Here is a 115,343-nt window from a genome sequence, read left to right on the forward strand (position 1 = left end):
CCAGTCGGCGAGTTTTCTTTACAAAAGGAAGGTGCGAGATGAGTGAGATTAAACAACAGCTTCGGAAGCAAATAAGGGAGCGCATCATGTGTATGTCAGAGGAAGAGAGAGAGAGATGGTCTGGGCAAATTGCCGGTCGTTTATATGAGCTGAATGAGTGGCAGTATGCACACACTATTGGGATTACAATTTCTGTGGATGAAGAGGTTTCGACATATGAGATGATTGAACGTGCTTGGCAGGAAGGAAAAAGAGTTGCTGCACCAAAATGTGATCGGCTTTCTAGAACAATGACGTTTCGTGAAATACGAAGCTGGGATGATTTGGAGAAAGTCTATATGAACCTAAGAGAGCCGATTCCAGCTCGTACGAAAGAAATCTCTGCTGATGAGATTGAACTGCTCATTATGCCAGGCATCGCATTCACGGAAAAAGGAGATCGTTTAGGATACGGTGGAGGCTATTATGACCGATTTTTACCTCATTACAGCGGTCATACGATCGCACTTGCCTATTCTGCACAGCTTGTTCCTTCTATACCAATGGATGAGCATGATAAACACGTACAGAAAATTGTAACAGAGTCGCAAGTATACAGCAGCTTATAATGTATGACTCCCTTCTAATTCACTTATAATATCATATGAAATAGCTATATCTTACTTTACTTAGAACGAAGCAGGATTTCTGCTGAAAAAGTACCCCTACTTCCATTTCATGAAGCGTAGGTGATAGTGGTTCAAAGATGTTTTAGAAAAAGGGATGCTCATGGACTAGACAATGGTGCCTGTTTTACAACAGAATATTTCAAAAAGACAAATCACCTGGGAGATTTGTCTTTTTTTGTCACATGCGCCTGATTCAGAGACATCTTGCATACGTTTTATAATACACTAAAGAAAACTCGCCGATTGGCAAGCCGTTAGGCGAAGACAGAGGCGTAGTTGCCCTTATACTGTATTCTTAAAATTTCCGACTACGTCGAATTTACTTCTAGCTGGAAATTTATCTTTCCTACAGTGAAAAGAAAACTCGCCGATTGGCAAGCCGTTAGGCGAAGACAGAGGCGTAGTTGCTCTTATACTGTATTCTTAAAATTTCCGACTACGTTGAATTTACTTCTAGCTGGAAATTTCTACTTTCCTATAGTGGGACAAAAAGAGGAATTGGAGGGGGTTTCTTGCATCAACAACAGGATTCCTTATATTGGGCGCTTCTGTATAGTCTTGTATGTTTACATAAGTATGAAATCCTGCATAACTCTGAGGAACAAGGGGAAGCATGGCTGCAATCTCCAGCGCTTAAAAGCAATGTGATTGTCCGTTTGAAGCGCCATGATGTGGATTGGAGCAGCTGGGTGAGAGAGGATTTGAAACATCTGGAGCGGATGAGGGCTCAACGATTCCGAGGAAAGAAAAAGGTATATAACATTTATGTTTCACGATTTGAGCCATTGGATGATTGGCAGGCTGCAATTGCGGATGAAAACAGCCGCGTGTTTATTAGAACTGTATTCTTTACCGAATATAATGAAAAGCGCCAGGCTGATTTTATGCAGATGTCACTGAAAATGAGCGATGAAGAGGCTGCCATTATATATTCCTTGAAGGAGAAGCCGGCGGAGGCATTACGGTCTCAGCTAGACGGCTTTTTGAAATTGAAGAACAAGCAGCAGCATATTTTAAATTATGCTCGTCCCTTCATTACCAAGCTATTTGTAGCGATTCAAATTGTTTTATTTGGAGTATTGGAATATGCTGGCGGCAGTACAAATATAGCAACGCTCATTGCGTTTGGCGCCAAATATAATCCCCTTATTTTACAAGGAGAATGGTGGCGATTCTTTACGCCGATGTTTTTGCATATTGGTCTCTTGCATCTTTTGATGAATACAGTGGCACTTTATTATGTGGGGAGTCAGGTTGAGCGGATTTTAGGAAATATAAGATTTTTATTTGTGTATTTATTTGCAGGCTTTTGTGGCAGTCTTTTGAGCTTTGTATCTTCAAACGCTGTAGCTGCCGGAGCATCTGGAGCCATTTTTGGATGTTTTGGGGCACTCTTATATATTGCTGCATCGTATGCTAAGGTATTTTCTAGAACAATGATGCAAAGTGTTCTAACTCTCATTGGAATCAATCTGTTATTTGGATTTGCTGTTCCCGGCATTGATAATGCAGGGCATATCGGCGGTTTAATCGGGGGATTTTTGGCAACCGTTATGGTACATGTTCCAGGGAAAAAGGGATCGCTCCTTCACAAAGCAGCCGCGATGCTCATTGCGCTTCTGTTTGTCAGCATTCTGCTGTTTTATGGTCTGCACCTGAAAGGGAATGGTGTGCTGTAAAGGAAGCAGGAAAGCAGAGAGAAAATGTCGAATTTTAAATAAATGTGCGTAATGGACATAGAGGAAATTGACGCTTCCCGCTGTTCTTTTTATAATGGGTATGGGAACGTTTTCTTATAATAGGATGCACGAAGGAAGGTGAAGCGTTGACATCCATTTACGACATTCAACAATTATTGAAGAAATTCGGGACCATCATTTATACCGGAGACCGTGTTGCCGATTTAGAATTGATGGCGGACGAATTACATGAACTGCATGAGGCGAAGCTTATTGAAGCAACAATCTATGAAGCGGCTTCATTTGTTCTCAGACAGGAAATGCAAAAACAAAAAGACAAATTACATTAAGGGGTGCGTTATGCAGGAGAAATGGTTAGTAGGTGTCGACCTTGGGGGCACAACAATTAAGTTAGCATTTATTAGCGTCTATGGCGAGATTCTACATAAATGGGAAATCCCGACGAATATTAGCGAGAAGGGGAAGTATATCACTGTTGATATCGCAAAGGCGATTGATGAAAAGCTGCAAGAACTGGGAGAGCAAAAGAGTAAACTTGCAGGTCTCGGTATGGGAGCGCCAGGACCAGTACATATGGCAACAGGCTTGATTTACGAGGCAATCAATTTAGGGTGGAAGGATTATCCGCTCAAAGATTTGCTTGAAGTAGAAACAGGACTTCCTGTTGTTGTGGATAATGATGCAAATATTGCGGCTATCGGTGAAATGTGGAAAGGTGCCGGAGAAGGTGCGAAGGATATCGTATGTGTGACGCTTGGTACGGGAGTCGGCGGCGGTGTAATCGCTAATGGAGAGGTTGTCCATGGTGTAAGCGGAGCAGGCGGTGAGATTGGACATATTACTGTTGTTCCTGAAGGCGGGGCTCCATGTAATTGTGGAAAAACTGGCTGTTTAGAAACAGTCGCATCTGCAACAGGTATTGTACGTTTAGCGAAGGAAGCGCTTCAAAACAGCAAAGAAGAGGGTGAGCTTCGCAACAGATGGAATGAGGCGGGCACAGTCACTGCAAAGGATGTATTTGATGCTGCGCGGAACGGAGATGCATTTGCGCAAAGCATCCTTGACCGCGTAGCCTTCTACTTAGGACTGGCTATTGCAAACTTCTCCAATGCTTTAAATCCAGAAAAGGTTGTAATCGGCGGCGGCGTATCAAAAGCTGGAGATGTATTGCTGCAGCCGGTACAGAAATACTTTGAAAAGTACGCATTTCCTCGCGTTGCAAAAAGTACAAAGTTAGCGATTGCTACGCTTGGCAATGATGCGGGTGTGATTGGCGGCGCTTGGTTAGTAAAAACAAAAATAGCAAAATTGTAACGAACGCTCGCCGATTGGCGAAGACGGATGTGTAGTTACACTTACATCATGTATAGAGACATAACAAACATGCAGTCGTAAAACATTATACGAAAAGGGCTCTGATTCAATCAGAGCCCTTTTCGTATAGCTGAAGAAATGTGCAGCTCCTAAGCAGGGTTTTCATAGGCAGCTTCAGGGAGCCTTTCTCATTAATGTGCCGGCGGGTAACCGTTATTGAGTATAGTCATGATAGTAAACCAGCCGAAAACAAGAAGAGTTGCCGCAGAGAATGCTATCCCCAGCATATTCTTGTTTTTCAAGGTTTTGAGCGTCGAGAACACGCTCAGTAATGTTACTAGCGCGAAAATCACTACGAGACCCATATATATCCCCCTCTGCTCTTCCGCTTCTTTGCATATGAAAACTGTAAAAATCTTCCCTTTCTTTTCATTGTACATGGTTTCCAAAAAAATGTCGAGGTGAAACCGTTAACAATGATGTAGCTCTTACACACAGGGCACTTTTGACCTTGAGGTAATTGGTAATTGCCACTGGCGGGCCCTGCCTTTGGGCGAAGACAGAGGCGTAGCCCTACTTATACTGTATTCCTAAAATTTTGCGCTACGTCGAATTGGCTTTCAGCTAGAAATTTATCCTCTCTCATAAAGTGATATAAAAACAGCCTTCTGGAATAATCTGTCCGAACTGCACTATTGTTACTACATGAGCGAACAGGATTAATTCCGTTTTTCTCTGTCGTTCCATGTAAAGAAAAAATGGTGTATCATGAGAGTAAAAGATAGATTTGGAGGAAATATACATGAAATTAAAATGGAGACAGCTTCCCTTAGGACCGCTGCAAACAAATGCATATGTGCTGCGTAATGATAAAAAGGAGTGCGTTATCTTTGATCCAGGGCATGAAGGAGAAAAACTTATTAGCTACTTACAGCAGGAGGGGTTAACACCGCTTGCTGTTTTATTAACACATGCCCATTTTGATCATATCGGCGCAGTGGATGATGTGCGTGACGCCTATAAGATTCCTGTTTATTTACATAAAGAAGAGCAATATTGGCTGTCTGATCCCGAATTAAATGGCTCGTACCTATTTATGACGAACCGCGAGATTACAGCAAAGCCCGCAGATCGTCTGATTGAAAGGGAGGGAGAGCTCACAATTGGCTCATTTACGTTTACGATTCTAGAGACACCTGGACACTCTCCAGGAAGCGTTTCGTATTACTGTAAAGAAGCCGGTGCGGTGTTTTCCGGAGATGCTTTATTTCAAATGAGTATTGGACGAACGGATTTACCGGGAGGCAGCTTTAATGAACTGATGATGAGTATTGAAAATAAACTTTTCTCATTACCAGATGATACAGCAGTGCTGAGCGGCCATGGTCCTAAGACGAGCATTGGCTTTGAAAAAGCGAATAATCCGTTTTTGAAATAAGGAGAGACATGATGCAGGAGATTTTGAAGGAAGCGATGCGAGAGCAGGAAGGAAATAGGATTCCCTATAGTACGTTTATCGAACTTGCCCTTTATCATCCCGAATACGGGTACTATATGAAAGAGAAGGAAAAGATAGGGAGAGCAGGAGACTTTTTCACAAGCAGTAATGTATCTTCTTTATTTGCTAAGCAGTTTTCTCGGTTTTTCATGCGTCTTGTATCAGATAGGGTTGTACCGCCAATCATTTGCGAGATTGGAGCGGGCACAGGCAGGTTTGCCCGCGATGTATTGACCGAGTGGAGGACAAGTGATCCTCAATCCTTTTCAAAGCTGCGCTATCTTATCATTGAAGCAAGTCCTTATCATCGCAAGGTACAGCTAGAGATGCTGTCACAGTTTGCGAATGTAACGCAGTATGCTTCTTTTGTCGATATACCTAAGGAATTTGAAGGAGTTGTATTTGCCAACGAGCTATATGATGCGTTTCCTGTAGATGTGGTAGAGCAGCAGAATGATATGCTGTACGAAGTATCTGTAAGCCTTAAGGACCGACACTTGAAGGAGGTCATCCATCCGTTGCAGAAGAAAGAAATTCTTCAGTATTTGGAGAGGCATCGTTTGCATTTGAAAAACGGGCAGCGTTTTGAAATTCCACTTGCGATGGGGCGATTTGTACAGGAGCTCAGCGGACGCGTAAAACGGGCTGTGTTCGTGACTGTTGATTATGGTTACACAAATGACGAATGGATGCATCCTAGCCGCAGAGAAGGCAGCTTACGCGGATATTATGAACACCAGCTCGTTCGCAATCCGCTTGAGTGTCCTGGAGAGATGGATTTGACAGCTCATATTCACTGGGACGAGTTGCAGCTTGCAGGGGAGGCAGCGGGATTGCATACAATGCTTCGAATGAAACAGCGTTCCTTTCTCCTTAGCACGGGGATTTTACAGCATCTTGTGAATCATCAGGACAGAAATCCCTTTTCAGAAGCAAGCAAGCAAAATCGCGCCATTCGTTCTTTAATTTTGAGCGGCGGAATGAGCGATGCCTTCGATGTGATGATTCAGCAAAAGGGGATTCCGCAGTTGGAGCTAGAGCGTTATATGGACTTTACTGTTTGCTCCGCATCGTTGTAGCTAAAGTACAAGAATCTCCTCTCTCTGATCGTGTAACCAGCGAAAGAAGAGGCATAGTTGCCCTTATACTGTATTCCTAAAATTCTTCACTACGTCGAATGAACTTCCAGTTGGGAATTTATACTTTTTTACAGCGTAATAAAAGCGCAGAGACGAGCTCTGCGCTTTTATACTATAATCATCTGTACATTAAGATAAAAAAATAAGACTAGACAACACTAGATGGTCTTTTTGTTTTTTCTTAGTGGAACATTACTTGAATGAGCTGAAGTATTTTTTCATTTTGTACATCATAGTAAATTTCCAACCCTTTTCGTTCACTTGTCACGATTTTAGCACTTTTTAGCTTAGCTAAATGCTGTGAAATTGTAGACTGCGGCATATTTAAACAAGTATACATGGTAGATACATTGCTAGGACCTCTCTCAATCAATCCCTTCACGATGCACAGACGTACAGGATGTGCAAGAACCTTTAATAACTCGGCATTATTTTCATAAACTTCTAATTCTTCCTGAAACATTTCTAACATTTCGTCCACCTCCGGATATACTGCAAGTACAGCATAGAATATACATAACAAAATTTTACGATAAAAAAAATAGTTTTTGCAAAAAAAAAATTTAAAAATAAAGAAAAAGTAAAAAAAGAGAAAGAATTGTAAAGAGAGTTTATATAAACTAGGAAAATAGGAATATAAAAACAATTTAAATAAATCTAACCAAATCTACTCATTCTAACCTTTCCGCTGTGAATATCGGGAAAGAGGTTGGGTATTCTCTGCCTGTTACTCTATTCCTAAAGCAGGATAATATAAAGAAAACTCGCCGATTGGCGAGCCGTTAGGCGAAGACAGAGGCGTAGTTGCACTTATTTCTTACTACGTCGAATTGTCTTCCAGCTAGAAATTTATACTTTCTTAAAGTGCGTAAAAAAACCCGGGTTTCCCCGGGTTTTTGATTAAAGCGATACAGCTGAAGTTTCAACTGCCACAAGGGCTTGATCGATGTCGCGAATAAGATCATTTGGATTTTCAAGTCCTGCAGACAAGCGAAGAAGAGAAGCAGAGATACCGCGTTTTTCTCGTTCCTCTTGTCCCATCGCAGCGTGCGACATTTTAGCAGGATATGAAAGAATTGATTCTACAGCGCCAAGGCTGACTGCGAACACAGGAAGCTTAACGTGTGCCAGGAATTGACGAAGCGCTTCTTCGTTTTCAAGCTCAAACGATAAAACAGCACCGCCATCCGTTGCTTGCGCAAACTGGATATCACGTCCTGGATGATCAGCAAGACCTGGATAGTAGACACGCTTCACTTTTGGATGAGTTTGTAAATACTCGGCAATTTTCTCAGCTGCTGCAACAGAGTGCTGCAGACGCACATGAAGTGTTTTAAGGCCGCGCAGCACAAGCCAGGAATCATGTGGACTAAGAATTGCGCCAAACGCATTTTGTAAAAAGTAGAAGCGCTTTGCCAATTCTTCATCCTTTACAACTGCAAGTCCTGCCATTACGTCACTATGTCCGGCAAGAAACTTTGTTGCGCTGTGAAGTACAATATCGGCTCCTAGCTCAAGCGGCTTCTGCGAAAGTGGCGTTAAGAAGGTATTATCTACAAATGTTAACGCGCCGGCTTTTTTCGCAAGTTCACATATTGCGCGAATATCGGTAATTTTCAAAAGCGGATTAGAAGGCGTCTCCATATAGATGACCTTTGTATTCGGCTGGATTGCTGCCTCTACCTGCGCTATATCAGTCATATCAACAAATGTATGGCTGATGCCATAGCGTGTTAACACCTCTGTTACAACACGGAATGTTCCGCCGTATACATCCTCAGTAATCACAACATGGTCTCCTTGTGATAAGAGAAGAAAAGCAGTCGAAATTGCCGCCATGCCGGATGCAAATGCAAAGCCTCTTACGCCGCCTTCCAAAAGCGCGATTGTTTCTTCCAGCACCTCGCGCGTCGGATTGCCGGAGCGGCTGTAGTCGTATTTTCCAAAGGAGTCTACATCCACCTGATGGAATGTAGAGGAATTGTAGATCGGGACGCTGACCGCCCCTGTTCCTGCATCATATTTAAAGCCATTGTGAATTAACAGTGTATCTTGCTCGTACTTTGTCATGCTTTCACCCCTTCGCGCACTGCGACAAGAGCTTGCGTTAAATCTTGAATGAGGTCCTCTGCGCTTTCAATTCCGACAGAGAAGCGAAGCAGGCGGTTACAAACACCGCGAGCAGAGCGAATTTCTTCTGGAATCTCCGCATGTGTTTGTGTAGCTGGATAGGTCATCAAGCTTTCTACACCACCTAAGCTTTCAGCAAAGGAAATAAGCTGTAAGGACTGTAAGAGTGGATTCACCCAGCTTTCATCGGCTACACGGAAGGAAAGCATACCGCCCTGTCCTGGATATAAGACATCTGTAATGCCTTCAGCATCTTCTAAAAATGCCGCAATCGCTTTTGCGTTTGCTTCGTGCTGCTTCATACGAAGAGCCAATGTTTTCATTCCGCGAATCACAAGCCAAGCATCAAACGGGCTTAATACAGCACCGGATGCGTTATGGTAATAACCAATTTGCTGACATAGCTCCTCGCCTTTTGCTACAACCAAACCGCTTAATACATCGTTATGTCCAGCGAGATACTTTGTGCCGCTGTGAATTACAATATCTGCGCCAAGTAAAAGTGGCTGTTGCAGCACTGGCGTATAGAATGTGTTATCTACAATTAAAAGAAGATCATGTTTTTTCGTGATTTCCGCGACAGCCGCGATATCAGTTACTTCCATTAAAGGATTGGTAGGAGTTTCCACAAATACAGCCTTTGTGTTCTCGGAAATTGCTGCTTCTACTTCCGCTAGGTTATGCGTATCAACATACTTAAAGCGAACACCCCATTTGTTTTCATGCTCTGTAAATAAACGGTACGTTCCGCCGTATAAATCCTTAGATACAATCATTTCATCTCCTGTTTTAAACAGAGAGAGAACAACAAGAATCGCAGCCATGCCAGAGCTGCATGCAAAGCCTTGATCGCCGCCTTCTAGATCAGCGATGGCGCGCTCCAAAATTTTTCTTGTTGGATTTCCTGTGCGAATATAATCGAAGCCAGTAGATTGTCCAATTCCTTCATGACGATAAGCAGTAGAAAAATAAACAGGCGGATTAACCGCTCCTGTAGCTGTTTCGCTGCGGTTTCCAATTTGAGCTAGTTTCGTTTCTTGTGAATACATAGTGCAGTTCCTCCTTTAATAAACAATAAAAGCCTTCTTTGTTGTGAAAGAAGGCTTTGTGCTCGGTGAGAATACCTTCTTATCTCTCAAATTCTGTTAGAATTTGTTGGAGTTAGCACCTTTTTAACTGCATGTTAATGGTTGCTGAGGCGTCGTCAGGCCAGTTCCCTCGACCTCTCTTGATAAGAGAAAAAATTATAAAATTGTAAGTCCCTTATATAATTTATACTAAATACAGTATAAAAATCAATTCCCTTTTTATAATCTTCCGTAAATTCTTTGATTTCAAAAAATGCCATTGACTTCACTCCAGTACACATGCTAAATTAAGTGAAAATTGGGATTTGCTATATGAAGACGATAATGCCGTTTCTATGTTATCATAACCTTAGATGAAAATATAATGCTCTTATCGAGAGAGGCAGAGGGAAAGGCCCGATGAAGCCCGGCAACCTTCAAGCTTGTATGCTTGAAACGGTGCTAACACCTGCAGAACGAATCTGTTCTGGATGATAAGAGGGACATCAAACCCCCTCTTTCTGTCTGAAGAGGGGGTTTCTTACTGAAATCCGAGAGTATATGTTTCGAGTATTGTCAAGCTATTGCGGTCTGCTTCTTTTTGCAAAATAATCCTTCTACTAGTAAGAACAAAAGCACTGGTAGCAGAGAAGAGCTTAAGGAGTATTTCCGTCAGTTAACTCCAGCCGAACCGCTTGGGTTGTTTTGCTACAGGAGCAGGGATGGACCACGTCTGCTTTTCTTATAGTATTTTCCTTCCGGGAACGGAGCTACACATACATTGATTAGAGAAAGAAGGGGAAGAGAATGAGGTTGTTAGAGAGATTAAAGGGAGGCGTCGTACTTGGTGACGGTGCGATGGGAACACTTTTATATTCGCGTGGCCTGCAAAGCTGCTTTGAGGAGCTGAATGTAACAGATCCAGAGCGTATTATCGATATTCATCGGCAATATGTAGAAGCGGGTGCGGACGTAATTCAAACGAATACGTATGGAGCGAACGAAGGCAAGCTTCGTATGCATGGTCTGGGAGATCAAGTATCCCGCATCAACCGTGCAGCTGTACAAAATGCGAAACGGGCAGCGAATGCAGAGACGTTGATAATTGGAACAATCGGCGGTATGAAGCATATCGGCGGCGTTACGCTTAACGACGTAGAGCGTGAATTTATGCTTGTGGAGCAGGCGAATGCCTTGCTTGGAGAAGGTATAGACGGCCTCCTGCTTGAAACATTTTACGATGAAACAGAGCTGCTGCACGCACTTCGTATTTTACGAAAAGAAACGAATGTACCGATTATCGCGCAGCTTGCTTTACATGAAGTGGGACTTACACAAAGCGGAACATATGCGGAAATAATTCTAGCTGAGCTCCTTGAGCAAGGAGCGGATGTGGTAGGTCTTAACTGCCGCCTTGGCCCGCTTCATATGATTGAATCACTCCAATTGATGTCTATTCCAGAAAAAGGCTATTTATCTGCATATCCAAATGCAGGCTTGCCGAAATATGCAGATGGTCGTTACACTTACGAGGGAACTGTAAAATATTTTGAGGATACAGCCGAGCAGTTTGTGAAGCAGGGAGTGCGCCTTTTAGGAGGCTGCTGCGGTACAACGCCTGAGCATATAAGAGCGATGAAGCAAGTGCTTGCAAATGCGGCACCTGTTCTTGAGAAAGAGCGTCATGCTCGTCCGGCTCCTGTTGTTGTGAAAGAGGCGCCTTCAATCCAGAAGGCTACCCTAGCGGAAAAAGCTAAAAAGGATACGACGATTATCGTTGAGCTGGATCCGCCGAAAACGCTGAATACGCAGCTCTTTTTTGAAGGAGCAAAGGCACTAAAACGTGCAGGAGCGGATGCGGTCACGCTTGCTGATAATTCACTAGCTAGTCCGCGTGTTTCCAATATGGCGATGGGCGCGCTTTTGGCTCGTAACGATATCCCGGTACTGACGCATTTAACATGCCGTGATCATAATTTAATCGGATTGCAATCCCATTTGCTTGGATTATCAGCTTTAGGCCTTAATGAAGTGCTTGCGCTCACAGGTGACCCTGCGAGAGTCGGGGATTTCCCTGGAGCAACATCTGTATATGATGTTTCTTCCTTTGAGCTGATTCGCATGATTAAGGAAATGAACGAGGGACGTTCTCCGTTAGGAAAAACGATTGGACAAGCGACAACCTTCTCAGTAGCAGCTGCCTTTAACCCAAATGTACGTCATGTGGATGCAGCTGTACGAAGAATGGAGAAGAAGATCGAAGCGGGTGCGGATTATTTCTTAACGCAGCCAGTTTATGATCTGGATGTGCTTCATCGAACATATGAAGCGACAAAACATCTCGAGCAGCCTATATATATTGGAATTATGCCGCTTGTAAGCAAGAAAAATGCAGATTTTCTCCATTATGAAGTACCAGGTATTACATTACCTGAGGAAGTGCGACAACGCATGGATGGTCATGTGACGCCGCAGGAGGCTGCTAAGGAAGGCATCCGTCTTTCAGAGGAGCTGGTAGAGGAAGCAATGAAGCTGTTTAAAGGCATTTATTTAATTACGCCTTTCTTACGATATGAAATGACGGAAACGCTCGTCCGCTATGTGAGACAAAAACAAGAGCAAAGAGAGGAATTGAACGCATGAAACCAATCGAACAAGCGCTTGAAGAACGCATTTTACTATTAGACGGTGCGATGGGGACAATGATTCAAGACGCAGACTTGAACGCGGATGATTTCGGCGGTGAGGAATATGAAGGATGTAACGAATATTTGGTAATGACGCGCCCTGATGTGATTGTCAATATTCATAAGGCATATATAGAAGCTGGCACTGACATCATTGAAACAAACACATTTGGTGCGACAAATATCGTACTCAGCGACTATAATCTGCAGCACCTAGATGAAGAGCTGAACGTGATTGCAGCAAAGCTCGCAAAGCAAGCTGTAGAAGAGTGCGGCAAGGAAGCATACGTGGCCGGTGCAATGGGCCCAACAACAAAGGCGATCAGCGTAACGGGTGGTGTTACATTTGATGAGCTAATCGAGGCCTATCATCGACAAGCACGCGGCTTATTGCGCGGCGGGGTAGATCTGCTTTTAGTTGAAACATGTCAGGACATGCGTAACGTAAAGGCTGCCTGCATCGGTATTGAAAAAGCATTTGAGGAGCTTGATGTGAAAGTTCCGCTTATGATTTCTGGAACGATTGAGCCAATGGGAACGACGCTTGCGGGTCAAACGATTGAGGCGTTTTATCTCTCCATTGAACATTTAAAGCCGCTGTCTGTTGGATTGAACTGTGCAACGGGACCAGAATTCATGCGCGATCATATCCGTTCCTTAGATACGCTTTCCGAGTGCTATATTTCTTGTTATCCAAACGCCGGTTTGCCGGATGAGGACGGACATTACCATGAGTCGCCGCAATCACTCGCTCATAAAGTAAAAGCATTTGCGGACGAAGGCTGGGTAAATATTGTTGGCGGCTGCTGCGGTACAACGCCGGACCATATTCGTGCGATGAAGGAAGCGCTGGAGCAGTCTGCGCCGCGCAAGAAAACTACTCGCCCCGGACATGCTGTCAGTGGCTTAGAGTCATTGCAATACGATGATTCTATGCGTCCTTTATTTGTTGGAGAACGGACAAACGTTATCGGATCTAGAGCATTTAAACGTATGATTGCGGAAGGAAAGTTTGAGGAGGCAGCTGAAATTGCCCGCGCCCAAGTGAAACGAAATGCTCACGTAATCGATGTTTGTATGGCGGACCCGGACCGTGACGAAATGCAGGATATAGAGACGTTTTTGCAATATGTCACAAAAATGATCAAAGCCCCGCTTATGATCGATTCTACTGACGAAGCGGTTATTGAACGCGCCTTAACGTATTCACAAGGAAAAGCGATTATCAACTCTATTAACCTAGAAAATGGGGAAGAACGCTTTGAAAAGGTTGTGCCGCTTGCGAAACGATACGGTGCTGCTCTTGTTGTCGGTACGATTGATGAGCAGGGGATGGCAGTTAGCGCAGAGCGGAAGCTTGAAATTGCAAAGCGCAGCTACGATTTATTAACGACTAAATACGGCATCCGTCCGTCTGATATTATTTTTGACCCGCTTGTGTTCCCAGTTGGAACAGGGGATGAGGAATATATTGGTTCAGCAAATGCGACAGTAGAAGGTGTTCGCATCATTAAGGAAGCTTTGCCAGAATGTTTAACGATTCTCGGTGTAAGTAATATCTCCTTCGGTCTTCCTCCTGCTGGGCGTGAAGTACTAAACTCTGTGTTCTTGCATCATTGTACGAAGGCTGGACTTGACTACGCGATTGTTAACACCGAAAAGCTAGAGCGTTTCGCTTCTATCCCAGATGAAGAAAAGGTGCTAAGCGATCGTCTTCTATTTGAAACAAGCACGCCAACGCTAGAAGAGTTTACGGCATTCTACCGTGTGGCTAAGAAAAAGGAAGAGGTTTCTCGTGAAAGCTTAACGCTTGATGAGCGTCTGTCAGGCTACATTGTGGAAGGAACGAAGCAAGGCCTATATGATGATTTACAAATCGCTCTTGATGAAGGCCGTAAGCCGCTTGATATTGTAAACGGACCGCTCATGACAGGTATGGACGAGGTTGGCCGCTTATTCAATAACAACGAGCTAATTGTTGCTGAGGTATTGCAAAGTGCGGAAAGCATGAAGGCAGCTGTTTCCTACTTAGAGCCGCATATGGAAACTTCAGAGGTTTCGAAAAAAGGTAAGGTCATGCTTGCAACAGTTAAGGGAGACGTTCATGATATCGGTAAAAACCTTGTTGAAATTATTTTAGCTAACAATGGTTTTGAAATTGTGAATCTTGGCATTAACGTCCGCTCTGATCAGCTTGTGCAGCAGGCGAAGGAGCATAAGCCTGATATTATCGGCTTGTCTGGGCTTCTCGTAAAATCCGCACAACAGATGGTATTAACAGCTGAGGACTTAAAGGCTGCTGATATTCATATCCCAATCTTAGTAGGCGGTGCGGCGCTTACACGTAAATTTACGGAAACGCGTATTTCTCCGTCCTATGAAGGTCTTGTATTATACGCAAGCGATGCGATGAACGGTTTGGATCTTGCGAATCGCCTGCAGCATGAGGAAGAGCGGGAGAAGATGGCGCAGCAAAAGCAGGAAAAGCTGCAGACGATTGTTGTGAAGGAAGAAAAGGTTGTAGAAATTCCAAAGGAAATCGAGAAGCTTCCGCCAGCACCAGTGATGGTCCCGAATTCTACAAGACGCGTTGTACTTCGTGATATTCCAGCATCTCATGTGGGACCGTTTGTAAACCGTCAAATGCTGCTTGGTCACCATCTTGGTGTGAAAGGGCAAGTGAAAAAGCTGCTAAAAGAGGGCGACAAGCGGACGCATGAGTTGAACGATTTAATTGATGAATTGCTGCAGCAAGGCGAATCTTGGCTTCGTCCGCAAGCTGTGTATCAATTCTTCCCAGCACAAAGCAACGGCCAGGAGATTCTTATTTATGACCCAGAGGATACGTCTCGCGTGCTTGAAACATTCACGTTCCCAAGACAAATGAAGGCACCGTACCGTACGCTTGGCGATTATTTACGCCCGGTTGGAGACGAAATGGACTATGTGGCATTTTTCTCTGTAACTGTTGGAGCAGGAGTAAGAGAAGTGGCAGACAAATGGAAGGAAAAAGGCGATTATTTACGCAGCCATGCAATTCAATCATTGGCGCTTGAGCTAGCGGAAGGACTGGCAGAACGGACGCACATGCTTATTCGCGACCGTTGGGGCTTCCCAGACCCGGCAAGCATGACAATGGATGAGCGCTTCCGTGCGAAATATCAAGGTATTCGTGTATCATTCGGCTATCCGGCTTGTCCAGAATTGTCCGATCAAGAAAAGCTATTCCGCTTAATTCGACCAGAGGAAATCGGAATTCAATTAACGGAAGGACATATGATGGAGCCAGAAGCATCTGTTACAGCGATGGTATTTGCGCATCCGAAGGCTAGCTATTTCAGCGTAATCTAAACGGAATACAATTTATAACATAGATAAAACAAAAAGGCTTCCCCTGCGAAGCCTTTTTGTTTTATCGTACATTTATTAAGAAAAGCGGACAAGGACCGCCTTTTATGGCAGCGTAGGGGGGGTGGGCCGGAGTAAAAGGCGCTTTTTGCCTTTTGCAGAGGTTCAGCCCGAGGTCTGCCATTTTGGGTCTTGGGAGCTAGACATCTCCCCGAAAAGCTATACTTTCTTATCTTATTAAAGAAAACTCGCCGATTGGCGGGCCTTACTTATACTGTATTCCTAGGATTTCCGACTACGTCGAGTTTACTTCTAGCTGGAAAGTTATCCTTTCCTACAGTGCAAAAAATAGGCAGAAGCGCTCCTGTCTTCGCTTCAAGGAAGTCCTTTGAAGGAATAAAAGCTTTGCAAGTTGACGCCATATAGTATAATGGAGAAGGAAATCTGTTCATAAAGGAGCTGCCAACGTGAAAAAAATCGTGTTTACAGGCGGAGGGTCTGCCGGGCATGTAACGCCAAATTTAGCGCTCATTCCGAAGTTACAGCAACGTAGCTGGGACGTTCATTATATCGGCTCAAAAGATGGCATTGAAAAAGGAATTGTAGAAGGAGCGAGCATCCCGTATACAGGGATTTCAAGCGGAAAGCTGCGCAGATATTTTGATCTCAAGAACTTTAAGGATCCATTTAAAGTAATGATGGGTGTTATGGAATCATATGCCCTCATCCGAAAACATAAGCCGGATGTTGTGTTTTCGAAAGGCGGGTTTGTATCCGTTCCGGTCGTAATTGGTGCATGGCTTAACAAGGTGCCGGTATTTTTGCATGAATCGGATATTACACCAGGGTTAGCTAATAAAATTGCCCTTCGATTTGCGACGAAAATTTTCGTGACTTTTGAGGAGGCGAAGGCGCATCTTCCAAAGGAAAAGGTAATTTACACTGGCTCACCTATTCGGGAGGATTTGTTGAAAGGCCATCGTGAAACAGGCTTGGAGCTGCTTGGCTTTACCATGCGTAAGCCTATTATCATTGTGATGGGCGGAAGCCTAGGTGCAAAACGAATCAATGAAGCAGTTAGAGCGGCTTTGCCTGATTTATTACAACACTATCAGGTTGTTCATTTATGCGGCAAAGGGAATAAGGATGAAAGTTTAGAGGGAACTGAGGGCTATCGGCAGTTTGAGTACATAAGCAGCGAACTCCCTGACGTATTGGCTGCAGCTGATCTCGTGATTTCACGCGCCGGCTCTAACTCCATCTTTGAATTTCTCACATTGAAGAAACCGATGATCCTTATTCCTCTTTCAAAAGCGGCCAGCCGAGGAGATCAAATTTTAAATGCGCAGGCATTTGAGAAAATGGGATATTGCCACGTGCTGTATGAGGAGAATCTGGAAAAGGATACGCTACTGGAAGCGGTGCAGCATGTTCAGAAAAACCGACTTCGTTATAAAGAGAATATGCTCCGCTATTCTGCAGAAAACTGTCTAGAGGAGATTATGGGCTATCTGGAGAAAGCACGAAAAAAATGACCTTTTAAAAGGTCATTTTTTTCGTGCCTTGATAGGATATAAAACTCCAGATGAAAGTGAGTTCGACATATATGGGAGTTTTAGGAATATATTATAAGTACAACTACACCTCTGTCTTCGCCGAAGAGCAGGGCTCGCCAATTGGCGAGTTTTCGCTGTTTTTAGCTCTTTTATTTCACATTTCATAAGCCGTTCCAATTCATATCATCTGCACAGGGAAGGGTCGTAAAAAGGAAAAAATAGTCGAACCGTGCAAGGATGTATGCTACAATAAAGATATTTAATGGGGAATTCCGATTCATTTCACCATGATATCATGCAGAGACAAGGGGCGATGAACAGTCGATTGTACTATACATGAATAAATAAAGTATGGAATCGACACCTTTTGTCTGTTCAATGTTTTCTGGCCTAGGTGAGTGTAGAGGAGTGTAAGATATGGGAATTTATCTCTTTGAAAATATTATTGTTGTTTTATGCATTTTAACTTATATTGGAAGTTTTTTATTTTGTACAATCAGCCCTTTTTTACATGAAAGAAAGCTAAAGAGATTAGAGCTTGCAGCAGAGTTATCTATTTTATCAGAAAAGCTGTATGGAAAGCAAAGTCTAGGAGAACATCGTTTATAATAGTTTGCTTTTCCCTGCTTTAATCAGTGCTTGTGGAATTCCTCCTCATTCAACGATATGCCGCAATATGCTGCATATCGTTCCTTTCAGATGGTATTCTTCGCTTCTACTATTTTCTGACGGAAAATGCAGTTAGTAGTTTGTTTTTTCCATATTCTGTTACATATATGAAATATTAAGCTCGTATTCTGTTACCCGCTTTTATGTTATGCTAATAATAGTTTTAAAGAATAAAAAAAGGGGTATTGAACATGATTCCGAGACGAAGCAGAACGAGGAAGAGGAGAAAGAAAAAGAAGATAAGGCTGTTACTTTCTATTTTTTTAACTTCTATAGCTGTTGCCGCAGGAGGAATTTCGTGGTGGTATAGTGCAGGCGGAAAGAAACTGGCTGGTGTTGAGCGTACAACAGCTGTGGTAAATGAAGTAAAAACAGAAGCACCAGTACCTAAGCCCCCCGTTGTGCAAGAGGAGCCCGAAATTAAACTCGTCTTTTCAGGGGATACGATGTTTGATTGGGCACTGCGTTCTGTTGTAGCGCAAAAGGGAGCAGATTTTCCTTTTCAATATGTCAAGCCGCAAATTGAAAGTGCTGATTATGCTTTTGTGAACTTGGAAACGTCATTTACTACGCGCAATCAAAGAGTACCAGGTCAAAAGTTTTGGATTAAAAGTGATCCAGCAACCATTACTGCCATTAAAAATACAGGTTATGACATTGTATCCTTAGGGAATAACCATTCATTAGACTACGGCAGAGAAGGATTACTTGACTCTATTGCAAATGTTGAAGGAGCTGGTCTGCAGTATGTCGGAGTAGGGCGGAATGCTGCGGAGGCCTATACGGCGAAGGAAGTTACCATTAAGGGGAAGAAAATTAAGTTTCTTTCGTTTGTCCGCTTTATGCCGTTCGCAAACTGGACAGCAACGGACACAACTCCTGGCGTGGCTGGCGGCTACGATTTAAATGTCGTAACAAACACAATTAAAGAACAAAAAGGCGATGCGGATTATCTGATTGTATATATGCACTGGGGAGTAGAGCGGACAAGTACACCAGCTGCTTATCAAAAGGAATATGTCGCAAAGATGACAGAAGCAGGGGCAAATGCAATTGTGGGAAGCCATTCGCACTGGCTGCAGGGCTTTGAATACTACAATGGGGTTCCAGTCGCGTATTCGCTTGGAAACTTCTTGTTTCCAGATTATGTAAAGGAACATTCTGCTGAAACAGGTGTGTTAACACTTACCTTTAAGGGGAAGGATATTAAAATGTCGTTCTCGCCGTACGTCATTCGCGGCAACCAGATTCAGCCAATTGATGGACAAGAAAAGGCTGCGATGTATCAATATTTACAGTCTATTTCCTATGATGTTGAGATTACGGGTGATGGAAACATCGTAAATAAACGAACTATTGCAAAATAAAACAAATAGGGCTGTCTCAAAAGATATAGTATTCTTCTTTTGAGACAGCCCTATTCAAATATAAACACAGTCTGTACTCGGAGGTGCATTTTTTATACTGTATTCCTAAAGCTCCCTACTCCGTCGAATTCACTTCTTGCTGGGAATTTATACTTTCTTAAAGTGAAAGATAGATTTCCAACTGGAATCCAATTGGAGATTGTAAGGATATACACGTACAGAGAAATCTTTTAGAGAGTAAAAAATTATTAACATAATTATCTTGAAATTGATTTCAAAATCAACTACAATATTTTTGTAATCGCTTTCAATAGGAGCGATTATAAAAAGCACCTTATTGAAATCGATCTCAAAAATAATTTCAATTAGAAGATGCGAGAAGAAGGGAGGGGAACAACTTGGCTACAATTGAAGATGTTGCTCGATTGACCGGTCTCTCAAGATCAACTGTATCCAGAGTGATAAATCACTATCCTCATGTATCAGACGATAAGAAGAAACGTGTACATGAAGCTATGAAGCTGCTTAATTATTATCCTAACTCTGCAGCACAACGGTTACGCAGTCAAAAAACAAACATGATTGCCGTACTTATCCCGGTATTAACAAACCCATTTTTCGCACATCTTCTAGAAAGAATTGATACAGCGGCAACTGAACATAATATGCAGCTTCTTGTTTGCCAAACAAGGAACGATAAGAAAAAGGAACTCCAATTTCTTGATTTATTAAAGACCAAGCAAGTGGATGGCGTTATTTTAACCGCGATAGAAAATGATTGGGAGGATATTAAAGCCTATACATCGTTTGGTCCTATTTTATTATGCAATGAGTACGTCAAAACGGCATCGGTTCCAAAAGTATATGGCGATCAAATTGCCGGCAGTTACGCGGGAACACGCCATCTCATCGAGCAGGGTTATAAAAGGATCGCATACTGCTCAGGCGGAGGCGCCAGCGAGTTAACCAGTGATAGGGAAATCGGGTATCGAAGGGCTATGAAGGAATTTGGATTGCCTGTATATGAAGAGTGGGTATTTCAAAATATTTTCGATATTGCGGATGGCAGGCAGGTAGTCAAACGAATAGTGTCTATGGAAAATCGGCCGGATGCGGTCTTTGCCGGAAGTGATCAGGTTGGGGCCGGCATTATTTTAGAAGCGAGGATACAAGGTTTACATATTCCAAAGGACCTTGCAGTAATAGGTTTTGATGACCAAGAAATTGCTGAAGTAGTTGACCTTACCACCATTAGGCAGCCTATCAATGAAATTGGAAAATATACTATGGAGGAGATGCTCCGTTGCCTTGCTCATAAAGAGGAATCCACACCACATGAAATCCAGTTCCCCTTGGAATTAGTTATCCGAAAATCAACAAGATTAACTAAAGATCTCAGTGTTGATTCATAAAGTGATAGGGGGGATGGCTTCGTGAGTAGCCAAAATAAGTTTGATGGTGTAAAACCAATGGAGGCGAAAAGCTCGGAACTACGTAATACCGCAAGTACGCAGAGAAAAATCAGACGTGCAGGATTGTTTGCCTTATTTGTTGGGCCAGCCTTTTTAGCTTTTGCTCTCATCGTATTAATTCCATTTTTCACAGGTATGTATTACGCCTTTACCGATTGGAATGGCCATCTTCTTATACCACGGCTTTATGAAAGGAATTCCTGTTGAGCTAGAAGAGGCGGCGATTATTGACGGTTGTTCACCGTTTAGCGTCTTTTGGAGAATTGTCTTTCCGTTATTAAAACCGATTACCGTTACAATCATCATTTTGAACAGCTTATGGATTTGGAATGACTTTTTACTGCCAATGCTTGTCCTGCAAGACCCAGCATTACGAACAATACCGTTAGCGACGTTCTTCTTCTTCGGCCAATATACAAAGCAATGGGATTTGGCGCTAGCGGCACTTGTCATTAGCATTATTCCATTACTGATTTTCTTCTTCTCCATGCAGAAGCACATTATCAAAGGCATCACAAGTGGCTCTATTAAATAATGACAAACACATTCCATTGGTTGATACCCTGGCCTATCTAGGTATAGGGTGGAGATAAATTAGAGAGATATTTAAATAGGGGGAGAATGATTATGAAAAAGTTTCCATTCGCAGCAGGTGTATTATCATTATCTTTGGTTGTAGCAGCAGGTTGTTCTAACGGTAAGACAACAAATGGGAAAGCAGATACAGCAGGCAGTAAAGGTGATAAAGTAGTCATTGACCTGTTTCAGGGGAAGGTTGAAATTGCCGATCAATTGAAAGCGTTAACAGAGAAGTATACAAAAGAGCATCCAAATGTAACGTTCAATCTGCAAACAGTGGGCGGCGGCGCAGATGCGGCAGCGGCATTAAAAGCAAAATTTGCCTCCGGAAACGCACCGGATATTTTTACGAACGAAGGGTATCAACAAGCGCAAACATGGAAGGACAAATTAGAGGACCTCTCCGATCAACCGTGGGTAAAGGATGCGTATGAAAGCGCATTGCAGCCCATGACAATGGACGGCAAAATTTATGGACAGCCTGCGAGCCTAGAAGGCTATGGCTTTATTTACAATAAAGAATTATTCAAAAAGGCCGGTATTACAGAATTACCTAAAACATATTCTCAGCTAGAGGCTGCGGCGAAGAAGCTGAAGGCTGCGGGGATTACTCCATTCGCTGTAGGATATGCAGAGTGGTGGGTGTTAGGGAACCACGGTATGAATATTCCATTTGCAACACAACAAGATCCTGATGCCTTCATTAAGGGATTAAACGAAGGTACAGCTAAGATTGCCGGAAACGAACAGTTCTTAAAATTTATGGATTTACTAGACCTAACAGTGAAATATGGAAACGTAAATCCATTAACAACAGACTATAACACAGAAGTTACATCATTTGCGAGCGGCGAAACTGCGATGATTCAACAAGGAAACTGGATTCAGCCAATGCTTGATAAGCTAAATCCAAATATGGATGTAGGGATTCTTCCAATGCCTCTTAGTGATGACGCAGCAGTTTCTGATAAATTGGCTGTTGATGTTCCAAACAGTTGGGTAATTTACAAAGGCGCACCTGATGCAGATAAAAAAGCAGCCAAGGAATTTTTAAATTGGTTAGTATCATCTGAAGCAGGAAAGAAAGCAATGGTGGAGGATTTTAAATATATCCCAGCATTTAAAACAATTGAAGCAAAAGCATCTGATATCGGACCATTAGGTGCGGAGCTTGTGAAATACTCTAAGGAAGGAAAAACATTCTCTTGGCAGTTTGCAAAATTCCCAGAGGGTGCAAACCATGACTTTGCTGCAAGCATGCAGACATATATTGCTGGAAAAGCATCTAAGGAAGATACTTTGAAAGCGTTTGACGCTACTTGGGCTAAGTTGAAGAAGTAATCTGTTCTAAGGCCCTTTAAGCCGGCCTCATAAAAAATGGACCACCGTAGAGAACGCGACAAACATGAAGCGTTTCTATGATGGTCCATTTTCATATTTCATCCAGTTAGAAACAAATTGTGAATAAAAGCTTGCCAATCAGCAAGCTTTCTTTATTCTTTCTAGTGGTATCTGTTACTTGGACTCAAACAGAAGTGAGCGATAGTCGTTTGGAGTAATCCCCTCAACCTTTTTAAACACTTTACGGAAATACTTATCGTCTTGATATCCAACCATATGGGCGATTTCATAAATTTTAAAGTCCTTGTTCTTTAACAAGGCTTTTGCTCGATTCATTCGAATTTTTACAATATAGTCCGAAATATTTTCCTTGAATTCTTGCTTGAATTTCCTCGAGATATACTCCCGGCTTAAGTAAAAGCGTTCAGCTATCTCCTGAAGCTTCACATCTCGATCAAAGTTAGCCTGAAGGTATTTTTCAATGTCGTAAATAATGTTGATGTTTTTTGGGATTGACCGTCGTTTTACTCTAGTTAAAAAGAGAGCAACCTCCCGCGTCTTCCTTGCAATATACTTCTCTAATTGAAAGGTACCGTTTTGGTCGAAAAATACATCAATGTATTCGGCAACATCATCTGTTGCAGGGGAGGGAAGTCCATATTTTTTAGTCCACGTATTACTGATAATTTGATATTCTTTTTCAAAATGGATAAGCTGTTTGAATGATAAAAAACCATCTTGCGTAAAATCTTTTGTAATGCGCTCAATGACTTCCTGAAATGCACTTATTTCGCCAGCTTGGACCGCCAATTCAATATCAGAAGAATACGCCATTAAACTTTTTACATCAGCATCAACTGGAAGCTTGTGTATATAGATTTTTTCTTCATTTGTACTCAAGATATTACTGTTTAATAAAAGCTGTTTGGCATGATGATAAGAATCAATCAATTTGGAGCTTTGATCTACTTGGTTTCCTAGAGCAATCGGACAAGACACAGAAAGTACGGTCTTTAAGGTCTGATAGATATGTACGAGCAATTCGTCTATTTGCGCAAATTTATCCCAAAATATAATAACCGCTTCACCTTTATTGGATAAGTAACGAAAACCAATGCCGCATTCATATTTTGTTACGATTTCATTAATGACATTCAAGATCGTAAAGTAGGTTAAATCGCGATCTCCTTGAAAGTTCGCGATGCTTTTGCCGCTGACTCTAACAAGAGCTGCCGTATAGTCCTGAGATAAATGAAATCCGAACTCTTCATACAGGTTGTCCTTAATTGTATCGTTGTTTATAAACTTAGTAAGCATTCGATCCCGATATATTGGCTTCATTTCATTGATCAATTGATGACTGCTTTGATGCTTCTTTCGCTCCGCCTCTTCCTTTTTCCATTCGATTACTGCATGTTCTAGCGTTTGATTTAAAATTTCTGGGTCAATGGGCTTCAAAATATAATCAAAGCTTCCAAAGTGAATGGCTTTTCTCATATAGTGATAGTCATCATATCCAGTTACAAAAATAGTCTTGCATGTTGGGTGCTGTTTCTTGATTCTCTCTAGCAGCTCAATGCCATCCATCTTTGGCATCTTCATATCTGAAAAAATGATATCCGGTTTATATGTTTGAATGAGAGAGAGTGCCTCTTCACCATTTGCAGCTTCGTAAATTTCATCAATGCCATACCGCTCCCAATCTCCTAGCAACCGTATCCCTTCTCGCACATGTTGTTCATCATCTACAACTAATACCTTCATGAGGAGTGCACCTCCTTGTTTAAGAGTTTTGGTAACTCAATTGTAACCGTAAATCCATTTGTTTCGTCGCTCGTAATCCTCATTTTTGCTTCGTGGCTATAGTAAATCTGTAATCGGTCATAGATATTTTTTAAACCAATAGACTCACCTTGCTTTGCGTCAGCAGGAAGCTGTTCAAGCAATTCTCGCTCTAGCCTTGTGACCTGCTCGTTATTCATTCCTTTTCCATTATCCGTTATATTGATATGAACGATTTCGTGCTCCTGTAATTGAGCTTCCAGACGAATAAAGGCTGTTTCTAGTTGCTGATCAAACCCGTGCTTGAAGCAATTTTCTACAATTGGCTGCAATATCATTTTCGGCACAAAAACATCTTCTAATTCTGGCTGTATATGCAGTTCATATAGAAGCTGCTCACCAAATCGCTGCTTTTGCAGAGCCAAGTAATCCTTCACATGCTGCACTTCTTGTTTGAGCGGCACAATATCGTCTTTCATGTTCAAGCTATATCTCATAATCTTCGCTAAAGAAGTTAACAAGGCGTATACTTGAACTGCTTTATGCTTTAAAGCTAACGTACCGATAGACTGAAGGGCATTATACAAAAAATGCGGATTAATTTGTGAATGCAATACCCGTAATTGTGAGCGTTTATTTTCAAGCTCCAATTTATACTCACGTTGAATCAAGTCATTAATCGTCGCAATCATTAATTTGAAATGCCTGCCTAGCATCCCAAATTCATCGTTTCCTAAGGAATCAAAATCAGCTTGAAATTCACCCTTTTCCACCTTTTTCATATTTGCGATCAATACTTTAATCGGTGAAGTGAACTTGAAGGAAATGAACATTGTAGCCAACACAACGATAACCAATGTAACAAGACCAATCAAAATATTAATAAAGGCTGTTTCTCTAGCGCTTTGATATAGGAGATTATAAGGGATTCTTTTTACAATGTACCATTCTTGAAATGGTGCGGAAAACCTCTCATACACAATCACACCAGAAAACTGCTTATCTTTCCATTCCAAGCTATGACTTGACAAAGGTGCCTTTTTCACATGCTGAAACCATGTTTGAGTATTTTCTGTTCCGATTAGCTTTTCCTCAGAGGAGTACATGATAACTCCATTTTCATTCATAATATAGAAATCTTCTGCTTCTTTTGTATATAAACGATCAGCAATCGCACTGAGCTGCGAAAGATTAATATCAATAGACAAAAAACCTAAGAAATCTTCAGCTGGAACGTTTTTAATTATATTATGAAAACTTATAACTTTTTTCTTTTCTGACTGTGGAATAGAAGATAAGTTATTATAGCTATAAATATCATGCGGCGGCTCAATGGCCGTATAATTCCGGTCTGTAATTAACTGGAAATAGTACGGATTCGAGAAGATATCCTCATTTCTCCCACGGCCGCTTACATGCCAATGGTAGTTGGTATACGAGTCCTTTCCTTCGTGGATATACAAATATAATTGTTCAATTTCTGGACGCGCACCATACAAGTATAAGAGTATCCTTTTTACCTCCTGCTCGTTTTTTTCTAAATCACTTGACACTCCGTCCTTTAAGGCATTCATAAGCGGACTATACGTATACATTGCTGATGTGATTCGTGAGATATCCGTCAGATAAGTTGTAATATCTTGTTTTCCACTTTCAATCACATCATGATTGGTTGAAACAAAGCGATCTTTAAGGGATTCCTTTGTATGATAGTACGTGATTGCAATAGCTGATCCAAAAGGAAGGACCGTTACAATCATTAGAAAAATAATAAGCTTTTTACGAATACTCCATCCCATACTACTGTAGTTAGTTTACGTTGTATAACACATGATACGAAACTAACCACTCCCCCTTCCTTAGTAAGTTTTTTAAACAATCTCCAGAATACATATGTTGTTTCATTGTAGCATAAACTGGAATGATATTTTTCATTAACAATAAACAGTTTGGTCATATTACACCTAACAAGAGAACAATTTTGTAGTGTGTTCAATATTTTACACCCTATCGGTCAATGTAAGCCGTTTCATTATTTTTGTGATCCTTTAAAATAAAGATATCGGAGGTGCAGTTTATGAATAATCAAAGTAAATTGGAAAACGTAAATGTGACAACCTTGAAGAACGAGAAGCATACTAAGGCTTCTGAGGCAGCTACCTTACACAAGCAAAGGAAGCTGAAAAAAGCAGGATTGTTCGCCTTATTTGTTGGACCAGCCTTTTTAGCTTTTGCCCTCATCGTATTGATTCCATTTTTTACAGGTATGTATTACGCCTTTACCGATTGGAATGGTGTAACAGGTAACATCAAGTGGGTCGGACTCGATAATTTTACGTATTTGTTTACAGAAGACAAGCAGTTCCAATCATCCTTTTGGCTCACGCTTCGCTATACAGTAGTAGCTATTATCTTAACGAATGGCGTTGGCTTTGGGCTTGCTTTGCTTGTGACAAGAATGCTAAAAACAAGAAACATACTGCGAACTGTCTTTTTCTTGCCGAACCTTATTGGCGGCTTGTTACTTGGATTCATTTGGCAGTTTATTTTTATCAAAGGCTTCGCATCCATTGGACAATTAACAGGTCTTTCTTTCTTCAAACTTTCATGGCTTGGAGATGAGAAAACAGCATTCTGGGGCATTGTTATTGTAAGTGTATGGCAAGGTGCGGGGTATATTATGTTAATCTACACAGCGGCTCTGCAAAACGTACCGCAGGAATTGCTTGAAGCAGCAAAAATCGATGGAGCAAACAAATGGCAGACATTGCGCCATATCACATTGCCAATGGTAGCTCCAGCTGTGACAGTATGTCTATTCTTAACGATTTCATCATCATTTAAAATCTTTGATGTGAACCTATCGTTGACAAACGGCGGGCCATTTAAATCAACAGAAATGTTAGCGCTTAATATTTATACAGAAGCATTTGTGAACAACCGCTATGGTCTTGGGGAAGCAAAGGCATTAGTGTTCTTCATCGTAGTAGCATTAATTACAATCATTCAGGTTACGTATACAAAACGGAAGGAGATTGAATCATAATGGAAAATAAGTATACTGGAAAATTATTCATTCTCGAAATCGCTGCCATTTTGATCGGTCTTGTGTTTCTTGTTCCGTTCTATTATGTGGTATCAAACTCTTTAAAATCATTCTCTGAGATTTTGATGAATACATCCGCTTTGCCATCCGTCTTGCAGTTTAAAAACTATATAAATGCGTTTCAGCAGATGGATTATCTAAAAGTGTTTATGAATTCACTGATGATTACAGTGGCAAGCAACATCCTGATTGTCGTGTTTTGTTCAATGGCAGCTTATATGCTTGTGAGAACAAAAAAGAAAATCAGCAATATCATCTTCATGACGTTTGTAGCGGCGATGGTAATTCCATTTCAATCGATTATGATTCCATTAGTCAAGGTGGCAGGGAATTTTGGCTTACTTAACAGCCTTTGGGGATTAATCTTTATGTATCTAGGATTCGGTTCCGGGATGGCAATCTTCTTATACCACGGCTTTATGAAAGGAATTCCTGTCGAGCTGGAAGAAGCGGCGATTATTGACGGCTGTTCACCGTTTGGCGTCTTTTGGAGAATTGTGTTCCCGCTGCTAAAACCGATTACCGTTACGATTGTGATCTTGAACAGCTTATGGATTTGGAATGACTTCTTACTGCCAATGCTTGTATTACAAGATCCAGAATTACGAACAATACCATTAGCGACGTTCTTCTTCTTCGGTCAATATACGAAGCAATGGGATTTAGCATTAGCGGCACTCGTGATTAGCATCATTCCGTTACTTATTTTCTTCTTCTCCATGCAGAAGCACATTATCAAAGGTATTACAAGTGGATCTATCAAATGATTCTAATATTAAACTAATTAATACCGTATGTTTCTTTATGCGAGAAAGAACAGCTGGTAGAGATAAATTAGCAAGATATCTAACAGGGGGTAAATAAACATGAAAAAGTTTCCATTGGCAGCAGGTGTATTATCATTATCTTTGCTTGTAGCAGCAGGTTGTTCTAACGATAAGACAACAGGGAAAAAAGCAGATACGGCTGGCAATAAAGACGGTAAGGTCGTTGTAGATATCTTCCAAGGAAAAGTTGAAATTGCGGACCAATTGAAAGCATTAACAGACAAATATACAAAAGAGCATCCAAATGTAACTTTTAATCTGCAAACAGTCGGCGGCGGTGCAGATGGTGCAGCGGCATTAAAGGCGAAGTTTGCTTCTGGAAGCGCACCAGATATTTTTACAATTGAAGGCTATCAATCCACGGTAACATGGAAGGACAAGCTAGAGGATTTATCAGATCAGCCGTGGGTGAAGGATGCGTATGAGAGCGCATTAAAGCCAACAACACTTGATGGGAAAATTTACGGACAGCCTGCTAACCTTGAAGGCTATGGCTTTGCTTATAATAAGGAATTGTTCAAAAAGGCCGGTATTACAGAATTACCAAAAACAATGACACAGTTAGAGGAAGCAGCGAAAAAGCTTAAAGCTGCCGGAATCACTCCATTCTCAGTAGGCTACGCGGAATGGTGGGTGCTAGGAAACCACGGCTTGAACATTGCTTTCGCAGCACAACCAGACCCGGATGCATTCGTGCAAGGATTAAATGCAGGAACATCCAAAATTGCTGGAAATGAGCAATTCCAAAAATACCTAGATCTATTAGACTTAACGGTGAAGTACGGCAATGCAAATCCGCTAACAACAGATTACAACACACAAGTAACACTCTTTGCGGGCGGCGAGGCTGCAATGATTCAACAAGGAAACTGGATTCAGCCAATGCTTGATAAGCTAAATCCAAATATGGAGGTAGGCTTTATTCCAATGCCTCTTAGCGATGATCCTGCAACTGCGGATAAATTAGCAGTTGATGTACCGAATAGCTGGGTTGTCTACAATGGAGCACCTGACGCAGATAAAAAAGCAGCAAAGGATTTCTTAAATTGGTTGGTATCATCTGACGAAGGAAAGAAAGCAATGGTTGAAGACTTCAAATACATCCCAGCCTTCAAAACAATTGAGGCAAAAGAATCTGATATTGGACCATTGGGTGCAGAGCTTGTGAAGTACTCTAAAGAAGGAAAAACGTTCTCTTGGCAGTTCGCGAAATATCCAGACGGTGCAGGTCAGCAATTCGGGGCAACTTTGCAAACATATGTTGGCAAAAAAGCATCTAAAGAAGATACTCTAAAAGCTCTTGACGCTACTTGGGCGAAATTAAAAAAATAATAATGAAGTGATGAAAGGACTGATCCAAAGGCATATTATATACGCCTTTGGATCAGTCCTTGTTTTGCGCTGTAAGAAAGCATAAATTTCCAGCTAGGAGCAAACTCGACGTAGTGGGAAATTTTAAGACTAAAGTGTAAGGGCAACTACGCCTCTGTCTTCGCCCAAAAACGGGGCTCGGCAATCGGCGAGTTTTCTTTATACTGTAGGAATGCATAAATTTCCAACTGGAAGTCCATTCGACGTAGCCGAAAATTTTAGGAATACAGTATAAGTGCAACTACACCTCTGTCTTCGCCCAAGGTCGGGGCTCGCCAATCGGTGAGTTTTCTTTATAATTAAGGAAAAATGGTTTACACTATACACGAAGAATGTACATAAGGGAGACAAGTCAATGAACATACAAGATCAGTGGGATGTAAAGTTTTTGGATGTTGTCCGTCAAAGTGAGCTAAAGCGTGGGGCGACGCAAGAGCAGCTGTTGTTTCCGGATAGTGAGGAAGTAGAGGAGCTCATGGATGACTATGGCTACGAGGCTGTTTTAGAGCGGGAACATGATGACGAGCTAGAGGATATATTAGGAGAGGAGCTGATGGAGCTCATGGAGCGCTCTGTTTTTTCAGCTGAACATCCAAGGCAGCAGCTCATTTCATTTATCAATGGTTTAGGCTTTCATCTTCTTGACTGGATTGTACTGCTGGAAACAGAATTTGGTGTAAGCAGCACAAAGTTCACAGGAGAGGCCACGAAGAAAATGGAAAAGCGGTTGTCTCACTTTCCATACATCGATAGAGAAACAAGCATTTTTGATGTTACGTTTGGGGAAGCAATAGAGCTGTTAGAGCGGGTAACGGACGGAGCAGTGAGGATTCGATAATGTTATACCGTAAGAGAGTATAAAGTTCCAGCTAGAAGTTGATTTGATGCAATGGGAATTTTGAAGAAGAAACTGGTGCAACTACGCTTCTATTTTCGCCAATCAGCAAGTGTTCTATATTTAGAAACAAAAAAACTCGTTATAGATGCATAACGAGTTTTTTTGTTTCTATTTGTAGCTGCTTGCTGAGAATCTGGTTAAGTCTTTCCACAAGTAATGTACACATCTCCAATCGCCTTGCTACCTCTTTCAATTCCACAACATTAGAGGTTTCAATCGGATGCATGCAGACATTGAATTTTTTAAAAGCTTTGCTGTATACAATCGTCACATAGTTATTCATAATGTCTGAGTTATTATGGAAGGTGAATTGTTTTGTTTTTTTGCAATACTCAACATCCTCAAAGCCGAAAGATTTCAACGCCTGTACAATTTGCATAATCGTCAGGTTTTTCATAATAATCCCTCTTTTTGAAGTTTTTTCTAGAACCTTGGTTCTTTCTTTATTGTAAGGTCCCTTGCGATAATACTCAAGGAATTGTGCCTGGTTTTTAGGTCCTTTTTATTAGATTGAAATATCGTAAAGGTATTGTAATAAATTTTAAGATTGTGCAACGAAGGAAAGGGACTATTTTTCAAACTTCATCATATACATACAGAAATGGAACAAGAAAAAGAGGTGAATTGCTTGGATTTTGACATTACAGGGCAAAAGGCCTATATGAAAAATGGTCCACATCGGGATCAGCTTGGAATGGTGAAACGGAATTTCGCAGGGAGCGGAACGGAATATACCCTCATCATCGGTGGAGAACTTTATGTGGACGTAGAGCTGCAAGACTTAGTGCTTGTGGACGTTGATTTTAAAGAATTTCATGATTGGTGTGAACGAAATGGATATATCTAAGGGGGACGGAGTATGTCCTCTTTAGCGCGTACCCGCAGCCATATAATGATATAACATACACAGGGCAGATGAAACGGACAAGCTTTGCATCTACGAGCTTGCGCTTTATTCCTACAACTTCTCGCTGTGTCGAATGGTCTTTCCGCTAAAAATTTCTATTTTCTGAAAACGAAAAAAGAGGCGACCCAGAGGAACCGCCGTTTTGCTATACTTTAAGGATAACTTTTCGGGGTGTTAGCCCACTCCAGAACTGAGCCCGCGCGTTCTTTTGCGTGGGTTTTTGCCTGTCTGGGCTAACTAGGGAACCCCAGCTTTTCTAATGACCTACGCTTGGAACGAGCAGAAACGTTGTGTAGTATGTAAAGCCGATGAAGAACACTGCTAAATATGCACCAAAAACATACATATACATGCGTTCCGACAATTTCAAATAACCTAAAAGGACGAAGAACCCAGTTTGACCAAAGAACAGTAGCGCTGTTTGCGGCATATCACCTAGATAAAACATGACAGCGAAAATTCCTGTCCAAAAGCCTAAAACGCGAAACATACGATCCATTCGTATCCCTCCCCTTCGGACAATTTGTGTCTCCATCTTTATTATAAAGGACTGTTCTCAGAATTGTAAACATTTACAAGAGTTTTGTTGGAAAAGAGCTGTGGCTTGATTGTTTCCAAAAATACATATAGAAATCATTTGTTTGTCCCACTGTAAGAAAGGATAAATTTCCAGCTAGAAGCGAATTCGACGTAGGCGGAAATTTTAGGAGTACAGGCCACTACGCCTCTGCCCTCGCCTGGGGGGCAGGGCTCGTCAATCAGCAAGTTTTCTTTAATATAGAAAAAGGACTTGGGCAGTTTCATCAGTCTATCCGATGTAGAGGAAAGACCTCGGAACCAGGGGGCAAAACGACCTTATGGTTCCGAGAGCTTGTCTCCTATTCCACTTCTCTTATCAACTAATATGAGCCTTATAATTGCAGGAGTTGCAGTCTGTAAGCATACTTTCTGTCCGAATGAGCTCTACAGTCGAAAATAAAACTTGAAAGATGCTTTGCATCATTGCATTGTGCATATTGCAAATCACCTGTGGGTGCTCTGTCAGCATTTCCTTAAATGGACAATTATAGACTTGATAAAATACCTTCGTTTCATCTTTACTTAATTCAAATTGAGGAGATAGCCCAGCTGTTGTTAGTGCTTCCTTGGCAATCTTGACTTTATCCTGTTTTGAGATCTCTTCGGCGGAAATGCCAAGCCGCTTTACGTGACGCATCATCAAGTCGCGACCAAACTGTTTTCCTGTTTCTAAGAGAGCCTGCTCACCGATGCTGCCTAGGTGAAGCAATGCGTCAAGGGCAATCTGAGATAGGAGCTTATAGTCACGAAACGGAAATTGCAGCTGAATAACATCGTCTGAGAGGCGGTATAAACGGCCCGGTCTGCCGCCCTTGCCTGTTTTTTGTGTTTCGGAAATAAGCATATTTACGTCTTCGAGCTTTGTTAAATGGAGACGGGCTACGTTAGGATGAATACTGAATTTATCTGCAATCTCCTGCACTGTTACCTGATTGTGTTTTTCAGAAATATATTGATAAATATATTATCTCGTTGGATCTGCTAATACGCTCGTAATCTTTAATGCCTGTTCCATTTTAGTCGCCACCTTTACTTGTATTGGAAGATAGTAACATTATAATATAGGCAATGTTGCATAATAACAGAATGGCAGTACTATTCATGAATTGTTCATATTCCTCTTAGAATATGTCCGAAATGTGAAAGGGAAAAGGCGAAATTAGCAGAAGGAAAAGACGTAAATCGCCATTTTTCTTTCCGCCTCTTCTATGGTATATAAAAGAGAGGAGGTGGTAGGTATGCAAAGTGTAGAACAATTTGCAGATAAAATTTTAAGGGAGGCCTATGAGCTAAAAGCATCGGATATTCATCTCGTCCCAACAAGAGAAGGAGCAGAACTCCGGATGCGAGTCGATAAGGATTTGGTTACGAAGTATAGAATTTCTAAGGATTTTTGTGAACGAGTGATTTCTCATTTTAAGTTTTTGGCGGCAATGGATATTGGTGAGAGAAGAAAGCCTCAAAACGGTTCACTTGAACTGCAAATGGAGTTTGGTGATATGCATTTGCGTATGTCAACCTTGCCCACCATTCAAAATGAAAGTCTTGTCATTCGAATTCATTTACAAACATCTGTACAGCCCCTTTCCGAATTGTCCCTCTTCCCGAGTTCCGCTAAAACGCTGCTTTCCTTCCTTTATCATTCTCATGGTCTTATTGTTTTTACAGGCCCAACAGGTTCAGGAAAAACGACCACGATGTATTCGTTGCTAGAGACAGCGAAAACATCATTTAATCGGAGCATTGTTACGCTGGAGGATCCGATTGAAAAGCGCAATGACGGTTTGCTGCAAATTCAAATTAACGAACGCGCCGGTATTACGTATGAAACGGGGTTAAAGGCCGTGCTGCGTCATGATCCTGACATTATTTTGGTAGGAGAAATTCGTGATGCACAAACAGCAAAGGTGGCAGTTCGTGCCAGTTTAACGGGCCATCTTGTGTTAACAACGCTTCACACAAAGGATGCAAAGGGAGCTGTGCTGCGATTGCTTGATTATGGAATTACTCTAGAAGAGATTGAACAGTCACTGCTTGCGGTTGCCGCGCAAAGGCTTGTCGAAATGAAATGTCCGTTTTGCCAAGGAAAATGCTTACCGCTTTGCAAAAAGCTGCGTCGTCTTCGGCGCCTTAGCGTATATGAGCTTTTGTATGGACAAGCTTTGCAGGAAGTCATTCGAGAGACAAGGGGCGAAGCAGCTTCGTATTACTACACAACGCTTCGGCAAGCGATGAACAAAGGATATGCGCTCGGATTTATCGGAGAAGAGGATGTTCTTGTATAAGCGAAATATGACAAGTTGGACGTTGCGGGAGCAGGTCACGTTGCTTCGTCATCTGGGCAATTTGCTTGAAAAGGGCTACTCACTTTGGCATGCACTCGAGTTTCTTCAATTATATGCGACAAAGGAAAAACAACAGCAGCTCCATCGAGCCGTTGAGCAGCTGAAAAATGGCGGCAGTTTGTACAGTGTATTTACAGACCTTAGATTCCATCGTGATATGCTGGCCTATTTGTTTTATGCAGAGCAGCACGGCGATATTGCCTTTGCTTTAAGGCAAGGAAGTATATTTCTAGAGCGTAAGGAAAGGCATTATCGAAAGCTGCTGCAAACGCTGCGTTATCCCATCTTTTTACTCTCCTTTTTAATCGGGATGCTTATCTTATTTAATACCGTGCTATTGCCTCAGTTCGCAAGCCTTCATGGCTCTGTCGCTTCTCAATCCTCTATGATGGTGGATACCATTTTACTGTTTATCCGCTTGCTCCCTTATATGTTTGGAATTGTCCTTTCCCTCGTTGGAATCGCTATTGTGTTGTACTATACGTACTTTCGAAAGCTGAACCCGGTCACGAAAATGAACTATCTTCTCTCGATCCCGATTCTCAAATCCTTTTGTTTATCGTTAAACTCTCATTATTTTGCTGTACAAATGAGCAGTTTGCTGCAAGGTGGATTGTCTGTATTGGAGGCATTTTTACTAATGGAGCAGCAGCGTCATCAGCCATTCTTTCAAAGTGAGGCTACCGCTATGAAGCGTTTGCTTGTTGGAGGTGATACACTTGAGCATATTTTACAGGAGCGCCCGTACTACGAGAGAGAGCTGTCCTATGTAGTGACGCATGGGCAGGTGGAAGGAGCTTTGGCAAACGAGCTGGCAGATTATAGCGAAATGGTTGTGGAGAAATTAGAAGCGCGTGTCAGTAAGCTTGTATTAATCATGCAGCCTCTGTTATTTTCTGTGATCGGCCTGATTGTTGTCTTGATGTATTTAGCTATTTTACTCCCTATGTTTCAAACGATGAGTTCTATGTAGGAGGAGAATTTATATGAAAAATGAAAACGGCTTTACCTTACTTGAAATGTTATTGGTGATGTTTATTATTTCTGTTTTATTGCTATTGATTGTGCCCAACATTGTTAATCAACGAAAGATGGTGGAAGGAAAAGGCTGTGATGCGTTGCTTCGGGCAGTGTCTGCACAGGTGCAGGCATATAAGTTGGAGCATGACAAAATACCGACTATGGAAGAATTAGAAACAGCTGGATACATTACTTCAAAAACATGCCCAAATGGAAAGATCATTCAGATTTCCGCAAACGATGGTTCGGTTAACGTACAATGAATCAACAGATTGTAAGGGGGGAGAATGGTTTTACCTTTCTAGAAACCTTGCTTGTTTTGCTCATCACATTGATCCTCATCTCGATTTCCTCCGTTACCTTGCTCCCGCTTTCCGCTAGCCGGAAAGCAGAGCAGTTTGTAGAACAGTTTCGTCAGGATATTGCGTTTATGCAGCAGGCTGCGATTAGTAATAATAGCCGCTATAGCTTACGTATGTATACGACAGACCATAAATATGTCATTACAAAGTCAGGGGAGGTTGGTATTGTACTGTCGAGAAGCTATGATCCTGCAATATCAATTGATATCCATACGATGCCTAATCCGCTTATCTATGGTCAAGACGGCAATATTAACAAGGCGGGCTCGATGTATGTTCAGCATCAAGAGGTTACATATCGCGTTGTGTTTCAGCTAGGAAGAGGGAGGATGTATTATCATGAGGAGTGAAGGAGGGTATCTTATGCTGGAAATGCTCGTATCACTTGCTGTTTTGCTGATGATTGCTGCATTTTTGCTGCCGCATAGCATTATCGTCATACAAGACAGAAAAAACATCCGCTTGGCTCAGGCTGCGCATATATTTTTGCGCGAACAGATTGTATCGTACCAATTTGATGCACATCCGCCGGCTTCGGCACTTCAAAATATAAATGGTACGAAGTATACAGCTATGTGGAACGAAATTGGGGATGCTTACAGTGTATGCGCAATTTGGAAGGATACCCGCAATAAGCCGCAAAGCAAGTGTTGCTATGTTGCGAAATAACACGCTCGGAGAACATGGCTTCACGTTGCTTGAAGTGATGTTTTGTATATGTTTGCTGTTAACGCTGCTTCTGGTCACACCGCGGCTGCAGCCTTTGTTTTTTGGATTGCCTAAGCAAGGAAGCTTTAATGAATTTGAATGGATTATTTTTATGCAGCAAGCACAAATGGAATATCGGGAGGCGGGAACGGTGCAGTTTATTGATAAAAAACTAATGATGAGGGATCCGAGCGGGCTTCTCGTTACTTATACGCTGGCCGGGGCACAGTTAATTCGAAAGGTAAATGGCAGTGGAAACGAAATTTTATTACAAAATGTAAAGACTGTGTTTTACAAGCAATCCTCAAACAAGCTTGTGATCCATATACAAGATCTAGATGGAAATATACATAAAGGGATTTTAACCCGTTTGTCCGTGTTGGAGGAAACATAGATGCGGAATGAACGAGGAGCAACTATGCCGGCTGTTCTTATCTTTACCTTTTTATTTCTTGCGTTATTTCTTCATCAGGTAAATCTGCTTCTACTAGAAAAGCGGTTCTATCATGAGACGGAGCAGTTTTTTCTACTGGAGAATATAATGACAAATGCAATCCGGGAATTCCAGCGCGATGTGCAGACAAGCGGCATCCCAGCTGCCTATGAGTACGAGGAAGGAACGGCACGTCTGGCGCAGTCCCTTTCTTCATCAGGTTTGCTGCAAGTTTCGATTCATTGCGTAACGAAGGAGGGAAGAGCATATAAAGCCAGTTTTCTCTATAACAAGAACAACAAACAGATAACAAATTGGATGGAGGAGCGGTAAAGAAAACTTACTGATTGGCAAGTAGTGCCCTTCGGCGAAGACAGAGGCGTAGTTGCACTTGCATTTTATTCCTAAAATTTCCTGATACGTCAAGGTCGCTCCTGTCCGGAGATTTATACCTTATTAAAGTATGAAAAAGCAAGCAGTAGTGATTAAACATGAAGAGAGCGGGCATACTAACCATTTAGAAACATACAGGTGGTGAGAGTATGTCGACTAACGATTATGTAAAGTTTGTGACGCAGCAATTTGTGTCGTATATGGATAGTCCAAAGCAGGAGCGAAAGCAAAAGCGGGAAGAGCGCCGCAATGTAAGGGATCCTTTTCTGGTTAGATGGTTTGGCATTTTGCCTCTTAGTCTTGCACTGCTGTATAAGGAATTACGGATGAAGCAGGAGAATAGGAAAAAGGATGCATAAGCGCCCGCTTTCATGGGCGTTTTTTCTTACCTTTACACTTTGTTTTTAAAATTTCCCGATACGTCGAATTCGCTTCTAGCTGAAAATGTATACTTTCTCTATAAAATATCTATCATTTCCAGAAAAGAATAGATAACCAAACTTACTCCTGCTAATCCCTACAAGCAATAAGCTAAAGGATATACTCCATATATTAAGAAAAACCCCAACAACATCCAATATATATGCAAAAATGTTCTTCTTTCCTCTCCAATTGGATTTTGTCACAGACGGAGAGAAGAAACTAAAACCAGTAACAGTGAGAACAATCCCAAGTAGCATCAATGAAGAGTAATAGCTCAAATACCTTCCTCATCAATATATACCACCGATAATGCAAATAAAGATATATAACGCATAATAATTGGTTATAAATGGTAATGTCACCATGATATATGATTAGATTGGAGTATTCATCATATGAAAATCATGTATTTAACTACTGAACTTATTATCGGATTTTTTTTGCTGTTTATAATCGTTAAGTTTGTCGGAAAGAAAATCATTAATCAAATTACGCCCTTTACTTTTATTGCCTCTATAGTGATGGGAGAATTATTAGGAAACGCAGTATACGACCATCAAATCGGTACTTTTTATGTTATTTACTCTATCACATTATGGGGCAGCTTACTTTTTATAGTCGAATATCTTGGCCAAAAATACTTAATGTTTCGTGGCATCTTTGAAGGAAAACCATCTGCTCTTATTAAAAATGGGATAGTCGATCGGGAAGAATTGAAAAAAAACCGGATGAATATCAATCAATTGCAAAGCTTGCTTAGGCAAAGTGAAACCTTTTCTATTCGAGAGGTTGCTTTTTATTATTTAGAAGCAAACGGCTCGATCAGTGTTTTGAAAAAGACAAAGTATCAAAGAACGACCCAAGAAGATTTTAATATGCCTGCAAAACCCGTTTATGTTCCTGTCACTCTTATACGTGACGGCAAGGTTTTATGGGATGAATTAAAAGATTTAAATTTTGACGAATCTTGGTTAAAAACACAACTGACATCTCAAGATATTTCTGATTACAAAAATGTGTTTGTAGCTGAATGGTTAGAAGGTGAGGGTCTTTTTGTACAGAAAAAGTAGTAATATATAATTTTTCGTTTATATGGAAGCGGGTGTAGTAACTTGAATAATGAAATTCAAAAATCATTTGAATGCCCAATCTGTAGTAAGAGCAATAACTGTGGCAGCCATTCATGCTGGTGCAGTAAAGAGGTTTTTCCAAGTGGCATTTTTGATTTAGTACCAGCTAATCAATTGAGAAAATCATGTATATGTAAAGAATGCCTTGATAGGTTTAAGGAAGGACAGCAATAAAGCTAACAATTACAGACTTTCCGAACGCGAAAGCCCACTACGGTACGACAAAGCGTTATTTCTAACGGCATGGGGTCTAGAATCCCGTTGCTTCAGCTGTGGGATTGTCAAGGATGTATTTGATAACAAATATGTTCTAACGTGCTATGTGTTTGAGAAAACAGGAGTACTTCGTCACTTCCAAGCAGGGGGAAGCGGCATGGAAATGCTTCGTAAGCGTCTTGGCGTGTATTAAACGAACAATGAACAAGAAAAAGACCGAGTGGCTATCTCAGCGCTTGGTCTTTTTCCTCATACTGCAGGGGGCCTGACAGTGATAGCGTTTTTTATTCGGTAATGGCTCTGTCCTTATATCTTGGTGCAATGGCTTCCGCTTGCTGTTTCCGCTCTGCCGTAATGTTATTTCCGTTAACCTTTTGTTTGTTAGATCCTAAATAAGTGCCCCTATCATTGTTTTGAACAACCGCATGGAAATCTTCATTGATCATTGGCATTAGACTCCTTTTCTAAAGCATTTCTTTCTTAATATGTGCACAATAAGGGAGAAGTAGTCGAGCTTTGTCTAAGAGATGAAACTTGTTCACAAAATGTTCGTAAAATAATTGTATGCAAGGTTTTTATATTGTTTTATAATGAAACCATGCAACACCTTTAGCATACATTAATTGTGAAATGACTAACATATAATTCTTGTTCATAGAAATGAAAACGTTGCCAAAAATGGAGGGAAGAAGAAATGAGTAAATTTTTTTATGATCGAAATTCAGCTGAAATCGAAAACGTAAAGCTCGTAGAGTATGCGGAAGTGATTTATGGAACAGGAGGTCGCTCTGTGTTGGAGAACTTAATGGCGAAGGCTTCAATTCGCCTTAGGGACATGTATCCTGAGAAATCAGATGAGCAAATCTCTTATCTTGTGAATCAAGGTCTGTATAATATGTTTAGCAAATATGTAGAAAAGCATTAAAAGCGCAGGCAATTGCATAAATTCATCCTTCTGACAAAAGCTACAAAGGAATCACTTTTGGCAGGAGGTGCAGTATATGAGTAACGGATCTGGAGGTTCTAAAAAGAACCAAGAAAGCGATGCAAATCAGGTGACTGCGAGTACAAAAGCGCATCAGCGCCGTATGACGCAGATTCAGCAGGAAGAGCATAATGATGGTCGTAAGTATAATGGCAAGATTTAGGTCAGAAACGTACGGCCATATACAGTAACAAACCTAAAAAAGCAGCGTCCCTTGAGCGACGCTGCTTTTTTAGGTTTCGATGCGATTTGGCGTTAAGTAAAACAATCCGCCATTAATGATTTCGAGCACAATTTTTGGTTCATATTGTTCTTGTAGTGCTTGCTTTTCAATCTCGTAGTTATCAGGAACTTCTTCCATATCTGTATAAAATTGATCGAGAAGCTGCAGGTCATGTGCCCATCTAAGGCGCGCTTCTTCTGCCCATGTATGATCCTCTCTTGAAATAAGCGATTTTACAGCTTCTTCAATTCGGACTAATCCGCTTTTTGGCTTTATCATCGGTGTAAGTGTAAAGCAAAAGTCAGGAATTTTCGGAGTGAGCGGAATGGTTTGTAATGTTTCATGGAAATTGTTTACCATCATTCCTGTAATAAGATGTAAACCGAGTGAATACAAGGTTTCTTTTTTTCGATCGCATTGATAAGATACCTTCAAATTAACGCCAAGCCATGGATGAAGAGGGACATTTCCGTTTCCGCTCGCATGAACCCCCTCGTACAAACGAATATAGGCGCCAAGCTCCTGTGCCGCGCGGAAGACTTGATGCAGGCGAGGAGATCCATAATGAACCGCTTCCCCTTTTATATCTTCCGGCGCACGCTGAGGGTCTGTAATAAAAGTAATGCGCATCGGGTTTGGTACGCCGCCTGTTTTCTCTAGATAATGCCAATAAAACGGTCGGTTCATAAGTAATTTATCCATCTCAACAGTGAGCTGTATATCTAGCAATGCGTTTGTAACTGTCCCAATTTCACATTGATTTGCTGTGAAAAAACGGTGCAGGTAATTATGAATTTCATGTTGCTGCATAATGATCCGCTCCTGTTCCGCTTTGCTGTGCAAGCTCGATGATAGAAGTTAAATTATCCATTTTAATCCGTATCTCGCCTTCACTTTTAGAGCTGGCGAAAATTTCATGCAAATGGTCCTCAATATTTTTCATATCAATTCGCGTTAAAATATCATCCAATTCTCCGATTACCCGCTCGAATAGATTGATTTTCTCATATAGCAATTTCAAAATATGTTCTTCTACCGTGTTTTTTGTTGCCATATTGTAAATATGAACATCATGCTTCTGACCGAGACGGTGGATACGGCCGATGCGCTGTTCGAGCCTCATTGGATTCCATGGTAAATCATAGTTAATCATATGGTTGCAAAACTGCAGGTTAATTCCTTCGCCACCGGCCTCTGTCGCAATTAATACTTGTGCGTGATTTTGGAATAATTCCTTCATCCAATCCTTTTTGCCGCGTTTAAATCCCCCGCGAAACGGAACAGATGAAATGCCATGCTGCTTTAAAAACCACTGCAAATACATCTGGGAGGCACGGTATTCTGTAAAAATAATGACTTTATCATTAATCCCTTTAATAATTTCCAGTGTTTTCGTCGCTTTGGAGTTAGACGGAATTGCATTGATTTTCTCCATCATTCGGTGAATGTGGGGGTCAATGATATAGTTAGGATTGTCCCGCTGCCGCTTTTCTACGTATTTCTTCAACGAGAAATAAACTGCCTCCCGGCTGCTGCATGCCTCCCGTTTTAAGGTTAAAGAAGAAAAGGCCGATGTAAATGCATTTTCCGTCCGCCAGTTATGAATCGCTTCATACAGCTCTCGTTCTTGCTTGTTCAAATCAATGAACACCGTATGAACCTGCCGTTTTGGCCATTCGATGCCCGTATTATGACGGCGGTTTCGAACCATGACTTTATTGATGAGCTCTTTTAAATGCTGGTCGGTCTCAAGCGTTCTATTTTTAGAGGCGTAATATTCCTCAAAGTTGGATTGATTGCCAAGGTGACCCGGCTTTAACAGCGAGACGAGATTAAAGATTTCATCAATTTTATTTTGAACAGGCGTAGCCGTCAACAGTAAGCAAAATTTCTTTTTTAGTAGTTGTGCAAACTCATAGTTTTTTGTCTTATTGTTTTTTAGCTTGTGTGCTTCATCAATAATAATTAAATCGTATTCCATATTAAGCACAATATCCCGATGCGGTGTCCGTTTTGCCGTGTCAATGGAAGAGACGATTACATCAGCCTGCTCCCACGAATAGCTTTTTCGCTGGGCCGTAGCAGGAATATAAAACTTTGTATTAAGCTCGTATGCCCATTGGGAGACGAGCGAGGCGGGAACGAGAATAAGAACCTTTTTAACGAGTCCGCGAATCATGTACTCCTTCAAAATCAGCCCAGCCTCAATCGTTTTGCCAAGTCCGACTTCATCAGCTAAAATGGCTTTTCCGTTCATTTCTTCAATGACTGTTTTTGCCGCTTCCAGCTGATGGGGCAGTGGTGTTAAGTGCGGCAAGTATTTTGGCGCCTGCAAGCCTTCAAATGAAGGGATGAGCAGCTGTTTTTCCGTTTCGTATGCAAGATTGTATAAATCCCAATTAGACCACGGGCCGTCGTCTTCTATTTTCTTTAGAAACTCTTCCTGCCAAGACCGGTTTGCCGTCATTTCCACATTCATGTGCTGCGCCCTGCCTTTCTATAAAGTACGAATCCAATTTCTAAATAGCAATATTGCTGATATGAAATGAAAAATGTTAGGATATGGATAAAGAGGATGAAATCTTTTGTATTTTGTCCTGAATTTGTAATTTTTATGTATACTTTTGTGAAAATGTATTGCAGTTGTTTTGCCCAATATAGTAAGGAGGGGGAGAAAACATGGTTGGATTACATCGCACACCATTATTTGACGTGTATGCAGCATACGGAGCGAAAACAATTGATTTCGGAGGCTGGGAGCTGCCCGTTCAGTTTTCCAGCATTAAGGAAGAGCATGAAGCAGTGCGGAGAGCAGCAGGATTGTTTGATGTGTCTCATATGGGAGAAATTACAGTAAAGGGAAGCGGCAGCTTTGACTTTTTACAATTTATGATGACGAATGATCTTGCTTTGTTGTCAAGCGGCGGTGCGCAATATACAGCGATGTGTTATGAGGATGGCGGCACAGTAGATGATTTGCTTGTGTATAAAAAAGGAGAGCAGGATTATCTTCTTGTTGTAAATGCAGCCAATATTCAAAAAGACTATGAGTGGCTTCTTGCTCATGCCACAGATAGAGAAGATGTACAAATTGAAAATGTTTCGGCCAACACCGCACAGCTTGCACTGCAAGGGCCAAAGGCAGAAAATATCCTACAAACCTTAACGGCGGAGAATTTGCAGGCTATTCCGTTTTTTGCATTTAAAGATAACGTCGAAATACAAGGTGTGCGTACTCTTGTGTCCCGAACCGGCTATACGGGAGAGGACGGATTTGAGCTGTATTGTAACAGCGAAGATGCATGCCGGCTTTGGGAACTGATCATGCAGGCGGGGAAGGCTGATGGATTGAAGCCGTGTGGTCTCGGAGCCCGTGATACTCTTCGTTTTGAAGCTGCACTTCCATTATACGGCCAGGAACTGACAAAGGAGATTACGCCTATTGAGGCTAGAATCGGTTTTGCCGTGAAAACGAATAAGAAGCTGCATTTCCTAGGAAAAGAAGTGCTAAAGGAGCAGAAGGAACAAGGAGCCCCCCGTAAGCTAGCAGGAATTGAGATGATAGAGCGGGGCATTCCGCGCAGTCATTACGCGGTGTTTGCAAACGGGAAGAGAATCGGTGAAGTAACAAGCGGGACACAATCACCAACCTTAAAGAAAAATATCGGTTTGGCGTTGTTAGATGAAGCGTTCGTATCGCTTGGTACGGGCGTTGAAGTAGAAATTCGCGGTAAACGGGTAAAGGCTGTTGTTGTACCTATCCCGTTTTATAAACGATCCAAATAGGGGGGATACGTGATGCTGCATCGTTATCTGCCAATGACAGAGGACGACAAAAAACAAATGCTCGAAGTAATTGGAGTCGAGTCGATTGAGGAATTGTTTTCAGATGTTCCTGAACGTGTAAGATTTCAAGGTGATTTGCGAGTGAAGCCTGCAAAAGCTGAGTCTGCATTGGTAAAGGAACTGTCAGAGCTTGCAAGAAAAAATGCAAACACAAAGGAATATGCGTCGTTTCTTGGGGCTGGTGTGTACGATCATTATATTCCGGTAATTGTAGACCATGTTATCTCGCGTTCGGAGTTTTATACAGCATATACACCATATCAGCCTGAGATTTCTCAAGGTGAATTACAGGCAATTTTCGAGTTTCAGACGATGATTTGTGAATTAACAGGAATGGACGTAGCCAATTCCTCTATGTATGACGGCGGTACAGCTCTTGCAGAAGCAGCTATGCTAGCAGCGGGGCATACACGTAAGGAGAAAATTGTTGTATCAAAGGCTGTTCATCCAGAAGCGAGGGCTGTGCTTAAAACATATGCCGCTGGCCAAAACCTAGAGGTGGTAGAGGTCGGCTGCAAGGACGGCGTAACAGACCTAGCGGCGCTTGAGAGCGCGATGACTGAGAACGTTGCTTGTGTTGTTGTACAATATCCCAACTTTTTAGGTCAAGTAGAGAAATTGGCAGACATTGAAACAATCGCCCATCAGCATAAAGGGCTGTTTATTGTATCTGCTAATCCACTGGCACTCGGAGCGTTAACACCTCCCGGCAAATTCGGTGCAGATATTGTCGTAGGTGACGCGCAGCCATTTGGTATTCCAACTCAGTTTGGCGGACCGCACTGCGGTTATTTTGCTACAACAAAGGCGCTCATGCGTAAAATTCCGGGTCGCCTCGTCGGACAAACGACAGATTCAGAGGGGAAAAGAGGCTTTGTATTAACTTTACAGGCACGTGAGCAGCATATTCGCCGTGATAAAGCGACATCGAATATTTGCTCGAATCAAGCGCTCAATGCGCTGGCAGCGGCAGTCGCAATGACAGCGCTCGGGAAACAGGGTGTAAAGGAAATGGCTCTTCAGAATATTTCTAAAACACAGTATACGAAAAAACAATTTGAAAAAAGCGGCTTTACCGTTGCGTTTTCAGGACCTGCTTTTAATGAAATTGTTGTTAATTGCAAGCGTCCGGTAGAGGAAGTAAATAAAGCGCTCACGCAATGCAAGATCATCGGCGGCTATGATCTAGGTAAATATGAGGAAGAGTTTGCCAATCATATGCTCGTTGCCATAACAGAGCTTCGCACGAAAGAGGAAATCGACACGCTTGTAAAGGAAATGGGGGATATGCAATGACAGCGCATGATCAATCGCTCATTTTTGAAATGAGTAAGCGAGGACGCATCGGATATAGTCTGCCGCCTTTAGATGTAGAGGAGGCGGACTTGACAGCTTTGTTTGGCACCGAATATGTCCGCACTGAAGCTGCTGAGCTGCCGGAAGTATCGGAGCTTGATATTATGCGTCATTACACAGCGTTATCGCGGCGCAATCACGGTGTAGATTCTGGCTTTTATCCTCTTGGCTCTTGTACGATGAAATACAATCCAAAAATTAACGAGAGTGTTGCTCGTCTTGCAGGATTTTCTCATATCCATCCGCTTCAGGATGAAAGCACAGTGCAAGGCGCAATGGAGCTTATGTATGACCTTCAGGAGAGTCTAAAGGAAATTACAGGAATGGATGCGGTGACGCTGCAGCCAGCAGCCGGCGCCCACGGGGAATGGACAGGACTCATGTTAATAAGGGCCTATCATGAAGCAAGAGGCGATTATACACGCACAAAGGTGCTCGTTCCAGATTCCGCGCACGGGACAAATCCTGCCTCTGCAACAGTAGCCGGGTTTGAGACCATTACAGTGAAATCTGATGAAAACGGTCTTGTTGACTTAGACGATTTAAAGCGATATGTCGGCCAGGATACAGCAGCTTTAATGCTGACAAATCCAAATACACTTGGATTATTTGAACGGAATATTTTAGAAATGGCGAGCATTGTACACGAAGCTGGCGGAAAACTGTATTACGATGGCGCAAATTTAAATGCAGTGCTGGGCAAGGCCCGCCCGGGAGATATGGGCTTTGATGTTGTGCATTTAAACCTTCATAAAACATTTACAGGTCCACATGGAGGCGGTGGTCCTGGATCTGGACCTGTTGGTGTGAAGGCGGACTTAATTCCGTTTTTGCCGAAGCCGATATTAGAAAAAACGGATGATGGCTATGTATTTGATTACGATCGTCCAGCGTCTATCGGTCGCGTGAAGCCGTATTACGGAAATTTTGGCATTAACGTTCGCGCTTATACGTACATTCGCTCTATGGGGCCAGAAGGCTTGCGTCAGGTTACAGAATATGCTGTATTAAATGCTAACTACATGATGAGACGGCTTGCCCCGTATTATGATGTGCCGTTTGATCAGCACTGCAAGCATGAATTCGTGCTATCGGGAAGGCGGCAAAAGAAGCTTGGCGCAAGAACGCTTGATATTGCCAAACGTTTATTAGACTTCGGCTATCATCCGCCGACAATCTATTTTCCGCTGAATGTTGAGGAATGCATGATGATTGAACCGACGGAAACGGAATCGAAGGAAACACTGGATGCGTTTATTGATGTAATGATCCAAATTGCGAAGGAAGTAGAGGAAAACCCAGAGATGGTACAGGAGGCGCCGCATACGACTGTTGTAAAGCGTCTTGACGAAACGAAGGCGGCGCGAAAGCCCATTTTACGCTATGAGAAGATGTAGCTCGCCGATTGGCGAGCCCTGCTCTTAGGCGAAGGCAGAGGCGTAGTTGCACTAATCCTGTATTCCTAAAATTTCTTACAGTGTAAATAAGGCCTGCTCCCCGGTAGGTCTTATTTATCTGCATGACCTGTTCCTATTTCCGCTCTCGCGTAAAAGATAAAAGAGCTTTGGAGCGGGTGGGTTGCTTATCAGAATCGTGCAGGGCATCCTAGTTTTTCTCATATATGTCTTGCGCCTGCGCTTGCACCCATGATATAGTGGGGACGGAAAAAAGGTCCAATAGATAGGCTTTGCGGGCTGGGGAAGTTTTCAATCAGCATCTAGGGTTCATTTACACATACCGTCTATCAAACAACAGGCATATAACAGGGTCTGCAGCCATACACTTTGAAATGGTAATACCGAGGAGAGAGGGGAACAGTATGGGGCAAAACATCAGCTTTTATCTATTTATCACAGCTTTCGTAGCGGTGGCTGCTGTAACAGTCTATTTGATTGTGAACAATGATTGGTACAATGCTGTCAATCCAATTATGTTGGTGTTCATGTATATCGGCATTGCAGTTGTCAGTTTTGGTATGAGAGAAGAGATGTTAAACCGATTTGAGAAGTAGTACATAGAAAAAGAGCTAAACGGCCGCGTTTAGCTCTTTTTCATTAGGTGAAGACAGAGGGGGAGCTGCACTTTGTTTCACTTAACAGAGCGTGCCCGCTAGGTTCTAGCGAAAGATACTTGTAACAACGTGATAAAACGATCGCGCACTCCAAACATGAGCCGGAATGTTATACGCATGGACTGTTATGCTTAGAGATACAACTAAAATGATAAACAAAAAGAAAAAAAGCAACATATGTTTATGAAAGGACACTTCCATTTCATTCGCTCCCTTCTTTATATATGTTTATCTTTTGTTAAGATATAGAATTTATGAGTGAAAATCCTAGCTGATTGCTTTTAAACCAACAACACCAATTACGATACAGCTCAAATACATGATCCGCCGCCAATCGGCAGGTTCCCGAAAAAATAAAATACCGATAATGACACTGCCGGCTGTTCCGATGCCCGTCCATACCGCATATGCTGTTCCCATCGGCAATTCCTGCATCGCTTTTGATAAAAAGAAAAAGCTTAAGCTAAAACTTGTAACAAGCGCTAGGAACGAAAAGATATTCTTTCGTTCACTCGCCATTTTCATCGAAAAAACACCCGCTACTTCCCCAAATCCCGCTAGAATAAGAAATACCCAAGCCATGATTACTATGCCTCTCCTTTCTGCTTAGCTGTTAGCTGTTTTAAGCCAATTACCCCGCCAATCAAAAGCGCGATAAACAGCAGCTTTGCGATAGATACAGGCTCCCCAAAGAATATCATTTCCACAATGACAATGCTGCTTGTTCCAATACCTGTAAATACGGCATACACCGTGCCGATAGGAAGCGTTTTAAATGCACGAAACAAAAACCAAAAGCTAAGTAAAATAGCAGCTGCGACTCCTGCCCATTCTAGGGGAGAGCTTGCGTGCTTTAAGCCCATCACCCAAAAGACTTCAATGAAGCCGCCTATAAGTACATAAATCCAACCCATCATGAAGCTCCTTTCCTTATATGTGAATTCCTCGCCAAAAAATAGGCCAAGCTGCATGCAGCCGCTTTTGAAAGCCATCCAGTCCACTGTATTGCAGTTCGATCATCAGTCCGTCAAATAGGCATAAATAGGCGGCTGCCGCCATCTCTGCATTTTCGGCAGTAATTGTTTTTTTCTCGATGGCCTCTGCAAACACAGGGGTAAGCAAATGTCCAGCTTCTTCCACGTAGTGATTTGCCTTCTCTACAATCCGATCCTTGAATGCGGCTGGGGGGAAAAATAAGGAACGAAGCCAAAACATTGCTTCTACATTTTCATAAAAGCGTCGTCCATAACTTTCGAGTAACTCATATAAAAAAGAGGATAGGCTTTTACCTTCATACGCTGCCACGCAGCTTCGCAAGTAATCTAGGTCTCGCTCAAGCGATGTGTCTAAGCAAACGAAATAGAGCTGTTCTTTTCCTGTAAAGTGTGAGTATAGTGAAGGCTTCTTAATGCCAACGTCATGTGCGATATCGGAGAGAGACGTACCTTCATATCCAAATTGAGCGAAGCGGGCAAGAGCTGCTTCTTTAATACGAGTAGCTGTCATACCAATCAACCTTCCTACCGTTCGTTAGTTTAACAGTAAAAGAAAAGAGAGAAAAAGTCAAGGAAGGATTTCCTTGCAAATGAGTCGAAACGGTAAGAAAAAGGAGGCTTAGAGGATGATTTTCTTTTCGTTTCCTGTTTTAGAGACGGAGCGCTTTCGGTTACGAGAGTTAACAAAGGAAGACGCGCCCCATTTGTATGGTTATTTCTCCGATGAAGAGGTTGTACAATATTATGGTTTAGAGCCGTTTACACGAAAGGAACAGGCAGAGCAATTTGTGACGCAGATAAAGAGCGGCTTTCGTAATGGGATGATGATCCGGTGGGCAATTGTTGATAAAGAAACAGGTGAGTTCCTGGGAACGGTCGGCTACCATAATTGGAATCGGCAGCATCGCCGTGCGGAAATTGGCTATGAATTAAAGAAAGAGGTGTGGAGAAGGGGCATTATGACAGAGGTGCTGAAAACGGCAATTCCGTTTGGATTTGATAGGCTCCTTTTGAATCGAATTGGCGCAACTGTACGGGCAGAAAATATCTCCTCACGCCAACTTCTTCGTAAATTTAGATTTTCAGAGGAAGGTATACTTCAGGAATATCAATGTTACCTAGGTGAATTTTATGATTTGCTGATGTATGGCCTAACTCGCAGCACTTATGAAGAAAAGGCGGGAAAGAAACAATGCTAGTAAGTAGAAAGGAGTTTCATATGCGAAAAATTAGCGTTTTATTGCTAACTCTTTGTTTCTTTGCGGCTGGCTGTCAAGCAAAAGACGAAAGTTTGCCAGTAGATCAAAGCGCTGAGCCAAGGGAGGAGCCTTCATTTAAGGTTGAAGCTGCTATGCATGAAGATCACACTCAGGTAAAGCTGCTGCTTCATAATCTGGAGGATCAGCCGCTTTCACTAACTTTTCCGTCCTCGCAGCAGTTTGAGGTTATCATAAAGCGTGCAAGTGGAGAAGAGTTGTACCGTTATTCAAAGGGTAAAATGTTCTCGCAAGCATTAACATCTGTTAGCTTGCAGCCAGGCGAGACAAAGACGTGGGAAGTCGCTTGGAATTACGATGAAAAACCGTTTCAACAGGGAGAAACGTATTCAATTACAGGAAAACTGCTCCCAATTGAGGTAAACGGAAAGAAAGCGGCAGCTAATCTATTTACAGAAACGATTTCTTATAAAGCCGATGGAAGGATAGATGGGGCCGAAGACACATTGGATGTTGCAGTAGAAAAGCAGGGGAACGACGGTGCATACACACTTTCAGGCGGGGCTGTACCAGAAGTAGAGCAAGCCTATTATGCCGTTTCAGAGGGGCATATTATGCTTGTAAAGGAAACAGCATTTGATATAAGCAAGCCATGGAAAATTTCTATTAGGATTCCAAAGGAGCAGCTGCCAACAAACGGAACTGTCATTTTGGAAATGTATGCAAAAGAGAAAAAGACGAAAACGGTTGTCCGAAAATTGGTCGTGCTGGATCAATTTCCCAATGCGTCCTCCGGTTCTGAAAGATAATAGCTTACAGGAATAGAGCAGTGTAAAGAAAACTCGCCGATTGTGGCGAGTTTTCTTTAGCAAGATTAAGAAGATACGAATATTTAATGTCTGCTTTTCTTAATTTATGCTTTCTTTTTAATTTTTCCTGTCCAAGCTTTAAAGCCGCCTTGAAGCTGATACAGCTCCTTATACTTCTTTTTCTTGAGGAATTGCCCAGCACGTCCTGTGCGGAGGCCATTCTGGCAATACATATAAACCGGTTGATCAGGACGGATTTCCTTATAACGCATCCGTAGCTGCGATAATGGAATGTTACGGGAACCGAGAATATGTCCTGCGTTATACTCATCTGGTTCGCGAATATCAATCAGTTGCGCTTTGCGGTAGCCAGCGCGAAATTCTTCTTCTGTAAGCGATTTAACAATTTTACGCTGATAAAAGAACAGAATGACAGAATATGCCATAAGGATTACAATGGCTACAAGGAAGATGGTTAGATTAGCTGACAAGATGAATCGACTCCTTTTCTCTTACTTCTACCATTCATATTATAATGGTGCTATCATGATATGCAATATATTCATGGATAGGAGAATGAAATTTCGTATCTTTTCACAAAATCTCACGAATTTGGTAGACTAGATAACGTGCAAACAACACTAGGCAAGAGGTGGAATATGGAAAAAGAACAATGGTATTATATCAACTCAGGAAAATGTTCTCCTTCTTATAACATGGCACTAGATGAATGCCTGCTGAATTGGCAGAGCGCAGGTGCTATGCCAGCAACGATTCGATTTTACGAATGGGAGGTTCCAACTCTATCAATTGGATACTTTCAGCGTGTCGAAAAGGAAATTGATATGGAGGAAGTGGAAAAACGCGGATTTGGCTTTGTGCGCCGTCAAACAGGGGGGCGGAGTGTCCTGCATGACCGTGAACTCACTTATAGCGTGATTGTCTCGGAAAACCATCCTAAGATGCCAAAGACAGTCACAGAAGCGTATCGTGTCATTTCTCAAGGGCTGCTAGAAGGATTTCGCGCGCTGGGACTGAATGCGTATTTTGCTGTTCCGAAGACCGAGCAGGAGCGTGAGGATTTAAAAAATCCGCGGTCTGCTGTTTGTTTTGATGCTCCGTCCTGGTATGAAATTGTTGTGGAGGGGCGTAAGATTGCAGGCAGCGCACAAACGCGCCAACGTGGAGTAATCCTGCAGCACGGATCAATTCCGCTCGAAATTGACCTAGATACATTATATGACTTATTCCTCTTTCCAAATGAACGCTTGAAGGAGCGTATGAAAAGTATGTTTTCATCTAAGGCGGTAGCAATCAACGAACTAACGGATCAAACGTTTACAATCGAACAGCTCATTGAAGCATTTCGAGTTGGTTTTGAAAAGGGGATGGAAATTGAGCTAGTTCCCTATGAACTGACAGGGGAACAACGTGAGGAAGTAGAGCGTCTTGCAAAGGAAAAATATGAAAGTGAAGAATGGAATTATAGAAAATAAAAACGGGTCTAACGAACAGATAGTGCTCGTTAACCAGCAAGGAGAATTTGCCGATAGGCGCGCACTTGGGCGAAGATAGAGGGACGGTTGCCCAGATAGTTCACTCCTAAAATTTCCTGTTATGTCGAATTAACAGCTAGAAATGTATCTTTTTTTAAATGTGAATTAGACCAACAAGCAAAGCTGTTCACTGTAAGAGAAGGGGCTTGCTTGTCGGTCTATTTTTCATATACACCTATAGGTTCTTGCAGCCAAAACGAAAGGCAGCTGACATGAAAATTCCATTTTTACAATTAAGATCTAGAGAGGGGAGATCCACCTCAGATATTATCACATGTAAAAGATGTGCTCTGTTATTCTACAAAATCGAATTTTTATACAAGATTTAATATTTTATCAAGACTGATGCCTTTTGTTTTGAGTTCACGAAGACTGCGAACAGCATTCATAATGTCTGCGTCAAAATCTAATGAAATTCCTTGCTTGTTTAGTTCTTCTCTTAGGGATTCAATGGAATCATCCAAGTCCAGACCTAAATCATAATCCTGACAAACCTCTTTTGCTTTGGAAACAAGCCGTTCATACTTTCCAGCCAATTCGGATTGTGTTTCTGGTGCAAATGGCTCCTCCGGTGCTGCGTGTCTGACTGGAGGTGTTGTTACCTCTGCAGCGCGTCTGACAGGTTCAGGTGCTATTTGCTTAGCAGCTGGTATACTGGATGCGCTTACTGTCTCAGCCTTTACTGGCGGAACGATTGGTTCGTTCACTTTTTGTACGATAGTTTCCATACGAGCTGGGGCTGGAGGTGGTGATACGGGTTCCGCTTTGACCGTTCTCTCTTTCTCAGGAGGCGTCGTTGTATGTATAGCGGCAGGCTTTTTCTCAGCCTCTTTTGCTGCAATCAGTTCAGCTTCGATCGCTTCTTCTTCCTCCTGCGTCTCTTTACTCCACATTACCCGTTCGATTTCCAGTGTCACGTTATTTTTTTTCATATCTGTCAGCAGTGCTTTACCAACCTCTGCCTTGCCTGTAAAATCAACTGTTTTGTAAATGACGCTTTTATTCCAATCCACTTTGCCGCTTAGAAATAACTCTTCATTGGACTTCGGATGTAACCCCTCGATTTTAATCTCTTCATTCACGCCATTTTTGCTGTACACCATAATTAAAGAGGCTGTTACCTCCTTATCAGCAAGCATGAGTTCACGCACCATTTTTCCAGTCCGCACATTCGTTTGTTTCTTAACCGACATTCCTTTTCCCCTCTCATCCATTCATAGTTACAAAAATTCGAATAACAAAATAATGGCTCACGAAATCATATCATACAGAGAAAAAAAGAGGTGAGTCAACCATTTGCTTCGATACTTTAAAAAATTATAAAATTCCAGCCGCCAGTTATGCAGCTCAGCAGAGATTTTCCGCATTAAAGTAAGTATACATGCAACTACGCCTCTAATTTCACTAATTAGCAAATTTTTTTTTCGTTTTAAGAAAGTATATGTTCTGGGTATTGTTTAGATCCGGCATCCTGCTTCCGTCTCTGTTTTTCTTATTTTGGATTTTTTTTGCATAATTATGTCTGTCATCCATTTGTAAAATTAGTCAGGTATTATTGCTGTGCATATACAGCTCGTATAGAAGGGAGCAAGATTCCCTCCTCATGCAGCCGTTTCGCAAGTCGGAATTTTGCTTCCTGCGCCGCTTGTAAATAATGCACATCCTGTACTGTGGCGACAATGGAAAACTTAAAGCCATAGGGAGATGCATCAAGAGAGGATAACCCCCAGTAGTGATATGCTTCTACAAATTCACCATCTGTATCCCGCAACAGGTATTCCATATGCAGCTCATTCAGTTCTTCGCATAGTGACTCGAGCAGCACGCGCACACGGGCCGGATCTTCTTTAAAATCGATAATGACGCTTTCAAAAACACGCCGATGATTCACATTTCCATTTATAACCTTTAATACTTCCCCATTTGGCACCGTCATTAAGCGGCCATCTGTTAGACGGACGCTTACAGCGCGAAAGCCTAACTCTTCTACTGCTCCCGCCAATTCGTTATTAATCGTTACAAAATCCCCTTTTTTGAGCTGGCCTTCAAATAGGAAGAAAAATCCGTACAGAAAATCTTTAATGGCAGACTGTGCACCGAAGCCTACGATGGCGGTTAATACTCCGCCTGCAACAAGAATATTCCTCCAATCAACAAACGGTTGGATGGCTGTTATCAAAACGAGGATGAGCGTTAAATATTTGGATGTGTTTTTGACGACAGACTCAATGGTCCCCTCCTTTTTTTCGTCGATAAAGCTCGTTCGTTGAAAAAATTGATGAAGCGAATAGCGAAGAACCCAAAATCCGCAGGAGGCTATGATATATGTGAAAATTACATCAATAATGACCTCACCATAGCGGTTGGCATAAATACCGGATACAAAGGACCACATGGCTTTCCCTCCATTTTCATAAGAACGTATAACTTGTTTGGTCGATGGCGAGTTTTCTTTACACTGTAAGAAAGTAGAAATTTCCAACTGGAAGCCAATTCGACGTAGTTGGAAATTTTAGAAATACAGTATAAGAGCAACTATGCCTCTGTCTTCGCCCAAAGGCAGGGCTCGCCAATCAGCGAGTTTTCTTTATCTATTCTTTTCAATTATACAGAATGACAAAGAAAAGTGCCGTTGGCAAGAAATTTTTTATTCTTTAGGAAAATATAAATTTTCAGCTAGAAGCTCATTTGGCACAGATGAGGATTTTAGGAATACAGTATAAGGGCAGCTGTGCCTCTGCCTTCGCCTAACGGCTCGCTAACCGGCGAGTTGTCTTTACAAGATAAGAAAGTATAACTTTTGGGGGGATGTCTAGCTCCAAGGCCCAAAATGCAGACTCCGGTTCACCCCTACGCTGCCATAAAAGGCGGACCTTGTCCGCTTTTCTTAGGAGTCTCCAATTTTTTAGTATGGAAATCATTAAGCTTACACAAAGGTAAGTATTTTGTTCATACTACAGGTGAGGAAGGTGAGTGCAGTGGAGCCATTTATACCGAAGTTAGTATATATTGAGCCGCAAGCGTTAGAATATCCACTCGGGAAAGAGCTGTATGACAAATTTACAAATATGGGGCTAGAAATTCGCGAAACAACTTCTCATAATCAAATTCGAAATCTGCCGGGAGAAAATGAGCTGCAGCAATATCGTGTTGCGAAATCCACCCTCGTCGTTGGTGTGAGACGAACATTAAAGTTTGATACATCAAAGCCATCGGCAGAATATGCGATTCCGCTTGCGACCGGATGTATGGGACACTGTCATTACTGTTATTTACAGACCACGCTTGGCAGTAAGCCATATGTTCGTGTGTATGTAAACCTGGATGAGATTTTTTCCCAAGCGCAAACCTATATGGACGAGCGTGCGCCGCAGGTTACGCGCTTTGAAGCAGCGTGTACATCTGATATTGTTGGAATTGATCATTTGACACATGCATTGAAAAAAACCATTGAATTTATCGGACAGACAGAGTATGGCCGATTGCGGTTTGTCACGAAGTACTCCCATGTTGATCATTTGTTAGATGCGAAGCATAATGGAAAAACACGCTTTCGCTTTAGTGTAAATTCTCGATATGTGATTAAAAATTTTGAGCCGGGGACGTCTCCGTTTGAGGAGCGAATTGCAGCTGCACGAAAGGTAGCGCAGGCCGGTTATCCACTGGGATTCATTGTTGCGCCCATTTATAGGCATGATGAATGGGTGGAGGGCTACCATGAATTGTTTCAGCGCTTACACGCGTCTCTGAAGGATTTAGAACTGCCGAATCTCTCGTTTGAAATGATTCAGCATCGCTTTACAAAGCCTGCGAAAAAGGTCATTCAGCAGCGCTACCCGAACACGAAGCTTGAAATGGATGAAGAAAAGAGAAAATATAAGTGGGGTCGGTATGGTATTGGAAAATATGTGTATCCAACAGATGAAGCCGCAGAGTTAGAGGAAACCATCCGTTCTTACATTGCGGAATATTTTCCACAGGCGGAAATTCAATATTTTACGTAAGGACTTAGCGCCTCTTCCCTTGTCACGAAGCGCGTTCTATTGTATCATTTTATTGATTGCTTAGCGCGGAGGATAAAAAAACTCGCCGATTGGCGAGCCTATAGGCGAAGACAGAGGCGTAGTTGCACTTGTACTGTATTCCTAAAATTCCCGACTACGTCGAAAAAGCTTCTATCTAGGAATTTATACCTCCTTAAAGTAAGAAAAAGGATTGGATGGAGGAAACTGATGCCTACCCCTAGTATGGAAGATTATATAGAACAGATTTACCTTTTAATTGAAGAGAAGGGCTATGCCCGGGTATCCGATATTGCGGAAGCGTTAAGTGTACATCCGTCGTCCGTTACAAAAATGGTACAGAAGCTTGATAAAGATGAATACTTAATTTATGAAAAATACAGAGGTCTTGTACTAACTGCAAAAGGAAAGAAAATTGGAAAGCGTCTCGTATATCGCCACGAGCTGCTTGAGCAGTTTATGCGTATCATCGGAGTGGAGGAAAGTACCATTTACGGAGATGTTGAGGGAATTGAGCACCATCTCAGCTGGGATGCTATTGACCGAATCGGTGATCTTGTCCAATATTTTGAAGAAGATGCTTCTCGTGTAGAAACCCTTCGTAATATACAAAAAACAAATGGGGAATAAAGAAAACTTGCTGATTGGCGAGCCTTGCCCTTGGGCGCAAACAGAGGCGTAGCCCGTATTCCTAAAATTTTCGACTACGCCGAATCCGCTTCTAGTTAGAACTGTATATTTTCTTGAAGTGTAGAAAAAAGACCGCACATCAAAACGATGCGCGGTCTTTCTTTTTGCCTTTTTTCCCTTCAATGACAGTTAAATGGGATTGCTTTCGCTTCTTTTTTAGTAAACCAAGAGATGCCTTTTTGTTCTTTGCGTCTAAAGACAATTTTTTGTTTAGAGGTGTTACATTCGGTTTTGCATATTTCCGCTTAGACTGTTTAGCTGCACGATTGTAAGAGGAATTGCTGTTTTTTCCCTGACCTGTAAATAGTTTGTATAGCCAGTAAAAAGCAACTACCACAATCCCGATGGTTAAAAGGTTTTTTAAGAGACCACCAGGATCCTCAACAGCAAAAGAGACAAGCTGGAATATTGCCAGCCCGATGACGAGAAAGAAAAGGACTAAGGCAAAGGATCGACCGTTCAAAGGGATGCACCTCCTAATGTCATTGCTTTAGAAAAATAAAACATAAAACTATTGCTTGCCTTCTAAACGAAGCAGTTCATGAAATGATGCGATGGCAACCTCTACTTGATCATCTGTAGGTTCCTTCGTGGTGAGAAGCTGCAGCCATAATCCCGGGTACCCGAGGACGCGCAAAACAGGAACGTTGCGCACTAAATTTGTAATCTGCAATACTTCAAACGAAATTCCCAGCACAACGGGAATGAGAAGGATGCGGTTGATAACACGTGCCCACAGCGGTTCTGTCGGTACAAGCAAGTATACAAACATTCCGACAATGACAGTAAATAGAATAAAGCTGCTGCCGCAACGATAGTGGAGACGCGTTTGACCTTGCACATTTTCCACGGTTAGCGGAAGGTTGCTTTCATACGCGTTAATCACTTTATGCTCTGCTCCGTGATATTGAAATACCCGCTTAATGAGCGGTGTAAGGGAAACGAAATAAATATAGACAAGAAGCAGAATAAGCTTAATAATACTTTCAATCATGACTTGAGCGAGATGTGAAGGAAATATTGGTTTCGTCAAGTCTGCCAGTATTGCAGGAACGGCAGTGAAAATCACTTTTCCAAATAGAAAGGAAAGGATGCCGACTGCTGCTACTCCAAGGATCATTGTGAGCTTAGATTGCTCTTCTTGTTTCTTCTGTGCCAGTGTGTGATCATCATGCGGATCTACATCAAATCGTTCCGATGAGAAGTTCAGATGCTTTGATCCGTTTGCACTCGCATTTAAAATTGCAGCAATGCCGCGCAAGAATGGAATACGTTTGAGAATGTTAAGGAATCGGTTCTGCATACGCGGCAATCGATAAAACTCGATCGACGAATCCTTTCTTCGAACGGCTGTAACAGTATATTCTCTGCCGCCGAACATAACTCCTTCTATTACGGCTTGCCCGCCGTAGATTTGTTTTGCTTCCTCTGCCATGTAAACACCAACCTGTATTTATTTTCTTCATTGTATCGGTAAAACTTGCTCTCTGACAAGCAAAATACAAAGGCTGGGTTTTTATACTCTTTGTTTTCGTTATAGACATGTTTTTTTCCTTTTAAACTCCAAATTTCAACATAAATTTTCTGTGTTGTGGGCATAGTAACAATTGGGGTGAAAAAATGGAAAATAAAAAAGAAAAGCCGTCATCTTTTACAAAAAAGGTAGCAGGAATTGGGATATTTGGTGGTTTGTTTTGGGGCTCCATCTGGTATTTTCTTCACATCTTTTCCTTTTCAGAGGCGGGGCCAAATTATCTGATTATGCCATTTGCGCTAGGAGATTGGAAGCAAGGTGTTTGGGGAAATCTATTGGGCATCGCACTCATGTCTATCGCATCGATTCTGGTCGCCATTTTATATGGGGCATGGTTTAAAAAGTTTCAGGGCATCACTCCGGGTATTATATATGGGATAGTTCTATGGGCTCTTATTTTCTTCGGGGTTGGGCTTCTATCTCCCGTTGTGAAACATGCACTGGAATTTTCGCGACCTACATTCGTTACAACTCTTTGTATTTTTATTTTATATGGCGTATTCATTACTTATTCCGTGTCCTTTAAAGCCGCAGAAGAAAATCGCACAAAGGCGAACAGCGAGACAGCCTATTCAAATAAGCCTTGAGCTATGATAGAATGTTCTAAGAACATTCTTTTTTGCACTTTTAAGAAAGCATAAATTTCCAGCTAGAGGCTACTTCGACGCAACAAAAAATTTTAGGAATAAGGTAGAAGTGCAACTGCGCCTCTGTCTTTGCCTAACGGCTTGCCAGTCGGCGAGTTTTCTTTATTAAGGTCACAGACAGCGAGAAGATTGCTCCTCATGAACGGCCAAACTTGAACTTCCGCGGCATGCAAGGGTCAAGCATGTACGGCGTAAAACGATTATGCTATGGGGAGGCGTAAGAATGGAAAAATTAACAAAGCTGAGAAGTATGCTCCGGCAAGAGGGCATTGATGGGCTTTTGCTAACAAACAGCTACAATCGTACATATATGACAGGATTTACGGGCACGGCGGGTGTTGTATTGCTTTCTGCAGAGCGTGCGCTTTTTATTACGGATTTCCGCTATGTGGAGCAGGCGCAAAAACAAGCAGTCGGTTACGAAATTGTCCAGCATACAGGTCCAATTACAGAAGAGGTGGCAAAGCGAGCAAAAGAACTTGGTATCACGAAGCTAGGCTTTGAACAAGATACTCTTACATATAGCGAATATAGAATGTATGGCGATAAGACAGAGGCGGAGCTAGTGCCGGTTTCTGGTCTGGTGGAAAAGTTACGCTTGATTAAGACGGATGCGGAGATTAAGATATTAAAGGAAGCTGCGCAGATTGCCGATGCTGCCTTCACTCATATCCTATCATTCATTCGTCCAGGTGTTTCCGAGCTTGCGGTGTCGAACGAGTTGGAGTTTTTCATGCGCAAACAAGGTGCTGCTGCTTCTTCGTTTGATATTATAGTGGCCTCTGGGCATCGTTCCGCGCTTCCGCATGGCGTAGCATCTGAAAAGCTGATTGAAACAGGTGAGTTTGTTACACTGGACTTCGGTGCGTATTATAAGGGATATTGTTCGGACATTACGCGTACAATTGCCGTTGGTGAACCTTCTCAAGATCTGAAGGATATTTATGATGTGGTTCTTGAGGCGCAGCTGCGCGGCTTGGACGGCATTCGTGCCGGCGTAACAGGAAAAGAAGCTGATGCCTTGACGCGTGATTACATAACAGAAAAAGGCTATGGACAGTATTTTGGTCATTCTACAGGTCACGGCATTGGTCTTGAGATTCATGAAGGGCCTGGTCTGTCTATTCGTTCTGACACGGTGCTTGAGCCGGGCATGGCTGTTACCGTTGAGCCGGGTATTTATATCGCAGGCTTGGGCGGTGTGCGCATTGAGGATGACGTCATTGTAACAAAAGAAGGTAACGAAATTTTGACTCATTCCCCGAAGGAGCTCATTATTTTATAACATACTAGTAGGAGGATTTTTAGAATGATTTCAGTAAATGATTTTCGTACAGGTTTAACAATTGAAACAGATGGCGGAATTTGGCAAGTTATCGAGTTCCAACACGTAAAGCCAGGTAAAGGAGCGGCATTCGTACGTTCGAAGCTTCGTAACCTTCGCTCAGGATCAATTCAGGAAAAAACATTCCGTGCGGGTGAAAAAGTAGAAAAAGCGCATATCGAAAACCGTCGTATGCAATATTTGTATGCAAGCGGGGAAGCTCATGTATTCATGGATAATGAAAGCTACGAGCAGCTTGAAATCCCAGAAAAGCAAATTGAGCGCGAGCTGAAGTTCTTGAAGGAAAACATGGAAGTATTCATCATGACATTCCATGGTGAAGTACTTGGCGTTGAGCTTCCAAATACGGTAGAGCTAAAGGTTGTAGAAACAGAGCCGGGTATTAAAGGTGATACTGCATCTAACGTAACGAAGCCTGCAACATTAGAAACAGGCCTAGTTGTACAAGTGCCAATCTTCATCAACGAAGGCGAAGTGTTAATTATTAACACGGTAGAATCTAGATACGTATCCCGTGCGTAATATAGGAAATGAGGAAGAGAGAGCGTAGAGCTCTCTCTTTTTGTTTTTTCATTTACGTTTTGGGTTGTTCGGGCGGGCATGGGGGCATTCGTTTCTTTATTTTGATTTTTTTTGGGCTTTTACTGCTATTTGTTCAAGCCCATTTTCTCCTGCAAATTCTACATCTGCTTTTGGTACAGCATTTTTACTGTTCTTAAATTGGTTATTTTTATTTTTTGCCATTTTTCATCACCCTTGTAATTTGATTTAGTTATGTTTTAAGGATACTTAATATTATAAAAACACTACATTAAGATAATGTCGTGATCTTATCATTATCAGCATCCCTGATTTTAGTTTGCTTTCTTTTTTGCTGGCTATGCTATTTGATTTTCTTCTTGCACTCAACTGCAAATGAATCCTTTTCCAAGTCCTTCTCTGAAAAATCCTTTTTTCCGCTTCTGAAATGGACAACCGGTGCATATCGTTGTACAAACGTATTTTTTTACAGCAGGAAGGTGAGCAGATGAAACAATGGATAGCTGGAGTGGAAACAGCGGTGCTTGCAATGGCGACGCTTCGTCTGTTTTCGGGAAGCCTTGAGATCTTGGCGGCGCTTATTATGCTTCATTTCAATGATGCCAAAAAGGCGCTGGCGGTAAATGGAATGCTTGCATTTGTCGGGCCGACAGTATTGATTTTGACAATGTCGATTGGCGTTTTGAGCGTAGCAAATGAGCTGTCGTTTTTAAAACTGTTTTTTCTTGTGCTTGGTATCAGCTGTATTTTAATTGCAGTGTTTAAGTAGAAACAAATTGGGGAGAAGGCTATGAGAGAAGTATTCGAAATATTGCCAAGAGAGATACAATCCATACTGGGAAAAGAGCTGCCCCAGGACTTGGAGGAAATTCGTCTTCGTCTGCAAAGACCGCTTGAATGCGTCATGCGGGGGAAGCCGCATTTTTATGACTATATTGTCAGTGCAGATGATGCGCTGTATTTGCTGAATAAGCTCAGCCATTTTTCTTTGTATACGATGGAAGAGGAGCTGAAGCGCGGGTATGTTACGCTGCGCGGCGGACACCGCGTGGGTCTAGCAGGTAAAGTGATTACAGAAAAGGGTGCTGTGAAAATGATTCGTGATGTTGCATCTTTTAATATTCGTATCGCAAAACAAAAGATAGGCATCGCCGAGCCGCTTTTGCCGTACATATATGAAGATAGATGGCTGAATACGATGATTATCGGACCGCCGCAAACAGGGAAAACAACGCTGCTGCGCGATGTTGCCCGTATGATGAGTACAGGTGTGAAGAAACGGGGAATCCCATCTTCTAAAGTAGGGATTGTAGATGAGCGATCTGAAATTGCTGGATGTGTAAAAGGCGTTCCGCAGTATGAGCTCGGAGCGCGTGTCGATGTGCTAGATGCTTGTCCAAAAGCAGAAGGGATGATGATGCTGATCCGCTCAATGAGCCCTGATGTGCTTATCGTGGACGAGATAGGGCGTCAGGAGGACAGCGAGGCGATTATGGAGGCGGTAAACGCAGGGGTGCAACTATTTGTAACCGTCCACGGATACGAGAGGGATGATGTATTCAAGCGGCCATCCTTGCGCGCCATGCTAGAGCTCGGCTTATTTGATAGATTCATTGAATTATCGCGTTCGCACGGGCCAGGAACTATAAGGAGAATCAAGGATAGCAGCGGACAAACGCTATTACAAAAAACGAGGGTGAACAGCGTATGATCAAAATCATTGGAGCGGTGTTCATTGTTGCGGCAACAACGTGGATTGGCTTTGAGTTTGCGAATAAGCTCAGGGAGCGCCCGCGGCAGCTTCGATTAATGCGGGCGGCGCTGCAGTCGCTGGAGGCGGAAATTATGTACGGGCATACGCCGCTTGCAGAAGCAGCTGAGAGGCTTGCAAAACAAATACCAAAACCGCTTTGCTTTTTATTTGAAGGGTTCAGTCAGCAGCTAGAGCAGGGAGAAAAAACCGTGCGGGAGGCATGGTTGTCCAGTCTGGAGCATGTTTGGAAACGGGCGGCGATGAAGCGGGCGGAATATGAGATCCTGCAGCAGTTTGGCGAAACGCTTGGACAGCATGACAGGGAGTCGCAGCAAAAGCATATTCGCTTATGCTTGACGCATTTAGAACGGGAAGAGGGAGAAGCAAAGGAGTCACAGCTTCGCTCTGAAAAAATGATAAGAAGTCTTGGGGTATTGTCGGGGCTCCTTATCGTCATTTTATTGCTGTAGGAGGAGAGGAGTATGTCCATTGATGTTGGCTTGATTTTTCAAATCGCAGGCATTGGCATTATTTTAGCCTTTATTCATACGGTGTTAAAAGAGCTAAAGCGCGAGGATATCGCCAACTGGGTCATTCTCGTCGGCTTTGTCGTTATTTTATTTCACGTGGCATTTCTAATTAATAATTTGTTCGACAAAATTAAAAGCGTCTTTTTGTTTCAGTAAAGGTGGGCGACTGTCATCGAGATTTTGCAAATTGTCGGCTTGGGACTTATCGCCACCTTTTTGGCAGCATTACTCAATCAGCATAAATCAAGCTTAACTACTTTGTTTGTCGTATTTGTTGGAAGCGTGATGTTCTTGATTCTAATCGACCAAATTCAAGTTGTGCTGCATATGATTGAGAAAATTGCCAGCCAAGCGAAGGTAAGCAATGTATATGTGGAAACGTTATTGAAAATCATCGGAATCGCCTACATCGCTGAGTTTGGCGCACAGGTAACAAAGGATGCGGGGCAGGGAGCAATCGCTGCGAAAATCGAGCTAGCCGGGAAAATTTTAATTCTTGTGATGGCGATTCCAATCCTAACAGTTGTTATTGAAACAATCCTTGGTTTTTTGCCGAAGTAGGGAGGTGACATGATGCTACAAAAAACAAGTGCCAAACTGCTATTTTTATTTTTCTTGCTTTTTTCTTTGCCAAATGTAGTACAAGCTTCCCCGAACACGCAGCAGCCGATTGATGAGAAGATTGTGAATGACCAGTTGAATAAGCTTGGAATTGAAGATATTCAAACCTATTGGGAGGATCTTGTGACAAACTACGGCGGCTATTTGCCGGAAAGTCAAAAAGGGAGTTTTCTGGAGTTTATAAAAGGGGAGAAGCAATTTTCAATCCAGGAATGGTTTAAAGGGCTTCTTAAATTTTTGTTTCATGAGCTTATCGCCAATAGCAAATTGCTTGGGACGCTCATTTTGCTCACTATATTCAGCGCGCTGCTGCAATCGCTGCAGTCGGCATTTGAAAAGAGCAGCATCGCAAAAATTGCGGATGCGGTTGTGTACATGGTGCTGACAGTGTTTGCGTTAAATAGCTTTTATATCGTCACAACATATGCGAAGGATACGATTCAAACGATGATTGATTTTATTCTTGCGCTTCTGCCGATCCTGCTTGCGCTCATTGCAACGGGAGGCGGTGTGATATCTGTTTCGTTCTTTCACCCGATTATTATCTTTTTAATGAATACAAGCGGTTTACTGATGAATTATTTTGTGCTGCCGCTTTTATTTTTAGCTACGATTTTAAGCATTGTCAGCACGATGAGTGATCAATACAAGGTAACGAAGCTATCCAAGCTGCTGCAAAATGTAAGCATTGGTGCGCTTGGCGTATTTTTAACAATATTCCTCGGTGTTTTGTCTGTGCAGGGAACTGCAACAGCAGTGGCAGACGGGATCGCGGTGAAAACGGCAAAGTTTGTTACCGGTAACTTTATTCCCGTTGTCGGGCGCATGTTTACCGAAGCTAGCGATACAGTGCTCAGCGCTTCCGCTCTTTTAAAAAATACAGTCGGTATTGCCGGCGTTGTCATTTTACTTGTAATTGTTGCGTTTCCAGCGATTAAAATTTTCGTGATCGCGTTGATTTATAAATTTGCAGCCGCTGTTTTGCAGCCGCTTGGCAGCAACTCTGTCATTCAATGTCTTGATATTATCGGCAAAAGCATCATCTACGTCTTTGCGGCGCTCGCTATTGTCTCTCTTATGTTCTTTTTAAGCATTAGCATCATTGTTGCGGCCGGCAACTTAACGCTGATGGTGCGCTAGGAGGTGAGGGAATGGAGTTTGTAACAGAGTGGGTTCGCAATATTATTATCTTTCTTTTGCTCGCGACTGTTCTTCATATGATTCTACCAAGATCAAGCATGCAAAAGTACGTGAAGTTCGTCGTGAGCTTGCTGCTTATCGTCCTCATTTTAAGCCCCTTATTTCAGCTGCTAAAGGCAGATGTACCGGAACTAATTGATAAATTAAGCCGACAACCGTACGGAACAGATGGAGAGATAGAAAATTTAATAGATAAAAAGAAAACAGAAATACAAGCTTCACAGCGTGCATATATTTTAGAACAGATGGCTGTCCAAATGAAAAAGGAAGTGGCGCAGAAGCTGCAGGATGAATATGGCGTCACGATAGCTAATCTGCATCTTGTCGTTCCAGAGGATAAGCAGGATGTAACATCACAGCAGGATGTTCAGTCGGTTTCTGTTACCGTTTCCGAAGAAGAGCCGCAGCGGTCAGGAGCTGTGGAGGCGGTGAAGCCGATTGAGGTCGACACGAGCACACCGTATGAATCACGCATAGACAACGATGCCTCTCAGGATATTCAAAAGTTTCTTGCACAGGAGTGGCAGCTAGAGAAAAGCAAAGTTCAAGTACACACAGAAGGGGGGACAGGAAAAGCAAATGAATGAGAAGAAGCCTAACATCTTTCGCAAGCTTTTTAAGGGAGACGGCGAAGACGGCAAAGCGACTAAAAAAGTCGCGCCTAAGCTTGTGCTCGTCTTGCTGGCGCTTGGCATTGTGCTCATGTTTTCGGGGAGCTTATTTCAGCCGAGAAAAGAAGAGACCGCCGTATTCAGTCCGCAAACAAGCACAGAAGCAGAGCAGGACGCCCCTGCATTCGCCAGCAAAAACGATGATTCCTCTGTGATTGACAAGTATGAAAAAGACTACGAAGATCAGCTGCGAGACGCCCTTGAAACCGTAAAGGGCGTGAAGGATGTAAGCGTCATTGTTAATCTTGATTCCTCAGAAGTGAAGGTAATTGAAAAAGAAACAGAAACGCGTACGCAAAGTACAGATGAGACAGACCGTGATGGGGGACAGAGAAAGGTAACAGAATCCTCCACGAATCAGAAGCCAACGATCATAAGGGAAGACAACAAGGAGGCTCCTATCGTTACAAAAGTAGATAAGCCGGAAGTACGCGGCGTTCTCATCGTGGCGAAAGGAGCCGATAACATAGAGGTTAAGAAAATGATTATCGAAGCAGTGACGCGGACACTCGGCGTACCGAGTCATCGTGTTTCTGTTTTGCCAAAAAAACAATAGGGAGGAACAGAAGTGGTGAAAAAGCAAACAGTATGGTTATTAACAATGCTGAGTCTTGTCGTAGTCTTGTCTGTCTATTACGTAACAACGCCGGATAGCCAGAAATCAAATATGGTAACGAGCCCTGTGGAGCAAAGCACGAAGGATAAGGATGCAGCTTCTGAAGATACAAGCAAGGATACTTCGGTAAAGTCCTCCGGAGATGAGCAGTTTACAGAGCTTCGTTTACAAATGGAGGATCAGCGCAGCGAAGCAAAAGCAGACCTGCAAAGCATCATCACATCTGCGACTGCTTCCGCACAAGAAAAAAGCAAGGCATATGAGGACTTTCAAGCAATCAATACATTAGCTGAAAAAGAAGCGCTCCTAGAAACATTAGTAAAGAGCCAAGGCTTTGATGATGCGCTTGTACGCGCAGACGGTGAATCTATCCGCATTACAGTAAAAGCCAACAAGCTGTCCAAGCAAGACGCGAACAAAATTATTCAGCTTGCCAGAAGCGAAGTTGGGCAAAAGCAGGTTGCTGTAAAATTTGAGCCATCTAAATAAGGACACAATAGCTACTGGGAGTCCCCTAGTAGCTGCTTTTTTTTTGCACTTTAGGAAAGTGGTCTTGCCAATTTCGTATCAGGCTTGATATTATTACTAGATAATAAACACAGTAATCAACTGTAAATTTTTTCAAAAAAAGATGCAGGGAACTTTAAAAATAATTGGAATTTCAAAAGACCTGTCGTAAGATGGAATTGAAAATGTAACCAAGTATATGGGAGTGATTGTAGATGTTTAAAATACAGGAAGTTCGTGAATTAATTAAGCTAATAGACAACTCGAACATCGATGAATTCGAATACGCCAACGAAGGCACAACAATCAAAATGAAAAAGCAAGGAAACGCGACAGTTGTGTATGAAGCAGCACCTGCTCCGAAGCAAGAGGCTCCTGCAGCAGCACCTGCCCCTGTTGCCTCTGCGCCAGCTGCTGCAGCAGTTCAGCAGGAAGCAGCTCCGCAGCCGGCAGAGACTGCAAATCTGCATAAAATTACCTCGCCGATGGTTGGTACGTTTTATGCGTCTCCATCACCAGAGGCCCCTGTATATGTAAACGCGGGAGATCGAGTAAATAAGGATACTGTCGTTTGTATTGTAGAGGCGATGAAGCTCTTTAATGAAATCGAAGCAGAAGTAAGCGGAGAAATCGTGGAAGTATTAGTGAAAAGCGGTCAGCTTGTTGAGTATGGTCAGCCATTATTTCTTGTAAAAGCTTAAAGGAGTTAAGAGCGATGATAAAAAAAGTATTGATTGCAAACCGCGGGGAAATTGCTGTACGCATTATCCGTGCTTGTAAGGAGATGGGAATTGAGGCAGTTGCCATTTATTCCGAGGCTGATAAAGAAGCACTTCACGTGCAGCTAGCTGATGAGGCATATTGCGTTGGACCAACCCCTTCAAAGGAAAGTTACCTGAATCTGACAAATATCATTAGCGTCGCGAAGCTTACAGGCTGTGATGCAATCCATCCTGGTTATGGGTTTTTAGCTGAAAATGAGACCTTTGCTGAGCTTTGCCGCGAGTGTAACATCATTTTCATTGGCCCAAGCCCGGAAGCTATTACGAAGATGGGAATCAAGGACGTAGCTCGCGATACAATGAAAGAAGCAGGCGTACCAATTGTGCCTGGCTCACAAGGAATTATTGAAAGTACAGACGAAGCGGTTGAACTTGCAAATAAAATGGGATATCCTGTTATTATTAAGGCAACGGCCGGCGGCGGCGGAAAGGGTATCCGTGTAGCGCGCAATGAGCAAGAGCTTGTAAAGGGCATCCAGATTACACAGCAGGAAGCCAGCACGGCGTTTGGTAATCCGGGCGTCTATATCGAAAAGTACATTGAGGATTTTCGTCATGTTGAAATTCAAGTAATGGCGGATACGCATGGAAATGTGATTCATCTCGGTGAACGTGACTGTACGATTCAGCGCCGTCTGCAGAAGCTGCTTGAGGAAACTCCTTCCCCGGCATTAGACGAAGATATTCGCCGTCAAATGGGTGAAGCTGCGGTCAAAGCGGCAGCAGCAGTAAACTATACAGGGGCAGGTACAGTTGAATTTATTTACGAGCATAAGCAGAAGAAGTTTTACTTTATGGAAATGAATACAAGAATTCAAGTAGAGCATCCTGTTACTGAAATGGTAACGGGCGTGGATTTAATTAAGGAACAAATTCGTGTTGCATCAGGAGAACGTCTTTCTCTCACGCAGGAGGAAGTGAGCTTTAACGGCTGGGCCATCGAATGCCGTATTAATGCGGAAAACCCAGCGAAAAACTTTATGCCGTCTGCTGGAAAGGTGCAAATGTACTTGCCGCCGGGTGGATTCGGTGTACGTGTTGATTCAGCGGTGTATCCTGGCTACACTATTCCTCCTTATTACGATTCCATGGTTGCGAAGCTGATTACGTATGGGAAAACAAGGGAAGAAGCAATCGCAAAGATGAAACGCGCTTTAAGTGAATTCGTCATTGAAGGTGTACATACAACAATTCCGTTTCATTTGCAGCTTCTAGACCATCCTGATTTTGTAAAGGGAGATTTCAATACGAAATTTCTTGAGGAGCATGAGCTTGTAAAGCAATAAAAGCAAGGCTCTAAAAGATATACTTTCTTAATTTTAAAAGGGAGGTTTTGTCCATGGCGGAAAATATGTTAGATATGGGGCAAGAAACGAACCTCGGTAAAGTAGAAATTGCTCCTGAGGTCATTGAAGTGATCGCAGGTATTGCTGCTACGGAAATAGAAGGAGTTGCAGCAATGCGAGGCAATTTTGCAGCAGGCGTGGTAGAACGTCTAGGAAAGAAAAACCACGGTAAGGGTGTAAAGGTAGAGCTAACGAACGAAGGAATTGTGGTGGATGTATATGTGCTCATGTATTTTGGCGTATCCATTCCGTCGGTTGCACAAAGCATTCAAGACAACATCCGTCAGGCGCTGCTTACAATGACAGGTCTTGACTTGAAAGAAGTCAATGTACATGTTGTAGGTGTAACCTTCGATACACAAAAAACAGAAGTGGACCCGATTTAATCCGAAAAGCGGACATAGTCCCATTTTCCTGCAATGGAGATTCGTTTCCTGTGCGGGGAAATAGCTGCGGTAGCTAGATAGACCCTAAATTTATTACTTTCTTTTAGAGAAAGGACCGGTTGGGCATTATGCCTCGGTCCTTTTTTGCACTGTAAGAAAGGATAAATTTCCGGCTAGAAGCAAATTCGACGTAGTAGAACTTTAGGAACAAAGTAGGCTGTGATATAGCTGTTCTAATCAAAAAAATTTTGCCGTTTATCCATATGCATTATTGTAAACCCGTACATTCTACAGGGAAAAACAGGTGGAAGTTAACTTTTTTCGGCAAATGGTAAGGTGAGTCTGTGTATAGAGCAGTAAATTGTGGTATGATTATGATATTAAGGACAAACATACATATGAAAGCAGTTAAGCTGATGTTCAGCTTATAAATTATGACAGTATAACAAAGCATAAAAGCAAAAGCATAAAAGCATAAAAGCAAAAGGAGAGTTACCATGAAACGCAGGACGGCTAGAGAAAGAGCGATGCAAGCACTCTATCAAATGGATATCGCAGGAGATATAGACCCGCAAACGGCGGTTGCTAATACCCTAGAAGAAGAAGGAGAAAACAGCAACGCCTTTTTGGAGCAACTTGTGATTGGCTGCGCAGCACATAAGGATGAAATTGATGCCATGATCAGTGAGCATTTGGAGAACTGGAAGCTTGATCGCGTCGGCACAGTCGACCGCAATATTTTGCGCATTGCTGTGTATGAGCTGAAGTATATGGAGGATATTCCGCACAGCGTATCCATCAACGAGGCAATTGAAATTTCAAAGATTTATGGAGATGATGAATCGCGCCGCTTTATTAACGGTGTGTTATCTAAAATTAAAGAAACATTATAATGTTGAGTAGGGGGATTTAACATGACAGCAGAATTAATTAAAGGATCAGAAATTGCAAAGAAAAAAAGAGGCGAGCTAAAGGAACAAACAGCACAGTTAAAGGAGCAAGGTGTAACACCAGGCTTGGCAGTTATCCTTGTTGGAGATGATCCGGCTTCTCATTCGTATGTAAAAGGAAAGGAAAAGGGCTGTGAAGAGGTTGGTATTTACTCAGAGCTGATTAAGTTCGATGCGACGATTACAGAGGAGCGTTTGCTTCAGGAAATCGATCGTTTAAATGAGGCTGATAATATTCATGGCATTCTTGTACAATTGCCGTTACCAAAGCACATTAACGAAGATGCTGTGATTGAGCGTATTTCTCCTGAGAAGGACGTGGACGGCTTCCATCCGATCAGCGTTGGTAAAATGATGATTGGACAAGATACGTTCCTTCCATGTACACCGCATGGCATCATAGAAATGGTCAAGGAAAAAAATATCGACATGCGAGGCAAGCATGTGGTTGTAATCGGTCGAAGCAATATCGTTGGAAAGCCTGTTGGACAGCTGTTCTTGAACGAGGATGCAACGGTAACATATTGCCATTCCAAAACAACGAACCTAAAGGAAATTACAAAGCAAGCTGATATTCTTGTGGCAGCGGTTGGCCGTGCGAAAATGGTTACAGCTGACTATGTGAAGGACGGAGCTGTTGTGCTTGACGTTGGGGTAAATCGTCTGGATACAGGCAAGCTGTGCGGGGATGTTGATTTTGACGAGGTACAAAATATTGCAAGCTATATTACACCAGTTCCAGGCGGCGTTGGTCCAATGACAATTACGATGCTGCTTCATAACACTGTATTATCTGCTGAGCGTGCGAAGGCTGCTTACGCTAAAGCGTAACAGAGCTAGGGCATGGAAACGAAATATTTAACTGTGACAGCTTTAACGAAGTACATTAAAGCAAAAATGGAACGCGACCCGCATTTGCAAACAGTTTGGCTAAAAGGAGAAATTTCGAATTTTAAGCACCATGGCCGCGGGCATATGTACTTTACGTTAAAGGATGCAGGAGCCAAAATATTGGCGGTTATGTTTGCCGGCTATAACCGAAGCCTCGCGTTTATGCCGGAGGACGGCATGACAGTTTTAGTCAAAGGGCAGATTTCCGTTTACGAGGCAAGCGGAAACTATCAGATATATGTGCAGGAAATGCAGCCGGATGGTGTTGGGAATTTATATTTGGCATATGAACAGCTTAAGGCGCGATTGGAAAAGGAAGGATTGTTTTCACAGCTGTATAAACAACCGCTTCCGTTATATCCGCAAACGATCGGGGTCATTACGTCACCGACTGGAGCGGCTGTTCGTGATATTGTAACGACCATTAAGCGCAGGTATCCAATTGCAAAAATTATGGTGCTGCCAGCCCTTGTGCAAGGGGAGTTTGCGGCTGCTTCGATAGCCAAGGCGATTCATACGGCAAATGAGATTGGAATCATTGATGTTTTGATCGTGGGGCGCGGCGGCGGCTCCATTGAAGAGCTGTGGGCATTTAATGAGGAAGAGGTTGCTCGGGCAATTTCTGAGAGTCGTGTACCCATCATTTCAGCGGTTGGACATGAAACGGACTTTACGATTGCCGATTTTGTAGCAGATTTGCGTGCGCCAACTCCTACAGCGGCAGCTGAATTGGCGGTGCCAAATATCATTGAGCTACGGGAGCGCGCCGCGCAGCGAACGCTTCGGCTGAATCGGGCAATGTCCAGCTATATGAGGGAAAAACGGGAGCAGCTAGTGCAGTTGCAAAAATCGTATGCATTTCGGTATCCGAAGCAGCTGTACGTGCAAAAGGAGGAGCAGCTAGATCAGCTTCTCGATCGGCTGCAACGGGCAAAGCTGCAATATATGGAACGCAAGCACACGCATGTGCAGCGGCTTTCACTCCGCATGCAAAAGCATCATCCTGCCGCAAAGCTTGAGCGTGCCAGGGCCGTGCTTGACTCACTGCGAAAGCAGCTGCAGCGAGAAACCCGTTCGATTGTGAAAACGAAGGCTTTTACTTTCACTCGTGCAGCGGAAAAGCTGGATGCATTAAGCCCCCTGCGTATTATGATGCGCGGCTATAGCCTTGCTAAGGATGAACAAAAGCGGATTTTAAAGAGCGTAAAGCAAGTGCAGCCCGGAGATGCAATTACGGTACAGGTACAGGACGGCGTACTGGATTGTCATGTATGGGGAATTGAGGAGCGTGACTTACACGATGGAAAAGAACGTAAGCTTTGAAGAAGCAATTACAAAGCTAGAAGAAATCGTTGAAAAGCTAGAGCAGGGAGATGTCCCGCTTGAGGATGCCATTTCATATTTTAAAGAAGGTATGCAGCTTTCAAGCATTTGTGATGAGAAGCTAAAGGCAGCTGAGGAGCAGATGGCGGTTATTCTTGGAGAAGACGGCGAGCTTCGTTCATTTGCTGTCGGAGGCGAGGAAGCATGAGCATTTCGTTTGAAGTTTTTGCAAAAGAAAGCAAAAGATTGCTTGAAAGTCAAATGACAGAGTATGCAAAAGCAGTTTCATGTCCGGCTGTGCTGCGGGATGCGATGCTGTACTCGCTCGAAGCGGGCGGCAAGCGAATTCGCCCGCTTCTTCTTTTTGCAACGCTCCATGCGTTTCAAAAGAAACGAGAAATCGGTCTTGCAGCAGCAAGTGCTTTAGAAATGATTCATACATATTCTCTCATTCATGACGATCTTCCTTGTATGGATGATGATGAACTAAGACGGGGGAAACCAACCAATCATAAAGTGTTTGGAGAGGCGATGGCGGTTTTGGCAGGAGATGGCTTGCTAACATATGCATTTCAAGTACTTGCTGAAAACCGTCACCCAGAAGTAACCGAAGCAATGAATTTGCGTCTTGTGCTCGAACTGGCAAAAGCAGCCGGACCAGAGGGGATGGTTGCTGGGCAGGTAGCAGATATGGAAGCGGAAGGAAAGCAGCTAACACTCTCGCAGCTTGAGTACATTCATCAAAACAAAACCGGACGATTGCTAGAATTTTCTGTGTTAGCAGGCGCGGTTCTGGCAGGTGCTTCTTTGGCGCAAACAGAAAAATTGATGGAGTTTGCTCGCAACCTTGGCCTTGCCTTCCAAATTCGCGATGACATTTTAGATGTAGAAGGAAATGAAGAAGAAATCGGCAAGCGCGTTGGAAGTGACGCGGCGAATGAAAAGAGTACGTATACCACCCTTTTCTCTATGGAAGAAGCAAAGCAAATTTTACACGAAACAACAGAACGTGCCAAAAACGCTGTCCGCTCCTTACAGCTGCAGGATGAGTATTTGCTGCAAATTTGTGAGCTTGTAGCAAAGCGCACGCATTAAGCTACATACAATTTATACAACATGGCATTTTTATCATACAAAACCTCACAGTTGTTGAGCGTCTTTATATTTTATGGTATAAATGTAAACAAAGGTTTTTCTCTTATTGTGATTAAAAAATTGTATAAAAGTGAAAGTAACGGCCGTTATCACTTTGTGTTAGCGGCTCTTTTTTCAAATACTAAAACGTGTTGGGTACGAGGCTTCTTGAGCTCTCAAGGATGCGTACAAGTCTTTTTATGTCACTTTTTATACAAAAGAGCTTGTCAAGGGCTTCATATCCTTGTCTGTAGGCGAATATAGTACGAACAGGAGCAAATGTGGGCTATGCTTGCTTTTCTGTACACTTTAAAAAGTATGAATTTCCAGCTAGAAGCGAATTCGACGTGGTGAGAAACTTTAGGAATACAGTATAAGTGCAACTACGCCTCTGTCTTCGCCCAAGAGCAGGGCTTGCCAATCGGCGAGTTTTCTTTACACTGTAGAAAAGGATAAATTTCCAGCTAGAAGCGAATTCGACGTGGTGAGAAATTTTAGGAATACAGTATAAGTGCAACTACGCCTCTGTCTTCGCCCAAGAGCAGGGCTTGCCAATCGGCGAGTTTTCTTTAAAAATGCTACTAACTTGACAAGATTTTTTTTATAATAAGTCCAGTGACAGGCCTGAATACGATTATGATAATGAAAGTGAGTGATCCTAGTGGATCTAACCCAAATTCAAAACCCCAGCTTTTTAAAAAATATGTCTATAGAGGAAATGACAGAGCTGGCCGCCGATATTCGCAGCTTTTTAATCGAAGAGCTGTCCCAAACAGGGGGGCATATTGCCCCGAACTTAGGAGTCGTTGAGTTAACGATTGCGCTTCATAAGGTGTTCCGTAGTCCACAGGATAAATTTCTTTGGGATGTTGGCCACCAATCATACGTGCATAAAATTTTAACTGGGCGTGCGAAGGAATTCGATACGCTGCGTCAATATAAAGGGCTATGCGGATTTCCAAAGCGCTGTGAGAGTGAGCATGATGTATGGGAAACAGGGCACAGCTCCACTTCCTTATCAGCTGCGATGGGAATGGCGATTGCGCGCGACTTGAAAAAAACAAAGGAATATATTGTTCCGATTATTGGCGACGGCGCGCTAACGGGCGGAATGGCGCTGGAAGCACTGAATCATATCGGACATGAAAAAACAGATATGATTGTAATTTTAAATGACAATGAAATGTCGATTGCGCCAAATGTGGGAGCGCTTCATAATGTGCTTGGCCGTTTGCGTACAGCTGGCAAGTATCAATGGGTAAAGGACGAGCTGGAATATTTGCTTAAGAAGATTCCTGCCGTTGGAGGCAAGGTAGCGGCGACCGCGGAAAAGGTGAAGGATAGCTTGAAATATATGTTCGTTTCCGGCATGTTTTTTGAAGAGCTAGGCTTTACATATTTAGGACCGGTTGACGGGCATGATTACGAAAGCTTACTGGAAAATCTTCATTACGCGAAAAAAACAAAAGGGCCGATTCTTGTTCATGTTATCACGAAAAAAGGAAAAGGGTATAAACCAGCGGAGAGCGATATCGTCGGTACATGGCATGGAACGGGTCCTTACAAAATCGAGTCCGGTGATTTCGTGAAGCCGGCGGGTGATCCTCTTCCTCCTGCCTGGAGTAAGATCGTAAGTGATACGGTGCTGCGAATGGCAAGGGACGATGATCGTATTGTTGCGGTTACACCGGCGATGCCTGTTGGTTCGAAGCTTGAAAAATTTGCGAAGGAATTCCCAGATCGTATGTTTGATGTAGGAATTGCAGAGCAGCATGCGACAACGATGGCAGCTGGCTTGGCAACGCAAGGAATGAAGCCTTTTTTGGCTATTTACTCGACGTTTCTGCAGCGAGCATATGACCAGGTGCTGCATGATGTATGCCGACAAAATTTAAATGTATTTTTCGGTATTGACCGCGCCGGACTTGTCGGGGCCGATGGCGAAACGCATCAAGGAGTGTTTGATATCGCCTTTTTGCGTCATATGCCAAATCTCGTCATTATGATGCCAAAGGATGAGAATGAAGGACAGCACATGGTATATACGGCGTTATCGTACGATGATGGTCCGATTGCACTTCGTTATGCACGTGGAAATGGTCTCGGCGTTTCGATGGATAAGGAATTGAAACCTATCCCGATTGGAACGTGGGAAACACTTCAAGAAGGAACCGATGCAGCAATTTTAACTTTCGGCACAACTATTCCAATGGCAATGGAAGCAGCTGAGCGTTTGGAGAAACTAGGCGTTTCTGTACAGGTAGTGAATGCCCGTTTTATTAAGCCGATGGATGAAATCTATCTGCACGATTTATTCGCTAGACAGATACCTGTCGTAACGCTTGAGGAGGCGTGTCTTGCGGGTGGCTTCGGAAGCGGTGTGCTTGAATTTGCACACACAAAAGGGTACCATAACGCGTTAGTAGAGTGTATGGGTATTCCAGATCGATTTATTGAACACGGCAGTGTAAATAAGCTGCTTGAGGAAATTGGGCTTACAACAAAAGATGTGGTGGAGCGCGTTCATGCGATTGTTCCATCCAAACAAAAAAGGGCGTAATGTATGAGCGGAAAGAAAGAACGAATTGATGTATTACTTGTAGAACGCGGACTTGTAGAAACGCGTGAAAAAGCAAAGCGTGCCATCATGGCCGGCCTTGTATACTCTAATGAAGGCCGCCTTGATAAGCCAGGCGAGAAAATTGCGGCAGATACACCTTTAACAGTGAAAGGGCAAGTCATGCCATATGTAAGCCGCGGCGGCTATAAGCTTGAAAAGGCACTCAAGCATTTCAATCTTGACTTAAAGGATAAGATTATGCTTGATATTGGGGCATCGACAGGCGGTTTTACCGATTGCGCACTGCAAAATGGCGCAAAACTCTCGTATGCGCTTGATGTCGGCTATAACCAGCTTGCTTGGAAGCTGCGGCAGGATGAACGTGTTGTCGTAATGGAGCGGACGAATTTCCGTTATGTTACGCCCGCTGATTTTCAAGAGGGAATGCCTGAGTTTGCAAGCATAGACGTGTCGTTTATCTCGCTCCGTTTGATTTTACCGGTGCTGAAAACGGTGCTCATGCCAGAGGGTGATGTGGCAGCACTTATTAAACCACAATTTGAAGCGGGTAAGGATCAGGTCGGGAAAAAGGGAATTGTACGCGATAAAAAGGTGCACGAAGCTGTTGTAGAGAAAATTACTTCGTTTGCCTTAGAAGAGGGCTACGATGTTTGCAGCTTAACGTTCTCTCCGATTACAGGCGGGGATGGCAACATTGAATTTTTAATCCATCTCAAGTGGCGCCCCGGGCGAGAGCACGGAGACAATCTTTCTCCTGTTTCTGCTGCAGAAGCGGTAGCTGAAGCACATGAGACGTTAAAGCAAAGGGAACAAGAGGAATAATTGCTGCAAACGCAAGGAGCCTATCATCTCTGCTAACGGATGATAGGCTTTTTCCACTGTTGAAGTCTAGATTTTCAGCTAGAGGCGCATTCAGTCTATGCGTATAAATATGCACTGGAATGATCTGGATATATGGATTATACTTGAAAACAAATATGTACAACTGTTTCATTATGCGTTAACATAGAAAATGAGAGACTAGGATAGGGAGAATCTTTGGAAGATTGTGTGAGGTGCAGGAATAATGAACAAAGGTCAGCGCCATATTAAAATTCGTGAAATTATTGCGAATAAAGAAATTGAGACGCAGGACGAGCTTGTTGACATTTTGCGTAATGAAGGCTTTAATGTAACACAAGCCACAGTGTCTCGCGATATTAAAGAATTGCATTTAGTTAAGGTGCCGCTTCATGACGGCCGTTATAAATATAGCCTCCCAGCAGACCAACGGTTTAATCCGCTGCAAAAGCTAAAGCGTAATCTAATTGATTCTTTTATCAAGCTAGATACGGCAGGCCATATGATTGTATTGAAAACGTTGCCTGGTAACGCCAATGCAATCGGAGCGCTCATTGATCATCTTGAATGGGATGAAATTCTCGGAACCATTTGCGGTGACGATACATGCTTAATTATTTGCCGTACACCGGACGATACAGAATCGATTTCTGACCGCTTATTAAATATGCTATAACAGACTGTGGGTCTGCACTATTATGTTTGAAAAAGCTCTTAAGTCATTTCTGTTTGAAGAAGCTGAAAAGTGAGCCGTTGTTTTTTTAATTTCGGTATAAAGAAAAGTAAGAAAGCGCCCGGAAACTTTTACATTTCGAGCGCTTTCTCTTTTTTTGTAAATATGGTATTGTGAGAACGAGGTGAATGAGGCATTGTTATCGGAACTATCGATTAAGAACTTTGCGATTATTGAGCTATTAAATATTTCGTTTCAAAAAGGTCTTACTGTTTTGAGCGGGGAAACAGGTGCCGGGAAATCGATTATTATTGATGCGATCAGCCTTCTTGTCGGTGGACGCGGCTCATCAGAGTTTGTGCGCTATGGGACGGAAAAGGCCGAAATTGAAGGATTGTTTTATGTAGAGCATGCCACCCATCCGTGTGTGGAAAAGGCAAAGGAATTGGATATTGATGTTGAGGATGGGATGCTCATTTTAAAACGCGACATTTCTGCGACAGGAAAAAGCATTTGCCGCGTAAATGGAAAGCTCGTGACACTTACCGCCCTGCGGGAAATGGGCAAAACGCTTGTGGACATTCATGGGCAGCATGAAACCCAGGATTTAATGAGTGAAGAGCGCCACCTCTCTATGCTTGATTATTTCGATGCTGATATTGTGATGAAGCAGCTGGAAGTGTACCAGGGCTATTATAGCGGATATGAAAAGGTAAAGAAGCAGCTGCGGTCGTTAACAGAGAATGAACAGCAAATGGCACATCGTCTTGACTTAATTCAATTTCAGGCGGAGGAGATTCGTAAAGCAGATCTGAAGCCGGAAGAAGATCAGGAGCTGTTAGAAGAACGAACAAAAATTTCCAACTTTGAAAAAATTTATAAGGCGCTGAGCGACGCGTATCGATCATTATCGGGAGATAATTGTGGCTTAGATCATGTGAGAAATGCAATGGGACAAGTTGAAGGAATCACGGATATTGATACCTCGCTCAAAGAGCAATACGATACAATTGCAAACAGCTATTATTTGCTGGAAGAGGCCGCATATGCATTGCGTGAGAAGCTCGATATGATGGAATATGACCCGCAGCGTCTCGATTATATTGAAACGCGCTTAAACGAAATTCGGACGCTGAAAAAGAAGTACGGACATACGGTGGAGGAGATTTTGGAATATGCTGCTGCTATTGAGGAGGAAATTTCCAAGATTGAAAATAAAGACGTACATATCGAACAGACAAAGAAGCAATTAAAAGAACTTGAAGCAGCTGCGGTGAAGGAAGCGATGACACTTAGTGCAATGCGTCAGGAGCTTGCTGTCCGTTTAACAGCTGCTATCCATCAGGAATTAAAAGAATTGTATATGGATAAAACAAAGTTTGAAATTATTATCGGAAAACGGGAGGGCTCATTAGATGATCCAACCGTAGACGGCATGCCGGTGAAGCTTGGTGCGGATGGATATGATCAGGTGGAATTTTACATTTCCACAAACCCAGGTGAGCCGTTAAAGCCGTTGTCTAAAGTTGCATCAGGCGGGGAGCTATCGCGCATTATCTTGGCATTAAAGAGCATTTTCTCCAAGCATCAAGGCGTAACGTCTGTCATTTTTGATGAGGTGGACACAGGTGTCAGCGGACGTGTAGCACAGGCAATTGCAGAAAAGATTTATCGGGTGTCAGTTGGCTCACAGGTGCTCTGCATTACGCATTTGCCGCAGGTAGCATCTATGGCGGATGCTCATCTGTTTATTCGCAAGCAGATTGCAAATGAGCGTACAACTACAACAGTTAATATGCTAAATAAGGAAGAAAAGGTGACAGAAATTGCCCGAATGATTTCAGGTGTGGAAATTACCGACTTAACAACCGAACACGCAAGAGAGCTCCTGCAGCAAGCGAACACTCTCAAGCATTCACAGGCTATCCTATAAATGGGATAGCTTTTTTCTTTCTAACGGTTATAAACAAGGCGTGACAAGGAGAAATTAAATGGTGAAGCCGCTTGGCTCAATGTGGGTTAGAAGCGAGGAGAGTGAAAGGATTGAAATTAAGACAAATTAGATATATATTTGGTGCATTTCTCCTTGTTTCGCTGCTAGTTATCGGGTTTTGTAAACCCGTTCGAGATTTTTTGGTTTTCCCTAAGCAAGTCGTATTATTTGAAGGACAACATTCTCAGGTTTCATCCTCGGTTCCTGTGTTTCAAGCAACCTCCACAAATCCGGCCGTTTTTACAGTTGGAGATCCGCAGCAAAAGGAGGCATTATCAGTAAACGCTCATGAAAGCGGCGAGGCTGAAATGGTACTAGAGCTGGCAGGGTTTCCTGTGAAAAAGGTAAATGTAAGAGTATTAAGGGATTTTAAAGTGCTTCCCGGCGGACAATCCATCGGAGTAAAGCTAAACACAAAAGGTGTGCTTGTTGTTGGGCATCATCTAATCCAAACAGCAAACGGCAGGTTATCTCCTGGGGAGACAGCCGGTATTAAGATTGGAGACATGATCACCGAAATAAACGGTAAAACCATCGAGCGCATGAGTGATGTGGCTCCGTTTATTCAGCATAGCGGAAAAACAGGCGAGCCTTTAAATATTGTACTGCTACGGGATTCAAAGCAGATTCGAACGAAATTAACACCGCTGAAGGCAAAGGATGAGGAGTCGTATCGCATTGGATTATACATCCGGGATTCGGCGGCCGGCATTGGAACGATGACGTTCATTGATCCAGAATCAATGAAGTACGGCGCACTTGGCCACGTCATTTCGGACGGCGATACGAAAAAGCCCATTCAAGTAGAGAATGGACAAATTGTTCGTTCAACAGTTACATCTATCCAGCGCGGAAGCAACGGAAATCCTGGCGAGAAGCTAGCACGTTTTTCCCCAGATCATGAAATTATCGGGAATATTACAACGAACAGCCCTTTCGGCATATTTGGGAAGCTAAACACAAATGTCAAAAACGGCATTATGGATCAAGCTCTTCCAATTGCTCTGTCACATCAAGTGAAAGAAGGACCAGCTAAAATTTTAACGGTCATTGAAAAGGATAAGGTAGAAGAGTTTGATGTGGAGATTGTCAGCAGTATTCCACAAAAATTCCCTGCTACAAAAGGAATGGTTGTCAAAATTACAGATAAGCGGCTTCTTGAAAAAACTGGCGGTATCGTGCAGGGCATGAGCGGAAGTCCAATTATTCAAGGCGGCAAGCTTATTGGAGCTGTTACCCATGTCTTTGTAAACGATCCAACCAGCGGTTATGGTGTCCACATTGAATGGATGTTAAACGAAGCAGGAATTAACATTTATAATCAATATGACCACCAGAAAAAAGCAAGCTGACACATCTCAGCTTGCTTTTTTCTGCCAGTTTTACATTTAAAGGTTTTTCCTCTTTTTATTTTAGTGTAGAATGGGAGAGAATAAGGTTTTTTCGTATAATTCTAAGAGCAGCAGAAGGAAGAAAAATGCTGTCTCCTGCTGTCTGATAGACATAAAAAGCGATGAATGAAACGAAAAGCCGCTGAAAAACAAAAAAAACGTGAGAAAATCAGGATTTTTCTTGCTTTTTTAGTAAATAAGGAATTTTCAAAAAGGAAATTTTAAACAATTGTCGAAAACTTCATTCATGTAACTTGTACTTTGCAAAGGAGAGACTGGAGTTAGGAAAAGGGAGGAAGAGCTGTGGAGAAGATTAAAGTATGCCTCGTGGATGATAATAAAGAGCTAGTCTCCATGTTGGAGGGCTATGTGTCGGCACAGGATGATATGGAAGTGATTGGAATCGCCTACAATGGACAAGAATGCTTGAACATGCTAAAAGATAGAAATCCGGACGTGCTCGTATTAGATATTATTATGCCTCATTTGGACGGTCTTGCTGTTTTGGAGAAACTTCGTATGATGGACAAACCAAAACAGCCGAATGTGATCATGTTAACTGCCTTCGGTCAAGAAGATGTTACCAAGAAGGCTGTAGATTTAGGGGCTTCATACTTTATCCTAAAGCCGTTTGATATGGAAAACCTAACGAGCCATATTCGTCAAGTGAGCGGCAAGCCGAGCGCCTTTGTCAAACGTCCGCTTCCTGCCTTTCGTTCTTCGCTTTCAGATGGAAAACCGAAAAATCTGGATGCGAGCATTACAAGTATTATTCACGAGATTGGTGTTCCGGCTCATATTAAAGGATATATGTATTTACGCGAAGCCATCTCAATGGTCTATAACGATATAGAATTGCTTGGTTCTATTACAAAAGTACTGTACCCGGACATTGCAAAGAAATATAACACAACAGCAAGCCGTGTAGAACGCGCAATTCGTCATGCGATAGAAGTAGCCTGGAGCCGCGGCAATATCGAGTCAATTTCTTCTTTGTTTGGTTATACCGTATCGATGTCAAAGGCAAAGCCTACGAACAGCGAATTCATTGCGATGGTTGCGGATAAACTGCGCCTCGAGCATAAGGCTTCTTGAGAGGGTTAGAATCAAGGGGCTTGGTGTTTTATTAACGTGATGAATGTTTTACAACTCCAATAAACTTTCAAGGAGGATCCCAGCGAATGGTTTAAGCTTATGCTGAAAAGCTGCGATTGGTTTTGTCCAAAAATTGGAGTTTATGCTGTATCTTGAGCTGATTTTAACAAATAAGTACGGAATTGTCACCAATATCACTTTGGTGGCTTTTTTCCGTTTCAGCATGACGGCATTGTATTCTTACGGGTGGTTTTGACCCATAGAAAAAAACAGCCATATCTAAAAAATAGATATGGCTGCTTCTTTTTTTCACTTTCAGAAAGTATAAATTTCTAGCTGGAAGACCATTCGACGTAGTCGGAAATTTTAGGAATACAGTATAAGGGCAACCACGCCTCTGTCTTCGCCCAAGAGTGGGGCTTGTCAATCGGCAAGTTTTCTTTATTACATATTTTATCTATTGGCTTGCACAAGCACTAGATGATGATCATTTGTTACATCAATGTTTTTTACCGTACTCTTTTAGTTGTTTATTGTACAATTTGGAAAATTCCTGAATAATATATCGAATTTCCCTGTTCAGCTTATTCGTCTCCATCTGAAAATTTATCCTTTCTTACAGTGTAAAGAAAGCTCTTAGCGCCCCCTTACCTCTCACATAAATTCTGACTGTACTTGGTAAAATAAGTGTGTTCGGTAAGGAGTTGTGTAGAATGAAAAAGATATTTCGGATAACAGCGGTCGTAGCTGCGGCAGCAATCCTTGGCTGGTGCCTTTTTACATTCATAGAATTCGAATACGCTTACATACCACCAGATAGGGAAACAAGGGGTAAAGAGCGGAATTCTGCAGAGCTTTTATCCGTTTCCTCCAAGGCAGAGACAGGATCAGATGAGCAGTTAAAGCTTGGCAAAAAGATGTTCTTTGCGGAAACCTTTGGAAATGAAGTGTTTTTTACTGACATATTAGGAATGTTTGATGGGGCGTTTACGTTATCAAATATTACAAAAGCAATTATCCAACTGCATGGAGAGGGTACGTCCAATTTGAAGGTTGAAGCTGCGCAATCTTTTCAAGCAGGCGGGGTATCGATTAAAAAAGGAGACTTGATTGACACGGGCCTTGATGTGGCAAAAGGTACCTATGTTCCGCTTGGTGTGAAATTTGTAGTAGATGAAGGAAGGATGAAGGCAGGGGTTAGCTGCGCGGCATGTCATGCTTCTGTAGATGGCAAAGGAAATGTGCTCCCCGGTATTCCAAATACAGATTTAAATATTGGGTTGATTTTAGCGATGGGTTCTAATAGTGCATCTTACTTTACCCATACTGAAATGAAAAATCTTCGTGAATTTATGAAAAAGGCTGATGAAATTTCAAAGGAGAAACAGCAGGTACAGCTGCCAGATGCCGAGAAATTAGAGAAATTTGTTGACGCAGAGTTTGTAAAGTGGCCAAGAGGCAGCAATGATACAACGATAGACTTGGAGAACAATCCTGTACAAGTGCCGGACAGCTTTACCTTAGGCGATCAGCCGTATGGCTGGAGCGGGCAAGGGCAGGTTGGTCCGTTTAAAGGGTTGAGTGCTTTAATTAACAATACACACTCACAAAATATGGACGCTGTATCGCAGTCGAGCATTAGCGGACCTGTACTAGGTATTGACAAAGATGTCTATTTAGGGACTCTTCTACAGCGTGCAGCCTATAAAAAATACAGATATGATCCAACAAGCAAGGAGACGCCATCTGCATTCTTCGCAAAGGTTGACCCGACTCCCGGAGTTCCCGGTGTCAATCGGATGATTCCAGCCGCCACCTATCCAAAAATCTCATATCTCTCTAGTGTCGGCCTTTTGCCTAGTGCCTCTGGATACAAGGCGTGGGAGCAAGTCAATGCGATGTCTGCGTATACGAATTCCCTTCAACCTCCTTCCACAGGTTTAAAAACGGAGGCTGCCGTATATGAGGAAGGAAAGAGAGTATTTGCAAAAGCTGGCTGTATATCCTGTCATGCTGGAGAATATTTAACGAATAATCAGCTTATTAAACCAGGGGAGATTGGAACGGATCCTTCTCGAGCAGCTGGGTTTAAGAGAACGGAGAAGTATTTCACAAGCCCAAAAATGTATCCATCTGATACACCTGTTCCGCTGCCAAAGCATCCGAAAAAGGAAGACTTGCAGCTTACTCCAGAGCAGGAAAAATCCTTGAAGCTCGGCTGGGCGCATGGGAATTCAAGCGGTGCTTATAAAGTTCCAAGCTTATATGGACTCTACTGGAGTGCGCCTTACTTACATGATGCAGGGGTAGCGGTAGGAAGCAAGAACGAACTGGGAGTTTCGAATACACTTATGCAAGGAAAGAAAGCGGATGCTGTAAATAGCTTGCAAGCCCTAGTCGATTCAAAATTGAGACGACAAGTTATAGAGGAAAATCTATCCGATAATCGGTTACGAACAGCCCATATTTCTGGAAACGGGCATGAATTTTGGGTAGATGAAACAACCGGTTTTACAAGCCAAGAGCAACAAGCGCTGATTCATTACTTGCTTCGGTTTACGGATGAATAGGAAAAATGAACAGAAAGCTAAAGGGCAAGGCACATTGCCTTGCCCTTTAGCTTTCTTCTTTCGACTGTTGTTCAAGCTCCATCAGCTTTTTCACTAAAATATGCTGGGGCATATGCATAAGCTGCTCAAGCGGTACATTTAAGGCCTCTGCCAGCTTGATAGCTGTCTCTGGTGAAAGTTGTAAAGGTCGCATGACTTTTCCTCCTTTTTTATATATTATAACATAACAAGGGGGAGTGAATCATGACGCTTATCTTTGGACACCGCGGTGCGGCGGGTACATTTCCAGAAAATACGATGCCGTCCTTTCAGGAAGCGGCACGGCTTGGCGCGGATGGTATCGAGCTTGATGTACAAATGACGAAGGATGGAACAGTTGTCGTCATCCACGATGAAACAGTGGACAGGACAACAAATGGTAGCGGTGCAGTGTTGGATTATACATATGATGAGCTGTCAAAGCTTGATGCGAGCCATACATTTAGCGAGAAAACCGGCTTTTGTACAATTCCGACATTAGAGGAGGTACTGCATTGGCTCAGCAAAACCGAGCTGCTCATAAATATTGAATTCAAAAATAATAAACAGAAATACCGCGGGCTTGAAGAGGAAGTTATTACGCTTGTGCGAAAATACGGTTTAGAATCACGTACTGTTTTTTCTTCTTTTTCACAAACGAGTATAATGAAATGCCGTGAGTTAGCACCAGATATTGAAACTGCTCTTTTATATAAGTTTGGTGTACGCATTCCATGGCTGTACGCAAAACGATTAGGCGTCAGTGCAATTCATCCGAATTACAAATACATCGCAGCGCCAGTCATTTGGCTGACGCTGCTAAACAATATTGCAGTAAGGCCGTATACGGTCAATGATGAGGAATCCTTGCGGAAGCTAGGGAAGCTCGGAATTTCCGCTGTTATAACCGATTATCCTGACCGGGCTGTTCGGATACTGCGGGAAAATAGGTAAATTAAAAACTTGAAATATTCACCTTAAATTAGGAAATAGTAACTAAGAGGTGATTACTTTAAGTTCAATCATTCGGAATTTAGATTTACATTCTCAAGGAACTTGGCAGTCAGTCGTGTTATCGCTACTATTATTTTTATATGCTCTTTTGATGCCTAAAAAAGAGATAGGCTGGAGAGATTTTTATATTACCTTTGGAATAGTTGGTTTTTTTGCTTGGATTTCTGATGTTGTAACAGCAAAGGTGTTAGATCTTGTTGATTTTGGTCAACCGAAAATCACGGGGATAGGTGAGTTTTTAAGCTACAGCTTAATTCCTTCCTCACTTTCAGTTATTTATTTAAACTATTTAAAAAAGACAAATAAATGGATACTGGTCATTACTTTTATCATAATTGCTACTTTAATCGAATGGGGACTGAGGAAAGTAGGATATGTAAAAGCTCATGGTTGGAGCTTTTTCATTTCAATCCCTTTGTATTTTGTAGTATTCAGTTTTTTACTCCCTTTACACCGTAAAATTATAAAATGCAAATAGCTTGCGATGAACATGTGTGATGTAGATCAAATCCATCTTGCGAGCTGGATTTTTGTATTTACTTCCCATAATCGCACATTATCTGAGCTAGAGAAGAAGGAATTATATGCAAAAGCATCATTATGATGTAATGAGAGGAATACACTAATCGTACTTATTATCTTTATGCCAATCCTTTTGAATATCCTAATAGCTTAGTCTGATTATGTTCTTCCTTTTACAATATTAAATAATTTTAAAGCACTTCGTTATATGTCTGTTCAAATAAAAGAGATAGTTTTAATTTACACTGAAAGAAAACTCGCCAAATCTCGGCGAGTTTTCTTCATTTCCGGAACCGCGCCTGCACTTTGTTGCGTTTGCGATCGCGGTGCAGAATAAAGCCTCCGAACACGTATATACCGAATCCAAATAATACAAGACCGATAAGAAATTGCATCCATAATTCGGGGATAGGAGGCTGTAAAATAGCAAATACAGTATCACGCATAAGTTTGATACCTATAACTGCAAGGAAAATGGGAATAAGGGCGAGCAATAGGGCGATAAAACGTGTCATATGCCTGTCTTCCTTTCAGAAAATTCCTACTATACAAAAGCATCTTACAGTTTGTATTTATTTGTCAAGGGGAAATAAAACAAGTATGATAAAGGTATGAAAAACCTTGCATGATTTGTCCGGGGAGATGACAAATATGAAGCGAAAAGTCATGATTATCGGGGCAGGAAAAGGCGGGAGTGCGGTTTTACGTATGCTGAAGCAGTCGAATATTTTTGATGTGAAGATAATGGTTGATTGCAATGAGAAAGCACCAGGACTTGTGCTAGCAAAACAATTCGGCATTCGAACGGAAACGGATTGGAGAGTCGTTGGACAAACAGAAGTGCATGTTATTTTTGATATGACAGGACGAAGGGATCTGTATCAAGCACTTTTGCAGGAAAGAGGGGAGGATGCTGTTATTGTCCCCAGTGCGGTCGCAAAGCTGATTGTGCAAATGCAGGAGGAATCGGAGCAGAGGGATTTAATTTTCAACTCCGCTCATGATGGGATGATTGTTGTCGACAGGATAGGATGCATTACGCTCTTTAATAAAAGCGCTGAGCAGATAACAGGCTATAATGGAAATGAAGTCATCGGAAAATACATAGCAGAGGTAATTACAGGGAGCCAGCTTCCCCGTGTACTCCATACAGGAGCCATTGAGGTTCACCGGGAACTTGAGCTTGAAAATGGCACAAAACTCATTACAACGCGTATTCCTATTATAAGCGAGGATGGAGAGATAACGGGGGCGTTTGCCGTCTTTAAAGATATTACTGAGGTTGTGAGCTTAGCAGAAGAAGTCACAAATTTAAAAGAAATTCAAATGCTGCTAGAGGCTATTATCCATTCTTCAGAGGAGGCAATTTCCGTTGTGGATGAAAAGGGGCGCGGCATCATGATTAATCCCGCCTACACGAGACTGACTGGGCTAGAGCGGGAGGATGTCATTGGAAAACCTGCAAATGCTGATATTGCCGAGGGAGAGAGCATGCATATGAAGGTGCTGCAAACATGCCGGCCCGTCCGTGGTATTCAAATGAAGGTAGGGCCTAAAAAGCGTGATGTTATTGTCAATGTCGCACCAGTTATTGTAGACGGTACGCTAAAGGGCAGCGTCGGCGTGATTCGCGATGTTTCTGAAATCCATAAGCTGACCGGAGAACTGCAGCTTGCTCGGCAAATTATCCGCACGCTGGAAGCGAAATATTCGTTCGCTGATATTATTGGCTCCTCGGAAGGGATTTCACTTGCGATTGAACAGGCAAAACTTGGGGCAAATACGCCAGCTACTGTTTTGCTGCGCGGAGAATCCGGTACGGGTAAGGAATTGTTCGCGCACGCTATTCATAATGGCAGCAATCGTAAGTACAATAAGTTTATTCGCGTGAACTGCGCCTCTCTTTCGGAATCGCTTCTGGAAAGTGAATTGTTTGGTTATGAAGAAGGGGCCTTTTCCGGTGCAAAGCGCGGCGGAAAACGAGGATTGTTTGAAGAGGCAAACAACGGAAGTATTTTTCTTGATGAAATTGGCGAGCTCTCAGCGAGCACGCAAGCAAAGCTGCTGCGTGTCCTGCAGGAAAAAGAAATTGTCCGTGTAGGCGGCACCATGCCAATTTCAGTAAACGTCCGCGTAATTGCAGCTACGAATGTAAATTTAGAGAGAGCGATTTTGGCAGGAAAGTTCCGGGAGGATTTATATTATCGGGTTAATAAGATTCCGATTTATATCCCGCCGCTGCGGCAGCGGAAGGAAGATATTCCTGCAATTGCGGAACGGCTGATTCAAAAGATTAATCAAGATTATGGACGAAATGTAGAAGGACTGACCGAATCAGCATTGCGGCGTTTACAGCGATACGATTGGCCGGGAAATGTTCGAGAACTTGAAAATATTTTAGGGAGAGCTGTTATTTTTATGAAGTATAATGAAATGTATATCGATATCTCGCATGTACCCTCACTTCTTCATGAAAAAGAAGCGGAAACAGTAAAACAAGCTGCAGAAGCACTCGTAGAGACGGCTTCGCTGGAGAAGCTCGTCACGGAATTTGAAGGGAGAATTATTACAGAGTATTTAGACAAGCTTGGGGGCAATAAGACAAAAACGGCAAAAGCATTGGGCATCTCTCTTAGAAACCTGTATTATAAACTTGAGAAATATGAGCATGCAAAAAATAGCAAGCAATAATTTGCATGGTGTGTAGGTTTTTGCATGTTTTTTTGGCACTCTTTCACATAGGTTGTGCCGTTTTTCAAGCAATTGCCGCATTGTATGAATAAGATTATTTTTTCATTTTCACAGAAAATGGAACGTTACTTGCTTGATAGAGGAGTGAAGGTAACAGCAAGAAGTCTGGAAACAGACTTAGGTATGCTGATGGAAAGAATTTCGCGGTAGGCAAGGAAACGGCAGCTGTTGCGAAAAACACAATCTATTTTACACATTTAAGAATGTATCAATTTCAACAAGGTGTAAGTGTAACTACGCCTCTGTCTTCGCCTTATGGCTTGCCAATCGGCGAGTTTTCTTGATCCGTTCTGAACATGGAACCAGTATCTTATATAAATGACTTATTTATGTCGCACATGCGAATCGGTGCGATTGTGCAGGCGCAAGTACCTCTTTATTGTAACGTCGCGTTCGGATACGGTGAATACAAACCTTTATTCGTTAACTTTGGCAGCGATAACTGCCTTGCCATCATGGGTAGACATACAAGGGGGAACAAAAGGTGGAAATTTTCCAGTACATGGAGAAGTATGATTATGAACAATTGTTATTTTGTCAAGATCGTGTTTCTGGTTTGAAGGCTATTATTTGCATTCATGATACAACGCTTGGTCCAGCTCTTGGCGGAACACGAATGTGGACGTATGAGTCTGAGGACGAAGCGATTGAGGATGCTCTTCGTCTTGCAAAAGGCATGACATATAAAAATGCTGCAGCCGGTTTGAGCCTAGGAGGCGGCAAAGCGGTAATTATCGGTGATCCAAGAAGGGATAAAAGCGAAGCAATGTTTCGAGCATTTGGTCGCTTTATTCAGGGCTTGAACGGACGATACATTACGGCTGAAGATGTTGGTACAACTGTAGCGGATATGGACATTATTCATGAAGAAACAGACTATGTAACAGGTATTTCTCCCTCGTTTGGTTCTTCGGGTAATCCTTCTCCAGTGACGGCGTTTGGTGTATATCGCGGCATGAAGGCAGCGGCAAAGGAAGCATTTGGAACAGATAGCTTAAGCGGAAAAACAATTGCTGTGCAAGGTGTTGGAAATGTAGCTTATAATTTGTGCAAGTACTTGTATAAAGAGGGAGCCCTGCTTATTGTGACGGATATTCATAAAGAATCGGTCCAGCGTGCTGTAGACGAATTTGGGGCAAGAGCGGTTGACCCACAAGATATTTACGGCGTGCAGTGTGATATTTATGCACCGTGCGCGCTCGGCGCAACTGTAAACGACCAAACAATTCCGCTTATGAAAGCGAAGGTTATTGCAGGTGCCGCAAATAATCAATTAAAGGAAGCACGTCATGGAGATGCATTGCATGAAAGAGGTATTATCTATGCGCCTGATTATGTAATTAATGCGGGCGGTGTGATTAATGTGGCAGATGAACTATACGGTTATAATAGAGAACGGGCTCTTAAAAAGGTTGAAGCAGTATACGAAAATATCGAGAAGGTTCTCGAGATTTCAAAGAGAGATGTCATTCCGACATATCTAGCGGCAGACCGTTTGGCAGAGGAGCGTATTGAGCTTATGAAACATACAAGAAGCACGTTCTTGCAAAACGGTCATCATATACTAAGCCGCCGTTAATTTAAAAAGGAGGACAGAAGGAAATCTTCTGTTTTTCGCGTAATGGTATGGAAGGAGAAGCTTCGCTCTGCTTTGTATTTCTATTTATCCATGCAGCAAGCACCTCTACAAAAATACAAGTCTTTGACGATAAACAATCGATTCCAAAAGAAACGATTGGATACGATGACGAGGAAGCCGAGGCATATCAAATTTTAAAGGAGATTGGATCGGCAAGCGCTGTGTTAATCGGCATAGAGATGCTATTATTTTAACAGATCAAAAAATATAACATTTTAGGTACAGTCTCTTCGCAAGGAAAAAAGTGTAAGAGAGTACATTGTACGAGAAGAAATGGTAGGCAGGGGCTGAAGAACATGGCAACAGAATATGATTTGGTCATTATTGGCGGCGGTACAGGTGGTTATGTCGCCGCGATCCGCGCTTCGCAGCTAGGCTTGAAAACAGCGCTTGTGGAAAAAGGCAAGCTTGGCGGTACCTGCTTGCATGCGGGATGTATTCCAAGCAAGGTGCTGCTGCGTAGTGCAGAAGTATATAGAATAGCGAAACAAAGCGAGGAGTTTGGTGTAATCACAAGCGATGTGGCGCTGGACTTTTCAAAGGTGCAAATGCGCGTGGATCGCGTAGTAAATCAGCTGCATCGCGGTGTACAGCATTTGATGAAGCAAGGAAAAATTGATGTGTATGAGGGGTACGGACGGATTTTAGGACCTTCTATCTTTTCACCGATGCCAGGGACGATTTCTGTTGAGATGAGTGACGGGGGAGAAAATGAAATGCTTCTTCCAAAAAACGTAATCATCGCAACAGGCTCTAGACCAAGATCCCTTCCTGGCTTGGAGCTAGACGGTGTATATGTCATGTCCTCCGATCATGCTCTGCAACTGCAGAAGGTGCCGAAATCGATTCTCATTGTAGGCGGTGGTGTGATTGGGATTGAGTGGGCATCAATGCTAGCTGATTTTGGCGCAGAGGTTACAGTTCTTGAATATGCCGACCGTGTGCTGCCGTCTGAGGATGCTGACATTGCCAAGGAAATGGGACGCCTTCTGCAGAAAAAAGGCATCCGGATTGTGACTAACGCGAAAGTATTGCCAGAGACGCTTGTAAAGGAAAATGGCGTAACCATTCAAGCAGAGCACCAAGGCAAGCAAGTAGAGTTTGCAGCCGAAACGATGCTTGTTTCGGTCGGGAGACAAGCGAATATTGAAGGAATCGGCTTAGAGAATACGGACATTGTTCTAGAAAACGGTTATATTCAAACGAATGAATATTACCAAACAAAGGAATCACATATTTATGCAATCGGCGATGTGATTGGCGGCTTGCAGCTCGCGCACGTTGCCTCACATGAGGGGATCTTGGGAGTAGAGCATATTGCTGGGCAAAAGCCGCAGCCAATTGATTATTCTCACGTTTCTAGATGTGTGTACAGCAATCCTGAAGCTGCGTCCGTAGGCTATACGGAGCAGGAAGCAAAAGAACAAGGCTATGAGCTGAAGGTTGGGAAATTTCCATTTCGTGCTATTGGGAAGGCTCTTGTCCACGGAGACACGGACGGATTTGTGAAAATCATCGCCGATGAGAGAACAAATGATATCCTTGGTGTTCATATGATTGGTCCGCACGTAACAGATATGATTTCTGAAGCAGCGCTGGCGCGTGTGCTTGATGCGACACCGTGGGAAATTGGAAAAACGATTCACCCGCATCCATCTTTATCTGAAGCAATCGGAGAAGCTGCCTTGGCGGTGGATGGAAAAGCGCTGCATTCGTAATTTGGGAGGGGACATTGATGATTCAAAATACATTGCGTCATGAAGAGCTTGGCTTGACGAATGAAACGGTATTAGATATGTATCGGACGATGCTATTGGCACGCAAAATTGACGAACGGATGTGGTTATTAAACCGCGCTGGGAAAATCCCATTTGTTGTTTCGTGTCAAGGACAGGAAGCAGCACAGGTGGGAGCTGCATTTGCACTCGATCAGGATAAAGATTATATCTTACCGTATTACCGCGATATGGGCGTTGTGTTAACATTTGGTATGACCGCAAAGGAGCTTATGCTGTCTGCGTTTGCGAAGGCGGAGGATCCAAACTCTGGCGGCCGGCAGATGCCGGGTCACTTTGGACAAAAGAAAAATCGCATCGTTACCGGATCTTCCCCGGTAACAACCCAGGTGCCTCATGCAGTTGGCATTGCGCTTGCCGGACGATTAGACGGAAAAGATTTGGTCACCTTTGTAACGTTCGGAGAAGGCTCTTCGAATCAAGGAGACTTTCACGAAGGAGCAAACTTTGCCGGTGTGCATAAGCTTCCTGTTATTTTTATGTGTGAAAATAATAAATATGCAATTTCTATACCGGTTGAAAAGCAATTAGCATGTAAAAATGTATCAGATCGTGCAATTGGGTATGGGATGCCAGGATATACGGTAGATGGAAATGATCCGCTTGAGGTCTACCGCGTTGTGAAGGAAGCTGCTGATCGTGCACGCAGGGGAGAAGGCCCAACCTTAATTGAAACTGTCTGCTATCGTTTAACGGCGCACTCAAGCGATGATGATGACCTCGTGTACCGGACGAAGGAGGAAGTAACGGAGGCAAAGAAAAACGATCCGGTTCACACCTTTGCTCTCTATCTGAGAGAAGCCGGCATATTGACAGATGAGACAGAACAGCAGCTGCTGGATGAAATCACAACAATTATAAATGAAGCTACAGAGTATGCAGAGCAAGCTCCTTACGCAGATCCTGAAGCTGCGCTGCGATACGTATACGGGGAATAAGGGGGAACCATCTTATGGCGGTAATATCTTTTATTGATGCTATTACAATGGCGATGCGCGAGGAAATGGAGCGAGACGGACGCGTATTTGTGCTAGGGGAGGACGTAGGACGAAAGGGCGGCGTATTTAAAGCGACGCAAGGTTTATATGATGCTTTTGGTGAGGAGCGTGTTATGGATACGCCGCTTGCGGAATCTGCCATCGCCGGCGTAGCAATCGGTGCAGCAATGTACGGGATGCGCCCCGTTGCGGAAATGCAATTTGCTGACTTTATCATGCCCGCTGTAAACCAAATTATTTCCGAGGCGGCAAAAATTCGCTACCGTTCTAACAATGACTGGACTTGTCCAGTCACAATCCGTGCTCCATTTGGCGGAGGTGTGCACGGTGCACTTTATCACTCGCAATCTGTAGAAGCAGTTTTCGCGAATCAGCCGGGTTTGAAAATTGTGATTCCCTCCACTCCATATGATGCAAAAGGCTTGTTAAAGGCAGCGATTCGCGATGCGGATCCTGTACTGTTTTTTGAACATAAGCGCGCCTATCGCCTCATAAAAGGCGAGGTGCCGGATACAGATTATGTACTGCCGATTGGTAAAGCAGATGTGAAGCGCGAGGGTGAGGACATTACTGTGATCACATACGGCTTATGCGTGCATTTTGCGCTGCAAGCAGCTGAGAAATTGGCGCAGGACGGAATCAGCGCTCATATTCTTGATTTGCGCACAGTATACCCACTTGACCAAGAAGCGATTATTGAAGCTGCGTCCAAAACGGGAAAGGTGCTCCTTGTGACAGAGGATAATAAAGAGGGCAGTGTCATGAGCGAGGTTGCGGCAATCATTGCAGAACATTGCTTATTTGAATTAGATGCTCCGATTAAGCGTCTCGCAGGGCCAGATGTACCAGCAATGCCGTACGCACCGCCGATGGAGAAGTTCTTCATGGTAAACCCGGACAAAATTGAAAAAGCGATGCGCGAGCTTGCGGAATTTTAATCGGGGGAGGGACAACAATGGCTCGTGAAAAAATTACAATGCCTCAGCTCGGTGAGAGCGTAACAGAAGGCACGATTAGCAGATGGCTTGTGTCCGTAGGAGATCATGTGAAGAAGTATGACCCGCTGGCTGAGGTAATGACAGATAAAGTAAACGCAGAAATCCCATCGTCCTTTGAAGGTGTGATTCAAGAATTAGTTGCAAGTGAAGGAGATACGCTTTTAGTTGGCGAAACGATTTGTATCATGGAGATAGAGGAAATTGAGAAGGAAATTTCTTCACAATCTGCTGAAGCGGCAACGGCAGGCATTCAGGAAAGTATGGATACACAAACACCAGTCAAAGCAGCTCGCTATTCTCCGGCTGTATTAAGGCTTGCACAGGAGCATAATATTGATTTAGCTCAGGTGCGCGGTACCGGACTAAACGGGCGCATTACGCGAAAGGATTTACTGAAACTAGTAGAATTAGGAAATATCCCAATTCCACAAGCAGAAGTACCAGAGCCTGTGCTGCAGGCGGTCGCGCCAGAGCCTGCGGTGCCACAAGAACCAAAGAAGGAGCATAAGCCAAAGGCTGCTGAAACAAAGGTGCTGCCTCGAGCGGTGGTTGTACCAGCCATGAAAGGTGATGCGGTCATTCCTGTGTCGGGTGTACGCAAGACGATTGCTGCGAATATGCTCCGCAGCAAACAGGAAATTCCTCATGCTTGGATGATGATTGAGGTGGATGTAACGAATCTAGTGACCTATCGTGACCGCATCAAGGATGAATTTAAGCAGCGTGAAGGTTTCAACCTGACATATTTTGCGTTTTTTGTAAAAGCAGTAGCGCAAGCCTTGAAAGAATTCCCGCAAGTAAATTCGATGTGGGCGGGAGATGCAGTTATTCAGAAAAAGGATGTTCACATATCCATTGCGGTAGCAACAGAAAATGAGCTGTTTGTTCCTGTTGTTAAGCACGCGGATGAGAAAACGATTAAGGGAATCGCTCGTGATATTTCCGAACTTGCGCGGAAAGTACGAACGAAAAGCTTAAAGCCAGACGATATGCAGGGCGGAACATTTACAGTCAACAACACAGGCTCATTCGGTTCTGTTCAATCGATGGGGATTATCAATTATCCGCAGGCGGCAATTTTACAGATTGAGACAATTGTAAAGCGTCCTGTCGTTGTAAATGGAAACATGTTAGCGATTCGTGACATGGTCAATCTTTGTCTATCTCTCGATCATCGTGTACTAGACGGCTTAATTTGCGGAAAGTTTTTAGCGCGTGTGAAAGAGATTTTGGAGAATACATCGGAAGAACATACACCTATCTACTAAGAATGAACATGAAGTTTGCCCTACAGCAACTCTATGAGAAGGGTAAGCAAGTTGTGATGGTTTTTATTATACTGTAGGAAATCCCATCTTGTGGTGTAAGATATACAAAGTTTTTCGTAGTCTGTGACAACAAATACAAAAAACCAAGGTTGTACCTTGGTTTTTTGTATGTTTCACGCTAAATAAGACGATTTCTAAGCTCATCCTTACATAAGAAGTACTCTTCAGCACCTTCTCCATCAGGGTGATTTTTTTTTGTACTTTTGTAGCATAGGTAAAATCCCCGAAGCAATACGGATAACGGAAATTCCCTTTAAATCCGCCGCAGGTATACAAATCTGGATGATCGTCCACCTGCATTTTTGAATAATCTTTTGCAAGTTTCTCGCTATGCTTAAAGCCATTTGCGGCCACATAGTGGATATATCCCGGCCCCATGTTATAGCTTTGTATAATCGTTTCCATGTCTACATGCTCTTTTACTCCAAGCGTATACATTTGATAAAAATGGAATACCCCTTGTTGAATGCTGAGAGAGGCGTCTTGGATTTCATTTCTTTTTAGTCCAGCCGATTCAGAGGCTTGCATGGGGTCATTGCCTTCTCCCCCGCTCTCCTGATACATAATGGCTAACAGCAAAGGAGTAAACTCGGTTAAATTATACTTATCGAGCTCTTTTTCGATACTCGGCTGGTAAGATAACACTTTTGCTGTATCTTTTAGAAAGATAGAAGAAAGATAACGGTTTAGTGTGTGTTTGAGTTCGCTTCCTCCGAGTCCGAAAGAAATAAAAGGGATGAGTAATAAGAGAAGAACGAAAAAAGAAAAGATTAGCTTTTTTATCATTGTTCCTTTATTCCTCCATTGCAAATATGTACACAGACTTAATGAATTACTCCTATTGATAAAAGGACTACGATTAGCTTTACACTGTAAGTGCAACTACGTCGCTATCTTCGCCCGAGGAGCAGGGCTCGCCAATCAGCGCAGCGAGTTTCACATTAAACAAGAAATTACAGATACTCTGTTATAGTAACACATTTAATCAAGAGAAGGATTACAAGTATCTTACAAATGATGCGCTGTGATTCTTCTGTTTTGAATTTTGCTCATGAAAAAATGATTATCAGCATCACTAGTAGGATCCTCATGAGAATCAACCTTTGTTGAAATGAAAATTCTCAGTAAACAAGTAGAGATGACATGGAAGAAAAGCTAGTTTTCAAAAGGAATTTCATTATATATGTAGAAAATACAAATTTGTACAAATTAATAAATCTTATTTCATAAATTAGAAATAGGGAGAGAGGGATATTAACTTTAGAGGGGCAATAGTGAAGCTTACGGTTGGGATACGTTGATGGAATCGCTAGTAAATCTGAGGCGGTATGTCTCTTGTTTGCTGTCTCATGGGGGGAGTATATATGAAAATGTGGAAAATAGCTATATTTTATATCCTAACAGCTGTGGTATACGCACTTTACAAAGCGATTTTTATAGCTGTTCATTTGGAACTGAATGCTTCGCTCACCTATGAAAACGCGCTCCGCTGTCTCGGTTTTGGCTTGTTCCTCTTCTTTTCCTTTTCTGTTGCCTATTCCTATAGAAGGCGGTTACATCATGCGTTTCTTCTTACTTTCTTCTCCTGCTTATGGACATCCAATGCTGTTTGGCTTTGGGTATATTTACGGATTTTACAATAAAGAAAACTCGCCAATTGCGGCGAGTTTTCTTTATTGCTCCTTTTCCTTTTCCTCTATATGAATACGATATAAATTGGCGATAACATGCGTTTTATACAGTTCAAGCTTCTTTTGTTCAAATTTTGAAATCCCAATAGCTTTTAACTGCTGAATATACCAGCCTTTTGAGTAAAGATAAGCCACAAGTTCCCCCTCCTTTTTCCATATGTATATGAAATATTTTCAATGAGGAGAAGAAAAAATTATAAAGTCAAAAAAGGACAACTCATAATAAAATAGAAGAGAAGGTATACAAATCAACTCGTAATACGAGTAAACAGAAAGGCTTACAGATATGGGATATGTAGAGGAATTACGAAAGCTTGTCGGACATAGGCCGCTCATCCTTTTTGGCGCAGTTGTGCTTTTGCTGGATGAGAAAGAGCATGTGCTGCTGCAGCAGCGCACAGAACCGCGCGGCAGATGGGGACTTCCAGGGGGCTTGATGGAACTTGGGGAATCTCCCGAGGATACAGCTCGGCGCGAGGTATTTGAGGAAACGGGTATGCAGGTGCAACAGCTGCAACTCCTGGATGTCTATTCGGGACCCAATTATTTTGTGAAGTTAGCTAATGGAGATGAATTTCAAACTGTAACGGCAACGTATTATACACATGCCTATGAGGGAGAGCTTACGGTGAATCGGAGCGAAGCCTACGCGCTGCAATTCTTCGACATTCATAAGCTGCCAGAGGATATGGTTGGTTCTCATAAACGAATGGTGGAGGCATATGCATTGTTGGGAAGAAAGAATGGGTAGAAAAGCGGACACTGTCCGCTTTTCTTTCTTTCTCGACAGTTTGATGTAATTTCCATTTATTTTCCATACTATGTTATAATAATTGTAAATATAGGATAATTTTAGATATTTAATCTTTTTGCGATTTTGGACCGAGTAAGGACAAAGGGGGCGAAGGGATGGAGAAAGGCACGTTTCAGGAGTTTGAGAATGTTAGCTACGAGGCATGGAAGCAGCTTGCTGAAAAAACCTTAAAGGGAGCAGCCTTGGATAGCATTTTCACTGATACGTATGAGAATATTACGTTAAAGCCTTTGTATACAAAAGAAGATGCACAGTCTGCAAGATTTACGCAAGCTGCAAGCTTATTCCCTATATACAGAGATACGATTGCGCAGGAGCTTGTTGGAAATAGCTTGGATGAAACAAATCAAAAGGTGCTGCAGGCGATTGAGCACGGACAGAGCGTTTTGCATGTGCTGCTTGATAAAGCTACGCGGCAAGGAAAAGATTCTGATATGGCACTTCCGAATGAGGTGCTGCAGGCAGGAGCTCCAATCAATTGTGTATCTGATTTCGAGCATGTATTGCAAGGAGTACCATTAGAGAGGCATCCATTCCTCCTTTATACGGGCTATTGGGCAATGCCGATGCTTGCGATCGCAGCAGCTTACAGCAAGCAAAGCGGCTCATCACTTTCAGGAACGATTGGAGCTGACCCGCTCGGTTGTCTTGCAGAGGAAGGATATATACCGTTTACGCTCCAGCAAAGCTTTGATGCAATTGCAGGCACAGTAAAATGGACGAAGCAGCATCTGCCGACGGTTCGAACGATTTTTGTACGGACGGACGGGTATCACAATGCCGGGGCGAATGCCGTTCAAGAATTGGCAGCAGCGCTTGCGACTGCTGTCCAATATGTTCGTGAGGGCATCAAGCGAGGGATAACAGCAGACGATATATGCCGTCAGATGACCTTTAGTTTTTCTGTAGGAACACAGCTATTTATGGAAATCGCAAAGCTTCGCGCAATCCGTGTACTTTGGAAAAAGGCAGCGGAGAGCTTCGGAGCAAAGGAAACCACCATTCATCTTCATACACGCACATCAAAACGTACAAAAACATTGTACGACCACCATGTTAATTTTCTTCGCACTACAACAGAGGCATTTTCTGCAATAATAGGCGGGACAGACACTCTTCACGTGAGTACATACAACGAAGCAGCTAGTATTTCAGAGGAAAACGGCGAACGCTGGGCAAGAAACATTCAGCACATTTTGTGCGGGGAATCGCATCTGTCAAAGGTGTTAGATCCTGCAAGCGGCTCTTATTATGTTGAGGCAATAACGGAGCAGCTTGCCGAAAAGGCGTGGAAGCTGTTTCAGGAAATTGAAACAAAGGGCGGCATGAGTGCATCTTTACAGCAAGGATGGCTGCAAACAAGCATCGCAGAAACTGCTAAGCAGCGTTACCGAAGCATTACAGAGCTTGAGCAAAAGATTGTCGGAACAAACGTATATGTAAAGCAAGATGAGCTAAGAGAAGTCGAGAAGTACGGACAACTAGTGGAAAAGGTGCAGCGTCGTGTATCTGAGATAATTGCATACAAGGAGCAGCGGCTGCTGAAAGAATATATGAGGCAAGAGCTGCCGCTGCATCATGAGCAAACACTCAATGAGCTCGTGCGTGCCTGTTCTATCGGTACGACAATTGGTGAAATAACTGCCCTGTTTACAGGAGCAGGGGAAAAGATTGTGCCAATTCGATCTATGAGAGATGCTGAGCCATTTGAAAAACTGCGCGGGGCAACAGAAAAATATGTGAAACGAGCAGGAATACAGCCTCATGCGTTACTCATGCAAATTGGAGCAGAGGCGAAAGGTCAAGAACTATCTTCTCTTGTGAAAACGATGTTAGAAGCATGCGGATATCATGTTTCAACAGGGCGGAATACCGCTGAGATTGCAGTGCTGACCCGAGCGGAAACTGCTGCGCTGTTTCTGGAGGGGGATTTAGGTACAGTGAAGGAAGCGATTACAAATATAGTGCAATCTGGATATTCCGGACATATATTCACCATTGGGCAGTGTACCGAAGAGGAAAAGCAACTTCTTGTGGAAAACGGAGTGAGTGATTTTTTACAAGAAGCAGGGGAAATACTTCCGTTGCTATCTGATCTTCAAAATCAGCTGGAGGTGATGGTATGACAATGCCAAATTTTACCGAATTGGATTTTGCAAGCATCTTCGCAAAGGAAGACTGGCAGACAAGGAATGCTGCGGTAGCCTACACATCTAATGAAAAAATTGAGATAAAAACGTTCTATACAAAGCAGGATGTTCAGGGCTTAGATTATCTAGACTGTAAGCCGGGGTTTGCTCCGTATCACCGCGGACCGTACTCGTTGATGTACACAAACCGTCCCTGGACGGTTCGGCAATATGCGGGCTTTTCTACTGCAGAGGAAAGCAATGCTTTTTACAAACGCAATCTAGCTGCGGGACAAAAGGGACTATCGGTTGCCTTTGATTTAGCAACACATCGCGGCTATGATTCAGATCATCCACGCGTTGTTGGTGATGTCGGCAAAGCGGGTGTAGCTATCGATTCCATTTTAGATATGAAAATCTTGTTTGACGGTATTCCGCTCGACCGAATGTCCGTTTCGATGACGATGAACGGTGCGGTGCTTCCAGTGCTCGCTTTTTACATCGTTACGGCCGAGGAGCAGGGCGTGAGGCAGGAGCAGCTGTCCGGGACAATTCAAAATGATATTTTAAAGGAGTATATGGTACGGAACACGTATATTTACCCGCCGAAAACATCGATGCGTATTATTGCTGATATTTTCTCATACACTTCCAAACATATGCCAAAATTCAACAGCATTAGTATTTCGGGCTATCATCTGCAGGAGGCGGGAGCACCGGCTGATTTAGAGCTCGCATATACGCTTTTAAACGGCGTGGAATATGTGCGCACTGGCCTTAAGGCTGGCCTTGCGGTTGATTCGTTCGCGCCGCGCTTATCGTTTTTCTGGGCGATTGGAATGAATTACTTTATGGAAGTAGCGAAAATGCGTGCCGGGCGTTTGCTATGGGCAAAGCTAATGAAGCAATTTCATCCAAAGGATAGCAAGTCGTTAGCATTGCGTACGCACTCACAAACATCAGGCTGGAGCTTAACAGCGCAGGATCCGTTTAATAACGTCACACGCACGTGCATTGAGGCGCTTGCCGCAGCCCTTGGTCATACACAGTCGCTGCATACGAATGCTTTAGATGAAGCGATTGCACTTCCAACAGATTTTTCGGCGCGCATTGCACGCAATACACAGCTGTATCTACAGGAGGAAACCGGAATTTGTTCCGTAATTGACCCATGGGGCGGTTCGTATTATGTAGAAACACTTACTGCACAAATCATGGAGCGTGCTATGGAGCATATGAAAGAAATTGAGAGCTTAGGAGGCATGACAAAGGCAATTGAAAAAGGAATCCCAAAGCTTCGGATTGAGGAGGCAGCTGCACGCAGGCAAGCGCATATTGACTCTGGCAAGGAACCGATTATTGGTGTGAACAAATATCGTTTAGAATCTGAGCAGCCGCTTGAAATTTTAAATATCGATAATACAGCCGTTTTAAAGAAGCAAATTGCAAGGTTAGAGGAATTAAAGCACTCCAGAGACGAGCAGCGAGTGCAGCATGCTCTTCAAGCCATTGCGAAAGCAACAGAAACGGGCGAAGGAAATCTACTTGCTCTATCAATTGAGGCGGCTCGCGTACGTGCGACACTCGGCGAAATTTCCTATGCCATTGAACGTGTTGCCGGTCGCCATAAGGCAGTTATTCAATCTGTAAGCGGCGTATATCATTCCGAGTATGAAAAGCAGGATGAAATAGAGCGCGTCCGCAGAAGCATTGCTGCATTTGCCCAGCGTGAAGGACGCAGACCGCGTATTCTCATGGTGAAGCTTGGACAGGATGGCCATGACCGCGGAGCTAAGGTTGTGGCAACTGCCTATGCTGATCTTGGCTTTGATGTAGATATTGGACCGCTATTTCAGACGCCGGAGGAGGCAGCGCGCCAAGCAGTCGAAAACGATGTGCACTGCGTAGGTATGAGCTCGCTTGCTGGCGGGCATAAAACGCTGCTGCCGCAGCTTATGGAAGCATTGCAAAAGCTTGGCCGTGAGGATATCGTTGTTGTTGTCGGCGGCGTTATTCCGGTGCAGGACTATGCATTTTTATATGAGCATGGCGCAGCAGCTGTGTTTGGACCGGGAACCATTATTCCATTAGCAGCTGAGAAAATGCTGGAGGAAATTCAGCACCGTCTCAGTGATGAGGATGTGGAGTAACGATGGAGCAGCATAAACGACCGGAATGGATGCCGGAGAACGGGGATAGTCAGGATGCTTTCACAACATCAGTGATGAAGGGGAGTGCGCAGCTGCCGGCAGCAAAGCGGGCTTTTCGGAAAAAAGCAGTAACAATTGAAGAATTAGAAGAAGGGGTCAGAAACAATCATCGCACGCTTTTAGCACAGGCGATTACACTGATGGAAAGCAGCGCTGCAAGGCATCAGCAAAAGGCGCAGAAACTGATTCAACGGCTGCTGCCGCACGCCGGACATGCAATTCGCATTGGGATTACTGGTGTGCCAGGTGCCGGGAAGAGCACATTTATTGAAGCGCTTGGAACGATGCTTTGCCAAAGGGGGTACAAGGTAGCTGTCTTAGCGGTTGATCCGAGCAGTACATTAACAGGGGGCAGCATTCTTGGAGATAAAACCAGGATGGAAAAGCTCGTCCAGCATCCGAACGCATTTGTGCGTCCATCCCCTTCCAGCGGTGCACTTGGCGGTGTGAACCGGCGGACGAGAGAAACATTGCTTGTGTGCGAGGCCGCGGGATATAATGTCATTTTAGTAGAAACAGTCGGTGTCGGACAGAGCGAAGGAAGCGTTCGCGATATGGTTGATTTCTTTTTATTGCTTACCTTAACAGGTGCCGGAGATGAGCTGCAGGGAATCAAACGAGGTATTTTAGAGCTGGTCGATGGAATTGTAATTAACAAGGCGGATGGAGACAATATCATTCGTGCGCAGCAAACCGTAGCTCTTTATAAGCAAATGTCCCGGCTCTTTCTTCCGGCTACAGACGGATGGGAGACGTATGTTGGATCTTGCTCTGCGCTTCATTGTCAGGGGCTTGAGGAGTTTTGGTACGCTGTGCAGCAGTTTCAAGACACCATAGCAGCAGCGGGCATACTTGAAAAAAGACGGAATGCACAAAAGAGAAATTGGCTATATGCGTCTATTCGTGAGCAGCTGGAGCAGCGCTTTTTTGATCATCCGTTTATAAAAGAGCGGCTTGCATTGGCAGAGAATGCGATTGCAAACGGAACCCAAACCGTAACATCAGCTGCCCTGCAGCTGATGGATGATTATGATAGGTTTCAGCGTTCTACTGATCGTCCGTGAGCAGCTGGCTTTGTGCGTTAAAGTTGTATTTCTCTACTTACTCTTGGTAAGATAAGAAAAAGGTTATGTGTGCCGAGGAGGAAATGTAAATGGTAAACTTCAATTTTTTTATGAATGATGTTGTTCGACAAGCGCGAGAAGAAATCGTGGCTGCTGGTTATACAGAATTACATGACGCAGAAGCGGTAGAGGCAGCTTTTGCCCGTTCAGGTGTGACGCTGGTAATGGTTAACTCTGTATGCGGCTGTGCTGGCGGAATTGCCCGTCCTGCAGCAGCACATTCTGTTCATTTCGATAAACGACCTGATCAGCTTGTAACGGTGTTTGCCGGTCAAGACAAGGAAGCAACTGCGCGTGCACGTGAATACTTTGAAGGCTATCCGCCATCTTCTCCGTCATTTGCGCTGCTGAAGGACGGGAAAATTTTAAAAATGGTTGAACGCCATGAAATTGAAGGGCACTCGCCGATGCAGGTTATTGAAAAGCTGCAAGGCTACTTTGACCAATATTGTGAAGAAGTATAAAAGTCGGCTCTGCCGGCTTTTTTTACTGTACACTTTAAGAAAGCCTCTCTCTTTAGGATGATGTCTAACCTCTATAGTCTCCCCCTTCTGCAAAGTAAGCTTCTCCGCAAAAGGAAAAAAGCGTCTTCCGTGGTAAGAAACACAAGGCAAGCTTCTATGAATGAACTAGGCCTGAACTGCGCATTTTGTGTCTTGGTTGTTTTTGTACGGAAACTGCCTCTTTGTTTATAACATTTCCTTCTATTTTTTTATAAAGAAAACTCGCCGATTGGCGAGCCCCGCCTTTGGGCGAAGACAGAGGCGTAGTTGCACTTATACTTTATTCCTAAAATTTCTCACTACGTCGAATTGTCTCCTAGCTAGAAATTTATACTTTCTTAAAGTACAAAAAAGAATTCGTTCTGCTACCCCCTTAAAAAAAATGTTGAATCCGAATATATATAATGGCCAAAGCAAATGGGGGAAGACATAATGAAACAGCGGTTAGGAAAACTTCGCTTTAGGTATTCGTTTAGCGATTGAAACGAATAATTTAGAAAAACCGCTTCAGCTGCGAAGTACGAGCAGAAAAAAGCGGAACAGGAAGCACACAGCAAGCATAAAGGAAAAGATAAAGAATAGGACAGGCGGCAATGGTCACTTCCCGGAGAGGTGACCGTTCTGTCATTTGTTGAACAAGGGGGTGGTGGGAGCATGCTGAGCTTATTATGGCAAGCGGTAAAACCGAAACAAACCGCAGAGGATACCATAAAAGCGCTACAAGAAGGAAAAGGCGACAAGGAAGCCTTTCTTCTGCAATATAAGCCATTTATCCGAAAAGCTGTCTCTTCTGTATGCAAGCGTTACATTACTGAGCAGGATGATGAATTCAGCATTGGCTTATTCGCACTCCATCAGGCGATTGAGCAGTATTCCTATAAAAAAGGAAAGTCCTTTTTCGCGTTTGCTGATCTTCTTATAAAAAGAGATGTGATCGACTACTTGCGAAAAGAAGCCCGTCACAATTTTGTCTTTTTACAAGAAGACCAGCAAGAAGATGTGTACGAAATGCGAATGTCATTAATGGACTATCTAGACAGTATGGAGAACGAGAATCGTAAGGAGGAAATTCTTCATTTCCAGCAAATGCTCGGTCAATTTCGTATTTCCTTCTCAGACCTTGTAAACGACTCGCCAAAGCATCGTGATACACGTGAGTGTCTTGTTGAAATCGCTCAAATGATTGTGCAGGAGGAAGGATTGACTGAAGAGCTGTTTCACAAGAAGCGTCTACCCTTAAAACAGCTAGAAACAAAAGTACGGGTCAGCCGTAAAACGCTTGAGCGGCACAGAAAATATATCATTGCCATGTGTATTGTGCTGCTTAATGAGTATGTATATTTGAAGGAATATATAAAATTGGGGGAAGGACTATGAATAGAGGCATAGTTATGGAAGTGCAGAAACAGAGTGTGCTTGTTTTAACTTCGGAGGGGGAATTCGTCAAATGCAAGAGACAGCACAGAGAATACGAAATTGGAGAAGAGATTTTCTTTCCCCAAGCAGAGAGAATCCAGCAACGCAGCAAACTCTTGTTTTTTTTCTGGCCGAAGCGATTTGCCTTCGCGACAAGCAGTGTGCTTGCCGCATGTTTGTGGTTGTTTTTTAATAGTCCTGCGGAAGAAAAGGCAATGGCATATGTAGCGGTTGATATCAATCCGAGTCTTGAAATAAGCGTAGACAGCGAGATGCATGTCCTAAAGCTTGAGGCATATAATGAAGATGGCCAGAGAGTGCTTAGTAAGCTGAAGGCAGGGGAAGGTGAATCTTTGTCTAAAGTAATACACGCTATTGTCAGGCAATCGCAGCAGGACGGTTATTTAAAAGCGGATAAACCAGTGACAATTACGTCTGTCGCAGCAAGCGGGGCGGACAAACAAATTGAGAAGCGTATAGATGACATTGTTACAACAGTGCAAAAGACATATGAGAAAGAATCGGTAACAGTAGTACGCCAAAAGGGCACGATGCAGGTACGTGAGGATGCGAAACGAGCAGGTGTTTCGACCGGTATCTATATGAAGCAGAAGAAGGAAAGGTTACAGCAAAAGCAAGAGGAGAATAGGAAGCTAGAGCAGGCGCCGACTCCCCAGCAAGAAACACCAAAGTCTCAGCCGGTTCAGCAATCTGAGGAGAAACAAAAGGAAGTGCCTCTTGCTCCGAGTAATAACGCTAACACAGTTCCGCCACAACAAAGGGAGATCGAGCAAGAGACAGAGAAGGCAGTGGAAAAAGGACAGCAGAAGAAAGGAAACAAACAAGACAAGCAAGAAAACGTAAGCACAGCAACGAAAAAAAAGAATGGCGGAGATAAAGAAGAAAAGCAAAATAATGATAAGCAAGATGATCATAAACAAAATAAGCATGATTAAATAAGGATCCGTATTGCTAAGTTATACGTGTCTGTCCTTATAAAAAAACGCAAAAACATTCTGTTTCCTGCACTTTTTTACATTTTAACAAAGTATAAATTTTCAGCTAGAAGCAAATTTGATATAGCAGGAAATTTTAGGAATAAAATATAAGGGCGACTACGCTTCTGTCCTCACCAATCGGCGAGTTTTCTTTATGACTTAAGAAATTGCTAGCTGGAAGATAATTCGACGTAGCGAGAAATTTTAAGAACAAAGCATAAGGGCAATTACGCCTCTGTTTTCGCCAATTGGCATGTTTTCTTTATTTACAATAAAAACATCATGATAACTTAACGTTTAAATGTTTATAAATATAAATTCGGAAAACAAAAAATATAAAGAAACTTCAGTATAGTCAAAATAAATATATTAAAAAAATTTATATTATGGGATTTTTTAGTTTTTATGCTAATAAAACAGTGTTTTTGGGTTGTTTGAAATGATAATTTAATATTGCATAAATATGTACGTGTGTTAAAATACATTCTGTCGAATAAAAATAATGAATAGTCTCTTTATAAAAGAGTGGATTTCTTTCGATAACAATAAATATATTCAGAAAATTTAAATGGAAACTAGGAGGGAGCAACATGAAGAAATTCGCATCCATTTTTCTTGCAGGCTTACTTGTAACTGGCCTTCTTGGAGCTTGCACAAAGAAAGAGGATACTAACACGGCAGGGAACAAAGAAAAGAAGGTTCTTGTGATGGGAACTTCAGCAGACTATAAGCCTTACGAGTATGTTGATTCAAAGGTGAGCGATGATATTATCGGCTTTGACGTGGATATCGCTAACTATATCGGGAAAAAGTTAGGCTATGAGATCCAAATTAAAGACATGGATTTCAGCGGCTTACTAGCAGCAATGGAAGCAAAAAAAGTTGACTTTGTAATGGCTGGTATGACACCAAAAGAAGAGCGTAAGAAGAACGCTGACTTTACAGATATTTATTTCGTTGCAAAAAACATTGTTATCTCTAAAAACGGCGCAGTGAAAAGCATGGCTGACTTACAGGGTAAGAAGATAGGTGTACAAACAGGATCTATTCAAGAAGGAAAAGCAAAGGATTTACAAGCAACAACACAATTTACAATAGAAGGCCGCAACCGCATCTCTGAGCTATTTGAAGAGCTGAAGGTAGGACGCGTTGATGCAATTTTAGTAGAGGATGCAGTTGCAAGCGGCTATTTGAAAAAGATGCCTGAGCTAAAAAGCGTAACAATCCCAGAAGCTGCCGATGAAGCTGGCTCTGCAATCGCTCTGCCAAAAGGAAGCGATAAGACAGAACAATTCAACGCTGTGCTGAAAGAAATGAAAGAAAACGGCGAAATGGACAAGCTAATCAAGAAATGGTTTGAAGGTAACAAATAAGTCTTGTCTAGCTGCAATGTTGAGGAATCTCTCGGTGATATGCTGGGGGATTCCTTTCTGTGTGATAACGATTAGAAATTTCTAAATTATTAAAGGATTGCCTGGTATTTCTATTTATATATTGTGTTTTTGAAAATACTAGAGTTGTTCATATTTCATTGAAGAGGAGAACGGAACGATGAACCTTGATTTTTCGCAAATTGCTCCGTCCATGCCGTACATTCTAAAAGGTCTGCAAGTGACGCTGCAAATCGTGGCGGTTTCAGCTCTTTTAGGATTTGCGTTAGGGACGCTGCTTGCTTTATGTAAAATTGCGCGTATAAAGGCATTAGGCTTCTTTGCTGATGCATATACATCCATTTTCCGCGGTACACCGCTTGTGCTGCAATTGATGATTATTTACTACGGCTTTCCGCAAATTACCGGCTACGATATTAGTGCCTTCCTGGCAGCGGTTATCGCATTTGGGTTAAACTCCGGTGCTTATATGTCTGAAATTATCCGCGCTGGTATTCAGGCAGTAGATAAAGGACAAACAGAAGCTTCAATGGCACTGGGTGTTCCATATCGAAAAATGATGGGCGACATTATTTTTCCGCAAGCGTTAAAAAACATTTTACCGGCGCTAATGAACGAGTTTATTAGCCTGACAAAGGAATCAGCGGTTGTAACAGTTATCGGTGCTGCTGATTTAATGCGCCGTGCATACATTGTTGGCGGAGAAACGTATTCATATTTTGAGCCGCTTCTATTCGTAGGGCTTGTCTATTATTTACTAGTTATGATACTTACACTCGTTGGAAAAGCGGTCGAAAGGAGATTGAGCAAAGGTGATTAAGATTGAAGGATTGCAAAAATCATTCGGCAAGCTTGAGGTTTTAAAGGGGATTTCCACAACCATTGAACAGGGACAGGTTGTAGCAATTATTGGCCCGTCTGGTTCCGGTAAATCAACTTTTTTACGCTGCATGAATTTACTAGAACAGCCGACTGGCGGACGTGTTTGGATTAACGGAAAGGAAATCACGGATACAAAAACCGATATTATGAAGGTACGCCAAGACGTCGGGATGGTGTTTCAGCATTTTCATTTATTTCCTCATAAAACAGTGCTAGAAAATTTAACGTATGCACCAATAACGGTAAAAGGCGTATCAAAGCAAGCGGCAGAGCAAACAGCGAAGGACTTGCTGCAAAAGGTCGGTCTGCTTCAAAAAGCAAACGAATATCCAACGCGTCTTTCCGGTGGACAAAAGCAGCGTGTTGCTATCGCAAGAGCGCTCGCAATGGAACCGTCCGTTATGCTGTTTGATGAGCCAACCTCAGCACTGGATCCAGAGATGGTGAAAGAGGTGTTAGAGGTAATGAAATCTCTTGCTCACACAGGCATGACGATGGCAATTGTAACGCACGAAATGGGTTTTGCGAAGGAAGTTGCAGATCGTGTTATGTTTTTAGACGGAGGTTATCTTGTAGAGGATGCGCCTCCAAATGAATTCTTCGTCGCACCAAAGAGTGCACGTGCGCAAGAATTTTTACAAAAGATGTTATAATATAGAAGGGGACGGCAATACGCTGTTCCCTTTTTTGCACTTTAAGAACGGATAAATTTCTAGCCCGAAGCCAATTCGATGCAGCGAGAAATTTTTAGGAATACAGTATAAGTAGGGCTATGCCTCTGTCTTCATCTAACGATTCGCCAAGTCGGCGAATTTTCTTTAAGGGTTGTCTAGCGTTTATACATAGGCTCCGCGTAACAGTGCGTATTGCTCATTTGTGATAACAACTGCTTTTGATGTACATATGAATGGAAGAGGGTTAGGCTTATGTTCAAAATTGGATACCGCACTGTGAAAACAGCTGTCGGGGCCGCAGCAGCTCTGTTTTTGGCTCAAGCGCTGGATTTACAGTTTTATAGCTCAGCCGGTATTCTTGTTATTTTATGCGTCCAAAATACAAAGCGAAAATCATTAAAGGTCTCTTTGCATCGTCTTGGTGCTTGTCTTTTATCTATTGTGTTTTCTTTTGTCGTATTTGAAACAATCGGATATCATGCGTTAGCGATTGGTTTGCTGATTCTATTATTTATTCCAACAGCTGTGATGCTCCGAATGGAAGAAGGAATTGTTACCAGTTCGGTTATTGTTATGCACATTTATTCTTTAAAAACAGTAACATGGCCGATTGTTTGGAATGAGGTATGTATCTTAATTATCGGCATTGGCATTGCCCTTCTTGTGAACTTATATATGCCTAGTGTGGAACGAGAACTCAAGAGGTATCAGCAGCTAGTAGAGGAGTATTTTAAATTGTTGCTGCATGAGATGGCTGTTTATTTACGGAGCCGCGAGAGTGATTGGGATGGAAAAGAGATGATTGAAGCGCACGAGCTGTTACATCAGGCTAAGGCATTGGCCTTTCAAAAACTGGAGAATCAGTTTACAAGGGAAGATGACTATTATTACCGTTATTTTACAATGCGCACCCGCCAATTTGAAATCTTAGAGCGTGTGATGCCGCTCGTTGCTTCCCTTTCTTGGACATATGAACAATCAGAAATGGTTGCCACATTCATTGAAAGCGTTGGAGCGGCGGTTCGCCCTGAGAGCACGGGACTCATTTCCCTTCAATATCTTCATGAGCTTAGGGAGCAGTTCCGCGTGATGCCGTTACCAACGACGCGAGAAGAATTTGAAACAAGAGCGATGCTATTGCAGCTCCTCAATGAAATGGAACAATATTTAATCATTAAAAGCGAGTTTAAGGGGAAGCATACCTACATACAATCGCTATAAGAAAGAGAGGTATGTTGTATGCTTCGCACTCTTTCCCTGCTCCTTTTTATTTCCATGTCACCTCTTTGGCCGCTTGGCGATAATCCAAGGGTCGGCGATCCATATATTATCGTCAACAAGCAAACGAACAAGCTTGCCTACATCAATCAAGGCAAAATTCAAGGTGTATTTCCTGTTGCAACAGGAAAAACAAACGATTTAACACCGGAAGGCGCGTTCGATGTTGTGAGAAAGGCGAAAAACCCGTATTACATAAAAAAGAACATTCCTGGCGGTTCTCCCAAGAACCCACTTGGATCGCGCTGGATTGGTTTTAACGCCCGAGGAACGGATGGAAGCAAATATGGTGTCCATGGTACGAACGCTCCGAGCTCCATCGGCAAATATATCTCGCAAGGCTGTATTCGAATGTATAACAAGGATGTCGAGTATTTATATGATCGGATCCCAATGGGAACAAAGGTGCTCATTGTGAAAACAAAAAAATCATTTGAACAGCTTGCCAAAGAAAAAGGCGCAATCGCAAGAAGCGAACAGCCGGCTCCGTAAAGGGGGCCGGCTGTTCGCGTATAAAGTCTATGGCAACTACATATCTGTGTGAGTTTTCTACGAGAACATGCTAATGCCGGCTAGAAGCGTTGTAATAATCATGGAAAGTAACATAATGTAGACAACGATTTTTTGTTTTCTTTTGTTCATCGCTTGTCCCTCCTTTTACTTATGTTTCTATTTTAAAGGGAAGAAAGGACAGGGGCAAGCAGATGCGGATATTGACAATATTCGAGGAGTGGCATACAGAAAAAAAGGAATATTTTGTATGTGAAAAGAATATAAAACGTGTATGTCTACTATTTGAACCATTTTTGCAGCTTGTGCTTAGTGAAGGAGAGAGGGAAATGATTAAGAAAATCGATCATATCGGGATTGCAGTAAAATCCCTTCAGGAAACCCTTCCCTTTTACACCGAGATGTTGCAACTGGAGCTTTTGGGGATTGAAGAAGTTGCTTCACAAAAAGTAAAGGTCGCTTTCTTAAAATTAGGCGAAAGCAAGCTTGAGCTTCTTGAACCAACAGCGGCCGATAGTCCTATTGCTCGATTTATCGAAAAGCGCGGTGAAGGCATTCATCATGTGGCACTAGGGGTAAGCACGATTACAGAACGCATTCAGGAGATGCAGGAGAAAGGCATTTCCATGATTGATGTGATTCCGCGTCTTGGAGCCGCCCGTTCCCATATCGCATTTATGCACCCGAAGTCCGCGCATGGTGTGCTGTATGAGCTTTGCGAAAAACAGGTAGAGGCGGAGGGCTAATAGATGGCGGATATTTATGAAAAGCTAAACGAACTCTATGATAAACGACGGAAAATCGAGCTTGGCGGCGGAGATGATAAAATTGAAAAGCAGCATCAGCGCGGCAAGCTGACGGCTCGCGAGCGGATCGAGCTCTTATTAGATACCGGTACCTTTGTCGAGTTGAATCCGTTTATGGAGCACCGCTGTACAGATTTTGGGCTGGCAGCCAAAATTGGACCTGGTGATGGTGTTGTAACGGGTTACGGAAAGGTGAATGGCCGCCCAATCTATTTATTTTCACAGGATTTTACTGTGTTTGGCGGTGCACTTGGCGAAATGCATGCCAAAAAAATTGCGAATGTTATGGATTTGGCAGCACGAAACGGAGCGCCTATCATCGGATTAAATGATTCTGGTGGTGCGCGTATTCAGGAAGGTGTTTTGTCGCTTGACGGATATGGTCATATTTTTTATAGAAATGCCATTTACTCAGGTGTGGTTCCGCAAATTTCTGTAATTATGGGACCATGTGCGGGCGGGGCGGTATATTCTCCAGCTATTACGGATTTTGTGATCATGGTGGAGAATACAAGCCAGATGTTTATTACCGGCCCCAAGGTCATTGAAACGGTAACGGGCGAGAGCATTTCAACTGAAAATCTAGGCGGTGCAACAGTCCATAGCTCAATTAGCGGAAATGCTCATTTTGCAGCGGCTGATGAGGAAGAAGCACTCAAGCTAGTGCGCATACTTTTGAGCTATTTACCGCAAAGCTGCGAGGAACGCCCGCTTTTGTATGAAAGACATGATACCGATGATTACCGTCCGGATTTAACGGATGTGATTCCATTTGATTCACTTCGTCCATATGATGTGCGCAAGGTTATTCGGCAGGTTGTAGATGACGATACATTCCTTGAGATTCAAAAGGATTTTGCTAAAAATATTGTAATCGGTTTCGCACGGATAAAAGGAGAAGCTGTCGGATTGGTATGTAACCAACCGAAGGTAATGGCAGGAAGTTTGGATATTGATTCGTCCGACAAAGCAGCCCGTTTTATTCGGTTGTGCGATTCTTTTAATATTCCAATCATTACGTTTGAGGATGTAACAGGCTTTTTCCCAGGTGTGAAGCAGGAGCACGGCGGTATTATCCGACATGGGGCGAAAATTCTATATGCGTACTCCGAAGCAACAGTTCCAAAAATTACAGTCATTCTTCGCAAGGCCTACGGCGGAGCGTATGTAGCATTGAACAGTAAATCAATCGGTGCAGACGTTGTGTTCTCTTGGCCAAATGCTGAAATTGCGGTAATGGGTCCGCAAGGTGCGGTTAATATTATCTTCGCAAAAGAGATTGAAGGCAGTAAGGCGCCAGATGTAACACGAACGGAGCTCATCGATGAGTATCGCGAGAAATTTGCAAATCCATACATTGCAGCAAAGCATGGCATTGTTGATGATGTAATTGATCCCCGGGAAACAAGACAAAAGCTGATTCAGGCGCTCGAAATGCTGCGCTCGAAAAAGGAGGAGCGTCCGAAGAGAAAACATGGGAATATCCCATTATGATATGAAGAAGTGAATGCTTAGCCGTTCGCTTCTTCCTGTTTTTTGGTATATGATAGAGAAGTAAGTACAGCTTCTTTATAAAGAAAACTCGCCGATTGGCGAGCCCTACTCTTGGGCGAAGACAGAGGCGTAGTTGCACTTATACTGTATTCCTAAAATTTCCGACTACGTCGAATTGGCTTCTAGCTGGGAATTTATACTTTCCTACAGTGTAAAGATAAGAAAGCATCCTGGTATCGGTGCGGTCCTGCTTCCTTCCACAAGTCGGCTCCGTCCGAACTGTGTGGTTTGGACGTGGGGGGTTTTGTTACGGGAGCAAGCGCGCCTTGGCTTTCCTTATTTAAAAAATTTTGTGCATAGACAAGATTTCCATCAAGTAAAGGCGAAATAGGAAAGATACATAATTTTTTGGGAGGTTCATAGCCATGATTAATCAAGAGCGTTTGCTAAACGAATTTTTAGAGCTTGTACAGGTAGATTCCGAAACAAAGTTTGAAGCGGAGATTTGCAAAGTATTAAAAGAGAAATTTTCTGCCCTTGGTGTAGAAGTATTTGAGGATGATACAACTGCAGAAACTGGGCACGGTGCAGGCAATTTAGTATGCACGCTTCCAGCGACGAAGGAGGGTGCTGATACGATTTATTTTACGTCTCATATGGACACAGTTGTTCCTGGAAAAGGAATTACTCCTTCCGTGAAGGATGGATATGTTGTAACAGACGGGACAACCATTTTAGGGGCGGATGACAAGGCAGGTCTTGCGGCGATGCTGGAAGCGGTTCGTGTGCTAAAGGAGCAGCAGATAGAGCATGGGAAGATCGAATTTATTATTACAGTTGGAGAAGAATCCGGTCTTGTCGGTGCAAAAGCATTAGATCGTTCTCTTATCACCGCTCAGTACGGCTATGCGCTTGACAGTGATGGCAAGGTTGGTGACATTATCGTCGCAGCGCCGACGCAGGCGAAAATTAAAACGATTATTCGTGGAAAAACAGCGCATGCGGGTGTGGCTCCTGAGAAGGGTGTTTCTGCGATCACAATTGCGGCCAAGGCGATTGCAAGAATGCCGTTAGGCCGTATTGACGAAGAAACAACGGCAAATATCGGACGTTTTGAAGGCGGTACACAAACAAACATCGTGTGTGATCATGTTTTGATTTTAGCGGAGGCGCGTTCTCTCATAGGAGAAAAAATGCAGCAGCAGGCGCAAAAAATGAAGGAGGCATTCGAAACGGTAGCTGAGGAAATGGGTGGACAAGCCGAGGTGGAAATCGAGGTGATGTATCCAGGCTTTAAGTTTGCAGATGGTGATCACGTGGTTGAGGTGGCCAAGCGTGCAGTAGCAAGCATCGGACGTACGCCAGCACTCCACCAAAGCGGCGGCGGCAGCGATGCAAATGTAATTGCCGGACACGGCATTCCAACGGTAAATCTCGCTGTTGGGTATGAGGATATTCATACAACAAATGAGAAAATGCCGATTGAGGAATTGGTGAAAACAGCTGAACTGGTTGTTGCGATTGTTCAGGAGACTGCGAAATAAGAAGAGTGAAGAGAGGGCATATTTGTCCTCTTTTCGTATTTTGAGAACGATCTTTCCCCTTGTGGGAAAGGAGCGTTAGCGAGTAGGTGGG

The 115,343-nt window shown here is 42.8% G+C and carries 115 protein-coding genes, 6 pseudogenes and 2 riboswitches; of the genes and pseudogenes, 95 read left to right on the forward strand and 26 right to left on the reverse strand.

Annotated features, from left to right (window positions below; translation table 11 throughout):
- Positions 1–38 precede the first annotated feature (38 nt).
- The 4 genes from AAHB12_RS00005 (at position 39) to AAHB12_RS00020 (ending at position 3,682) form a co-directional block, all read left to right on the forward strand.
- Positions 39–608, forward strand: coding sequence for a 5-formyltetrahydrofolate cyclo-ligase (locus AAHB12_RS00005; protein WP_342043912.1), 570 nt, complete (start codon positions 39–41; stop codon positions 606–608).
- A 572-nt stretch (positions 609–1,180) separates the two neighbouring features.
- Entirely contained in the window at positions 1,181–2,347 is a 1,167-nt protein-coding gene (locus tag AAHB12_RS00010) for a rhomboid family intramembrane serine protease (RefSeq protein WP_342043913.1), read from the forward strand.
- Between the two features lie 146 nt (positions 2,348–2,493).
- Positions 2,494–2,697, forward strand: a complete 204-nt coding sequence (locus AAHB12_RS00015; RefSeq protein WP_129727237.1) for a YqgQ family protein — start codon at positions 2,494–2,496, stop codon at positions 2,695–2,697.
- A gap of 10 nt (positions 2,698–2,707) precedes the next feature.
- On the forward strand, positions 2,708–3,682 hold the full coding sequence (locus tag AAHB12_RS00020) for an ROK family glucokinase (RefSeq protein WP_342043914.1): 975 nt from the start codon (positions 2,708–2,710) through the stop codon (positions 3,680–3,682).
- Positions 3,683–3,873: 191 nt separating this feature from the next.
- On the opposite strand, the gene AAHB12_RS00025 is transcribed toward AAHB12_RS00020, so the two are convergent.
- Positions 3,874–4,047 (reverse strand): DUF2759 domain-containing protein, encoded by a 174-nt coding sequence (locus AAHB12_RS00025; protein WP_342043915.1) that lies wholly within the window; start codon positions 4,045–4,047, stop codon positions 3,874–3,876.
- A 437-nt stretch (positions 4,048–4,484) separates the two neighbouring features.
- On the opposite strand from AAHB12_RS00025, the gene AAHB12_RS00030 reads away from it, so the two are divergent.
- Both AAHB12_RS00030 and AAHB12_RS00035 read left to right on the forward strand, forming a co-directional pair.
- Positions 4,485–5,120 carry an MBL fold metallo-hydrolase gene (locus AAHB12_RS00030; protein WP_129727234.1) on the forward strand — a complete coding sequence of 212 codons (636 nt, stop codon included), beginning with the start codon at positions 4,485–4,487 and terminating at the stop codon, positions 5,118–5,120.
- Positions 5,121–5,131: 11 nt separating this feature from the next.
- Complete coding sequence (locus AAHB12_RS00035; protein ID WP_342044037.1) at positions 5,132–6,259, forward strand: class I SAM-dependent methyltransferase; 1,128 nt, start codon at positions 5,132–5,134, stop codon at positions 6,257–6,259.
- A 241-nt stretch (positions 6,260–6,500) separates the two neighbouring features.
- Here the strand turns inward: AAHB12_RS00035 and AAHB12_RS00040 are convergent, their stop codons facing one another.
- The 3 genes from AAHB12_RS00040 to AAHB12_RS00050 form a co-directional block, all read right to left on the reverse strand.
- Positions 6,501–6,791 (reverse strand): ArsR/SmtB family transcription factor, encoded by a 291-nt coding sequence (locus tag AAHB12_RS00040; protein WP_342043916.1) that lies wholly within the window; start codon positions 6,789–6,791, stop codon positions 6,501–6,503.
- A 428-nt stretch (positions 6,792–7,219) separates the two neighbouring features.
- A complete protein-coding gene (gene metC / locus AAHB12_RS00045) occupies positions 7,220–8,389 on the reverse strand; it encodes a cystathionine beta-lyase (RefSeq protein ID WP_129727231.1) in 1,170 nt (389 codons plus the stop codon).
- On the reverse strand, positions 8,386–9,498 hold the full coding sequence (locus AAHB12_RS00050) for a methionine biosynthesis PLP-dependent protein (protein ID WP_342043917.1): 1,113 nt from the start codon (positions 9,496–9,498) through the stop codon (positions 8,386–8,388). Before AAHB12_RS00050 ends, metC begins: the two co-directional genes overlap by 4 nt.
- A 76-nt stretch (positions 9,499–9,574) precedes the next feature.
- A riboswitch (SAM riboswitch) is annotated at positions 9,575–9,687 on the reverse strand.
- A 217-nt stretch (positions 9,688–9,904) separates the two neighbouring features.
- A riboswitch (SAM riboswitch) is annotated at positions 9,905–10,017 on the forward strand.
- 306 nt (positions 10,018–10,323) lie between these two features.
- Here AAHB12_RS00050 and AAHB12_RS00055 point away from each other — a divergent pair.
- The 9 genes and pseudogenes from AAHB12_RS00055 (at position 10,324) to AAHB12_RS00095 (ending at position 22,535) form a co-directional block, all read left to right on the forward strand.
- Positions 10,324–12,159, forward strand: a complete 1,836-nt coding sequence (locus tag AAHB12_RS00055; protein ID WP_342043918.1) for a bifunctional homocysteine S-methyltransferase/methylenetetrahydrofolate reductase — start codon at positions 10,324–10,326, stop codon at positions 12,157–12,159.
- The gene (metH, locus tag AAHB12_RS00060; RefSeq protein WP_342043919.1) at positions 12,156–15,554 is read left to right on the forward strand and encodes a methionine synthase; all 3,399 of its coding nucleotides are present in this window, start codon (positions 12,156–12,158) and stop codon (positions 15,552–15,554) included. Before AAHB12_RS00055 ends, metH begins: the two co-directional genes overlap by 4 nt.
- 464 nt (positions 15,555–16,018) lie before the next feature.
- Positions 16,019–17,086 carry an undecaprenyldiphospho-muramoylpentapeptide beta-N-acetylglucosaminyltransferase gene (locus tag AAHB12_RS00065; RefSeq protein WP_129727227.1) on the forward strand — a complete coding sequence of 356 codons (1,068 nt, stop codon included), beginning with the start codon at positions 16,019–16,021 and terminating at the stop codon, positions 17,084–17,086.
- Between the two features lie 438 nt (positions 17,087–17,524).
- Complete coding sequence (locus AAHB12_RS00070) at positions 17,525–17,716, forward strand: hypothetical protein (RefSeq protein WP_129727226.1); 192 nt, start codon at positions 17,525–17,527, stop codon at positions 17,714–17,716.
- A gap of 251 nt (positions 17,717–17,967) precedes the next feature.
- Positions 17,968–19,143, forward strand: a complete 1,176-nt coding sequence (locus tag AAHB12_RS00075) for a CapA family protein (RefSeq protein WP_446715495.1) — start codon at positions 17,968–17,970, stop codon at positions 19,141–19,143.
- A gap of 398 nt (positions 19,144–19,541) precedes the next feature.
- Positions 19,542–20,555: a LacI family DNA-binding transcriptional regulator gene (locus AAHB12_RS00080; protein ID WP_342043920.1), complete on the forward strand. Its 1,014-nt coding sequence runs from the start codon at positions 19,542–19,544 to the stop codon at positions 20,553–20,555.
- 57 nt (positions 20,556–20,612) lie between these two features.
- Positions 20,613–20,780 (forward strand): annotated as a pseudogene (locus AAHB12_RS00085) (sugar ABC transporter permease); the annotation flags it as partial.
- Positions 20,773–21,150: pseudogene (locus AAHB12_RS00090) on the forward strand (carbohydrate ABC transporter permease); the annotation flags it as partial. The pseudogenes AAHB12_RS00085 and AAHB12_RS00090, both read left to right, overlap by 8 nt.
- Before the next feature lie 86 nt (positions 21,151–21,236).
- Positions 21,237–22,535 carry an ABC transporter substrate-binding protein gene (locus AAHB12_RS00095; RefSeq protein ID WP_342043921.1) on the forward strand — a complete coding sequence of 433 codons (1,299 nt, stop codon included), beginning with the start codon at positions 21,237–21,239 and terminating at the stop codon, positions 22,533–22,535.
- A gap of 174 nt (positions 22,536–22,709) precedes the next feature.
- Here AAHB12_RS00095 and AAHB12_RS00100 read toward each other — a convergent pair whose 3' ends face one another.
- Positions 22,710–24,299 (reverse strand): response regulator transcription factor, encoded by a 1,590-nt coding sequence (locus tag AAHB12_RS00100; protein WP_342043922.1) that lies wholly within the window; start codon positions 24,297–24,299, stop codon positions 22,710–22,712.
- Positions 24,296–26,116, reverse strand: coding sequence for a sensor histidine kinase (locus AAHB12_RS00105; RefSeq protein ID WP_342043923.1), 1,821 nt, complete (start codon positions 26,114–26,116; stop codon positions 24,296–24,298). Before AAHB12_RS00105 ends, AAHB12_RS00100 begins: the two co-directional genes overlap by 4 nt.
- Positions 26,117–26,394: 278 nt before the next feature.
- Here AAHB12_RS00105 and AAHB12_RS00110 point away from each other — a divergent pair, with 278 nt between their 5' ends.
- From AAHB12_RS00110 to AAHB12_RS00125, 4 genes are all read left to right on the forward strand, one after another.
- Entirely contained in the window at positions 26,395–27,363 is a 969-nt protein-coding gene (locus AAHB12_RS00110) for a carbohydrate ABC transporter permease (protein ID WP_342043924.1), read from the forward strand.
- Positions 27,363–28,190: a carbohydrate ABC transporter permease gene (locus AAHB12_RS00115; protein ID WP_129727218.1), complete on the forward strand. Its 828-nt coding sequence runs from the start codon at positions 27,363–27,365 to the stop codon at positions 28,188–28,190. The genes AAHB12_RS00110 and AAHB12_RS00115 overlap by 1 nt, the downstream gene beginning before the upstream one ends.
- Before the next feature lie 99 nt (positions 28,191–28,289).
- Positions 28,290–29,582: an ABC transporter substrate-binding protein gene (locus AAHB12_RS00120; RefSeq protein ID WP_342043925.1), complete on the forward strand. Its 1,293-nt coding sequence runs from the start codon at positions 28,290–28,292 to the stop codon at positions 29,580–29,582.
- Positions 29,583–29,976: 394 nt separating this feature from the next.
- Positions 29,977–30,459, forward strand: coding sequence for a hypothetical protein (locus AAHB12_RS00125; protein ID WP_342043926.1), 483 nt, complete (start codon positions 29,977–29,979; stop codon positions 30,457–30,459).
- Between the two features lie 139 nt (positions 30,460–30,598).
- On the opposite strand, the gene AAHB12_RS00130 is transcribed toward AAHB12_RS00125, so the two are convergent.
- Positions 30,599–30,916: a hypothetical protein gene (locus tag AAHB12_RS00130; protein WP_129727215.1), complete on the reverse strand. Its 318-nt coding sequence runs from the start codon at positions 30,914–30,916 to the stop codon at positions 30,599–30,601.
- A gap of 231 nt (positions 30,917–31,147) precedes the next feature.
- Here AAHB12_RS00130 and AAHB12_RS00135 point away from each other — a divergent pair, with 231 nt between their 5' ends.
- On the forward strand, positions 31,148–31,366 hold the full coding sequence (locus AAHB12_RS00135; RefSeq protein ID WP_129727214.1) for a DUF3912 family protein: 219 nt from the start codon (positions 31,148–31,150) through the stop codon (positions 31,364–31,366).
- Between the two features lie 316 nt (positions 31,367–31,682).
- Here the strand turns inward: AAHB12_RS00135 and AAHB12_RS00140 are convergent, their stop codons facing one another.
- Together AAHB12_RS00140 and AAHB12_RS00145 are read right to left on the reverse strand one after the other, a co-directional pair.
- Positions 31,683–31,925, reverse strand: a complete 243-nt coding sequence (locus tag AAHB12_RS00140; protein WP_129727213.1) for a DUF2626 domain-containing protein — start codon at positions 31,923–31,925, stop codon at positions 31,683–31,685.
- A 396-nt stretch (positions 31,926–32,321) separates the two neighbouring features.
- Positions 32,322–32,966: a helix-turn-helix transcriptional regulator gene (locus tag AAHB12_RS00145; RefSeq protein ID WP_342044038.1), complete on the reverse strand. Its 645-nt coding sequence runs from the start codon at positions 32,964–32,966 to the stop codon at positions 32,322–32,324.
- A gap of 277 nt (positions 32,967–33,243) precedes the next feature.
- Between AAHB12_RS00145 and comGA the strand changes: the two genes are divergently transcribed.
- From comGA to AAHB12_RS00200, 11 genes and pseudogenes are all read left to right on the forward strand, one after another.
- Positions 33,244–34,290: a competence type IV pilus ATPase ComGA gene (gene comGA / locus AAHB12_RS00150; RefSeq protein ID WP_342043927.1), complete on the forward strand. Its 1,047-nt coding sequence runs from the start codon at positions 33,244–33,246 to the stop codon at positions 34,288–34,290.
- Complete coding sequence (comGB, locus tag AAHB12_RS00155; protein ID WP_205650890.1) at positions 34,277–35,323, forward strand: competence type IV pilus assembly protein ComGB; 1,047 nt, start codon at positions 34,277–34,279, stop codon at positions 35,321–35,323. The genes comGA and comGB overlap by 14 nt, the downstream gene beginning before the upstream one ends.
- Before the next feature lie 13 nt (positions 35,324–35,336).
- Positions 35,337–35,633 (forward strand): competence type IV pilus major pilin ComGC, encoded by a 297-nt coding sequence (gene comGC, locus AAHB12_RS00160; RefSeq protein ID WP_129727209.1) that lies wholly within the window; start codon positions 35,337–35,339, stop codon positions 35,631–35,633.
- Positions 35,630–36,082 carry a competence type IV pilus minor pilin ComGD gene (comGD, locus tag AAHB12_RS00165; protein WP_342043928.1) on the forward strand — a complete coding sequence of 151 codons (453 nt, stop codon included), beginning with the start codon at positions 35,630–35,632 and terminating at the stop codon, positions 36,080–36,082. Before comGC ends, comGD begins: the two co-directional genes overlap by 4 nt.
- A gap of 13 nt (positions 36,083–36,095) precedes the next feature.
- A complete protein-coding gene (locus tag AAHB12_RS00170) occupies positions 36,096–36,401 on the forward strand; it encodes a type II secretion system protein (protein WP_342043929.1) in 306 nt (101 codons plus the stop codon).
- Positions 36,388–36,834, forward strand: a complete 447-nt coding sequence (gene comGF / locus AAHB12_RS00175) for a competence type IV pilus minor pilin ComGF (protein ID WP_342043930.1) — start codon at positions 36,388–36,390, stop codon at positions 36,832–36,834. The genes AAHB12_RS00170 and comGF overlap by 14 nt, the downstream gene beginning before the upstream one ends.
- A complete protein-coding gene (gene comGG, locus AAHB12_RS00180) occupies positions 36,835–37,206 on the forward strand; it encodes a competence type IV pilus minor pilin ComGG (RefSeq protein ID WP_342043931.1) in 372 nt (123 codons plus the stop codon).
- 209 nt (positions 37,207–37,415) lie between these two features.
- Complete coding sequence (locus tag AAHB12_RS00185; RefSeq protein ID WP_129727204.1) at positions 37,416–37,625, forward strand: YqzE family protein; 210 nt, start codon at positions 37,416–37,418, stop codon at positions 37,623–37,625.
- 459 nt (positions 37,626–38,084) lie between these two features.
- Positions 38,085–38,759, forward strand: coding sequence for a DUF421 domain-containing protein (locus AAHB12_RS00190; protein WP_342043932.1), 675 nt, complete (start codon positions 38,085–38,087; stop codon positions 38,757–38,759).
- A 42-nt stretch (positions 38,760–38,801) separates the two neighbouring features.
- Positions 38,802–38,993, forward strand: a complete 192-nt coding sequence (locus tag AAHB12_RS00195; protein ID WP_129727202.1) for a cysteine-rich CWC family protein — start codon at positions 38,802–38,804, stop codon at positions 38,991–38,993.
- Between the two features lie 112 nt (positions 38,994–39,105).
- Positions 39,106–39,239 (forward strand): annotated as a pseudogene (locus tag AAHB12_RS00200) (TlpA family protein disulfide reductase); the annotation flags it as partial.
- 80 nt (positions 39,240–39,319) lie between these two features.
- Here the strand turns inward: AAHB12_RS00200 and AAHB12_RS00205 are convergent.
- Positions 39,320–39,481, reverse strand: coding sequence for a hypothetical protein (locus tag AAHB12_RS00205; RefSeq protein WP_342043933.1), 162 nt, complete (start codon positions 39,479–39,481; stop codon positions 39,320–39,322).
- A 248-nt stretch (positions 39,482–39,729) separates the two neighbouring features.
- Between AAHB12_RS00205 and AAHB12_RS00210 the strand changes: the two genes are divergently transcribed.
- Together AAHB12_RS00210 and AAHB12_RS00215 are read left to right on the forward strand one after the other, a co-directional pair.
- The gene (locus AAHB12_RS00210; protein ID WP_129727201.1) at positions 39,730–39,960 is read left to right on the forward strand and encodes a hypothetical protein; all 231 of its coding nucleotides are present in this window, start codon (positions 39,730–39,732) and stop codon (positions 39,958–39,960) included.
- A 76-nt stretch (positions 39,961–40,036) separates the two neighbouring features.
- Positions 40,037–40,183 (forward strand): hypothetical protein, encoded by a 147-nt coding sequence (locus AAHB12_RS00215; RefSeq protein ID WP_165350714.1) that lies wholly within the window; start codon positions 40,037–40,039, stop codon positions 40,181–40,183.
- Positions 40,184–40,252: 69 nt separating this feature from the next.
- Here the strand turns inward: AAHB12_RS00215 and AAHB12_RS00220 are convergent, their stop codons facing one another.
- Both AAHB12_RS00220 and AAHB12_RS00225 read right to left on the reverse strand, forming a co-directional pair.
- Entirely contained in the window at positions 40,253–41,053 is an 801-nt protein-coding gene (locus tag AAHB12_RS00220; RefSeq protein ID WP_129727200.1) for a YqhG family protein, read from the reverse strand.
- Positions 41,040–42,722, reverse strand: coding sequence for a DEAD/DEAH box helicase (locus AAHB12_RS00225; RefSeq protein ID WP_129727199.1), 1,683 nt, complete (start codon positions 42,720–42,722; stop codon positions 41,040–41,042). The genes AAHB12_RS00220 and AAHB12_RS00225 overlap by 14 nt, the downstream gene beginning before the upstream one ends.
- 200 nt (positions 42,723–42,922) lie before the next feature.
- On the opposite strand from AAHB12_RS00225, the gene gcvT reads away from it, so the two are divergent.
- From gcvT to AAHB12_RS00245, 4 genes are all read left to right on the forward strand, one after another.
- Positions 42,923–44,029 (forward strand): glycine cleavage system aminomethyltransferase GcvT, encoded by a 1,107-nt coding sequence (gcvT, locus tag AAHB12_RS00230; RefSeq protein WP_129727198.1) that lies wholly within the window; start codon positions 42,923–42,925, stop codon positions 44,027–44,029.
- A 12-nt stretch (positions 44,030–44,041) separates the two neighbouring features.
- Entirely contained in the window at positions 44,042–45,385 is a 1,344-nt protein-coding gene (gene gcvPA, locus AAHB12_RS00235; protein WP_342043934.1) for an aminomethyl-transferring glycine dehydrogenase subunit GcvPA, read from the forward strand.
- Entirely contained in the window at positions 45,382–46,842 is a 1,461-nt protein-coding gene (gene gcvPB, locus AAHB12_RS00240) for an aminomethyl-transferring glycine dehydrogenase subunit GcvPB (RefSeq protein ID WP_342043935.1), read from the forward strand. Before gcvPA ends, gcvPB begins: the two co-directional genes overlap by 4 nt.
- A 422-nt stretch (positions 46,843–47,264) precedes the next feature.
- A complete protein-coding gene (locus AAHB12_RS00245; RefSeq protein WP_129727195.1) occupies positions 47,265–47,456 on the forward strand; it encodes a hypothetical protein in 192 nt (63 codons plus the stop codon).
- 327 nt (positions 47,457–47,783) lie between these two features.
- On the opposite strand, the gene AAHB12_RS00250 is transcribed toward AAHB12_RS00245, so the two are convergent.
- The 3 genes from AAHB12_RS00250 to AAHB12_RS00260 are packed head-to-tail and all read right to left on the reverse strand — an operon-like array spanning position 47,784 to position 49,022.
- Positions 47,784–48,098, reverse strand: a complete 315-nt coding sequence (locus AAHB12_RS00250; protein ID WP_129727194.1) for a DMT family transporter — start codon at positions 48,096–48,098, stop codon at positions 47,784–47,786.
- Positions 48,099–48,103: 5 nt separating this feature from the next.
- Positions 48,104–48,430: a DMT family transporter gene (locus tag AAHB12_RS00255; RefSeq protein ID WP_129727395.1), complete on the reverse strand. Its 327-nt coding sequence runs from the start codon at positions 48,428–48,430 to the stop codon at positions 48,104–48,106.
- Between the two features lie 16 nt (positions 48,431–48,446).
- Positions 48,447–49,022, reverse strand: coding sequence for a TetR/AcrR family transcriptional regulator (locus AAHB12_RS00260; protein ID WP_446715496.1), 576 nt, complete (start codon positions 49,020–49,022; stop codon positions 48,447–48,449).
- Between the two features lie 115 nt (positions 49,023–49,137).
- Here AAHB12_RS00260 and AAHB12_RS00265 point away from each other — a divergent pair, with 115 nt between their 5' ends.
- Together AAHB12_RS00265 and AAHB12_RS00270 are read left to right on the forward strand one after the other, a co-directional pair.
- The gene (locus AAHB12_RS00265; protein ID WP_129727193.1) at positions 49,138–49,710 is read left to right on the forward strand and encodes a GNAT family N-acetyltransferase; all 573 of its coding nucleotides are present in this window, start codon (positions 49,138–49,140) and stop codon (positions 49,708–49,710) included.
- Between the two features lie 20 nt (positions 49,711–49,730).
- A complete protein-coding gene (locus AAHB12_RS00270) occupies positions 49,731–50,537 on the forward strand; it encodes a BsuPI-related putative proteinase inhibitor (protein ID WP_342043937.1) in 807 nt (268 codons plus the stop codon).
- A 104-nt stretch (positions 50,538–50,641) separates the two neighbouring features.
- Here AAHB12_RS00270 and AAHB12_RS00275 read toward each other — a convergent pair whose 3' ends face one another.
- On the reverse strand, positions 50,642–51,028 hold the full coding sequence (locus tag AAHB12_RS00275; protein WP_129727191.1) for a rhodanese-like domain-containing protein: 387 nt from the start codon (positions 51,026–51,028) through the stop codon (positions 50,642–50,644).
- 168 nt (positions 51,029–51,196) lie between these two features.
- On the opposite strand from AAHB12_RS00275, the gene AAHB12_RS00280 reads away from it, so the two are divergent.
- Positions 51,197–52,033: a lipoate--protein ligase family protein gene (locus AAHB12_RS00280; protein ID WP_342043938.1), complete on the forward strand. Its 837-nt coding sequence runs from the start codon at positions 51,197–51,199 to the stop codon at positions 52,031–52,033.
- Positions 52,034–52,407: 374 nt separating this feature from the next.
- Here AAHB12_RS00280 and AAHB12_RS00285 read toward each other — a convergent pair whose 3' ends face one another.
- Entirely contained in the window at positions 52,408–53,286 is an 879-nt protein-coding gene (locus tag AAHB12_RS00285; RefSeq protein WP_342043939.1) for a hypothetical protein, read from the reverse strand.
- 359 nt (positions 53,287–53,645) lie between these two features.
- Positions 53,646–54,488 carry a mechanosensitive ion channel family protein gene (locus tag AAHB12_RS00290; protein WP_129727188.1) on the reverse strand — a complete coding sequence of 281 codons (843 nt, stop codon included), beginning with the start codon at positions 54,486–54,488 and terminating at the stop codon, positions 53,646–53,648.
- Positions 54,489–55,071: 583 nt separating this feature from the next.
- Here AAHB12_RS00290 and splB point away from each other — a divergent pair.
- Positions 55,072–56,097, forward strand: a complete 1,026-nt coding sequence (splB, locus tag AAHB12_RS00295; RefSeq protein ID WP_129727393.1) for a spore photoproduct lyase — start codon at positions 55,072–55,074, stop codon at positions 56,095–56,097.
- A 228-nt stretch (positions 56,098–56,325) separates the two neighbouring features.
- A complete protein-coding gene (mntR, locus tag AAHB12_RS00300; RefSeq protein WP_129727187.1) occupies positions 56,326–56,745 on the forward strand; it encodes a transcriptional regulator MntR in 420 nt (139 codons plus the stop codon).
- 139 nt (positions 56,746–56,884) lie between these two features.
- Here mntR and AAHB12_RS00305 read toward each other — a convergent pair whose 3' ends face one another.
- Together AAHB12_RS00305 and AAHB12_RS00310 are read right to left on the reverse strand one after the other, a co-directional pair.
- Positions 56,885–57,268, reverse strand: a complete 384-nt coding sequence (locus AAHB12_RS00305) for an SA1362 family protein (RefSeq protein WP_129727186.1) — start codon at positions 57,266–57,268, stop codon at positions 56,885–56,887.
- A gap of 48 nt (positions 57,269–57,316) precedes the next feature.
- Positions 57,317–58,240 carry a DUF1385 domain-containing protein gene (locus AAHB12_RS00310; protein ID WP_342043942.1) on the reverse strand — a complete coding sequence of 308 codons (924 nt, stop codon included), beginning with the start codon at positions 58,238–58,240 and terminating at the stop codon, positions 57,317–57,319.
- A gap of 185 nt (positions 58,241–58,425) precedes the next feature.
- On the opposite strand from AAHB12_RS00310, the gene AAHB12_RS00315 reads away from it, so the two are divergent.
- From AAHB12_RS00315 to efp, 3 genes are all read left to right on the forward strand, one after another.
- Positions 58,426–58,926, forward strand: a complete 501-nt coding sequence (locus AAHB12_RS00315; protein WP_342043943.1) for a YqhR family membrane protein — start codon at positions 58,426–58,428, stop codon at positions 58,924–58,926.
- A gap of 283 nt (positions 58,927–59,209) precedes the next feature.
- Positions 59,210–60,271: a Xaa-Pro dipeptidase gene (gene pepQ, locus AAHB12_RS00320; RefSeq protein ID WP_342043944.1), complete on the forward strand. Its 1,062-nt coding sequence runs from the start codon at positions 59,210–59,212 to the stop codon at positions 60,269–60,271.
- 24 nt (positions 60,272–60,295) lie between these two features.
- Complete coding sequence (gene efp / locus AAHB12_RS00325) at positions 60,296–60,853, forward strand: elongation factor P (RefSeq protein WP_129727182.1); 558 nt, start codon at positions 60,296–60,298, stop codon at positions 60,851–60,853.
- 96 nt (positions 60,854–60,949) lie between these two features.
- Here efp and AAHB12_RS00330 read toward each other — a convergent pair whose 3' ends face one another.
- Entirely contained in the window at positions 60,950–61,075 is a 126-nt protein-coding gene (locus AAHB12_RS00330; protein WP_281278877.1) for a hypothetical protein, read from the reverse strand.
- Positions 61,076–61,358: 283 nt separating this feature from the next.
- Here AAHB12_RS00330 and AAHB12_RS00335 point away from each other — a divergent pair, with 283 nt between their 5' ends.
- From AAHB12_RS00335 to AAHB12_RS00450, 24 genes are all read left to right on the forward strand, one after another.
- Positions 61,359–61,640 (forward strand): YqhV family protein, encoded by a 282-nt coding sequence (locus tag AAHB12_RS00335; RefSeq protein WP_129727181.1) that lies wholly within the window; start codon positions 61,359–61,361, stop codon positions 61,638–61,640.
- 21 nt (positions 61,641–61,661) lie between these two features.
- Positions 61,662–62,582 carry a stage III sporulation protein AA gene (gene spoIIIAA / locus AAHB12_RS00340; protein ID WP_342043945.1) on the forward strand — a complete coding sequence of 307 codons (921 nt, stop codon included), beginning with the start codon at positions 61,662–61,664 and terminating at the stop codon, positions 62,580–62,582.
- Positions 62,579–63,094: a stage III sporulation protein SpoIIIAB gene (gene spoIIIAB, locus AAHB12_RS00345; protein WP_129727179.1), complete on the forward strand. Its 516-nt coding sequence runs from the start codon at positions 62,579–62,581 to the stop codon at positions 63,092–63,094. Before spoIIIAA ends, spoIIIAB begins: the two co-directional genes overlap by 4 nt.
- Positions 63,095–63,106: 12 nt before the next feature.
- On the forward strand, positions 63,107–63,310 hold the full coding sequence (gene spoIIIAC / locus AAHB12_RS00350) for a stage III sporulation protein AC (RefSeq protein ID WP_034638936.1): 204 nt from the start codon (positions 63,107–63,109) through the stop codon (positions 63,308–63,310).
- Between the two features lie 24 nt (positions 63,311–63,334).
- Positions 63,335–63,715, forward strand: coding sequence for a stage III sporulation protein AD (gene spoIIIAD / locus AAHB12_RS00355; protein WP_129727178.1), 381 nt, complete (start codon positions 63,335–63,337; stop codon positions 63,713–63,715).
- Positions 63,716–63,727: 12 nt separating this feature from the next.
- A complete protein-coding gene (gene spoIIIAE, locus AAHB12_RS00360) occupies positions 63,728–64,915 on the forward strand; it encodes a stage III sporulation protein AE (RefSeq protein ID WP_342044040.1) in 1,188 nt (395 codons plus the stop codon).
- Positions 64,916–64,926: 11 nt separating this feature from the next.
- Positions 64,927–65,562: a stage III sporulation protein AF gene (gene spoIIIAF / locus AAHB12_RS00365; protein WP_129727177.1), complete on the forward strand. Its 636-nt coding sequence runs from the start codon at positions 64,927–64,929 to the stop codon at positions 65,560–65,562.
- Positions 65,555–66,202 (forward strand): stage III sporulation protein AG, encoded by a 648-nt coding sequence (gene spoIIIAG, locus AAHB12_RS00370; RefSeq protein ID WP_129727176.1) that lies wholly within the window; start codon positions 65,555–65,557, stop codon positions 66,200–66,202. Before spoIIIAF ends, spoIIIAG begins: the two co-directional genes overlap by 8 nt.
- A 12-nt stretch (positions 66,203–66,214) precedes the next feature.
- Positions 66,215–66,751: a SpoIIIAH-like family protein gene (locus AAHB12_RS00375; protein WP_129727175.1), complete on the forward strand. Its 537-nt coding sequence runs from the start codon at positions 66,215–66,217 to the stop codon at positions 66,749–66,751.
- A 233-nt stretch (positions 66,752–66,984) separates the two neighbouring features.
- Complete coding sequence (gene accB / locus AAHB12_RS00380; protein WP_342043946.1) at positions 66,985–67,470, forward strand: acetyl-CoA carboxylase biotin carboxyl carrier protein; 486 nt, start codon at positions 66,985–66,987, stop codon at positions 67,468–67,470.
- Positions 67,471–67,484: 14 nt separating this feature from the next.
- Positions 67,485–68,837, forward strand: a complete 1,353-nt coding sequence (gene accC / locus AAHB12_RS00385) for an acetyl-CoA carboxylase biotin carboxylase subunit (RefSeq protein ID WP_129727173.1) — start codon at positions 67,485–67,487, stop codon at positions 68,835–68,837.
- Between the two features lie 53 nt (positions 68,838–68,890).
- A complete protein-coding gene (locus AAHB12_RS00390; RefSeq protein WP_129727172.1) occupies positions 68,891–69,283 on the forward strand; it encodes an Asp23/Gls24 family envelope stress response protein in 393 nt (130 codons plus the stop codon).
- Between the two features lie 497 nt (positions 69,284–69,780).
- Positions 69,781–70,176: a transcription antitermination factor NusB gene (nusB, locus tag AAHB12_RS00395; protein WP_129727171.1), complete on the forward strand. Its 396-nt coding sequence runs from the start codon at positions 69,781–69,783 to the stop codon at positions 70,174–70,176.
- A gap of 21 nt (positions 70,177–70,197) precedes the next feature.
- The gene (gene folD, locus AAHB12_RS00400; protein WP_129727170.1) at positions 70,198–71,064 is read left to right on the forward strand and encodes a bifunctional methylenetetrahydrofolate dehydrogenase/methenyltetrahydrofolate cyclohydrolase FolD; all 867 of its coding nucleotides are present in this window, start codon (positions 70,198–70,200) and stop codon (positions 71,062–71,064) included.
- A gap of 12 nt (positions 71,065–71,076) precedes the next feature.
- Complete coding sequence (xseA, locus tag AAHB12_RS00405; RefSeq protein WP_342043947.1) at positions 71,077–72,447, forward strand: exodeoxyribonuclease VII large subunit; 1,371 nt, start codon at positions 71,077–71,079, stop codon at positions 72,445–72,447.
- A complete protein-coding gene (locus tag AAHB12_RS00410; protein ID WP_129727168.1) occupies positions 72,425–72,655 on the forward strand; it encodes an exodeoxyribonuclease VII small subunit in 231 nt (76 codons plus the stop codon). Before xseA ends, AAHB12_RS00410 begins: the two co-directional genes overlap by 23 nt.
- On the forward strand, positions 72,652–73,542 hold the full coding sequence (locus tag AAHB12_RS00415; protein ID WP_342043948.1) for a polyprenyl synthetase family protein: 891 nt from the start codon (positions 72,652–72,654) through the stop codon (positions 73,540–73,542). Before AAHB12_RS00410 ends, AAHB12_RS00415 begins: the two co-directional genes overlap by 4 nt.
- 700 nt (positions 73,543–74,242) lie before the next feature.
- Entirely contained in the window at positions 74,243–76,141 is a 1,899-nt protein-coding gene (dxs, locus tag AAHB12_RS00420) for a 1-deoxy-D-xylulose-5-phosphate synthase (RefSeq protein WP_342043949.1), read from the forward strand.
- Between the two features lie 3 nt (positions 76,142–76,144).
- Positions 76,145–76,984 (forward strand): TlyA family RNA methyltransferase, encoded by an 840-nt coding sequence (locus AAHB12_RS00425; RefSeq protein ID WP_342043950.1) that lies wholly within the window; start codon positions 76,145–76,147, stop codon positions 76,982–76,984.
- Positions 76,985–77,228: 244 nt separating this feature from the next.
- Positions 77,229–77,678: a transcriptional regulator AhrC/ArgR gene (ahrC, locus tag AAHB12_RS00430; RefSeq protein WP_129727163.1), complete on the forward strand. Its 450-nt coding sequence runs from the start codon at positions 77,229–77,231 to the stop codon at positions 77,676–77,678.
- Between the two features lie 193 nt (positions 77,679–77,871).
- Positions 77,872–79,608, forward strand: coding sequence for a DNA repair protein RecN (recN, locus tag AAHB12_RS00435; protein ID WP_129727162.1), 1,737 nt, complete (start codon positions 77,872–77,874; stop codon positions 79,606–79,608).
- 101 nt (positions 79,609–79,709) lie between these two features.
- The gene (spoIVB, locus tag AAHB12_RS00440; protein ID WP_129727161.1) at positions 79,710–81,020 is read left to right on the forward strand and encodes a SpoIVB peptidase; all 1,311 of its coding nucleotides are present in this window, start codon (positions 79,710–79,712) and stop codon (positions 81,018–81,020) included.
- 342 nt (positions 81,021–81,362) lie between these two features.
- The gene (spo0A, locus tag AAHB12_RS00445; protein ID WP_129727160.1) at positions 81,363–82,154 is read left to right on the forward strand and encodes a sporulation transcription factor Spo0A; all 792 of its coding nucleotides are present in this window, start codon (positions 81,363–81,365) and stop codon (positions 82,152–82,154) included.
- A gap of 713 nt (positions 82,155–82,867) precedes the next feature.
- Positions 82,868–84,724, forward strand: coding sequence for an electron transport protein (locus AAHB12_RS00450; protein WP_342043951.1), 1,857 nt, complete (start codon positions 82,868–82,870; stop codon positions 84,722–84,724).
- 46 nt (positions 84,725–84,770) lie between these two features.
- On the opposite strand, the gene AAHB12_RS00455 is transcribed toward AAHB12_RS00450, so the two are convergent.
- Positions 84,771–84,917, reverse strand: a complete 147-nt coding sequence (locus AAHB12_RS00455) for a YycC family protein (protein ID WP_342043952.1) — start codon at positions 84,915–84,917, stop codon at positions 84,771–84,773.
- Between the two features lie 50 nt (positions 84,918–84,967).
- On the opposite strand from AAHB12_RS00455, the gene AAHB12_RS00460 reads away from it, so the two are divergent.
- Positions 84,968–85,696: a glycerophosphodiester phosphodiesterase gene (locus AAHB12_RS00460; RefSeq protein ID WP_129727157.1), complete on the forward strand. Its 729-nt coding sequence runs from the start codon at positions 84,968–84,970 to the stop codon at positions 85,694–85,696.
- Positions 85,697–85,745: 49 nt separating this feature from the next.
- Positions 85,746–86,234 carry a hypothetical protein gene (locus AAHB12_RS00465; protein WP_342043953.1) on the forward strand — a complete coding sequence of 163 codons (489 nt, stop codon included), beginning with the start codon at positions 85,746–85,748 and terminating at the stop codon, positions 86,232–86,234.
- Between the two features lie 325 nt (positions 86,235–86,559).
- Here AAHB12_RS00465 and AAHB12_RS00470 read toward each other — a convergent pair whose 3' ends face one another.
- A complete protein-coding gene (locus AAHB12_RS00470; protein ID WP_342043954.1) occupies positions 86,560–86,793 on the reverse strand; it encodes a DUF2627 domain-containing protein in 234 nt (77 codons plus the stop codon).
- A 136-nt stretch (positions 86,794–86,929) separates the two neighbouring features.
- Here AAHB12_RS00470 and AAHB12_RS00475 point away from each other — a divergent pair, with 136 nt between their 5' ends.
- The 8 genes and pseudogenes from AAHB12_RS00475 to AAHB12_RS00505 all read left to right on the forward strand — a co-directional run.
- Positions 86,930–88,969 (forward strand): sigma-54-dependent Fis family transcriptional regulator, encoded by a 2,040-nt coding sequence (locus AAHB12_RS00475; RefSeq protein ID WP_342043955.1) that lies wholly within the window; start codon positions 86,930–86,932, stop codon positions 88,967–88,969.
- 544 nt (positions 88,970–89,513) lie between these two features.
- Positions 89,514–90,608: a branched-chain amino acid dehydrogenase gene (bcd, locus tag AAHB12_RS00480; protein WP_342043956.1), complete on the forward strand. Its 1,095-nt coding sequence runs from the start codon at positions 89,514–89,516 to the stop codon at positions 90,606–90,608.
- A gap of 47 nt (positions 90,609–90,655) precedes the next feature.
- Positions 90,656–90,862 carry a hypothetical protein gene (locus AAHB12_RS00485; RefSeq protein WP_129727153.1) on the forward strand — a complete coding sequence of 69 codons (207 nt, stop codon included), beginning with the start codon at positions 90,656–90,658 and terminating at the stop codon, positions 90,860–90,862.
- Between the two features lie 102 nt (positions 90,863–90,964).
- Positions 90,965–92,386, forward strand: coding sequence for a dihydrolipoyl dehydrogenase (gene lpdA / locus AAHB12_RS00490; protein WP_342043957.1), 1,422 nt, complete (start codon positions 90,965–90,967; stop codon positions 92,384–92,386).
- A 17-nt stretch (positions 92,387–92,403) separates the two neighbouring features.
- On the forward strand, positions 92,404–93,402 hold the full coding sequence (locus tag AAHB12_RS00495; protein WP_129727151.1) for a thiamine pyrophosphate-dependent dehydrogenase E1 component subunit alpha: 999 nt from the start codon (positions 92,404–92,406) through the stop codon (positions 93,400–93,402).
- Positions 93,403–93,416: 14 nt separating this feature from the next.
- Positions 93,417–94,400, forward strand: coding sequence for an alpha-ketoacid dehydrogenase subunit beta (locus tag AAHB12_RS00500; protein ID WP_342043958.1), 984 nt, complete (start codon positions 93,417–93,419; stop codon positions 94,398–94,400).
- 38 nt (positions 94,401–94,438) lie between these two features.
- Positions 94,439–94,585: pseudogene (locus tag AAHB12_RS31630) on the forward strand (biotin/lipoyl-containing protein); the annotation flags it as partial.
- A 165-nt stretch (positions 94,586–94,750) separates the two neighbouring features.
- Positions 94,751–95,728: pseudogene (locus AAHB12_RS00505) on the forward strand (dihydrolipoamide acetyltransferase family protein); the annotation flags it as partial.
- Positions 95,729–95,947: 219 nt separating this feature from the next.
- Here AAHB12_RS00505 and AAHB12_RS00510 read toward each other — a convergent pair.
- Positions 95,948–96,574 (reverse strand): annotated as a pseudogene (locus tag AAHB12_RS00510) (lysozyme family protein); the annotation flags it as partial.
- A gap of 578 nt (positions 96,575–97,152) precedes the next feature.
- Between AAHB12_RS00510 and AAHB12_RS00515 the strand changes: the two are divergent.
- Positions 97,153–97,431, forward strand: a complete 279-nt coding sequence (locus AAHB12_RS00515) for a hypothetical protein (RefSeq protein ID WP_129727147.1) — start codon at positions 97,153–97,155, stop codon at positions 97,429–97,431.
- 30 nt (positions 97,432–97,461) lie between these two features.
- Here the strand turns inward: AAHB12_RS00515 and AAHB12_RS00520 are convergent, their stop codons facing one another.
- Entirely contained in the window at positions 97,462–97,614 is a 153-nt protein-coding gene (locus tag AAHB12_RS00520; RefSeq protein WP_129727146.1) for a DUF2639 domain-containing protein, read from the reverse strand.
- A 151-nt stretch (positions 97,615–97,765) separates the two neighbouring features.
- On the opposite strand from AAHB12_RS00520, the gene AAHB12_RS00525 reads away from it, so the two are divergent.
- The 12 genes from AAHB12_RS00525 to AAHB12_RS00580 all read left to right on the forward strand — a co-directional run bounded on the left by AAHB12_RS00525 (position 97,766) and on the right by AAHB12_RS00580 (position 111,390).
- Positions 97,766–98,230, forward strand: coding sequence for an NUDIX hydrolase (locus AAHB12_RS00525; protein WP_129727145.1), 465 nt, complete (start codon positions 97,766–97,768; stop codon positions 98,228–98,230).
- A 158-nt stretch (positions 98,231–98,388) separates the two neighbouring features.
- Positions 98,389–100,419, forward strand: a complete 2,031-nt coding sequence (locus AAHB12_RS00530; RefSeq protein ID WP_342043959.1) for a methylmalonyl-CoA mutase subunit beta — start codon at positions 98,389–98,391, stop codon at positions 100,417–100,419.
- Positions 100,416–102,572, forward strand: coding sequence for a methylmalonyl-CoA mutase (scpA, locus tag AAHB12_RS00535; protein ID WP_129727143.1), 2,157 nt, complete (start codon positions 100,416–100,418; stop codon positions 102,570–102,572). The genes AAHB12_RS00530 and scpA overlap by 4 nt, the downstream gene beginning before the upstream one ends.
- Positions 102,573–102,574: 2 nt before the next feature.
- Positions 102,575–103,696 (forward strand): methylmalonyl Co-A mutase-associated GTPase MeaB, encoded by a 1,122-nt coding sequence (gene meaB / locus AAHB12_RS00540; RefSeq protein WP_342043960.1) that lies wholly within the window; start codon positions 102,575–102,577, stop codon positions 103,694–103,696.
- Positions 103,697–103,785: 89 nt separating this feature from the next.
- Entirely contained in the window at positions 103,786–104,220 is a 435-nt protein-coding gene (locus AAHB12_RS00545; RefSeq protein WP_129727141.1) for a BrxA/BrxB family bacilliredoxin, read from the forward strand.
- A gap of 693 nt (positions 104,221–104,913) precedes the next feature.
- Positions 104,914–105,636: an RNA polymerase sigma-I factor gene (sigI, locus tag AAHB12_RS00550; protein WP_129727140.1), complete on the forward strand. Its 723-nt coding sequence runs from the start codon at positions 104,914–104,916 to the stop codon at positions 105,634–105,636.
- Positions 105,633–106,631: an anti-sigma-I factor RsgI family protein gene (locus AAHB12_RS00555; RefSeq protein WP_342043961.1), complete on the forward strand. Its 999-nt coding sequence runs from the start codon at positions 105,633–105,635 to the stop codon at positions 106,629–106,631. Before sigI ends, AAHB12_RS00555 begins: the two co-directional genes overlap by 4 nt.
- 632 nt (positions 106,632–107,263) lie before the next feature.
- Positions 107,264–108,046, forward strand: coding sequence for a transporter substrate-binding domain-containing protein (locus tag AAHB12_RS00560; protein ID WP_342043962.1), 783 nt, complete (start codon positions 107,264–107,266; stop codon positions 108,044–108,046).
- 178 nt (positions 108,047–108,224) lie between these two features.
- Positions 108,225–108,884 carry an amino acid ABC transporter permease gene (locus AAHB12_RS00565; protein ID WP_342043963.1) on the forward strand — a complete coding sequence of 220 codons (660 nt, stop codon included), beginning with the start codon at positions 108,225–108,227 and terminating at the stop codon, positions 108,882–108,884.
- Positions 108,877–109,599, forward strand: coding sequence for an amino acid ABC transporter ATP-binding protein (locus AAHB12_RS00570; protein ID WP_129727136.1), 723 nt, complete (start codon positions 108,877–108,879; stop codon positions 109,597–109,599). Before AAHB12_RS00565 ends, AAHB12_RS00570 begins: the two co-directional genes overlap by 8 nt.
- Positions 109,600–109,872: 273 nt before the next feature.
- On the forward strand, positions 109,873–110,841 hold the full coding sequence (locus tag AAHB12_RS00575) for an aromatic acid exporter family protein (RefSeq protein WP_342043964.1): 969 nt from the start codon (positions 109,873–109,875) through the stop codon (positions 110,839–110,841).
- 18 nt (positions 110,842–110,859) lie between these two features.
- Positions 110,860–111,390, forward strand: coding sequence for a L,D-transpeptidase (locus tag AAHB12_RS00580; RefSeq protein ID WP_342043965.1), 531 nt, complete (start codon positions 110,860–110,862; stop codon positions 111,388–111,390).
- Positions 111,391–111,447: 57 nt separating this feature from the next.
- On the opposite strand, the gene prli42 is transcribed toward AAHB12_RS00580, so the two are convergent.
- A complete protein-coding gene (gene prli42, locus AAHB12_RS00585; RefSeq protein WP_165350712.1) occupies positions 111,448–111,540 on the reverse strand; it encodes a stressosome-associated protein Prli42 in 93 nt (30 codons plus the stop codon).
- A 197-nt stretch (positions 111,541–111,737) separates the two neighbouring features.
- Here prli42 and mce point away from each other — a divergent pair, with 197 nt between their 5' ends.
- The 3 genes from mce to AAHB12_RS00600 all read left to right on the forward strand — a co-directional run bounded on the left by mce (position 111,738) and on the right by AAHB12_RS00600 (position 115,252).
- Positions 111,738–112,154 (forward strand): methylmalonyl-CoA epimerase, encoded by a 417-nt coding sequence (mce, locus tag AAHB12_RS00590; protein WP_129727133.1) that lies wholly within the window; start codon positions 111,738–111,740, stop codon positions 112,152–112,154.
- Between the two features lie 3 nt (positions 112,155–112,157).
- Positions 112,158–113,708 (forward strand): acyl-CoA carboxylase subunit beta, encoded by a 1,551-nt coding sequence (locus AAHB12_RS00595; protein WP_342043966.1) that lies wholly within the window; start codon positions 112,158–112,160, stop codon positions 113,706–113,708.
- A gap of 425 nt (positions 113,709–114,133) precedes the next feature.
- On the forward strand, positions 114,134–115,252 hold the full coding sequence (locus AAHB12_RS00600; RefSeq protein ID WP_342043967.1) for a M20/M25/M40 family metallo-hydrolase: 1,119 nt from the start codon (positions 114,134–114,136) through the stop codon (positions 115,250–115,252).
- Positions 115,253–115,343: the final 91 nt, after the last annotated feature.

Source organism: Bacillus sp. OTU530 (assembly GCF_038440375.1).

Coding starts and splice junctions, on each gene's coding strand:
- spoIIIAC (WP_034638936.1), top strand. CDS start 63,107: ATGTCCATTGATGTTGGCTTGATTTTTCAAATCGCAGGCATTGGCATT.
- AAHB12_RS00205 (WP_342043933.1), bottom strand. CDS start 39,481: ATGATCAATGAAGATTTCCATGCGGTTGTTCAAAACAATGATAGGGGC.
- AAHB12_RS00455 (WP_342043952.1), bottom strand. CDS start 84,917: ATGCGACCTTTACAACTTTCACCAGAGACAGCTATCAAGCTGGCAGAG.
- AAHB12_RS00210 (WP_129727201.1), top strand. CDS start 39,730: ATGAGTAAATTTTTTTATGATCGAAATTCAGCTGAAATCGAAAACGTA.
- AAHB12_RS00070 (WP_129727226.1), top strand. CDS start 17,525: ATGGGAATTTATCTCTTTGAAAATATTATTGTTGTTTTATGCATTTTA.
- AAHB12_RS00170 (WP_342043929.1), top strand. CDS start 36,096: ATGCTGGAAATGCTCGTATCACTTGCTGTTTTGCTGATGATTGCTGCA.
- AAHB12_RS00260 (WP_446715496.1), bottom strand. CDS start 49,022: ATGACAGCTACTCGTATTAAAGAAGCAGCTCTTGCCCGCTTCGCTCAA.
- AAHB12_RS00095 (WP_342043921.1), top strand. CDS start 21,237: ATGATTATGAAAAAGTTTCCATTCGCAGCAGGTGTATTATCATTATCT.
- AAHB12_RS00025 (WP_342043915.1), bottom strand. CDS start 4,047: ATGGGTCTCGTAGTGATTTTCGCGCTAGTAACATTACTGAGCGTGTTC.
- AAHB12_RS00495 (WP_129727151.1), top strand. CDS start 92,404: ATGATTCAAAATACATTGCGTCATGAAGAGCTTGGCTTGACGAATGAA.
- prli42 (WP_165350712.1), bottom strand. CDS start 111,540: ATGAACAAAAGAAAACAAAAAATCGTTGTCTACATTATGTTACTTTCC.
- spoIIIAE (WP_342044040.1), top strand. CDS start 63,728: ATGCTACAAAAAACAAGTGCCAAACTGCTATTTTTATTTTTCTTGCTT.
- AAHB12_RS00055 (WP_342043918.1), top strand. CDS start 10,324: ATGAGGTTGTTAGAGAGATTAAAGGGAGGCGTCGTACTTGGTGACGGT.
- efp (WP_129727182.1), top strand. CDS start 60,296: ATGATTTCAGTAAATGATTTTCGTACAGGTTTAACAATTGAAACAGAT.
- AAHB12_RS00125 (WP_342043926.1), top strand. CDS start 29,977: ATGAACATACAAGATCAGTGGGATGTAAAGTTTTTGGATGTTGTCCGT.
- AAHB12_RS00035 (WP_342044037.1), top strand. CDS start 5,132: ATGCAGGAGATTTTGAAGGAAGCGATGCGAGAGCAGGAAGGAAATAGG.
- AAHB12_RS00050 (WP_342043917.1), bottom strand. CDS start 9,498: ATGTATTCACAAGAAACGAAACTAGCTCAAATTGGAAACCGCAGCGAA.
- AAHB12_RS00565 (WP_342043963.1), top strand. CDS start 108,225: ATGAACCTTGATTTTTCGCAAATTGCTCCGTCCATGCCGTACATTCTA.
- AAHB12_RS00220 (WP_129727200.1), bottom strand. CDS start 41,053: ATGCAGCAACATGAAATTCATAATTACCTGCACCGTTTTTTCACAGCA.
- AAHB12_RS00595 (WP_342043966.1), top strand. CDS start 112,158: ATGGCGGATATTTATGAAAAGCTAAACGAACTCTATGATAAACGACGG.
- accB (WP_342043946.1), top strand. CDS start 66,985: ATGTTTAAAATACAGGAAGTTCGTGAATTAATTAAGCTAATAGACAAC.
- gcvT (WP_129727198.1), top strand. CDS start 42,923: ATGGTTGGATTACATCGCACACCATTATTTGACGTGTATGCAGCATAC.
- comGA (WP_342043927.1), top strand. CDS start 33,244: ATGCAAAGTGTAGAACAATTTGCAGATAAAATTTTAAGGGAGGCCTAT.
- AAHB12_RS00545 (WP_129727141.1), top strand. CDS start 103,786: ATGGTAAACTTCAATTTTTTTATGAATGATGTTGTTCGACAAGCGCGA.
- AAHB12_RS00005 (WP_342043912.1), top strand. CDS start 39: ATGAGTGAGATTAAACAACAGCTTCGGAAGCAAATAAGGGAGCGCATC.
- AAHB12_RS00265 (WP_129727193.1), top strand. CDS start 49,138: ATGATTTTCTTTTCGTTTCCTGTTTTAGAGACGGAGCGCTTTCGGTTA.
- AAHB12_RS00525 (WP_129727145.1), top strand. CDS start 97,766: ATGGGATATGTAGAGGAATTACGAAAGCTTGTCGGACATAGGCCGCTC.
- AAHB12_RS00425 (WP_342043950.1), top strand. CDS start 76,145: ATGAGCGGAAAGAAAGAACGAATTGATGTATTACTTGTAGAACGCGGA.
- AAHB12_RS00310 (WP_342043942.1), bottom strand. CDS start 58,240: ATGGCAGAGGAAGCAAAACAAATCTACGGCGGGCAAGCCGTAATAGAA.
- lpdA (WP_342043957.1), top strand. CDS start 90,965: ATGGCAACAGAATATGATTTGGTCATTATTGGCGGCGGTACAGGTGGT.
- metC (WP_129727231.1), bottom strand. CDS start 8,389: ATGACAAAGTACGAGCAAGATACACTGTTAATTCACAATGGCTTTAAA.
- accC (WP_129727173.1), top strand. CDS start 67,485: ATGATAAAAAAAGTATTGATTGCAAACCGCGGGGAAATTGCTGTACGC.
- AAHB12_RS00555 (WP_342043961.1), top strand. CDS start 105,633: ATGAATAGAGGCATAGTTATGGAAGTGCAGAAACAGAGTGTGCTTGTT.
- AAHB12_RS00285 (WP_342043939.1), bottom strand. CDS start 53,286: ATGTCGGTTAAGAAACAAACGAATGTGCGGACTGGAAAAATGGTGCGT.
- comGD (WP_342043928.1), top strand. CDS start 35,630: ATGAATCAACAGATTGTAAGGGGGGAGAATGGTTTTACCTTTCTAGAA.
- comGF (WP_342043930.1), top strand. CDS start 36,388: ATGTTGCGAAATAACACGCTCGGAGAACATGGCTTCACGTTGCTTGAA.
- AAHB12_RS00215 (WP_165350714.1), top strand. CDS start 40,037: ATGAGTAACGGATCTGGAGGTTCTAAAAAGAACCAAGAAAGCGATGCA.
- AAHB12_RS00225 (WP_129727199.1), bottom strand. CDS start 42,722: ATGAATGTGGAAATGACGGCAAACCGGTCTTGGCAGGAAGAGTTTCTA.
- spoIIIAG (WP_129727176.1), top strand. CDS start 65,555: ATGAATGAGAAGAAGCCTAACATCTTTCGCAAGCTTTTTAAGGGAGAC.
- gcvPB (WP_342043935.1), top strand. CDS start 45,382: ATGACAGCGCATGATCAATCGCTCATTTTTGAAATGAGTAAGCGAGGA.
- spoIIIAA (WP_342043945.1), top strand. CDS start 61,662: ATGAGAGAAGTATTCGAAATATTGCCAAGAGAGATACAATCCATACTG.
- AAHB12_RS00515 (WP_129727147.1), top strand. CDS start 97,153: ATGAAAATGTGGAAAATAGCTATATTTTATATCCTAACAGCTGTGGTA.
- AAHB12_RS00560 (WP_342043962.1), top strand. CDS start 107,264: ATGAAGAAATTCGCATCCATTTTTCTTGCAGGCTTACTTGTAACTGGC.
- AAHB12_RS00475 (WP_342043955.1), top strand. CDS start 86,930: ATGAAGCGAAAAGTCATGATTATCGGGGCAGGAAAAGGCGGGAGTGCG.
- AAHB12_RS00450 (WP_342043951.1), top strand. CDS start 82,868: ATGAAAAAGATATTTCGGATAACAGCGGTCGTAGCTGCGGCAGCAATC.
- AAHB12_RS00575 (WP_342043964.1), top strand. CDS start 109,873: ATGTTCAAAATTGGATACCGCACTGTGAAAACAGCTGTCGGGGCCGCA.
- meaB (WP_342043960.1), top strand. CDS start 102,575: ATGGAGCAGCATAAACGACCGGAATGGATGCCGGAGAACGGGGATAGT.
- AAHB12_RS00500 (WP_342043958.1), top strand. CDS start 93,417: ATGGCGGTAATATCTTTTATTGATGCTATTACAATGGCGATGCGCGAG.
- AAHB12_RS00110 (WP_342043924.1), top strand. CDS start 26,395: ATGAATAATCAAAGTAAATTGGAAAACGTAAATGTGACAACCTTGAAG.
- AAHB12_RS00100 (WP_342043922.1), bottom strand. CDS start 24,299: ATGAAGGTATTAGTTGTAGATGATGAACAACATGTGCGAGAAGGGATA.
- AAHB12_RS00460 (WP_129727157.1), top strand. CDS start 84,968: ATGACGCTTATCTTTGGACACCGCGGTGCGGCGGGTACATTTCCAGAA.
- comGB (WP_205650890.1), top strand. CDS start 34,277: ATGTTCTTGTATAAGCGAAATATGACAAGTTGGACGTTGCGGGAGCAG.
- spoIIIAF (WP_129727177.1), top strand. CDS start 64,927: ATGGAGTTTGTAACAGAGTGGGTTCGCAATATTATTATCTTTCTTTTG.
- AAHB12_RS00250 (WP_129727194.1), bottom strand. CDS start 48,098: ATGGCTTGGGTATTTCTTATTCTAGCGGGATTTGGGGAAGTAGCGGGT.
- spoIIIAB (WP_129727179.1), top strand. CDS start 62,579: ATGATCAAAATCATTGGAGCGGTGTTCATTGTTGCGGCAACAACGTGG.
- comGC (WP_129727209.1), top strand. CDS start 35,337: ATGAAAAATGAAAACGGCTTTACCTTACTTGAAATGTTATTGGTGATG.
- AAHB12_RS00020 (WP_342043914.1), top strand. CDS start 2,708: ATGCAGGAGAAATGGTTAGTAGGTGTCGACCTTGGGGGCACAACAATT.
- AAHB12_RS00280 (WP_342043938.1), top strand. CDS start 51,197: ATGGAAAAAGAACAATGGTATTATATCAACTCAGGAAAATGTTCTCCT.
- AAHB12_RS00315 (WP_342043943.1), top strand. CDS start 58,426: ATGGAAAATAAAAAAGAAAAGCCGTCATCTTTTACAAAAAAGGTAGCA.
- AAHB12_RS00255 (WP_129727395.1), bottom strand. CDS start 48,430: ATGGGTTGGATTTATGTACTTATAGGCGGCTTCATTGAAGTCTTTTGG.
- AAHB12_RS00115 (WP_129727218.1), top strand. CDS start 27,363: ATGGAAAATAAGTATACTGGAAAATTATTCATTCTCGAAATCGCTGCC.
- AAHB12_RS00530 (WP_342043959.1), top strand. CDS start 98,389: ATGGAGAAAGGCACGTTTCAGGAGTTTGAGAATGTTAGCTACGAGGCA.
- AAHB12_RS00410 (WP_129727168.1), top strand. CDS start 72,425: ATGGAAAAGAACGTAAGCTTTGAAGAAGCAATTACAAAGCTAGAAGAA.
- AAHB12_RS00130 (WP_129727215.1), bottom strand. CDS start 30,916: ATGAAAAACCTGACGATTATGCAAATTGTACAGGCGTTGAAATCTTTC.
- ahrC (WP_129727163.1), top strand. CDS start 77,229: ATGAACAAAGGTCAGCGCCATATTAAAATTCGTGAAATTATTGCGAAT.
- AAHB12_RS00030 (WP_129727234.1), top strand. CDS start 4,485: ATGAAATTAAAATGGAGACAGCTTCCCTTAGGACCGCTGCAAACAAAT.
- AAHB12_RS00245 (WP_129727195.1), top strand. CDS start 47,265: ATGGGGCAAAACATCAGCTTTTATCTATTTATCACAGCTTTCGTAGCG.
- AAHB12_RS00185 (WP_129727204.1), top strand. CDS start 37,416: ATGTCGACTAACGATTATGTAAAGTTTGTGACGCAGCAATTTGTGTCG.
- AAHB12_RS00335 (WP_129727181.1), top strand. CDS start 61,359: ATGAAACAATGGATAGCTGGAGTGGAAACAGCGGTGCTTGCAATGGCG.
- scpA (WP_129727143.1), top strand. CDS start 100,416: ATGACAATGCCAAATTTTACCGAATTGGATTTTGCAAGCATCTTCGCA.
- mce (WP_129727133.1), top strand. CDS start 111,738: ATGATTAAGAAAATCGATCATATCGGGATTGCAGTAAAATCCCTTCAG.
- AAHB12_RS00075 (WP_446715495.1), top strand. CDS start 17,968: ATGATTCCGAGACGAAGCAGAACGAGGAAGAGGAGAAAGAAAAAGAAG.
- xseA (WP_342043947.1), top strand. CDS start 71,077: ATGGAAACGAAATATTTAACTGTGACAGCTTTAACGAAGTACATTAAA.
- comGG (WP_342043931.1), top strand. CDS start 36,835: ATGCGGAATGAACGAGGAGCAACTATGCCGGCTGTTCTTATCTTTACC.
- AAHB12_RS00040 (WP_342043916.1), bottom strand. CDS start 6,791: ATGTTAGAAATGTTTCAGGAAGAATTAGAAGTTTATGAAAATAATGCC.
- AAHB12_RS00415 (WP_342043948.1), top strand. CDS start 72,652: ATGAGCATTTCGTTTGAAGTTTTTGCAAAAGAAAGCAAAAGATTGCTT.
- AAHB12_RS00390 (WP_129727172.1), top strand. CDS start 68,891: ATGGCGGAAAATATGTTAGATATGGGGCAAGAAACGAACCTCGGTAAA.
- AAHB12_RS00105 (WP_342043923.1), bottom strand. CDS start 26,116: ATGGGATGGAGTATTCGTAAAAAGCTTATTATTTTTCTAATGATTGTA.
- AAHB12_RS00140 (WP_129727213.1), bottom strand. CDS start 31,925: ATGGATCGTATGTTTCGCGTTTTAGGCTTTTGGACAGGAATTTTCGCT.
- AAHB12_RS00330 (WP_281278877.1), bottom strand. CDS start 61,075: ATGGCAAAAAATAAAAATAACCAATTTAAGAACAGTAAAAATGCTGTA.
- mntR (WP_129727187.1), top strand. CDS start 56,326: ATGCCTACCCCTAGTATGGAAGATTATATAGAACAGATTTACCTTTTA.
- AAHB12_RS00270 (WP_342043937.1), top strand. CDS start 49,731: ATGCGAAAAATTAGCGTTTTATTGCTAACTCTTTGTTTCTTTGCGGCT.
- AAHB12_RS00580 (WP_342043965.1), top strand. CDS start 110,860: ATGCTTCGCACTCTTTCCCTGCTCCTTTTTATTTCCATGTCACCTCTT.
- gcvPA (WP_342043934.1), top strand. CDS start 44,042: ATGCTGCATCGTTATCTGCCAATGACAGAGGACGACAAAAAACAAATG.
- folD (WP_129727170.1), top strand. CDS start 70,198: ATGACAGCAGAATTAATTAAAGGATCAGAAATTGCAAAGAAAAAAAGA.
- AAHB12_RS00190 (WP_342043932.1), top strand. CDS start 38,085: ATGAAAATCATGTATTTAACTACTGAACTTATTATCGGATTTTTTTTG.
- AAHB12_RS00290 (WP_129727188.1), bottom strand. CDS start 54,488: ATGTGGTCCTTTGTATCCGGTATTTATGCCAACCGCTATGGTGAGGTC.
- AAHB12_RS00600 (WP_342043967.1), top strand. CDS start 114,134: ATGATTAATCAAGAGCGTTTGCTAAACGAATTTTTAGAGCTTGTACAG.
- AAHB12_RS00485 (WP_129727153.1), top strand. CDS start 90,656: ATGGAAGGAGAAGCTTCGCTCTGCTTTGTATTTCTATTTATCCATGCA.
- metH (WP_342043919.1), top strand. CDS start 12,156: ATGAAACCAATCGAACAAGCGCTTGAAGAACGCATTTTACTATTAGAC.
- sigI (WP_129727140.1), top strand. CDS start 104,914: ATGCTGAGCTTATTATGGCAAGCGGTAAAACCGAAACAAACCGCAGAG.
- nusB (WP_129727171.1), top strand. CDS start 69,781: ATGAAACGCAGGACGGCTAGAGAAAGAGCGATGCAAGCACTCTATCAA.
- AAHB12_RS00120 (WP_342043925.1), top strand. CDS start 28,290: ATGAAAAAGTTTCCATTGGCAGCAGGTGTATTATCATTATCTTTGCTT.
- pepQ (WP_342043944.1), top strand. CDS start 59,210: ATGGAAAAATTAACAAAGCTGAGAAGTATGCTCCGGCAAGAGGGCATT.
- AAHB12_RS00470 (WP_342043954.1), bottom strand. CDS start 86,793: ATGACACGTTTTATCGCCCTATTGCTCGCCCTTATTCCCATTTTCCTT.